Annotated in this window: 100 protein-coding genes, 3 tRNA genes and 1 other RNA gene (2 of these 104 cut by a window edge); 56 read left to right on the top strand and 48 right to left on the bottom strand. The window is 72.7% G+C overall.

Annotated features, from left to right (window positions below; genetic code table 11):
* From ABZ493_RS02740 to ABZ493_RS02715, 6 genes are all read left to right on the top strand, one after another.
* Positions 1-1,528 carry the 3' portion of an ABC transporter permease subunit gene (locus ABZ493_RS02740; RefSeq protein ID WP_430580644.1) on the top strand. Its footprint begins 50 nt before the window's first position, so only the last 1,528 of its 1,578 coding nucleotides appear in the window; its start codon lies beyond the left edge, outside the window; the stop codon is at positions 1,526-1,528.
* Between the two features lie 71 nt (positions 1,529-1,599).
* Complete coding sequence (locus ABZ493_RS02735) at positions 1,600-2,448, top strand: sugar ABC transporter permease (RefSeq protein ID WP_430580724.1); 849 nt, start codon at positions 1,600-1,602, stop codon at positions 2,446-2,448.
* A gap of 105 nt (positions 2,449-2,553) precedes the next feature.
* On the top strand, positions 2,554-3,189 hold the full coding sequence (locus tag ABZ493_RS02730) for a hypothetical protein (protein ID WP_430580643.1): 636 nt from the start codon (positions 2,554-2,556) through the stop codon (positions 3,187-3,189).
* 100 nt (positions 3,190-3,289) lie between these two features.
* Positions 3,290-5,161 carry a glycoside hydrolase family 13 protein gene (locus ABZ493_RS02725; protein ID WP_430580642.1) on the top strand — a complete coding sequence of 624 codons (1,872 nt, stop codon included), beginning with the start codon at positions 3,290-3,292 and terminating at the stop codon, positions 5,159-5,161.
* 23 nt (positions 5,162-5,184) lie between these two features.
* A complete protein-coding gene (locus ABZ493_RS02720) occupies positions 5,185-5,955 on the top strand; it encodes a metallophosphoesterase family protein (protein ID WP_430580641.1) in 771 nt (256 codons plus the stop codon).
* A 69-nt stretch (positions 5,956-6,024) separates the two neighbouring features.
* Positions 6,025-7,317 (top strand): deoxyguanosinetriphosphate triphosphohydrolase, encoded by a 1,293-nt coding sequence (locus ABZ493_RS02715; RefSeq protein ID WP_430580723.1) that lies wholly within the window; start codon positions 6,025-6,027, stop codon positions 7,315-7,317.
* Positions 7,318-7,329: 12 nt separating this feature from the next.
* Here the strand turns inward: ABZ493_RS02715 and ABZ493_RS02710 are convergent, their stop codons facing one another.
* Positions 7,330-7,785 carry a VOC family protein gene (locus ABZ493_RS02710; protein ID WP_430580640.1) on the bottom strand — a complete coding sequence of 152 codons (456 nt, stop codon included), beginning with the start codon at positions 7,783-7,785 and terminating at the stop codon, positions 7,330-7,332.
* Positions 7,786-7,877: 92 nt separating this feature from the next.
* Here ABZ493_RS02710 and ABZ493_RS02705 point away from each other — a divergent pair, with 92 nt between their 5' ends.
* Complete coding sequence (locus ABZ493_RS02705; RefSeq protein WP_430580639.1) at positions 7,878-8,786, top strand: helix-turn-helix domain-containing protein; 909 nt, start codon at positions 7,878-7,880, stop codon at positions 8,784-8,786.
* A 9-nt stretch (positions 8,787-8,795) separates the two neighbouring features.
* Entirely contained in the window at positions 8,796-10,751 is a 1,956-nt protein-coding gene (gene dnaG / locus ABZ493_RS02700) for a DNA primase (protein ID WP_430580638.1), read from the top strand.
* 16 nt (positions 10,752-10,767) lie between these two features.
* Here dnaG and ABZ493_RS02695 read toward each other — a convergent pair whose 3' ends face one another.
* The 3 genes from ABZ493_RS02695 to ABZ493_RS02685 all read right to left on the bottom strand — a co-directional run bounded on the left by ABZ493_RS02695 (position 10,768) and on the right by ABZ493_RS02685 (position 13,871).
* Entirely contained in the window at positions 10,768-11,304 is a 537-nt protein-coding gene (locus ABZ493_RS02695; protein WP_430580637.1) for a GNAT family N-acetyltransferase, read from the bottom strand.
* Positions 11,305-11,352: 48 nt separating this feature from the next.
* On the bottom strand, positions 11,353-12,153 hold the full coding sequence (locus ABZ493_RS02690; protein WP_430580636.1) for an alpha/beta hydrolase: 801 nt from the start codon (positions 12,151-12,153) through the stop codon (positions 11,353-11,355).
* A 269-nt stretch (positions 12,154-12,422) separates the two neighbouring features.
* Positions 12,423-13,871, bottom strand: a complete 1,449-nt coding sequence (locus tag ABZ493_RS02685; protein WP_430580635.1) for an MDR family MFS transporter — start codon at positions 13,869-13,871, stop codon at positions 12,423-12,425.
* Between the two features lie 100 nt (positions 13,872-13,971).
* Between ABZ493_RS02685 and ABZ493_RS02680 the strand changes: the two genes are divergently transcribed.
* On the top strand, positions 13,972-14,937 hold the full coding sequence (locus ABZ493_RS02680; protein WP_430580634.1) for a nucleoside hydrolase: 966 nt from the start codon (positions 13,972-13,974) through the stop codon (positions 14,935-14,937).
* 55 nt (positions 14,938-14,992) lie between these two features.
* Positions 14,993-15,940: a ribokinase gene (locus tag ABZ493_RS02675; RefSeq protein WP_430580633.1), complete on the top strand. Its 948-nt coding sequence runs from the start codon at positions 14,993-14,995 to the stop codon at positions 15,938-15,940.
* Positions 15,941-16,030: 90 nt separating this feature from the next.
* On the opposite strand, the gene ABZ493_RS02670 is transcribed toward ABZ493_RS02675, so the two are convergent.
* The 6 genes from ABZ493_RS02670 to ABZ493_RS02645 all read right to left on the bottom strand — a co-directional run bounded on the left by ABZ493_RS02670 (position 16,031) and on the right by ABZ493_RS02645 (position 18,337).
* Positions 16,031-16,103 (bottom strand) — tRNA-Asn (locus tag ABZ493_RS02670).
* A 52-nt stretch (positions 16,104-16,155) separates the two neighbouring features.
* Complete coding sequence (locus tag ABZ493_RS02665; RefSeq protein ID WP_430580632.1) at positions 16,156-16,668, bottom strand: hypothetical protein; 513 nt, start codon at positions 16,666-16,668, stop codon at positions 16,156-16,158.
* A gap of 61 nt (positions 16,669-16,729) precedes the next feature.
* The gene (locus tag ABZ493_RS02660; protein WP_430580631.1) at positions 16,730-17,143 is read right to left on the bottom strand and encodes a PLD nuclease N-terminal domain-containing protein; all 414 of its coding nucleotides are present in this window, start codon (positions 17,141-17,143) and stop codon (positions 16,730-16,732) included.
* Positions 17,144-17,194: 51 nt separating this feature from the next.
* On the bottom strand, positions 17,195-17,656 hold the full coding sequence (locus tag ABZ493_RS02655; protein WP_430580630.1) for an ATP-binding protein: 462 nt from the start codon (positions 17,654-17,656) through the stop codon (positions 17,195-17,197).
* Positions 17,657-17,758: 102 nt separating this feature from the next.
* Positions 17,759-18,088, bottom strand: a complete 330-nt coding sequence (locus tag ABZ493_RS02650) for an STAS domain-containing protein (protein ID WP_430580629.1) — start codon at positions 18,086-18,088, stop codon at positions 17,759-17,761.
* Between the two features lie 175 nt (positions 18,089-18,263).
* A tRNA-Ile gene (locus ABZ493_RS02645) sits at positions 18,264-18,337 on the bottom strand.
* A gap of 69 nt (positions 18,338-18,406) precedes the next feature.
* Between ABZ493_RS02645 and ABZ493_RS02640 the strand changes: the two genes are divergently transcribed.
* Complete coding sequence (locus ABZ493_RS02640) at positions 18,407-18,784, top strand: DUF488 domain-containing protein (protein ID WP_430580628.1); 378 nt, start codon at positions 18,407-18,409, stop codon at positions 18,782-18,784.
* Here ABZ493_RS02640 and ABZ493_RS02635 read toward each other — a convergent pair.
* Positions 18,748-19,929: an acyltransferase gene (locus ABZ493_RS02635; RefSeq protein ID WP_430580627.1), complete on the bottom strand. Its 1,182-nt coding sequence runs from the start codon at positions 19,927-19,929 to the stop codon at positions 18,748-18,750. The genes ABZ493_RS02640 and ABZ493_RS02635 overlap by 37 nt on opposite strands.
* An 81-nt stretch (positions 19,930-20,010) precedes the next feature.
* Between ABZ493_RS02635 and def the strand changes: the two genes are divergently transcribed.
* Together def and ABZ493_RS02625 are read left to right on the top strand one after the other, a co-directional pair.
* A complete protein-coding gene (gene def / locus ABZ493_RS02630; RefSeq protein ID WP_430580626.1) occupies positions 20,011-20,496 on the top strand; it encodes a peptide deformylase in 486 nt (161 codons plus the stop codon).
* Between the two features lie 171 nt (positions 20,497-20,667).
* Positions 20,668-21,168, top strand: a complete 501-nt coding sequence (locus tag ABZ493_RS02625; protein WP_429732474.1) for a DUF3145 domain-containing protein — start codon at positions 20,668-20,670, stop codon at positions 21,166-21,168.
* 91 nt (positions 21,169-21,259) lie between these two features.
* Here the strand turns inward: ABZ493_RS02625 and ABZ493_RS02620 are convergent, their stop codons facing one another.
* From ABZ493_RS02620 to ABZ493_RS02600, 5 genes are all read right to left on the bottom strand, one after another.
* A complete protein-coding gene (locus ABZ493_RS02620; RefSeq protein ID WP_430580625.1) occupies positions 21,260-22,513 on the bottom strand; it encodes a beta-ketoacyl-[acyl-carrier-protein] synthase family protein in 1,254 nt (417 codons plus the stop codon).
* 102 nt (positions 22,514-22,615) lie between these two features.
* Entirely contained in the window at positions 22,616-22,867 is a 252-nt protein-coding gene (locus ABZ493_RS02615) for an acyl carrier protein (protein ID WP_079574895.1), read from the bottom strand.
* Between the two features lie 137 nt (positions 22,868-23,004).
* On the bottom strand, positions 23,005-24,021 hold the full coding sequence (locus ABZ493_RS02610) for a beta-ketoacyl-ACP synthase III (protein ID WP_430580624.1): 1,017 nt from the start codon (positions 24,019-24,021) through the stop codon (positions 23,005-23,007).
* Entirely contained in the window at positions 24,018-24,998 is a 981-nt protein-coding gene (locus ABZ493_RS02605; RefSeq protein WP_430580623.1) for an ACP S-malonyltransferase, read from the bottom strand. The genes ABZ493_RS02610 and ABZ493_RS02605 overlap by 4 nt, the downstream gene beginning before the upstream one ends.
* Before the next feature lie 127 nt (positions 24,999-25,125).
* Positions 25,126-26,364 (bottom strand): helix-turn-helix domain-containing protein, encoded by a 1,239-nt coding sequence (locus tag ABZ493_RS02600; RefSeq protein WP_430580622.1) that lies wholly within the window; start codon positions 26,362-26,364, stop codon positions 25,126-25,128.
* Positions 26,365-26,464: 100 nt separating this feature from the next.
* On the opposite strand from ABZ493_RS02600, the gene ABZ493_RS02595 reads away from it, so the two are divergent.
* The gene (locus ABZ493_RS02595; protein WP_430580621.1) at positions 26,465-27,139 is read left to right on the top strand and encodes a hypothetical protein; all 675 of its coding nucleotides are present in this window, start codon (positions 26,465-26,467) and stop codon (positions 27,137-27,139) included.
* A gap of 99 nt (positions 27,140-27,238) precedes the next feature.
* Here the strand turns inward: ABZ493_RS02595 and aceE are convergent, their stop codons facing one another.
* Complete coding sequence (gene aceE / locus ABZ493_RS02590) at positions 27,239-29,986, bottom strand: pyruvate dehydrogenase (acetyl-transferring), homodimeric type (RefSeq protein WP_430580620.1); 2,748 nt, start codon at positions 29,984-29,986, stop codon at positions 27,239-27,241.
* A 366-nt stretch (positions 29,987-30,352) separates the two neighbouring features.
* Here aceE and ABZ493_RS02585 point away from each other — a divergent pair, with 366 nt between their 5' ends.
* From ABZ493_RS02585 to ABZ493_RS02575, 3 genes are all read left to right on the top strand, one after another.
* Positions 30,353-30,796, top strand: coding sequence for a DUF3052 domain-containing protein (locus tag ABZ493_RS02585; RefSeq protein ID WP_430580619.1), 444 nt, complete (start codon positions 30,353-30,355; stop codon positions 30,794-30,796).
* A 15-nt stretch (positions 30,797-30,811) separates the two neighbouring features.
* Positions 30,812-31,288, top strand: coding sequence for a peroxiredoxin (locus tag ABZ493_RS02580; RefSeq protein ID WP_430580618.1), 477 nt, complete (start codon positions 30,812-30,814; stop codon positions 31,286-31,288).
* 68 nt (positions 31,289-31,356) lie between these two features.
* Positions 31,357-31,433, top strand: a tRNA-Val gene (locus ABZ493_RS02575).
* A 660-nt stretch (positions 31,434-32,093) separates the two neighbouring features.
* On the opposite strand, the gene ABZ493_RS02570 is transcribed toward ABZ493_RS02575, so the two are convergent.
* Positions 32,094-33,497, bottom strand: a complete 1,404-nt coding sequence (locus ABZ493_RS02570) for an MATE family efflux transporter (protein ID WP_430580617.1) — start codon at positions 33,495-33,497, stop codon at positions 32,094-32,096.
* Between the two features lie 4 nt (positions 33,498-33,501).
* Positions 33,502-34,488 (bottom strand): aminoglycoside phosphotransferase family protein, encoded by a 987-nt coding sequence (locus tag ABZ493_RS02565; protein WP_430580616.1) that lies wholly within the window; start codon positions 34,486-34,488, stop codon positions 33,502-33,504.
* Positions 34,489-34,828: 340 nt separating this feature from the next.
* Between ABZ493_RS02565 and ABZ493_RS02560 the strand changes: the two genes are divergently transcribed.
* The 7 genes from ABZ493_RS02560 to ABZ493_RS02530 all read left to right on the top strand — a co-directional run bounded on the left by ABZ493_RS02560 (position 34,829) and on the right by ABZ493_RS02530 (position 42,219).
* Complete coding sequence (locus ABZ493_RS02560; protein WP_430580615.1) at positions 34,829-35,188, top strand: metalloregulator ArsR/SmtB family transcription factor; 360 nt, start codon at positions 34,829-34,831, stop codon at positions 35,186-35,188.
* Complete coding sequence (locus tag ABZ493_RS02555; protein WP_430580614.1) at positions 35,185-37,236, top strand: cation-translocating P-type ATPase; 2,052 nt, start codon at positions 35,185-35,187, stop codon at positions 37,234-37,236. Before ABZ493_RS02560 ends, ABZ493_RS02555 begins: the two co-directional genes overlap by 4 nt.
* Before the next feature lie 222 nt (positions 37,237-37,458).
* The gene (locus tag ABZ493_RS02550; RefSeq protein ID WP_430580613.1) at positions 37,459-38,379 is read left to right on the top strand and encodes a helix-turn-helix transcriptional regulator; all 921 of its coding nucleotides are present in this window, start codon (positions 37,459-37,461) and stop codon (positions 38,377-38,379) included.
* 141 nt (positions 38,380-38,520) lie between these two features.
* Complete coding sequence (locus ABZ493_RS02545) at positions 38,521-39,306, top strand: SDR family NAD(P)-dependent oxidoreductase (RefSeq protein ID WP_430580612.1); 786 nt, start codon at positions 38,521-38,523, stop codon at positions 39,304-39,306.
* Between the two features lie 28 nt (positions 39,307-39,334).
* Entirely contained in the window at positions 39,335-40,243 is a 909-nt protein-coding gene (locus ABZ493_RS02540) for an alpha/beta hydrolase (protein ID WP_430580611.1), read from the top strand.
* Between the two features lie 246 nt (positions 40,244-40,489).
* Positions 40,490-41,365: an NAD(P)-dependent oxidoreductase gene (locus ABZ493_RS02535; RefSeq protein ID WP_430580610.1), complete on the top strand. Its 876-nt coding sequence runs from the start codon at positions 40,490-40,492 to the stop codon at positions 41,363-41,365.
* 269 nt (positions 41,366-41,634) lie between these two features.
* Positions 41,635-42,219, top strand: coding sequence for a maleylpyruvate isomerase N-terminal domain-containing protein (locus ABZ493_RS02530; protein WP_430580609.1), 585 nt, complete (start codon positions 41,635-41,637; stop codon positions 42,217-42,219).
* A gap of 203 nt (positions 42,220-42,422) precedes the next feature.
* On the opposite strand, the gene ABZ493_RS02525 is transcribed toward ABZ493_RS02530, so the two are convergent.
* Positions 42,423-43,310 (bottom strand): hypothetical protein, encoded by an 888-nt coding sequence (locus ABZ493_RS02525; RefSeq protein WP_430580608.1) that lies wholly within the window; start codon positions 43,308-43,310, stop codon positions 42,423-42,425.
* 227 nt (positions 43,311-43,537) lie between these two features.
* On the opposite strand from ABZ493_RS02525, the gene ABZ493_RS02520 reads away from it, so the two are divergent.
* The 4 genes from ABZ493_RS02520 to ABZ493_RS02505 all read left to right on the top strand — a co-directional run bounded on the left by ABZ493_RS02520 (position 43,538) and on the right by ABZ493_RS02505 (position 45,849).
* Complete coding sequence (locus ABZ493_RS02520; protein ID WP_430580607.1) at positions 43,538-44,218, top strand: hypothetical protein; 681 nt, start codon at positions 43,538-43,540, stop codon at positions 44,216-44,218.
* 206 nt (positions 44,219-44,424) lie between these two features.
* On the top strand, positions 44,425-44,727 hold the full coding sequence (locus tag ABZ493_RS02515; RefSeq protein WP_430580606.1) for an antibiotic biosynthesis monooxygenase family protein: 303 nt from the start codon (positions 44,425-44,427) through the stop codon (positions 44,725-44,727).
* A 50-nt stretch (positions 44,728-44,777) separates the two neighbouring features.
* On the top strand, positions 44,778-45,530 hold the full coding sequence (locus ABZ493_RS02510) for an AraC family transcriptional regulator (protein WP_430580605.1): 753 nt from the start codon (positions 44,778-44,780) through the stop codon (positions 45,528-45,530).
* A gap of 124 nt (positions 45,531-45,654) precedes the next feature.
* Positions 45,655-45,849: a DUF1737 domain-containing protein gene (locus ABZ493_RS02505; RefSeq protein ID WP_430580604.1), complete on the top strand. Its 195-nt coding sequence runs from the start codon at positions 45,655-45,657 to the stop codon at positions 45,847-45,849.
* Positions 45,850-46,761: 912 nt separating this feature from the next.
* Here ABZ493_RS02505 and ABZ493_RS02500 read toward each other — a convergent pair.
* The 4 genes from ABZ493_RS02500 to ABZ493_RS02485 form a co-directional block, all read right to left on the bottom strand.
* Positions 46,762-48,279 (bottom strand): catalase, encoded by a 1,518-nt coding sequence (locus ABZ493_RS02500; protein ID WP_430580603.1) that lies wholly within the window; start codon positions 48,277-48,279, stop codon positions 46,762-46,764.
* Between the two features lie 104 nt (positions 48,280-48,383).
* Positions 48,384-50,006, bottom strand: coding sequence for a CotH kinase family protein (locus ABZ493_RS02495; RefSeq protein ID WP_430580602.1), 1,623 nt, complete (start codon positions 50,004-50,006; stop codon positions 48,384-48,386).
* Positions 50,007-50,010: 4 nt separating this feature from the next.
* Positions 50,011-50,682 carry a DUF4956 domain-containing protein gene (locus tag ABZ493_RS02490; RefSeq protein WP_430580601.1) on the bottom strand — a complete coding sequence of 224 codons (672 nt, stop codon included), beginning with the start codon at positions 50,680-50,682 and terminating at the stop codon, positions 50,011-50,013.
* Positions 50,679-51,587: a polyphosphate polymerase domain-containing protein gene (locus tag ABZ493_RS02485; RefSeq protein ID WP_430580600.1), complete on the bottom strand. Its 909-nt coding sequence runs from the start codon at positions 51,585-51,587 to the stop codon at positions 50,679-50,681. The genes ABZ493_RS02490 and ABZ493_RS02485 overlap by 4 nt, the downstream gene beginning before the upstream one ends.
* Before the next feature lie 253 nt (positions 51,588-51,840).
* Between ABZ493_RS02485 and ABZ493_RS02480 the strand changes: the two genes are divergently transcribed.
* Positions 51,841-52,632 (top strand): response regulator transcription factor, encoded by a 792-nt coding sequence (locus tag ABZ493_RS02480; RefSeq protein ID WP_430580599.1) that lies wholly within the window; start codon positions 51,841-51,843, stop codon positions 52,630-52,632.
* On the top strand, positions 52,625-54,313 hold the full coding sequence (locus tag ABZ493_RS02475) for a HAMP domain-containing sensor histidine kinase (protein ID WP_430580598.1): 1,689 nt from the start codon (positions 52,625-52,627) through the stop codon (positions 54,311-54,313). The genes ABZ493_RS02480 and ABZ493_RS02475 overlap by 8 nt, the downstream gene beginning before the upstream one ends.
* A gap of 14 nt (positions 54,314-54,327) precedes the next feature.
* Here the strand turns inward: ABZ493_RS02475 and ABZ493_RS02470 are convergent, their stop codons facing one another.
* The 5 genes from ABZ493_RS02470 to ABZ493_RS02450 are packed head-to-tail and all read right to left on the bottom strand — an operon-like array spanning position 54,328 to position 60,916.
* Positions 54,328-56,502 carry an HlyD family efflux transporter periplasmic adaptor subunit gene (locus ABZ493_RS02470; RefSeq protein ID WP_430580597.1) on the bottom strand — a complete coding sequence of 725 codons (2,175 nt, stop codon included), beginning with the start codon at positions 56,500-56,502 and terminating at the stop codon, positions 54,328-54,330.
* On the bottom strand, positions 56,495-57,493 hold the full coding sequence (locus ABZ493_RS02465) for a hypothetical protein (RefSeq protein WP_430580596.1): 999 nt from the start codon (positions 57,491-57,493) through the stop codon (positions 56,495-56,497). Before ABZ493_RS02465 ends, ABZ493_RS02470 begins: the two co-directional genes overlap by 8 nt.
* A gap of 50 nt (positions 57,494-57,543) precedes the next feature.
* The gene (locus ABZ493_RS02460; RefSeq protein WP_430580595.1) at positions 57,544-58,761 is read right to left on the bottom strand and encodes an ABC transporter permease; all 1,218 of its coding nucleotides are present in this window, start codon (positions 58,759-58,761) and stop codon (positions 57,544-57,546) included.
* Positions 58,758-59,462 (bottom strand): ABC transporter ATP-binding protein, encoded by a 705-nt coding sequence (locus tag ABZ493_RS02455; protein ID WP_430580722.1) that lies wholly within the window; start codon positions 59,460-59,462, stop codon positions 58,758-58,760. Before ABZ493_RS02455 ends, ABZ493_RS02460 begins: the two co-directional genes overlap by 4 nt.
* Positions 59,463-59,506: 44 nt before the next feature.
* Positions 59,507-60,916, bottom strand: a complete 1,410-nt coding sequence (locus ABZ493_RS02450; protein ID WP_430580594.1) for a biotin/lipoyl-binding protein — start codon at positions 60,914-60,916, stop codon at positions 59,507-59,509.
* A gap of 228 nt (positions 60,917-61,144) precedes the next feature.
* Between ABZ493_RS02450 and ABZ493_RS02445 the strand changes: the two genes are divergently transcribed.
* A complete protein-coding gene (locus ABZ493_RS02445) occupies positions 61,145-61,399 on the top strand; it encodes an aldo/keto reductase (protein ID WP_430580593.1) in 255 nt (84 codons plus the stop codon).
* Positions 61,400-61,526: 127 nt separating this feature from the next.
* Here the strand turns inward: ABZ493_RS02445 and ABZ493_RS02440 are convergent, their stop codons facing one another.
* Together ABZ493_RS02440 and ABZ493_RS02435 are read right to left on the bottom strand one after the other, a co-directional pair.
* Positions 61,527-63,269 (bottom strand): serine/threonine-protein kinase, encoded by a 1,743-nt coding sequence (locus ABZ493_RS02440; RefSeq protein WP_430580592.1) that lies wholly within the window; start codon positions 63,267-63,269, stop codon positions 61,527-61,529.
* 134 nt (positions 63,270-63,403) lie between these two features.
* Complete coding sequence (locus ABZ493_RS02435) at positions 63,404-64,834, bottom strand: NAD(P)/FAD-dependent oxidoreductase (protein WP_430580591.1); 1,431 nt, start codon at positions 64,832-64,834, stop codon at positions 63,404-63,406.
* 180 nt (positions 64,835-65,014) lie between these two features.
* On the opposite strand from ABZ493_RS02435, the gene ABZ493_RS02430 reads away from it, so the two are divergent.
* From ABZ493_RS02430 to ABZ493_RS02410, 5 genes are read left to right on the top strand one after another with little or no spacing between them, the layout of a single operon-like run.
* Positions 65,015-65,671, top strand: a complete 657-nt coding sequence (locus ABZ493_RS02430; protein ID WP_430580590.1) for a phosphotransferase — start codon at positions 65,015-65,017, stop codon at positions 65,669-65,671.
* A 29-nt stretch (positions 65,672-65,700) separates the two neighbouring features.
* Positions 65,701-67,497: a bifunctional 3'-5' exonuclease/DNA polymerase gene (locus ABZ493_RS02425; protein ID WP_430580589.1), complete on the top strand. Its 1,797-nt coding sequence runs from the start codon at positions 65,701-65,703 to the stop codon at positions 67,495-67,497.
* A gap of 25 nt (positions 67,498-67,522) precedes the next feature.
* Positions 67,523-68,491 carry a Nif3-like dinuclear metal center hexameric protein gene (locus ABZ493_RS02420; protein ID WP_430580588.1) on the top strand — a complete coding sequence of 323 codons (969 nt, stop codon included), beginning with the start codon at positions 67,523-67,525 and terminating at the stop codon, positions 68,489-68,491.
* A 21-nt stretch (positions 68,492-68,512) separates the two neighbouring features.
* Positions 68,513-69,262: a C4-type zinc ribbon domain-containing protein gene (locus tag ABZ493_RS02415; protein WP_430580587.1), complete on the top strand. Its 750-nt coding sequence runs from the start codon at positions 68,513-68,515 to the stop codon at positions 69,260-69,262.
* Positions 69,262-69,957 carry a histidine phosphatase family protein gene (locus ABZ493_RS02410; protein WP_430580586.1) on the top strand — a complete coding sequence of 232 codons (696 nt, stop codon included), beginning with the start codon at positions 69,262-69,264 and terminating at the stop codon, positions 69,955-69,957. Before ABZ493_RS02415 ends, ABZ493_RS02410 begins: the two co-directional genes overlap by 1 nt.
* Before the next feature lie 5 nt (positions 69,958-69,962).
* Here the strand turns inward: ABZ493_RS02410 and ABZ493_RS02405 are convergent, their stop codons facing one another.
* Both ABZ493_RS02405 and yaaA read right to left on the bottom strand, forming a co-directional pair.
* Positions 69,963-70,310 (bottom strand): TfoX/Sxy family protein, encoded by a 348-nt coding sequence (locus tag ABZ493_RS02405; RefSeq protein ID WP_430580585.1) that lies wholly within the window; start codon positions 70,308-70,310, stop codon positions 69,963-69,965.
* A 37-nt stretch (positions 70,311-70,347) separates the two neighbouring features.
* Complete coding sequence (gene yaaA / locus ABZ493_RS02400; RefSeq protein WP_430580584.1) at positions 70,348-71,184, bottom strand: peroxide stress protein YaaA; 837 nt, start codon at positions 71,182-71,184, stop codon at positions 70,348-70,350.
* Positions 71,185-71,262: 78 nt separating this feature from the next.
* On the opposite strand from yaaA, the gene ABZ493_RS02395 reads away from it, so the two are divergent.
* The 4 genes from ABZ493_RS02395 to ABZ493_RS02380 all read left to right on the top strand — a co-directional run bounded on the left by ABZ493_RS02395 (position 71,263) and on the right by ABZ493_RS02380 (position 73,340).
* Positions 71,263-71,646, top strand: a complete 384-nt coding sequence (locus ABZ493_RS02395; protein WP_430580583.1) for a tautomerase family protein — start codon at positions 71,263-71,265, stop codon at positions 71,644-71,646.
* 59 nt (positions 71,647-71,705) lie between these two features.
* An RNA gene (gene rnpB / locus ABZ493_RS02390) (RNase P RNA component class A) lies at positions 71,706-72,110 on the top strand.
* Positions 72,111-72,269: 159 nt separating this feature from the next.
* The gene (locus ABZ493_RS02385) at positions 72,270-72,773 is read left to right on the top strand and encodes a helix-turn-helix domain-containing protein (RefSeq protein WP_430580582.1); all 504 of its coding nucleotides are present in this window, start codon (positions 72,270-72,272) and stop codon (positions 72,771-72,773) included.
* A gap of 3 nt (positions 72,774-72,776) precedes the next feature.
* Positions 72,777-73,340, top strand: coding sequence for a PIN domain-containing protein (locus ABZ493_RS02380; protein ID WP_430580581.1), 564 nt, complete (start codon positions 72,777-72,779; stop codon positions 73,338-73,340).
* A gap of 8 nt (positions 73,341-73,348) precedes the next feature.
* Here the strand turns inward: ABZ493_RS02380 and ABZ493_RS02375 are convergent, their stop codons facing one another.
* Positions 73,349-74,641 (bottom strand): tyrosine-type recombinase/integrase, encoded by a 1,293-nt coding sequence (locus tag ABZ493_RS02375; protein WP_430580580.1) that lies wholly within the window; start codon positions 74,639-74,641, stop codon positions 73,349-73,351.
* Positions 74,610-75,257, bottom strand: a complete 648-nt coding sequence (locus ABZ493_RS02370; protein WP_430580579.1) for a hypothetical protein — start codon at positions 75,255-75,257, stop codon at positions 74,610-74,612. The genes ABZ493_RS02375 and ABZ493_RS02370 overlap by 32 nt, the downstream gene beginning before the upstream one ends.
* A gap of 93 nt (positions 75,258-75,350) precedes the next feature.
* On the opposite strand from ABZ493_RS02370, the gene ABZ493_RS02365 reads away from it, so the two are divergent.
* Both ABZ493_RS02365 and mobF read left to right on the top strand, forming a co-directional pair.
* Positions 75,351-75,560: a helix-turn-helix domain-containing protein gene (locus ABZ493_RS02365; protein WP_430580578.1), complete on the top strand. Its 210-nt coding sequence runs from the start codon at positions 75,351-75,353 to the stop codon at positions 75,558-75,560.
* A 297-nt stretch (positions 75,561-75,857) separates the two neighbouring features.
* Positions 75,858-79,400, top strand: a complete 3,543-nt coding sequence (gene mobF, locus ABZ493_RS02360; protein ID WP_430580577.1) for a MobF family relaxase — start codon at positions 75,858-75,860, stop codon at positions 79,398-79,400.
* 136 nt (positions 79,401-79,536) lie between these two features.
* Here the strand turns inward: mobF and ABZ493_RS02355 are convergent, their stop codons facing one another.
* The 4 genes from ABZ493_RS02355 to ABZ493_RS02340 form a co-directional block, all read right to left on the bottom strand.
* The gene (locus tag ABZ493_RS02355) at positions 79,537-80,082 is read right to left on the bottom strand and encodes an alpha-L-rhamnosidase N-terminal domain-containing protein (RefSeq protein WP_430580576.1); all 546 of its coding nucleotides are present in this window, start codon (positions 80,080-80,082) and stop codon (positions 79,537-79,539) included.
* A gap of 5 nt (positions 80,083-80,087) precedes the next feature.
* Positions 80,088-82,031 carry a glycoside hydrolase family 3 N-terminal domain-containing protein gene (locus ABZ493_RS02350; RefSeq protein ID WP_430580575.1) on the bottom strand — a complete coding sequence of 648 codons (1,944 nt, stop codon included), beginning with the start codon at positions 82,029-82,031 and terminating at the stop codon, positions 80,088-80,090.
* Between the two features lie 199 nt (positions 82,032-82,230).
* Positions 82,231-83,595: an endo-1,4-beta-xylanase gene (locus ABZ493_RS02345; protein WP_430580574.1), complete on the bottom strand. Its 1,365-nt coding sequence runs from the start codon at positions 83,593-83,595 to the stop codon at positions 82,231-82,233.
* Positions 83,596-83,973: 378 nt separating this feature from the next.
* Positions 83,974-84,630 (bottom strand): TetR/AcrR family transcriptional regulator, encoded by a 657-nt coding sequence (locus ABZ493_RS02340; RefSeq protein ID WP_430580573.1) that lies wholly within the window; start codon positions 84,628-84,630, stop codon positions 83,974-83,976.
* 138 nt (positions 84,631-84,768) lie between these two features.
* Here ABZ493_RS02340 and ABZ493_RS02335 point away from each other — a divergent pair, with 138 nt between their 5' ends.
* The 6 genes from ABZ493_RS02335 (at position 84,769) to ABZ493_RS02310 (ending at position 93,361) form a co-directional block, all read left to right on the top strand.
* On the top strand, positions 84,769-86,115 hold the full coding sequence (locus ABZ493_RS02335) for a sugar ABC transporter substrate-binding protein (RefSeq protein ID WP_430580572.1): 1,347 nt from the start codon (positions 84,769-84,771) through the stop codon (positions 86,113-86,115).
* Between the two features lie 121 nt (positions 86,116-86,236).
* The gene (locus ABZ493_RS02330; protein WP_430580571.1) at positions 86,237-87,061 is read left to right on the top strand and encodes a sugar ABC transporter permease; all 825 of its coding nucleotides are present in this window, start codon (positions 86,237-86,239) and stop codon (positions 87,059-87,061) included.
* Between the two features lie 104 nt (positions 87,062-87,165).
* On the top strand, positions 87,166-87,951 hold the full coding sequence (locus tag ABZ493_RS02325; RefSeq protein WP_430580570.1) for a carbohydrate ABC transporter permease: 786 nt from the start codon (positions 87,166-87,168) through the stop codon (positions 87,949-87,951).
* Between the two features lie 201 nt (positions 87,952-88,152).
* Positions 88,153-89,580 carry a GH1 family beta-glucosidase gene (locus tag ABZ493_RS02320; protein ID WP_430580569.1) on the top strand — a complete coding sequence of 476 codons (1,428 nt, stop codon included), beginning with the start codon at positions 88,153-88,155 and terminating at the stop codon, positions 89,578-89,580.
* A gap of 88 nt (positions 89,581-89,668) precedes the next feature.
* Entirely contained in the window at positions 89,669-92,074 is a 2,406-nt protein-coding gene (locus ABZ493_RS02315; protein WP_430580568.1) for a glycoside hydrolase family 3 N-terminal domain-containing protein, read from the top strand.
* Between the two features lie 21 nt (positions 92,075-92,095).
* Positions 92,096-93,361, top strand: coding sequence for an MFS transporter (locus ABZ493_RS02310; RefSeq protein ID WP_430580567.1), 1,266 nt, complete (start codon positions 92,096-92,098; stop codon positions 93,359-93,361).
* Between the two features lie 350 nt (positions 93,362-93,711).
* Here ABZ493_RS02310 and ABZ493_RS02305 read toward each other — a convergent pair whose 3' ends face one another.
* Together ABZ493_RS02305 and ABZ493_RS02300 are read right to left on the bottom strand one after the other, a co-directional pair.
* On the bottom strand, positions 93,712-94,887 hold the full coding sequence (locus ABZ493_RS02305; protein WP_430580566.1) for an epoxide hydrolase family protein: 1,176 nt from the start codon (positions 94,885-94,887) through the stop codon (positions 93,712-93,714).
* Between the two features lie 119 nt (positions 94,888-95,006).
* Positions 95,007-95,846 carry an alpha/beta fold hydrolase gene (locus ABZ493_RS02300; protein ID WP_430580565.1) on the bottom strand — a complete coding sequence of 280 codons (840 nt, stop codon included), beginning with the start codon at positions 95,844-95,846 and terminating at the stop codon, positions 95,007-95,009.
* 544 nt (positions 95,847-96,390) lie between these two features.
* Here ABZ493_RS02300 and ABZ493_RS02295 point away from each other — a divergent pair.
* Positions 96,391-96,780, top strand: coding sequence for an STAS domain-containing protein (locus ABZ493_RS02295; protein WP_430580564.1), 390 nt, complete (start codon positions 96,391-96,393; stop codon positions 96,778-96,780).
* 28 nt (positions 96,781-96,808) lie between these two features.
* On the opposite strand, the gene ppgK is transcribed toward ABZ493_RS02295, so the two are convergent.
* Complete coding sequence (gene ppgK / locus ABZ493_RS02290) at positions 96,809-97,576, bottom strand: polyphosphate--glucose phosphotransferase (RefSeq protein ID WP_430580563.1); 768 nt, start codon at positions 97,574-97,576, stop codon at positions 96,809-96,811.
* Positions 97,577-97,604: 28 nt separating this feature from the next.
* On the opposite strand from ppgK, the gene ABZ493_RS02285 reads away from it, so the two are divergent.
* Together ABZ493_RS02285 and ABZ493_RS02280 are read left to right on the top strand one after the other, a co-directional pair.
* Complete coding sequence (locus ABZ493_RS02285) at positions 97,605-97,802, top strand: SPOR domain-containing protein (protein ID WP_430580562.1); 198 nt, start codon at positions 97,605-97,607, stop codon at positions 97,800-97,802.
* 51 nt (positions 97,803-97,853) lie between these two features.
* Positions 97,854-98,717, top strand: coding sequence for an alpha/beta hydrolase (locus tag ABZ493_RS02280; RefSeq protein ID WP_430580561.1), 864 nt, complete (start codon positions 97,854-97,856; stop codon positions 98,715-98,717).
* A gap of 7 nt (positions 98,718-98,724) precedes the next feature.
* Here ABZ493_RS02280 and panB read toward each other — a convergent pair whose 3' ends face one another.
* Entirely contained in the window at positions 98,725-99,597 is an 873-nt protein-coding gene (gene panB, locus ABZ493_RS02275) for a 3-methyl-2-oxobutanoate hydroxymethyltransferase (RefSeq protein WP_430580560.1), read from the bottom strand.
* 118 nt (positions 99,598-99,715) lie between these two features.
* Here panB and glnA point away from each other — a divergent pair, with 118 nt between their 5' ends.
* The 3 genes from glnA (at position 99,716) to ABZ493_RS02260 (ending at position 105,426) form a co-directional block, all read left to right on the top strand.
* Positions 99,716-101,053 carry a type I glutamate--ammonia ligase gene (glnA, locus tag ABZ493_RS02270; protein WP_430580559.1) on the top strand — a complete coding sequence of 446 codons (1,338 nt, stop codon included), beginning with the start codon at positions 99,716-99,718 and terminating at the stop codon, positions 101,051-101,053.
* Positions 101,050-104,244 carry a bifunctional [glutamine synthetase] adenylyltransferase/[glutamine synthetase]-adenylyl-L-tyrosine phosphorylase gene (locus tag ABZ493_RS02265; RefSeq protein WP_430580558.1) on the top strand — a complete coding sequence of 1,065 codons (3,195 nt, stop codon included), beginning with the start codon at positions 101,050-101,052 and terminating at the stop codon, positions 104,242-104,244. The genes glnA and ABZ493_RS02265 overlap by 4 nt, the downstream gene beginning before the upstream one ends.
* Positions 104,245-104,409: 165 nt before the next feature.
* A complete protein-coding gene (locus tag ABZ493_RS02260; RefSeq protein WP_430580557.1) occupies positions 104,410-105,426 on the top strand; it encodes a DUF808 domain-containing protein in 1,017 nt (338 codons plus the stop codon).
* Between the two features lie 69 nt (positions 105,427-105,495).
* Here the strand turns inward: ABZ493_RS02260 and ABZ493_RS02255 are convergent, their stop codons facing one another.
* Positions 105,496-107,076 (bottom strand): long-chain-fatty-acid--CoA ligase, encoded by a 1,581-nt coding sequence (locus ABZ493_RS02255; protein ID WP_430580556.1) that lies wholly within the window; start codon positions 107,074-107,076, stop codon positions 105,496-105,498.
* 157 nt (positions 107,077-107,233) lie between these two features.
* On the opposite strand from ABZ493_RS02255, the gene ABZ493_RS02250 reads away from it, so the two are divergent.
* Complete coding sequence (locus tag ABZ493_RS02250; RefSeq protein WP_430580555.1) at positions 107,234-108,448, top strand: TetR/AcrR family transcriptional regulator; 1,215 nt, start codon at positions 107,234-107,236, stop codon at positions 108,446-108,448.
* On the opposite strand, the gene ABZ493_RS02245 is transcribed toward ABZ493_RS02250, so the two are convergent.
* On the bottom strand, positions 108,445-109,959 hold the full coding sequence (locus ABZ493_RS02245) for an aldehyde dehydrogenase family protein (protein WP_430580554.1): 1,515 nt from the start codon (positions 109,957-109,959) through the stop codon (positions 108,445-108,447). The genes ABZ493_RS02250 and ABZ493_RS02245 overlap by 4 nt on opposite strands.
* A 122-nt stretch (positions 109,960-110,081) precedes the next feature.
* On the opposite strand from ABZ493_RS02245, the gene ABZ493_RS02240 reads away from it, so the two are divergent.
* Positions 110,082-110,726: a TetR/AcrR family transcriptional regulator gene (locus ABZ493_RS02240; RefSeq protein ID WP_430580553.1), complete on the top strand. Its 645-nt coding sequence runs from the start codon at positions 110,082-110,084 to the stop codon at positions 110,724-110,726.
* Here the strand turns inward: ABZ493_RS02240 and ABZ493_RS02235 are convergent.
* The 3 genes in view from ABZ493_RS02235 to ABZ493_RS02225 are tightly spaced (at most 10 nt apart) and all read right to left on the bottom strand, a layout consistent with a single transcriptional unit that may run on beyond the window.
* Positions 110,701-111,687, bottom strand: coding sequence for a nitronate monooxygenase family protein (locus tag ABZ493_RS02235; protein ID WP_430580552.1), 987 nt, complete (start codon positions 111,685-111,687; stop codon positions 110,701-110,703). The genes ABZ493_RS02240 and ABZ493_RS02235 overlap by 26 nt on opposite strands.
* Positions 111,688-111,697: 10 nt before the next feature.
* Positions 111,698-113,884, bottom strand: coding sequence for a 3-hydroxyacyl-CoA dehydrogenase NAD-binding domain-containing protein (locus ABZ493_RS02230; protein ID WP_430580551.1), 2,187 nt, complete (start codon positions 113,882-113,884; stop codon positions 111,698-111,700).
* Positions 113,881-114,420, bottom strand: partial view of an acetyl-CoA C-acetyltransferase gene (locus tag ABZ493_RS02225; RefSeq protein WP_430580550.1) — the end only. It continues 687 nt past the right edge of the window; the window shows 540 of its 1,227 coding nt (coding positions 688-1,227); its start codon lies off the right edge, out of view; the stop codon is at positions 113,881-113,883. The genes ABZ493_RS02230 and ABZ493_RS02225 overlap by 4 nt, the downstream gene beginning before the upstream one ends.

Genomic DNA, 114,420 nt, shown 5'->3' with positions numbered 1-114,420 from the left:
CGGAGCCGGCTTCGCCGTCAAGCTCGTGCTCATCGCGCTCGTGGACGCGCTCGGCGTCTTCGGCGTGCTCGCCGCGTGGCGTGCCGGGTCGTGGGGCATCCTCGCGGCCATGGTGGCGCTGCTCGCCGCCGCGAACTGGGTGTACTTCACCAAGCGCTCCCTGCCGCTGAAGTACATCCTGCCGGGGCTGGCGTTCCTGCTCGTCTACCAGGTGTACGTCGTCGGCTACACCGGCTACGTGGCGTTCACCAACTACGGCGACGGCCACAACTCCACCAAGGAGCAGGCGGTCGACGCCCTCCTGGTGCAGAACGAGCGTCGCGTCGAGGGCTCGCCCGCGCTGCCGCTGACGGTCGTGGAGGACGGGGACGGCGAGCTCGGCTTCGCCGTCGTCGAGGACGGCGCCGTGGAGGTCGGCACGGCCGAGGAGCCGCTCGCGGCGGCTCCCGACGCGACGATCGACGCCGGCGCGGTGACCGAGGTGCCGGGCTGGACGGTGCTCGACCGCGCGACCGTGCTGCAGCGGCAGGACGAGGTCACCACGCTGCGGGTGCCCGTGTCCGACGACGCCGCCGACGGCTCGGTGCGCACCCAGGACGCCCGGACGGGGTACGTCTTCCAGCCGGTGCTGGAGTACGACGAGACCGCCGACACGATGACCGACACGTCGACCGGCGTGGTCTACACGCCGAACGACGAGGGGCAGTTCGAGTCCGCCGACGGCGAGACGCTGCCGGTGGGCTGGCGGGTCACGGTGGGCTTCGAGAACTTCGCGACGGCGTTCGGCGACGAGCGGTACGCGGGGCCCTTCGTCAAGATCCTGCTGTGGACGTTCGCGTTCGCGGTGCTGTCGGTGGTCACCACCTTCGCGCTGGGGATGTTCCTGGCGATGGTCTTCAACGACCCGCGCCTGCGGGGCCGCAAGATCTACCGGACGCTGATGATCCTGCCGTACGCGATGCCGGGGTTCCTCGCGGCGCTGCTGTGGTCCGGGATGCTCAACAAGAGCTTCGGCGTGATCAACCAGGTGCTGCTGGGCGGGGCCGCGATCCCGTGGCTCACGGACCCGTGGCTGGCAAAGCTGTCGGTGCTCGGGGTAAACCTGTGGCTCGGCTTCCCGTACATGTTCCTCATCTGCACGGGCGCCCTGCAGTCGCTGCCCGGTGACGTGTACGAGGCGGCGCGGATCGACGGCGCCGGCAAGTGGCGCACGTGGCGTTCGATCACGATGCCGCTGCTGCTGGTGGCCACCGCCCCGCTGCTCATCTCGAGCTTCGCCTTCAACTTCAACAACTTCACGCTGATCAAGATGCTGACGGGCGGCGGGCCACGGTTCGACGACGCGTCGGTGCCGCTGGGGCACACGGACATCCTCATCTCGATGGTCTACAACGTGTCCGGCCTCGACGGCTCCGCGCCGCGTGACTACGGGCTCGCCAGCGCGCTGTCCATCGTGATCTTCGTGGTGGTCGGGGTCATCTCCGCCATCGCGTTCCGCCAGACCCGCAAGCTCGAGGAGCTGAGCTGATGACGACGTCGACCGACCGCGCGAGCTCGCCCGCGGCGACGGGCGCGGGGGAGCAGGTGCTGCGGCACCGGATGAAGCCGGGTCGCTGGGCCCGCGAACTGGGCTGGCGACACATCGTCGGCGTCCTGGCGGTGCTGTACGCCGTCTTCCCGATCGTGTACGTGGTGTCCGCCTCGCTGTCGCCGAGCGGCACCCTCACGGGGTCGAACGAGCTGTTCGCGCAGGTCAGCGGAGTGAACTACGCCGACCTGGGGAACACGAAGTTCTGGACCTGGATGGGCAACACGCTGGTCATCGGCGTCGCGACGGCCGTGGGCACCGTGCTCATGGGCGCGGCGGCGGCCTACGCCTTCTCCCGGTTCCGGTTCGCGGGGCGGCGCCTGGGGCTGACGTCGCTGCTGATTATCCAGATGTTCCCGCAGATGCTCGCGTTCGTCGCGATCTTCCTGCTGCTGATCTCGCTCGGCGAGGTCGTGCCGGCACTGGGCCTCAACTCGAAGCTGGCGCTCATCTGCGTCTACCTCGGCGGCGCCCTGGGCGTGAACACGTTCCTCATGTACGGGTTCTTCAACACCGTGCCGCGGGAGCTCGACGAGGCGGCGAAGATCGACGGCGCCTCGCACGCCCAGGTGTACTGGACGATCATCCTGCGCCTGGTGACGCCGATCCTCGCCGTCGTGGCGCTGCTGAGCTTCATCAGCACGTTCGGGGAGTTCATCATCGCCCGGGTGGTGCTCCAGTCGGAGTCCAACTGGACGCTGGCCGTGGGGCTGTACGGCTGGGTGTCGTCGCTGCTCGAGGCCAACTGGGGCCTCTTCGCCGCGGGCGCCGTCCTGTCCGCGATCCCTGTGCTCGCGCTGTTCCTCTTCCTGCAGAAGTACATCGTGGGCGGCCTGACGGCGGGCTCCGTCAAGGGCTGACCCGCGCTCGGCCCCGGCGGCCGCCACGAGGTTCGCGCGGATCCGTCCGCGATCCACCCGCGATCCTTGTGGCGGCCGTCACAGCACGGTCCTAGCCTGGGCGACATGACCGACGACTCGCGCTCCTACTCCCCGGACCTCGCGCGTCTCACCGACGCCGCCGACGACTCGTTCTCCGTGCGCCGTGCGTACGGCGAGCCCTACGAGCACCAGGGCCAGCTGATCATCCCCGTCGCCAAGGTGTGGGGCGGCATCGGCACCGGCTCCGGCGGCGGTGCCGGCAACGGCTCCGCGAACGGCGCCGGCACCGGGTCGGGCAGCGGCTCCGGCCGCGGCACCGGCCAGGGCAAGGGCGACGGCAGCGCCCCGGGCTGGCGCCGGTCGTTCAGCGTCGGCTCGGGCGGGTCCGACGCCGCCGCCGACGAGCCCGCCGACACGACGGAGGCAGGCGCCGCACCGCGCGGCAGCGGGTCCGCGCACGGCGACGCCTCGGGCGAGGCACAGGGCGACGCCAAGGGCGAGCTGCAGGGCGAGGCCCACGGCGAGGGGCACGGCGAGGGCGGCGGCGGGGGCGGCGGCTACGGGCTGCGCGTCAAGCCGCTGGGCGTCTTCGTGGTCTCGGCCGAGGGCACGCGCTACCAGCCGGTGCTGGACCTCAACAGGGTGATCCTCGGCGGACAGGTCGTCGGGATCGCCATCGCGCTCGCCGCCGGGTGGGCGATCGGGCGGCGCCGCCGCTGACGCACGGCCTCCTGCGGTCCCCACGGCGGGGACGACGGTTCGGATGGCGTACGTTCTGCGGCCCAGAACGTACGCCATCAGAACCATCGACGGGAGATCCATGCTGCTCGACCAGGCCCACCACGACGGCTCCGCGCTGTTCGCCCCGACCACGACGCCGGCGCTCGGCGACGAGGTCACGGTGCGCGTACGGGTGCCCAAGGGGGCGGGCGTGCGCGACGTCCGCGTCCGGACCGTGCGCGACGGCGAGCCCCGCCTGCTGGCCGCCCGCCGCGACGGCGGCGACGCGCACGAGGACTGGTATGCGGCCGACGTCGTCGTGCACCACCCGGTGACGTCCTACCGGTTCTTCCTCGACGTGCCCGGCGGCTACCGCTGGCTCGACGGGCGCGGGGTGCACGACCGTGAGGTGCCCGACGCCGCGAGCTTCCGCCTCACGACGCACGCCCCGGCCCCCGGGTGGCTGCGCGACGGGCTCGCCTACCAGGTCTTCCCCGACCGCTTCGCGCGCTCCGCCGCCGCGGACGGTCGCCCGACGCCCGGCTGGGCGGTCCCCGCCGCATGGGACGACGAGCCCGCAGGCTCGGGCGCGCTCGCGGGCACGCAGCTCTTCGGAGGCGACCTCGACGGCGTCGCCCTGCACCTCGACCACCTGCAGGCGCTGGGCGTCCGCACCCTGTACCTCACGCCAGTCTTCCCAGGTCGGTCGAACCACCGGTACGACGCCGCGACCTTCGACCACGTCGACCCGCTGCTCGGCGGCGACGCGGCGTACGCGCGCCTGGCCCGGGCCGTGCACGCGCGCGGGATGCGCCTCATGGGCGACGTGACGACCAACCACACCGGCGACGGGCACGAGTGGTTCGCCCGCGCCCTCGAGGATCCGGCGTCGCCCGAGCGCGACCTGTACCTGTGGGACGACGGCGGGCCGGACGTCGTGCGGCCCGACCGGTCCGGGGGCGGCGACCCCTACGTCGGCTGGCTCGGGCACGGCTCGCTGCCGAAGCTCGACTGGGCGGCCGAGGAGACGTGGCGGCGCATGGTCACCGGGGACGACGCCGTGATCGCGCGGTACCTGCGCGAGCCGTTCGCCCTCGACGGGTGGCGCGTGGACGTGGCCAACATGACCGGCCGGCGGGGGAGCGAGGACCGCACCCACGCCGTCGCGCGGGCGCTTCGCGACCGCATCCTCGCCGAGCGGCCCGACGGCGCGCTGGTCGCGGAGCACTTCCACGACGCGGCCGCGGACCTGGCCGGCGACGGCTGGCACGCGAACATGAACTACGCCGGGTTCACCCGCCCCGCCTGGTCGTGGCTGGTGCCCGAGGGCTCCGACGTCCCGTTCCTCGACCTGCCCGTGCCGGTGCCGCGCCGCCCGGCCGCCGCGATGGTGGAGACGATGCGCGAGGTCGCGGCCCTGGTGCCCTGGGGCGTCACGGCGAACCAGTGGAACATGCTCGGCTCGCACGACACCCCGCGGTTGCGCTCGATCGTCGGCTCGCGGGAGCTGGTCGAGGTCGCGGCGACGATGCTGTTCACCTACCCGGGGGCGCCCGTGGTGTTCGCGGGCGACGAGGTGGGCGCCACGGGCACGAACGGCGAGCACGCCCGCACCACGATGGCCTGGGACCAGGCCGCGCGCGGCGGCGGCCCGCGGTGGGACGCCGCGACGCTCGACGTCTACCGGCGGCTGTCCGCGCTGCGCTCGTCGTCGGGCGCCCTGCGCGACGGCGGCCTGCGCTGGGCGGCGGTGCACGACGACGCGGTGGCGTACCTGCGCGAGACACCCGGCGAGCGGGTGCTCGTCGTGCTGGCGCGTGCGCCGTGGCCGGGCGTGCGCCTGCCGGGACACCTGCTCGCGCCCGGCGCCGCACCCGAGGTGCTGTACGGCGACCTCGCCGTCCGCGCGACCGCGGACGGCGTGGACGTCGCCGGCGACGGCCCGGGCGTCGCCGTCGTCCGCCTCGCCTGACCGGTCGTGGGAGCATCGACCCCGTGACCCGCGACCCGCACGGTGACCTGGACCGCATCGCCGTCATCTCCGACGTGCACGGCAACCTCGGCGCGCTGGAGGCCGTGCTCGCCGACATCGCCGCCCGAGGGATCGCCCGCGTGATCAACCTCGGCGACGACGCCGGGAAGGGGCCGCGCGGGAGCGCCGTCGTCGACCGGCTGCGCGAGGTGTGCGAGACGGACGTCCGCGGCAACTGGGACGACTTCCTGCCCGGGATCGCGGACGACGCCGACGACGGGCTGGTGTGGTGGCGCGACGAGCTGCGCCCCGACCAGCGCGAGTGGCTCGCCGCCAAGCCGCGGTGCCACGACCTGCTGCTGTCGGGCCGTCGGGTGCGGCTGTTCCACGCGTCGGCGACGAGCGTGCACACGCGGGTGCATTTCCACCACACGCCGGAGGAGTTCGCGGGCATGTTCGCGACGACGGAGCTCACGGGCCCCGGCCCGGAGCCGAGCGTCGTGGGGTACGGCGACGTCCACGACGCCTACCTCGAGACGTACCGCGGCCGCACGCTGTTCAACACGGGCAGCGTGGGCAACCCCCTGGACGACCCGACGCCCGTCTACGCGATCCTCGAGGGCGTGGCGGACTCCCCGGACCCGGCGCCGTTCGGCATCCAGCACGTGCGCGTGCCGTACGACGTCGAGGCAGAGCTCGCCGTCGCGCGCGAGCGGGGCATGCCGCTGTACGCGGAGTGGGCCCAGGAGCTGCGGACCGCCGTCTACCGGGGCCGCGCCGTCGCCCAGGCCTGAGGTGTGGGTGCCGGTCGTTAGGCTTCGGACGTGCAGACGTTCGAGCAGGGCGCTTTCGACGCCGACGTGCTGGGCCCGGCGGCGCGCCCGGACACGGGTGAGGAGTGGCTCGGGTCGTACACGGACGCGGACACCGAGCGCTGGTACGCGGAGCCGCCCAAGTCGAAGCACAGGACGGCGTTCGAGCGCGACCGCGCCCGCGTCGTGCACTCCTCGGGTCTGCGCCGCCTCGGCGCGAAGACTCAGGTGCTGGGGCCGGGCAGCGACGACTTCGTGCGCACGCGGCTGACGCACTCGCTCGAGGTGGCCCAGGTGGGCCGGGAGATGGGGCGCGCGCTCGGCTGCGACCCTGACCTCGTGGACACCGCGTGCCTCACGCACGACCTCGGCCACCCGCCGTTCGGGCACAACGGGGAGCGGGCGCTCGCCGAGGTCGCGGAGGGCATCGGCGGCTTCGAGGGCAACGCCCAGACGCTGCGGCTCCTCACGCGGCTGGAGCCCAAGATCTTCGCCGGCGACGGGTCGCCGCGCGGCCTCAACCTCACGCGCGCCAGCCTGGACGCCAGCGTGAAGTACCCCTGGGCTTTCGGCGCCGGCCCCGCGCGCCCGGACGGCGCCCCGACGCCGAAGTTCGGCGTCTACCCCGACGACCGGCCGGTCTTCGAGTGGTTGCGGCGAGGGGCGCTCGGCAGCCGCGTGCGGTGCATGGAGGCGCAGGTCATGGACCTCGCCGACGACATCAGCTACTCGGTGCACGACGTCGAGGACGCGGTCGTGGGCGGGCGCCTCGACCTGCGGGTGCTCGACGACGCGGACGAGCGGGCGCGCGTCACCGCGCACGTGCGCGCCTGGTACGGGAGCTGGCACGAGCCGGACGACATCGACGCGGCGCTGTGCCGACTGCGGGACACCGGCTACCTGGTGACGGACTTCGACGGCTCGCGACGTGCGCTCGCCCGCCTCAAGGACGCGACGAGCCAGCTCATCGGCCGGTTCAGCGGGGCGGCCCAGGACGCGACGCGCGAGGTGTTCGGCGACGGACCGCTCACCCGCTACGTGGCCCGGCTCGTCGTGCCGCAGGAGACGGCGGACGAGATCCTCGCCCTCAAGGGCGTCGCCGTCGCCTACGTCATGGCGCCGCGCGAGTCCGAGCCGGTGTACGGCGCCCAGCGCGAGGTCGTCGCCGAGCTGGTCGACGTCCTGGCGGACCGCTCCCCCGACGCCCTGGAGGCGCCGTTCGCCGCCGACTGGCGGAGCGCGGCCGACGACGGCGCGCGGCTGCGCGTCGTCGTCGACCAGGTCGCGTCGCTCACGGACGTCTCGGCCCTGCAGTGGCACGAGCGGCTCGTGCGGCGGGGCTGACGCCGGCGGTCGTCAGGACTGCCCGGCCATCCACGCGTCGCTGGCGCGCTGGACGTCCTCGGGCGTGACGTCGTCGGCCACCTGGGCGAAGAACCACCGGTGCCCGGCGGGGCAGCGCACGGCCGCCTGCCGGAACCCCGGGAACCAGTCGCCGGGCTCCTGCGTGCTCGTCGCGCCCGCGGCGACCGCACGGGCGTGCGCGGCGTCGGCGTCGTCCACGTTGAGCGTGAACGAGCCGGTGGTGGCGCCGTCGGCCTCCGGCGCCACCGCGCCCTCGGCCGGGAAGGCGGCGGCCACGGTGAACGTGGAGCTGCCCTGGGGGGTCGAGATCCGCAGGTCGGAGTGGATGATCGCGTCCCCCGCGGTGATCGTGTCGATCACCTCGGCGCCGAGGCCGGCGACGTAGAAGTCGATGGCGGCGCGCGGGTCGGCGACCGTGAGGTTCGGGTGCAGCGGTGACAGGTCCATGGCTCTCCCTCCAGCGGGCGTCCGGGCGGTCCCGGCGTTCGCTCCCCATGCTGGTGTCGGAGGGTGGGGGCAGTCTTGGAGGAATGCGACAGGTGTTCGAAAAGAGCGCGGTCGGCGCGGGTTTCCGGGCCCCGACGGCGACCACTCGGGGGCTGGTCGACCCGGCCGCGGCCCGCGGCGGGTTCGAGCTCGTGCGCCTGGACCCGGCTCACGACCTGGCGGACCTCGTGGAGCGGCACTGGATCGTCCGGTGGGACCTGCCGCCCGGGGCGGAGTTCACGCAGGTCGTGATCCCGCACCCGAACGCCAACGTGGTCGCCGAGACGGACGGGTTCGCCGTGCACGGGATCCCCGGCGGCCTGTTCTCGCGGACCCTGCGAGGGGCGGGCGCGGTACTGGGCACCAAGCTGCGCCCCGGTGCGCTGCGGGTGCTGGTGGGCGGCCCGGGCGCGCTGCGTCCCGGCCTCGTCGTGCCGGCCGCGGCCGCGCTCCCCGGCCCGCGGGGCCCGTCCGCGTCCGACGTCGAGGACGCGGGCCGCCGGGCGGTGGCCGCCGCGCGGGCGGGCGACGACGAGGCGGCCGTCGCTGCCGTCACCCCGGCGCTGCGGGCCGCAGCCGACGGGCGGCGGACGCCGCGCTCCGCGCTCGCGCTCGACCGGGTCGCCCGGGTCCTGGGTGCGGTGGTCGCGGGGGAGCTGGGGCCGGACGCCGGGGTCGCCGACCTCGCCGCGCTGGTCGGGACGTCGCCGCGGTCGTTGCAGCGGCTCTTCGCCGACTGGGTGGGCGTCAGCCCCAAGTGGGTGCTGCAGCGCCACCGCGTCCACCTGGCCGCCGACCTGCTGGCGGCGGACCCCGCGCTGCCGCTCGCCGACCTGGCCGGCGCCGTGGGCTACTACGACCAGGCGCACCTCGGCGTCGACTTCGCGCGCGCCCTCGGGACGACGCCGGCCGCCTACGCGCGGCGCTGCGCGGACTCCCTCGGCCGGCTCGCCCGGGCCTAGACTGCGCACGTGGCGGGACTGATCAAGCGCGAGGATGTCGAGGCGGTACGGGAACGCGCACGGATCGAGGAGATCGTCTCCGCCCACGTCACCCTCAAGCCCGCGGGCGTCGGGTCGCTCAAGGGTCTGTGCCCCTTCCACGACGAGCGCTCGCCGTCGTTCCACGTGCGCCCGGGCGTCGGCCGCTGGCACTGCTTCGGCTGCGGCGAGGGCGGCGACGTCATCTCGTTCGTGCAGAAGATCGACGGGATGGGTTTCACCGACGCCGTCGAGTACCTCGCCGACCGTGCGGGCGTGCAGCTGCGTTACGAGGACTCCCGCACCGGCGCGGCCGCCGACCGCGGCCCGCGCGAGGAGCCGGGCCGGCGCCAGCGCCTGATCGAGGCGCACCGGGTGGCCGCCGAGTTCTACACCGAGCAGCTCTTCGGACCGGGGGCGCAGGCCGGCCGGGCGTTCCTCGCGGAGCGCAGCTTCGACCGCGCCGACGCCGAGCACTTCGGCGTGGGCTACGCCCCGACGGGCTGGGACGCGCTGCTGCGCCACCTGCAGGGGCGGGGCTTCACTCAGGCCGAGCTCGTCGCGTCCGGGCTGGTCAGCGAGGGGCAGCGCGGCATCTACGACCGGTTCCGCGGCCGCCTCGTGTGGCCCATCCGCGACGTCACCGGCGCGGTGATCGGCTTCGGCGCCCGCCGCCTGTACGACGACGACCAGGGCCCGAAGTACCTCAACACCCCCGAGACGTCGCTCTACAAGAAGTCCCAGGTGCTGTACGGGATCGACCTGGCCAAGAAGGCCATCGCGCAGGGCAAGCGGGTCGTGATCGTCGAGGGGTACACCGACGTCATGGCCGCCCACCTGTCCGGGGTGGACTCGGCGGTGGCGACCTGCGGCACCGCGTTCGGCGGCGACCACGCCAAGGTCGTGCGCCGGCTGCTCGGCGACACCACGGCGGGCGGCGGGCTGCAGCTCGCGTCGGGGGCGTCGCTGGGCGGCGAGGTGATCTTCACGTTCGACGGCGACGCGGCGGGCCAGAAGGCCGCGGTGCGTGCGTTCGGCGAGGACCAGCGGTTCCACGCCCAGACGTTCGTCGCCGTCGAGCCCGGCGGCATGGACCCGTGCGAGCTGCGGATGGCCCGGGGCCCCGAGGCCGTGCGGGCCCTGGTCGACGGGCGCCAGCCGCTCTTCGAGTTCGTCATCCGCACCACCCTCGACACGTTCGACCTCGACACGGTCGAGGGGCGGGTCGGGGCGCTGCGCGCGGCTGCGCCGCTCGTCGCGGGAATCCGCGACCGGTCGATGCAGCTCGGCTACTCCCGCTCGCTGGCGCGCTGGATCGGCATCGACACCGAGGACGTCCGCCGCGAGGTCGCGCGCGCCGCGTCGACGCCGGCGCGCGGCGGCCGCGGGGACCAGCGCCAGGACCAGCGCCGCGACGTGCGCCCCGGGCCCGAGGCCGCCCCCGTGACGCCGGTCCTCGCCGCGCCGGACCCGCGCGACCCCGTCGCGAGGCTCGAGCGCCAGGCGCTGATCGTCGTCCTGCAGTACCCCCAGCACGTGCCCGCGACGTTCGACGAGCTGGGCGAGGACGCGTTCGGCGTCCCCGCCTGGCGTGCGGTGCACGACGCCGTGCGCGCCGCGGGCGGTGTCGCGGCCGGGCGCGAGGTGGGCGGCGGCCGGTGGGTCGAGGCCGTGACCGAGCAGGCGCCCGAGACCGTCGCGCCGCTGGTCACCGAGCTGGCGGTCGCCCCGGTGCCGGAGGACCGCGAGGCGGTCATCGGTGCCTACGTGGCCGACGTCGTGCGCGCGCTCGTGGACCTCGGCCTCACGCGCCGCATCGCGGACGCGAAGAGCCGCCTGCAGCGCCTCGACCAGGAGAAGGAGCCTGAGGCGTTCCAGCAGGCCTTCACCGACCTGCTCGCCATCGAGCAGCAGCGGCGCACGCTGCGGGAGCGCAGCGAGTCCTGACGTCCTCCCTGGACCGTCACAGGCTCCGCGTGAGGAACAGCGCGTCGCCGTGGACGTCGTCCGGATCCACGCGGCCGGACTCCACGAAACCCACCTTGGCCAGCACCCGCAGGGACGCGACGTTCCAGTCGCGGACGGTCGACCACAGGCGCCGGTAGCCCGACGCCCGGGCCCAGCCGACGACGGCCCCCGCGGCCTCCGTCGCGTACCCGGCGCCCCAGGTGCGCCGGAGCAGCTCGTAGGCCACCTCGGGCTCGTGGGGCCCGACGACGCCGTCGATCAGGCCGCAGTACCCGATCACGTCGCCCTCGCCCCGACGCTCCACGGCCAGCAGGCCGAGCCCCGGCGCGCGGGTGCCCTCGCGGATCCACCCCACCATCTCGTCCAGCGTGGGCCGCCCCGCCTCGTCGAGACGGCGGTGCGGGGGGACGCGCGGGTCGCGCTCGCCCCACAGCTCGCGCTGGACGCCGGCCTCCTCGACGCGCCAGGGCCGCAGCAGCAGCCGCTCGGTCTCGAGCACGGTCTCCGGCCCCCGCGCCGACAGGACTCCCATCCGCCGACCCTAGCGGCCCGCGGACGGGAGCCCCGACGGAGCCTCAGGTCACCGCAGGTGCCGCGCGAAGAACCGCGCCGCGTCGTCACCGGCGAACGCGGGGACGCCGGTGTGGCCGCCCAGGTTGGCCTGCAGCGTCTTCTCCGTCGAGCCGAAGGCGTCGAACAGGTCCAGAGCCGCCTGCCGGTCGTTGCCCTCGTCGTCCCACTGCAGCAGGACGTGCACGGGGATCGTGACGCGCCGGGCCTCCTCGACCGTGGACCGGGGTACGTAGCTCCCGGCGAAGAGCCCTGCGGCCACGATGCGCGGCTCGACCACCGCCAGCCGGACGCCGACGGCGATCACGCCGCCCGAGTACCCGACGGGCCCGTCGATCTCGGGCAGGGCGAGGAGCGCGTCGAGGGCGGACCGCCATTCCGGGACCGCCTGGTCGACCAGCGGGAGGACCAGCCGGTCGACGACGTCGTCGGGGACCGGCTCGCCGGCGGCGAGCACGCGGCGCAGGTCGGCTCGCGCCTGGTCGGCGCCCGGGAGGGGAGGACGGTCGCCGGCGCCGGGGCCCTCCAGGGCGACCGTCGCGAAGCCGTCGGAGGCGGCATGCCGGGCGCGGCCCACCAGCCGGGGGTACATCCGGTCCATGCCGAGGCCGCCGGGCTGGCCGAGCAGGATCAGGGGAGCGGGGTCCGACGGCGTGGCGGACGGCGGCGTCCAGAGGACGCCGGGGATCTCGGGGGCGTCGTCGAGGGTGAAGCGGCGTTCGATGACGCCGTCGTCGAGCTGCTGCTCGGCGGTGAAGGTCACGGTGGAGCCCGATGTCGAGCCCGGTGTCGAGCTGGGGGTGGCGTTCATGGTCGGCCTCTCGGGGAGTGCTGAGCGAACGGCGCTCCCGGGCGACCTATCGCCCGACCATGACTCCGCGGAGGAGCACCTGTGTCGATACGTTCACGGGTACCACCTCCTTGCTCTGTCTCGCACGGCCTCCGGGAGGCTAGCAGCGAGCGAGGCGCGTCCTCAACGAGTTGTCGGTCACGGTCACGGCCCCGGTGTCGGGCGGTTCGGCTCCCACCTGGGACCGCGCGGTCATGGGCTGGACGCCGCCTGCGCAGCCCTGATGAGGGTCAGGCCGTCGCCGCGGCGCGGGCGCGGCGCTCGCGTGCCTCCCGCAGGTCGGCCGGCATGAGCGTGGCGAGCACCACCAGCACCCCGGCCACGACCACCAGGAGCACGAAGACGAGGTGGATCGCGGACATCAGCCCCGGGCCCACCGGGGTGCCGTCCGGGCCCAGCGTGGTGCGCGCGTTGACGATCGCGCCGCACACGGCCACGCCCACGGCGGACCCGAGCGACCGCGCGAACATGTTGGTGCCGGTGACGGCGCCGCGCTCGGTGAACGACGCCTGCGACTGCGCGGCGATGAGCGTCGGCACCGCCGTGAGGCCCATGCCCGAGCCGATGACGAAGCACGCGGCGGCGACGCCCAGCACCGACGTCGAGGACCCGAGCAGCAGCGTGAGCGTCGTGCCCACCACGACGAGCGACGTGCCGATCATCGCCGTATACCGGAAGCCGATGCGCAGGTAGAGGCGTCCTGCGTTGGAGGCGGAGAGCGGCCAGCCGATGGTCATCGCTGCCAGCGCGAAGCCGGCGACGAGCGGGCCGGTGCCCAGCACGCCCTGGGCGTAGATCGGCACGTAGGTGGACAGGCTGAGCACGACGACGCCGACGAGCAGCGACACGGTCGTCGAGACGCCGACGACGCGGCGGCGCAGGATGGCGAGGTCCACGATCGGGTGCCTGGAACGGCGGGCCTGCACCGCGAAGGCGGCGAGCAGCAGCACGGCGACGGAGAAGACCACGACCGACGGCAGCGAGCCCCAGTCCCACCGCGTGCCGCCCTCGAGCAGCCCGAGCAGCAGCATCGTGCTGCCGCCGGCGAGCAGCGCGGCGCCGAGGTAGTCGATCGGCTCCCGTGCGCCCGTACGCGGGGCCTCGTGGTAGCGGCGCGCCAGCATCCAGGCGGCGAGCGCGCACAGCGGGATGTTGACCCAGAAGATCCAGCGCCAGCTCACGAACTGGGAGAACACGCCACCGAGCGTCGGCCCGACGACGGCGGAGATCGCCCACACGGACGCGAGGTAGCCCTGGGTCTTCGCCCGCTCCTCCAGCGTGTAGATGTCCGCGGCGATCGTCATCGACACCGGCATGACCGCCCCCGCGCCGAGCCCCTGCACCACGCGCCCGGCGATCAGCACGCCCATCGTCGGGGCCGCGCCGGCGAGCACCGACCCGGCGAAGAACAGCGCGACGCCGGCGAGCATCAGCCGCTTGCGGCCGAGCACGTCCGCCAGCCGCCCGAACACCGGTGTGCTCACGGCCTGGGCCAGCAGGTACGTGGAGAACAGCCACGGCAGCTGGTCGAACCCGCCCAGCTCTCGCGCGATGGTCGCCGACGCGGTGGCGATGATCGTGGCGTCGAGCGCGACGAGCGCCGTCGAGAGCATCAGGGACAGCAGGATGGGGCCGCGCTCGGAGCGCAGGCCGACAGAGACATGACCGGTCGTGGGCACGTGAGGCACAAGCCCGCAGGCCGTGGCGGGTATTCCCGGTGCCGGCCGGTCGGCTGCGAGAGACTGGGGTCCGCAACCCCACGACCACGAAGGACGCCACGTGACCCTGCCCGGCCCCTCCGCCCCGCTGTACCTCGACTGCGACACCGGCGTCGACGACTCCCTCGCCCTCGCCTACCTGCTGGCCGCGCCGGAGGTCGACCTGGTCGGCGTCGGCAGCGTCAGCGGCAACATCGACGCGCGGCAGGGCGCCGTCAACTCGCTCGACCTCCTGGCGCTCGCGGGACGGGACGACGTCCCGGTCGCCGTAGGGGCGCACGACCCGCTGGTGGGCAGCTACGACGGGGGCGCGCCGTCCGTCCACGGCCGCAACGGCGTGGGCGACGTCGCGCTGCCGCCGTCCGGGCGGGAGGTCACGGCGGAGTCGGCCGTCGAGCTGCTGCTCCGGCTGTCGCACGAGCACGCGGGGCTGCTGCGCGTCGTCGCGGTGGGGCCGCTCACCAACCTCGCCCTCGCGCTCCGCGCGGATCCCACGCTGCCGGAGCGGGTCCTCGACGTGACGGTCATGGGCGGGGCCGCCCTGCACCCGGGCAACGTGACTCCGGCCGCCGAGGCGAACATCGCGAAGGATCCGGAGGCGGCGGCCGAGGTGCTCGCCGTCGACTGGGACGTGACGCTCGTGCCCCTCGACGTCACGATGGCCCACGTGTTCGAGGAGGCCGACCGCAAGGCCCTGCTCGAGGCGGGCACGGCGCTGGCCCCGTGGCTCGGGGAGGTGCTGGACCTGTACTTCGGCTTCCACGTGCCGACCTTCGGCCGGCGATGCTCGGCCCTGCACGACCCGCTCGCGGCGGCCATCGCGGTCGGTGGCGTGACCCCGACCGTGGCGCCGCGGGTGCCCGTCGTCGTCGACGCCACCGACGGCCCGGGCCGCGGCCAGACGGTGTGCGACCTGCGCGGCCTGTACGCCGGGTACCCCGACGTGCCCGGCGCGCGCACCCGGGTCGTCCTCGCCACCGACGCGCCGCTCGCCCCGCACCTGGTCGAGCGCCTGCTCACCCTCTGACCCGCCGTCGACCGACGACGCCCGCCCGATCGACGCCCGAGAGCCCGGAGAGACCATGCCCGTGACGCCGTCCCCGTCCGTCCCCGTCCCACCCTCGTCGTCCGTGGTGGTCGTGGGCTCCGCCAACGCCGACCTGCTGGCGCGCACCACTGTGCACCCGGCGCCGGGGGAGACCGTGCTGGGCCGCGACCTGCAGGTGCTGCCCGGCGGGAAGGGCGCCAACCAGGCGGTGGCGGCCGCACGCCTGGGGGCTCGCGTGGCGTTCGTGGGCGCGGTGGGTGACGACGAGTTCGCCGAGGCCGCCACGTCGGGGCTGCGGGAGGCGGGCGTCGAGCTCGACCGGCTGGCGGTCGTGCCGGGGGGCACGGGCGTCGCGGTGGTGACCGTCGCGGCCGACGGGGAGAACTCGATCGTCGTCGTCCCCGGCGCGAACGGCACGGTCGGTGCCGCGGCCGTGGGTCGGCACGCCGACCTGCTGGGCGCCGCCGCGGTGGTGGTGCTCCAGGGCGAGATCCCGCGCGACGGCGTCGAGGCCGCCGCGCGGCTGGCCGGTGGGCGGGTCGTGGTGAACCTGGCGCCGGTGATCGAGGTCGAACCCGCGGTGCTGCGCCGGGCCGACCCTCTGGTGGTCAACGAGCACGAGGCGCACGGCGCGCTGGAGCTCCTGGACGGTGGCGGTGCCGGCGGCCTCGCGGACGAGGACGTCGTCGCGCGGCTCCGCGCCGCCGGCGTGCCGTCCGTCGTGCTGACCCGAGGTGCGCGGGGCGCCCTGGTGGCCGGCGGCGAGGCCGACCCCGGAGGCGTCGCGGTGCACGCGCCGCGCGTGGACGCCGTCGACACGACCGGGGCGGGCGACGCGTTCGTCGGCGCGCTGGCGGCCGAGCTCGCACGGGGGAGCGGACTGGTCGACGCCGCTCGACTCGCCGTCCGCGTCGGCGCGTTCGCCGTGCGCGGCTCGGGCGCGCAGCCGTCGTACCCGTGGGCGGGCGACGACCTGCCCTGATCCGGCGACCGGCCGGGCCCGCGATGACGTCGCGGCCGAGTACGACGAAGGCCCCTGTCCTGCGTTGCAGGTCAGGGGCCTTTCTCGATGCTCCCGCGGTTGGACTTGAACCAACGACCGTCCGATTAACAGTCGGATGCTCTGCCAGCTGAGCTACGCGGGATCGTGTGGTCGTCCGGCTTGCGGCCTTCGAACCGGGAAGAACAATACCAGGCTCACACGGGTAGTCCGGACGCCCCCCGGACCCTGGACTCCGTGGCGTCCACCACTCGGGCGACTCGCGGGTCGTCGAGGTCGATGCCGGGCCCCGCGACGGCCTGGGAGAAGAACCGGCCGTCCGCGGTGCGCCGGACCGCGACCTTGACGTCGCCTCCCGGCACCGTGACAGTCTCGGCCAGCACGACCGACCACTGCACCCGCTCGCGCAGGGCCTGGGGGAACGACGTGCGCTCCGCGTCGACGAGCCGCAGCACCGTGTCCGGGGCGGCGTCCACCCACTCGATGGCCAGCTCGGCCCGCTCGGGGTCGAACACGCCGCGGTCGACGTCGCACCACGGGCGCCGCGTCGTGACGTCCTCGGTGCCGGGGCCGACGACGACCAGGTCGGCCGTCGTCGCGACGGCCCAGCGGTCGTCGGCGAGCTCCGCGGACGCGAGGATCCGCTCGCCGCGCGCCAGCGGGAGTGCGCGGCGGACGTCGTCGGGCAGCGGGGAGCGGCGGAACCACATGGCGCCACCGTAGCGACCGTGCGCGGGGTGCGGGGCGCGCCCGGCCGGCAAGCCTGGTGGGTCAGCTCGCGGCGCCCTGCCCCTCGTCCTTCACCGACGGGGGCTGGTGCTGCGTGGCCTGCTCGCGCTCGCGCTTGAGACGTGCCTGCTCCATGAGCCAGCGCATCTCGGGGTCGTCGTCGGGATCGGCGGACGGTGCGTCGTCCGACTCCCACGTGCGCCGGCGCCCCGGGTACTGCGCCGGCGGCACGGGGCCGGCGGGGTAGCCGGTCCGCGGCGCGGGCCGCCGGTTGGCGCGGGCGCGCCGGCTCACGACGATCCACGCGATCGACCCGGCGAACGGGAGCAGCAGGATGATGAGGATCCAGAAGCCCTTCTGGATGCCGCCGCCGTCCTCCTCGTCGGACTGGACGACGTCCACGAGGGCGTAGACGACGAGCGCGAGGTAGGCCAGCATCGGCAGCACGCGGAGCATGGCCCGGAGCGTAGCGGTCCCAGCGCTCCTCGTCACCGGTCGCGGTGCAGGTCAGCCCTCCTGTGACACGGGGAAGGTCGCCCAGACGTGCTTGGCGGCGTCCGAGGTGTACCAGCCCACCTCGGCCGAGAGTCGCTCGGCGATGAGGAGCCCCAGCCCGCCGTGACCGGGAGGGCGGTCGCCGTCGACGGTGGGCACCCCGGCCACGTCGTGGTCCAGGACGTCGAGGAGCCAGGAGCGCTCGTTCCTCAGCAAGCGCACGACCGTGGGCGGAAGCCCGTGCAGCAGCGCGTTGGTCGCCAGCTCCGAGGCGATCAGCACGATCTTCTCGGCCGTGTCGTGCATCTCGGTGCCGGCCCCGTCCCCGGAGCCGACGACGGCTGTCAAGGAGGAGCGCAGGCGGCTGAGCTGGTCGTAGTCGGCGAGGATCCACTCCGCGACCGGCGTGAAGCCGGGCTCGGGCGGCGCCATCGGCACGCGCGACACGACGAACGGGGTGGCGGCGTCGTCCAAGATTTCTCCTCCGGTGCAGCGCGGGGCCGGATGGCCTCGGGGTGGATGGCGTGCCGCCGAGGCGGCGCCGCCGGGTGGTGCAGGGCCGGTGGGACCGACCGATCAGGCGTCGCCGCCGTGCGGCGCAGGGCCGTCCGGCTCGGCGAACCGGACGGCGTGCTCGAGCCCGGTGAGAGCGACGATCTCCCGCACCGCTGTGGGCGCTCCGACGAGCAGTGGCCCGTGCTCGGCGCTGCCGCCGAGGAGCAGGAGCCGCAGGCCGGAGGAGTCGAGGAACGTGACGCGGCGGAGGTCGATGGTCTTGGGGCGCCCGTCCAGGGACGACTTCAGCTCGTCACCGACGCGCTGCGCGACCGCGACGTCGATCTCACCCCACAGGACCCAGGTGTCGCCATGGTCTTCGACGGTGGCCCCGCCGGAACTGTGATCCACGCTTCCATCCTTGTCGATCGGTCGTCGATGTCGTCGTCCCTGGTCGTGCACCCGAGGTCGAGACACTACGGGCGTTCGGTGACCGTCGCACCGGAGGACGACGGGGGTCGTCGAGCCCGCCCACCGCTGGTTCGGGCCCACGCCGCCGGGCGGCCGGACCCGTCGGCGGGCGAAGTGCCCCGTGCAGGACTTGAACCCGCGACCGAGAGATTATGAGTCTCCTGCTCTGACCAGCTGAGCTAACGGGGCGCGCGGCGAGCATACCGGCGCGGACGCCCCGGGCGTGCGGCGGGCCGCGCGTCGCGCTGTCATGGGTGCGTGACCATCACCGTCAAGCGCGTGTACGACGACCCGTCCCCGGACGACGGTGCACGGGTGCTCGTCGACCGGCTCTGGCCGCGGGGTATCTCGAAGGAGCGCGCCCACCTCGACCGGTGGTGCAAGGAGGTCGCGCCGTCGTCGGACCTGCGGCACTGGTTCCACCACGACCCGGAGCGGTTCGAGGAGTTCGAGCGGCGCTACCGGGCGGAGCTCGCGGACAACCCGGAGGTGGCGGGCCTGGCGGAGCTGGGCGCGGGGGACCGGCACCTGACGCTGCTCTACTCGGCGCGGGACACGGAGCACAACCAGGCGCGGGTGCTGCGCGACGTGCTGGACGCCTACCTGGAGGACGCGCCGTCCGGCTCGGGCACCTGAGCCGCGCGCACGTCCCGCTTCCCCCGGCGGAGGGCGCGGCCGGCCAGCTCCAGGTCGCGTGCGACGGCGCGGCGCAGCCGCGGCCCGAAGGGTCGCTCGACGAACCGGTGCACGAGGTACGCGACGGCGAGCATGGCGACCGTGACGAGCGCGAACGTGACCCCCGCGGGCAGGTAGGGGCTGGTCTCGCCGATCATCCACTGCCCCCACGAGGAGTGGAGCAGGTACAGCGGGTAGGTCAGGGCGCCCACCAGCGTGAGCCACCGCCACGACAGCCGGTCGAGGCGTGTGAGCGCGACGGCGGCGACGAGCGCGAAGCACACGAGGATGGCGACCCAGTAGCTCTGCGGCCCCACGGTGACGTCCGTGCTGGTGGCGATCCGCAGCGACTGGCTGCGCCCCGACATCATGCAGGAGAGGGCGACGTTGAGGGCCAGGACGAGCCACAGCACCGGGGACCGACGGTCCCTGGTGAGCAGGAAGAGCACCATGCCGCCGGCGAAGAGCGGGGCGTCGGTGCCGACCAGCACCGTGGCGCCCAGGGTGCTGCCGGACTGGACGGCGACGGCGGCCGCGACCGGCCAGATCGCGGCGAACGCGACGAGCCGGTTGCGCGTCATCCCGAGGGCCAGGAGCACCCCGACGAGCACGTAGAAGCGCAGCTCGGCCCACAGGGTCCAGTACACGGACTCGATGTCCTGGACGCCGAAGGCCCGTTGGACCATCGTGAGATTGGCCGCGGTCTCGGAGATCCCGACGTCCTTGTGCCCCGGCGCGACGACGACGAGCAGCAGGACGACGGCGGCCACGGACAGCCAGTACGCGGGGAACAGGCGGCCGACGCGGGAGGCGGTGAACGCCCGCACGTCCCGGCCCCAGGCCGACATGAGGATGACGAAGCCGCTGATCACGAAGAACAGCTGGACCCCGAAGGAGCCGAACGCGGCGACGGGCTGGAGGTTCGGGAACGAGTCCTCCGTGCGGGCGCCCCAGGCGGAGTGGTTCACGGCCACGTAGTGGTAGGCGAGCACCGCCATCGCCGCCAGGAAGCGCAGCCCGTCGAGGGCCGCGAGTCGCGGTCGTCCCGCGGCCGGGGAGGCGACCCGGCCCGGGTCGAGGGCAGGGGTCGTCGTTGACTCGGTCATCTGTCGAAGCATCGCCGAGCACGTTATCAAACCGTGATAATCGGCGCTCCCAGCACCTCACGACGTGGGAGAATGCGGGCCATGGCGATGCGAGAGATCCGGGTGCTGCCCGACCCTGTGCTGCGCACACCCTGCGACGAGATCACCACGGTGGACGACCGTGTCCGCTCCCTCGTGGAGGACCTCGTGGAGACCGTCGACGCCGACGGCAGGGCCGGGCTCGCGGCCAACCAGATCGGCGTCAACCTGCGGGCGTTCTCCTGGAACGTCGACGACGAGATCGGCTACGTCCTCAACCCGCGGATCGTCGACCTCTCGGAGGAGACCCAGGACGGTGACGAGGGCTGCCTGTCGGTGCCGGGACTCTGGTACCCGACGACCCGTGCGTGGTACGCCCGCGTCGTCGGCACGGACCTCGACGGCGACGAGGTGGTGGTCGAGGGCACCGGCCTCATGGCGCGCTGCCTGCAGCACGAGTGCGACCACCTCGACGGCAAGCTGTACCTGGACCGCCTCGAGCGCAGCGTGCGCAAGAAGGCCATGCGGGAGCTGCGCGAGCGCCTCTGAGTTCCTCAAGAGGTGCTCAAGAGGACGCATCAAGTGTGCGTTTCCTCTCGCACCGCGGCCCGCCATCGGGCAGGATGTGTCAAGACGACACACCGTCGGAGCTCGCCGACCAGCAGGCCTACCGGTTCGAGGACGTAGGGGAAGACGGACCTCGGAACCAGGGAGGACAACATGGCTGGTGCGATCACCCGCGGTGTGCTGTTCGTGCACTCGGCGCCCCGTGCGCTCTGCCCTCACCTCGAGTGGGCGGCGGGCAACGTGCTGGGGGGACGCGTGTCGCTGGACTGGACTGCCCAGCCGGCGGGGCGCGGACTTTACCGTGCCGAGTACTCGTGGCAGGGCGCCCAGGGGACGGGTGCCCGGCTGGCCTCTGCCCTGCGGGGCTGGGACCACCTGCGCTACGAGGTGACGGAGGAGGCCAGCCACGGCGCCGACGGCGCGCGCTGGTCCCACACCCCCGACCTCGGCATCTTCCACGCCATGACGGACGTGCACGGCAACGTCGTCGTGCCCGAGGACCGGGTCCGTGCCGCGATGGAGTCCGCGCACGACGGACGCGGCGTGCGCGAGGCCCTCGACCTGGCCCTCGGCACCGCCTGGGACGACGAGCTGGAGCCCTTCCGCTACGCCGGGGCGGGCGCGCCCGTGCGCTGGCTGCACCGCGTGGGCTGAGGTTCGCGGACCGAGCCCGCCACCGCACGCACGACGCCCCGCCACCTCGCAGGAGGTGGCGGGGCGCCGTCGTGCCCGGGTCCGGACGCGGTCAGGCGCTCGTCACCGTGAGGGCGACGTTGTGGCCGCCGAAGCCGAACGAGTTGTTCAGCGCCACGATGTCCCCGTCGGGCAGCTTCTCCGGGGTGTCGCGCACGAGCGGCACCTGGAGCTCCGGGTCGGGGTTCGCCACGTTGATCGTGGGCGGGGCGAGGCGCTCGTGCACCGCCTTGACGGTGAAGAGCGTCTCGAGCGCGCCGGCGCCGCCCAGCAGGTGGCCGGTCATGGACTTGGTGGCCGAGAGGCGCACGTGGTCGGCCTCGCCGCCCATGAGGGTGCGGATCGACGCGGTCTCGGTGAGGTCGCCGACCTTGGTGGACGTGGCGTGCGCGTTGACGTGCACCACGTCGCGGGAGGTGACGCCGGCGTCCTCGAGGGAGCGGCGCATGGCCGAGACCTGCCCGGTGCCCTCGGGGTCGGGGGAGGTGATGTGGAAGGCGTCGGCGGAGAGGCCGACGCCGGCGATCTTGGCGTAGACGCGGGCGCCGCGGGCGGCCGCGTGCTCGGCGCTCTCCAGCACCACGATGGCGGCGCCCTCGCCGATGACGAAGCCGTCGCGGTCGATGTCGTACGGGCGCGAGGCGCCCTGCGGGTCGTCGTTGCGCAGCGAGAGCGTGCGGGATGCGGCGAAGGCCGCGATCGGCATCGGGTGGATCGTCGCCTCGGTGCCGCCGCACACGACGACGTCGGCGCGGCCGGCGCGGATCATGTCGACGCCGTAGCCGATCGCCTCGGCGCCCGACGCGCAGGCGGACACGAGGGCGTGGGCCCCGGCCTTCGCGCCGAACTCGAGCGACACGTAGGCCGCCGGGGAGTTCGGCATGAGCATCGGGACGGTCATCGGGAGCATGCGGCGGGCGCCGCGCTCCTGGAGCGTGTCCCAGCCGTCCAGCGTGGTCCAGATGCCGCCGATGCCGGAGGAGACCACGGCGCCGAGGCGCTCGCCGTCGACCTCGGGGGCGCCGGCGTCCTGCCAGGCCTCGCGGGCCGCGACCATCGCGTACTGCGTGGACGGGTCCATGCGCTTGGTCTCGGGCCGGGAGAGGACCTGGTCGGGGGTGACCTTGAGGGTGGCGGCGAACGTGACGGGGATCTCGTACTTCTCCGCCCAGTCGTTGTCGAGGGTGCGCGCGCCCGACTCTCCCGCGAGGGCGGCGGCCCAGGTGCTGGGGGCGTCGCCACCGAGCGGGGTGGTGGCGCCGAGGCCGGTGACGACGACGTCGCGCGAGGCGGGTGCGGCAGTCATGGGTGGTCACTCCTGAGGTGAGAGCGGGAACGGCTGGTTCAGGTTGCCGGGCGGGCCGGGGTCACCGGCCCGCCCGCGCGGCGGGGCGATCGCCCCGCGACGTCACGCGGCCTGCGCACCCTCGATGTACGAGACGGCGTCGCCGACCGTGGTGAGGTTCTTGACCTCGTCGTCGGGGATGCGGACGCCGAACTTGTCCTCGGCGTGGGTCACGATCGTCATCATCGACAGCGAGTCGATGTCGAGGTCGTCCGTGAACGACTTCTCCGACACGACCGCGTCCGTGGGCAGACCGGTCTCCTCGGCGACGATCTCGGCGAGGCCCTCGAGGATCTCCTGGGAGGTGTAAGCCATGGGGTGCGTCTCTCCTTGAAACGGGGTACCGGCCGTCCGGCACCGTGGGGTGTTGCGGTGCGATTGTCCCGCACCGCGGGGGTCGCTCACGACCCCGGGCGACCGAACGCCGTCGATCGTCGGGGTCGCACCAGAGGCTAGGGCAGCACCACGACCTGGGCCGCGTAGACGAGCCCCGCTCCGAAGCCGATCTGGAGGGCCAGGTCGCCGGAACGTGCCTGCCCCTCGGCCAGCAGCCGCTCGGTCGCGAGCGGGATCGAGGCGGCCGACGTGTTGCCGGTGTCGGCGATGTCCCGCGCGACGACGACGCCGTCCGGCAGCCGGAGCTGCTTGACGAGCTGGTCGATGATGCGCATGTTCGCCTGGTGCGGCACGAAGACCTGGACGTCCTCGGGCTCGACGCCCGCCTCCGCCATCGCCTTCGCCGCGATCGGGGCCATCTGGAAGCTGGCCCACTTGAACACGGTCGGGCCGTCCTGGCGCAGCGTGGGCCAGCCGGCCGTCGGCTCCGCGCGCAGGTCCGACCAGCCCCGCGTCTGCGTGATGGCCTGCGACTTCGCGCCGTCCGAGCCCCAGACCGTCGGGCCGATGCCCGGGGTGTCCGACGGCCCGACGACGGCCGCGCCCGCGCCGTCGCCCAGCAGGAACGAGATGGAGCGGTCCGTCGGGTCGACGAAGTCGGACATCTTCTCGGCGCCGATCACCAGCACGTGCCGGGCTGCGCCCGACCGCACGAGGGCGTCCGCCTGTCCGATGCCGTAGGCGTACCCGGCGCAGGCGGCCGAGACGTCGTAGGCGGCGGCCGGGGTGGCGCCGAGGCGCTCCGCGAGGACGGCGGCGCCCGCCGGGGTCTGGTGGAAGTACGTCACCGTGGACAGGATCACCACGTCCACGTCGGCGCCGGTGAGGCCGGCGGCGTCGAGCGCCTTGCGGGCCGCCGCCTCGGCCAGGTCGAGCACGTCGACGTCCGCGGTGGCGTACCGGCGCGTGACGATGCCCGTGCGCTGGCGGATCCACTCGTCGGACGAGTCGATCGGGCCCGCGACGTCGTCGTTCGTCACGACACGCTCGCCCCGCTCGCCGGCGATCGCGAGGATGCGCGAGAAGCGGACCGGCTCGGCCTGGCGGAGCGCACGGCGCTCCGTCGTCGTCACGCGGACGCCTCCGCGCCACCCGCGACCGAGTGGCGGGCGATGAGGTCGCGCGCCGCCTCGACGTCGTCGGGCGACTTCACGGCGACCGACTCGACGCCCTTGAGCGCGCGCTTGGCGAGACCCGTGAGAACCCCGCCCGGGGCGAGCTCGAGGATGCCGGTGACGCCGCGGTCGGCGAGCGTCGCCTGGCAGAGGTCCCAGCGCACCGGCGCGGTGACCTGCGCGGCGAGGCGCGCGAGGACGTCCGTGGCGGTGCCGTGCCCGTGCGAGCCGGCGGCGAGCGTGTCATAGGTGGCGCCGTCGGCGTCCGACAGCAGCGGCAGGCGCGGGTCGGTCGCGAGCCAGCCGGTCGCGACCTGCTCGAAGGCGACGCGGGCCGACTCCATGAACGGGGTGTGGAACGCGCCCGCGACCTGCAGCGGGATGACGCGTGCGCGGGTCGGCGGGTCGGCGGCCAGCGCGGTGAGGCGCTCCGGGTCGCCGGCGGCCACCACCTGGCCGCCGCCGTTGACGTTCGCGGGGAACAGCCCGGCGGCCTCGATCGCGGCCAGGACCTCCTCGGGGTCGCCCCCGACGACGGCGCTCATGCCGGACGGCGCCGCCGCGGCGGCCTCCGCCATCGCGCGGGCGCGGTGCGAGACCAGGCCGACCGCGCCGGCGTCATCGAGCGCACCCGCGACGGCCGCGGCGCTGAGCTCGCCGACGGAGTGGCCCGCGGTGACGTCCACGACCTCGGTCGTGGGACGCCCGTCGAGGATGGCGCGCAGGGCGAGCAGCGACGACGAGACGATCAGCGGCTGGGCCACGGCGGTGTCGCGGATCGTGTCCGCGTCCGACGTCGTCCCGTGCTGGGCGAGGTCGGTCCCGGCCGCGGCCGAGAAGGTGTCGAGCAGGTCGGCGGTGCCGGGCAGCTCCAGCCAGGGGCTGAGCATCCCGGGGGTCTGAGAGCCCTGTCCAGGGCAGACGACGGCGAGCACCTGCCCACGGTGTCACCCCGCGCCCGAGGTGCGTCGTCGCGACGCGCACGAACCTCGCGGAAAGCGATTGTGGGAATCCTCCAAGGCGGCGGGGCGGCGGGCCGCCTTGCCGCCGTGCGCGCGGCGCTCAGGCGGCGCCCGGGTCCCCCTCGAGCTGGCCGAGGGCCAGGGCGATCTGCAGGACGAACGACTCGCGGGCGTCGAGCGGGTCCCAGCCGGTGATCTCCGAGACCTTGCGCAGCCGGTAGCGCACCGTGTTCGGGTGCACGTAGAGGCGGCGCGCGGCGGCCTCGAGCGAGCGGCCCGTGCCGAGGTACGCCGACAGGGTCTCGAGCACCGAGCCGGACGCCTCCTGCAGGGGGCGGTACGCCTGCGCCACGAGCGTGCGGCGCGCGGTGACGTCGCCGGTCAGCACGCGCTCCGGCAGGATCTCGTCGGCCAGGACGGGGCGCGGCGCCTGCGGCCAGGCGGGGGCGGCGGCCAGCCCGGCGAGGGCCGCGGCCGCGGAGGCCGCGGCGTCCGAGACGTCGGGCACCACGCCGCCGATCACCACGGGCCCGGGGCCGAAGCGGTCCAGCAGCGACGTGGCCGCGGCGGCCAGGTCGCCCTCGCCGCCCAGGACCAGCACCAGCCGGTCGCCGTGGATCCCGACCAGGGCGTCGCCCGCGGCGCGGCGGGCGAGGCGCCGCAGCTCGGCCGTGCGGACGTCGTCGAGCCGCGTCGTCGCCTCGCCGACGACGACGAGGGCCTGACCCCGGCCGCTCCAGCCGAGCGCGGACACGCGGGAGCGGAGCGAGTCGTCGCCGTCGCCGCGCACCAGCGCGTCCACCACCAGTGCCTCGAGGCGGGCGTCCCAGGCGCCGCGGACCTCGGCGGCGCGGGCGTACACCTCGGCCGCCGAGAAGGCGATCTCGCGGGAGTACCGGAGCACGGCTTCCCGCAGGTCGCGCTCGTAGCCGGGGGCCGCGATCTCGTCCGAGTGCTGCTCCACGACGTCGACCATGAGGCGGACGAGCTGCAGCGTGTGCTGCAGGGAGATGGAGCGCGTCAGCTCCGGCGGCGCGGCGGCGAACATCTCGCCCACGCCGTGCGGGGTGGGCGTGGGCTCGGCGAACCAGCTCACGAACGCGTTGATGCCGGACTGCGCGACCAGCGCCACGTAGGAGCGGTCCTCCGCGGGAAGCTGGCGGTACCAGTGCACCTCCTCCTCGAGGCGGCGCATCGCGGTCGAGGTGAGCAGCCCCATGCCCTCGCGCACGCGCTGCACGTTCTCACCCCGGGAGACGTGGGCGTCGTCCGCCGCGGTGGCGCCCTGGGGCCCGGCGGTGCCGTCGGTCGCGGGGGTCGTGGTGCGGCTGCTCGTCATGGGTCGAGGATACGGGCGCGGTTGTGGGGAGTGCACAAAGGCCCCGCAGTGCCCGCGCGAGTCGCGGCCGTCGCGGGGCGCATTGGATAGTGTCGGTCCCATGGCCCTCATGCCCCGGCTGCGGCAGCTGCTGCGCCGCCCGTTCTCCGCCTCCACCGTGGCGGCGCGCCGGCCCTCGCCGTCGCAGGAGCACGAGGACACGCTGCCCGAGGACGCCCTGCGGGCCATCCTCACCGACGACCCGAACGACGCGGCCGCCTTCCGTGCCCTCGCCGAGATCGTCCGCCGGCGCGCGGCCGAGTCGCCGAACCCCGAGGACCCGCTCACGGCCCCGGCCGACGAGGCCGCGCAGCAGCGCGCCGCCGACCTGGCCGTCTGGTCGCTCGCGGAGGAGCTTGCCGGGCACCCCCGCGGGTGGCGCCCGCTGCTCGAGCTCGGGCGGCTGTCCGTCGCCGACGACCCGGAGGGTGCGGCCCGCCGCCTCGCCACCGCGGCCGAGCGTGACCCGGGCGGCGAGGCGCTGGCCGAGGGCCTGGCGATCCTGCGCGACGCCGGCATGCCGACCGAGGCGCTGGGGCTCGGCATCGGGCACTGGCGGGCCCGCGAGCACACCCCCGAGGTGGGGCGGCAGCTCGTGCTCGCCGCCCTCGAGGCGGGCCGCGTCGCGGAGGCGCGCCAGCACCTGGAGTCGCTCGCGCTGCACCCCGGCACCGAGGAGCTGAGGGCGGAGCTGGGCCGCGTCGTCGCCGCCCGGGAGCAGACGTCGCCGAGATAGAGAACCGAGACCCGCGAGATAGAGAGGGGGCGGGCCGCAACCAGGTTGCGGCCCGCCCCCTCTCTATCTCGCGGGTCTCGGTTCTCTATCTCGCGGAGATCAGCTGTCGCCGCCGGCGACGCCGGACGTGCCGGCGTTGACGTCGCGCAGGCGGTACTTCTCGACCGCCTTGGCGACGACGTCGGCCGGGACCTCGCCGCGGCGGGCGAGCTGCTGCAGCGTCTTCACGACCATCGACGGGCCGTCGATGAGGAAGTAGCGCCGCGCGGCCGCGCGGGTGTCGGAGAAGCCGAAGCCGTCCGCACCGAGCACCGCGTAGTCGCCGGGAACCCAGGCGCGGATCTGGTCCGGCACCAGGTGGTCGTAGTCGCTCGTGGCGACGAACGGGCCCTGGGCGCCCGACAGCTTCTGCGTCACGTACGGGGTACGCGGCTCGGCGGCCGGGTCGACCAGGGCGTCCTTCTCCGCGGCGAGCGCGTCGCGACGCAGCTCGTTCCAGGAGGTCACCGACCACACGTCGGCCGACACGCCCCAGTCCTCCGCGAGGAGCTGCTGCGCCTCGAGCGCCCACGGCACGCCCACGCCGGAGGCGAGGAGCTGCGCCTTGGGGCCCTCGACGTCGGACGTCGCGATCCGGTGGATGCCGCGGAGGATGCCGTCGACGTCCACGTCCTCCGGCTCCGCCGGCTGGATCATCGGCTCGTTGTACACCGTGAGGTAGTACATGACGTTCTGGTCGCGGCCGTCGGACCCGTCGCCGTACATGCGGTCGATGCCGTCGCGCACGATGTGGCGGATCTCGTACCCGTAGGCCGGGTCGTACTGCACCATCGCCGTGTTGGTACCGGCGATGAGCGGCGAGTGGCCGTCGGCGTGCTGCAGGCCCTCACCCGTCAGGGTGGTCCGGCCTGCCGTGGCGCCGATGATGAAGCCGCGGGCGAGCTGGTCGCCGGCCGCCCAGAACTGGTCGCCGGTGCGCTGGAAGCCGAACATCGAGTAGAAGATGTAGACCGGCACCATGGCCTCGCCGTGCGTCGCGTACGACGTGCCGACGGACTGGAAGGCGGCGGCGGAGCCGGCCTCGTTGATGCCGGTGTGCATGATCTGCCCGGACTCGGACTCCTTGTAGCTCAGCATGAGCTCGCGGTCCACGGCGAGGTAGTTCTGCCCCTGCGTGTTGAAGATCTTGGCGCTGGGGAAGATCGCGTCCAGACCGAACGTGCGGGCCTCGTCGGGGATGATCGGCACGACGCGCTTGCCGAACTCCTTGTCCTTGATGAGGTCCTTGAGTAGGCGGACGAACGCCATCGTGCTGGCGACGTGCTGCGTGCCGGAGCCCTTCTTGAGGATCTCGTAGGTCTTCGGCTCCGGCAGCGTCAGCGGCTTCGGCGTCGAGCGGCGCTCGGGCAGGAAGCCGCCCAGGTGCCGGCGGCGCTCCAGCATGTACTGGATCGCCTCGTCGTCCATGCCCGGGTGGTAGTACGGGGGCAGGTACGGGTCGGCGTCGAGCTGCTCGTCCGTCAGCGGGATGTGCAGGTTGTCGCGCAGCGCCTTGAGGTCGGCGTTCTTGACCTTCTTCATCTGGTGCGTGGCGTTGCGGCCCGCGAAGCTCGAGCCGAGGGCGTAGCCCTTGACCGTCTGCGCGAGGATCACCGTCGGCTGGCCCGTGTGGGCGCGCGCCGCGGAGTACGCCGCGTAGATCTTGCGGTAGTCGTGACCACCGCGCTTCATGTTCCAGATGTCGTCGTCGGTCATGTTCTCGACGAGCGCCTTGGTCCGCGGGTCGCGGCCGAAGAAGTGCTCGCGGATGAACGCGCCGGACTCCGCGCGGTACGTCTGGTAGTCGCCGTCGGGCGTGGCGTTCATGAGGTTGACCAGGGCGCGGTCCTTGTCCGCGTTGAGCAGGGCGTCCCACTCGCGGCCCCAGACGACCTTGATGACGTTCCAGCCGGCGCCCTTGAACTGGGCCTCCAGCTCCTGCATGATCTTGCCGTTTCCGCGGACCGGCCCGTCGAGGCGCTGCAGGTTGCAGTTCACGACGAACGTCAGGTTGTCGAGCTGCTGGTGGGCCGCCTGCTGCAGCATGCCGCGCGACTCGGGCTCGTCCATCTCGCCGTCGCCCAGGAACGCCCAGACGTCCTGCTGGCTCGTGTCCTTGATGCCGCGGTTGTGCAGGTACTTGTTGGTCCAGGCCTGGTAGATCGCCGACGCCGGGCCGAGGCCCATCGAGACCGTCGGGAACTCCCAGAAGTCCGGAAGCATGCGCGGGTGCGGGTACGAGGGCAGGCCGCCGCCGGCGTGCGACTTCTCCTGGCGGAAGCCGTCGAGCGTCTCCGCCGACATGCGGCCCTCGAGGAAGCTGCGGGCGTACTGGCCGGGGGAGGAGTGCCCCTGGAAGTACACCTGGTCGCCGCCACCGGGGTGGTCCTTGCCGCGGAAGAAGTGGTTGAGGCCCACCTCGTACAGCGTCGCCACCGACGCGTAGGAGGAGATGTGGCCGCCCACCGAGATCTCGGGGCGCTGGGCGCGCGTCACCATGACGGCGGCGTTCCAGCGGATCCACGAGCGGTAGCGCCGCTCCATCGCCTCGTCGCCCGGGAAGTACGGCTCGTCGTGCACGGCGATCGTGTTGACGTACGGCGTCGCCACGGTCGCGGGGATGTGCACGTTGCGCTCCCGCGCGCGACGCAGCAGGTTGAGCATGACGTAGCGGGCCCGCGGGCCGCCCTTGTCGTCGATCAGGCCGTCGAACGACTCGACCCACTCGCCGGTCTCGGCGGGGTCGATGTCCGGGACGGCGCTGAGCAGGCCGTTGATCAACGGTCCGGTCTCGTCGTACGAAGCCACCAGCAACCTCTCTCTTCTTCGGACGGGCAGCACGTGGTCGCCGCCGCGGTCCGTGTCAGGCATCCCGTCGTGGCGGCACCGCGACGCGTGGTCGCGACGGTGCGGACCACGAACGGGTGGTCATCACTCATTGTGTCCCCAGACGGCCCGGGGGAACACCATCGGGCGGTCAAGGATCCGTGATCTACGTCATGCCGGACCCGCGGATGTTGCCGAGATCACTCCCCGAGCCGGGTGATATCCAGGTGATACCCCGGGTACTGGCAAACGGTCGGGCGAAGGGGGTTGCCGGGCGCCGCCGCGTCCGGTGGACTACGTTGGCGCACACGAGAGAAGACCGCCCGCGCGCGGTCCGCGCAGCTCGGCATGACGTCAGACGGAGAGGAACGAAGGTCCAAAGTGGGTAAGCAGGCGGAATCCCCGGCAGCACGCTTCGGGTTCACCACCGGCCAGGTGGTGCAGGAGTTCGGGTGGGGAGACGACGTCGACGACGCGCTGCGGGCCGATATCGAGGCCCTCGTCGGCGGCGAGCTCGTCGACGAGGACTACGACGACGTGACCGACGGCGTCATCGCGTGGTGGCGGGACGACGACGGCGACCTCACGGACCTCCTCGTCGACGTCCTGACGGTGCTCGACGACGGCGGCCTCATCTGGCTGCTGACGCCGAAGCCCGGGCGTGACGGCCATGTCGGCCACGACGAGATCCAGGAGGCCGCGACCACCGCGGGCCTCCACGCCACCAGCACGTTCGCCGTCGCGTCCGACTGGTCGGCCACCAAGCTGGCCAACCGCGGCCGCGGGCGCTGACCGGGCGACCGGCCGGTGACGACCCCCGCCCCTGAGGCGCGGTGGCGCGCGGGCGACCCCGCGCCCGACTTCACGCTGCCCGACACGCACGGCACCCCCGTGCACCTCGCCGACCTGCGCGGCGAGCCGGTGCTGCTGGTGTTCTTCCCGTTCGCGTTCTCGGGGATCTGCACCGGCGAGCTGTGCGAGCTGCGCGACAACATCGAGGACTTCGAGGCGGCCGGGGTGCGGGTGCTCGGAGTCTCCACCGACCCGGTGTTCACGCTCAAGGCCTGGCACGAGCAGGAGGGCTTCGGCTTCGATCTGCTCAGCGACTTCTGGCCGCACGGCGCCGTCGCGGACTCGTACGGCGTGTTCGACCCGACCAGCGGCCACGCGCTGCGCGGCACGTTCCTCGTCGACGCCGACGGGATCGTGCGGTGGTCGGTCGTCAATCCGCGGGGCCAGCGGCGCGACCTCGAGGCGTACCGCGAGGCGCTCGCCGAGATCTGACTCGGAGCAGGGGCGCGCAGGTGTCCGGCGGGGCGCCCCTCGCCGGGTATTCTTTGCTGCGCTGCCCAGGGCCTGTAGCTCAGCTGGTCAGAGCGCCACGCTTACACCGTGGATGTCGGGGGTTCGAGTCCCTCCGGGCCCACCACCCCCGTTTTTCGTGCGCTGACCTGCAGCTTTGCTCCTGCCGTCCGTGGGCACGGATGGACACCAGAACCCCCGAATGGCCGTTCATTCCCCGCCACACCCCCGCGGGGGAATGGTGGAGCGCCCCCACCTCCCTCGCGAAAGGCCGGCTCAAGAAGGAGCTGCGAGCGCGTGCCCGGAAGGCGAACCGGGCGACCGACGGCTCGGGGGAGGCCGCGCGCAGACCTACAAGTTCCTGTCGGCAGTGTTCAAGGCGGCGATCGCCCGCGGACTCATCGACGCCTCGCCGGCACGCGTGGTCGCCGGCGGCCGCCACAAGAGGCAGCGCCAGCCGGTGCTGCTCAGTGCGGCGGAGGTTCAGGCCACGCTCAAGCGCTGCCCGAACACCTGCGGGCGCTGGCCGACCTCCTGAGGTGGACGGGGCTGCGGATCGGCGAGGCCCGCGCGCTGCGACGTCGTGACGTGGACCTTCGGGACCTGGCGTCGGCGTCCGTCAGCGTGGCGCAGAACGTCTCGCAGGGCGGCAAGGGCATCAACGCCGTTGTCGGGCGGGTGAAGACGGACGCGGGCTACCGGACGGCGGCGATCCCGGAACAGTTGGCGCAACGCGCCAACGGCGCCGTAGTCGCGCCGGACCAGAGTCGACCGATTTTCAGGGACGTCAGAATCGGGTCTTGGAGGTTTCGAAACTGGTGGTGGCGGACGTGGCGGCCTGCCGAGAGGCGAGGTAGAGGACGACGAGGGAGACGAGCGCGGCGAGGAGCTCGCCTCCTGCGAGGGCCACCCAGGTACCGGTCGGGCCGAGGCCCCCCAGGGTGAGGACGAGGGGGATCTTGATCGCGAGCAGGGTGCCGATCGAGATGAGGTACGAGGGTCGAGCTTGGCCCAGGGCCTGGAAGTAGGCGGACACGAGTGGGGTGACTCCGGCGACGGCGAGGCCGATGGCGATGATGCGCATGGCGTCGGTCGCGGTGGCGACGACGTCGGGCTCGTCGACGAAGAGCCGTACCAGTGGCTCGGCTGCAAGGGCGATGATGCCCGCGGCGGCGACGCCGTAGACGAGCGTGGCGCGCAGGGCGAGGATGCGGGCGCGGTTGACGCGATCGGTGAGCCGCGCCCCGGCGTTGTATCCGACGACCGGTTGCAGACCCTGGCTGATTCCGGTCTGGGGCATGGTGACGAAGGTCTGGATGCGCGCGCAGATCGCGTACGCGGCGAGGGCGACGGCTCCGCCCGCGGCCGCGCCGGCGGTGACGGTATCGTCCCGGGAGAGGGAGAGATTGACCAGCACGGTCAGCACGGTGGTGCCGGCGCCGGCGAGGAACGATGGCGCGCCGATTCCCAGGACTGCGCCGATGGTCGGCCCGTGCGGGCGGAGGGCCGCCCACCCGATCCGGTAGGGGCGGCGCCGCTGGATGAAGAAGAACCAGATGCTCATCCCGGCTGAGACGGCTTGCCCGCCGACGGTGCCGAGGGCTGCGCCGCGCACGCCCATGTCGAACCCGAAGATCAGCAGCGGGTCGAGGGTGACCTGGACCAGCACGGGCACGAGCCACAGCAGGGTGGAAAAGAACATGCGGCCCTCGGCGCGTACGAGCGCGGAGAAGCCGGTGGAGACGATGGAGCCAGCAAGAATGATCACGGCGTAGTCGCGGGCGTACTGCAGGGTGGCGCCGGTGGCGCCGAGGGCGGTGAGCAGTGGTCCGAGGAACGTCAGGCCGGCCACGGTGGTCAGGATGGCTGCTACCCAGAACACGACGAAGGCGTTGCCGGCAGCGCGAGCAGCGCGCGCGGGGTCGCCCGCCCCGAGGCTGCGCGAGACCAGGGACGCACCACCGACGCCGACGGTGGTCGAGACCGCACCGAGCCCGAGGAGGATCGGCGCGACGAGGTTGACGGAGGCCATCGCCGTCGGCCCGACGCCGCGGGCGACGAACCACGCGTTGGTCAGCGCATAGATCCCGTACACCCCGACCGACAGGGTGGTCTGTGAGCAGGTGTGCCACAGCAGCCGCCCGATGGGGCGGCTGCCGAGCTGGTGAGGCGAGAGGGTGGGCCGAGACACGGGTCTACTTCACGCGGCCGAGCAGCCCCATGGCGACGTCGAGCTGCTCGCACGCCCAGCGGTACTGCTCGGGGGTCTGTCCGCGGTAGGTGGTCTCCACGAGCATCGTGACGGCGAGCCACAGCGTGTACAGGTGGCGCCTGGTGCGCTGGGAGGCCGTCAGGTCGCCGAGGCCGAAGCCACGCATGAACGGTGCGGGGTCGGGGAACACCGTCAGGTCCAGGCCCGTCAGGCCGGCCTCCATGAGCGGGTCGCCGAACATGGCGCGCTCGTGGTCGATGACGGCCACGATCTGCCCGTCGCGGATCATGGAGTTCTTCGCCCACAGGTCGACCTCGATGAACCGGGGCTCGGTGACGTCGTCGAGCACGGCGGCGCGCGCAGCCCAGGCCTCGCGGACGTCGTCGTACTTCCACCCGAGGTCGACGGCCGCCTTCTCGCCGTCGGTCAGGACGTCCTCGAACCACGTGGTCGCAGCCTCGCGCCAGGTCGCGAAGCCTTCACCTTCGAGCGGGCCGAAGTGCGGTCCGACGATCTCGGTCAGGCGACGGTTGACCGCACCCAGGGCCTCGAAACCCACCTCGACCTCCTCGAGGGAGAGCTCGCCGGCCTCGGCCGCGATACCGAAGCACGGGGCGTCGACGTACTCCATGAAGAAGTAGTCGGCATCGATCAGCTCGCCCGTCTGATCGACGTAGTCCAGGCGGGGGGTCGGCACGTCGGACTCGCGCCGCACGAGCTCGATCGCGGCGAGCTCGTTGCGCATCATCCCGTGCTCGCGCGCCATCAGCGCGATGTCTGCGGGAGGCGCGATCTTCAGCACCACCTCGGCGCCGTCCCGCAGCCGGATCCGGTACAGGGCGTTGAAGAACCCGTACGACAACTCTGTCGCGAAGCCGTCACCGTCAGGCACCTGCTGGGAGCCGTAGGCGCGCTCGATCATCGCCCGCAGGGTCGTCGTCGACTGGCGGTTCTTGGTGATGCTCTCCACGCGGCTCTCTCCTTGAGTGGGGGCCCGAGCCCCAGGTCCGTCCACGGGTGGGATCGCTCCCACCTGCCGTTGCGTACCGACGTACGCAACACGGGAAGAGTAGCCCCACACCCGAGCAATGGCTACCACTTGGTAGGCAATGCCTCGAATCGTTGCGTACGAGCGTACACATGACTCGTGCAGACCTCGGCCCCGCGGCGACTGCAGGTCGGCCTTGATCCCCGGGTATCGCGGAATCAGGTTGGCGAAGAGGCCCCTGTTCGCTCCCGGTGCATCGCTTCTCCGATGTCCGGGCTCCAGCTCTCGACCTGAGTTCACGATGCGATGTACTGTTCATCGCATGCTGAACACACTCGACCGCATCGAGGTGATGGGTAGGCTCGGGCGGGCGATGAGCGACCCGACCCGGGCGCGCATCCTCGAGCGTCTGCTGGACGGTCCCGCCTATCCCGCCGACCTCGCGTCCGCGCTGGACCTGAGCCGGTCCAACGTGTCCAACCATCTCGCGTGCCTGCGTGGTTGCGGGCTGGTGCTGGCCGAGCCGGACGGCCGTCGCACCCGGTACGAGCTGGCCGACCCGCACCTGGGCGCCGCGCTGGGCGAGCTGATGCGCGTCGTGATCGACGTCCGCGACGGGCGTGAGTGCACGAACCCGCTGTGCGACGTGCCCGGCTGCACCGCCTGCGAGGTCGAGGCATGAGCCGCGAGTGCTGCGGCGGCGACGAGGCCGAGGACCGTCCCGTCCTGCTCGGGCTGGGCGTGAGGCCGCCGGCGCCCACCTCCGGCGACGGCACCGCGCAGAGCCGCGCCGACAGCGACGAGCACGACGAGCACGACGAGCACGACGAGCTGGCGCCCTGGTGGCGCGACCGCGCCTTGCTGCTGCCGGCCGTCTCGGGCGTCCTGCTGGCGGTCGGCTACGGCCTGGAGTGGTCCGGGCTGGAGGTGCCGGCCCGGGTGGTGCAGGCCGCGAGCCTGGTCGCCGGCGCCTGGACGTTCGTCCCTGGCGCCCTGCGTCGGCTCCTGCGGGGCCGGCTCGGGGTCGGGCTGCTCATGACGATCGCCGCGATCGGCGCCGTGGTGCTCGGGCATGTCGGCGAGGCCGCCGCTCTGGCGTTCCTGTTCTCGATCGCGGAGGCGCTCGAGGATCGTGCGATGGACCGCGCGAAGCACGGCCTGCGCGCGCTCCTCGCTCTGATGCCGGAGACGGCGCGGCTGTCGCGCCTCAGCGGCGAGGTCGAGGTGCCCGCCACCCAGGTGCGCGAGCTCGACCTGCTCGTCGTGCGCGCCGGGGAGCGGCTCGCGACGGACGGCGTGGTGACCGAGGGGCGGAGCTCCCTGGACACCTCGGCGATCACCGGGGAGTCCATCCCCGTCGAGGTGGGCCCTGGCGACGCCGTGCCCGCAGGTGCGGTCAACGGCACCGGGGCCCTGCTGGTGGAGGCCACCGCGGACGGGCGGGACAACTCGCTCACGACGATCGTGCGCCTGGTCGAGGAGGCGCAGGCGCGCAAGGGGGAGCGTGCACGGCTCGCCGACCGCATCGCACGCCCTCTGGTGCCGATCGTGCTGGTGGTCGCCGCGCTGGTCGCCGCGTGGGGGCTGGTCGTCGGCGAGCCTGGGCTCTGGGTACAGCGTGCGCTGGTCGTGCTGGTCGCCGCGTCGCCGTGCGCCCTGGCGATCGCCGTCCCCGTGACCGTAATCTCCGCGATCGGAGCGGCCAGCCGGTTCGGCATGGTCATCAAGTCCGGTGCGGCGTTCGAGGAGCTCGGCACGGTCCGGGCGGTGGCGATCGACAAGACGGGCACGCTCACCCGCAATCGCCCCGAGGTGGTCGAGACCGTCACCGCCCCGGGTACCACCCGCGAGCAGGCGCTGGCGCTGGCCGCCGCGCTGGAGGCGCGCAGCACCCACCCGCTCGCCGCGGCGATCCTTGCCACGACCCCGGTGCCGGCACGTGCCGACGACGTCCAGGGGCTGCCCGGCCGTGGCCTCCAGGGCACGGTCGACGGCCGGAGAGTCCGCGTCGGCACCACCCGCTGGATCGACCCGGGCGAGCTCGCCGGCAGCGCCGCCGCGCTGGAGGAGAAGGGCATGACGGTCGTCGTCGTGGCCGTCGACGACGCTCCGGCCGCGGTGCTCGGGATCCGCGACGAGCTGCGTCCCGAGGCTGCGGAGGCCGTCCGGCACCTGGCGGCGGACGGCGTCGCCGTGACGATGCTGACCGGGGACAACGAGCGCACCGCGCTCGCCCTCGCCCGGGAGGCGGGCATCGACGAGGTGCGAGCCGCGCAGCTGCCGCAGGACAAGGAGCGGGCGGTCCGCGAGTCCGCGCAGCGCGTCCCGACGGCGATGATCGGGGACGGCGTGAACGACGCCCCGGCACTGGCTGCCGCGAGCGTCGGCATCGCCATGGGTGTGGGGGGCTCGGCCGCCGCCGTCGAGTCTGCCGACGTCGCGTTCACCGGCACCGACCTGCGGCTGGTGCCCCAGGGGCTGGCCCACGCCCGCCGCGGGCGGCGGATCATGACCGGCAACATCGTCCTCGCCCTCGCGATCATCGTCGTGCTCTTCCCGCTCGCCCTGTTCGGCGTGCTCGGTCTCGCCGGGGTCGTCCTCGTGCACGAGGTGGCGGAGGTCGTCGTCATCCTCAACGGCCTGCGCGCCGCGCGAGGGGCTCGTGCCCTGCCGGTGCTCCCGCGTCCGGAGGCCCGTCTGATGGAGCCGGCCGCGAGGACGACGTCCTAGGAGGTCCGTCCGACGCCCGACGCCGTCTCCCGGTGGCGTCCTCGTTCGCGGGACGCACCCCGCGCCCAGGACACATGCGGTGCTCGCTCAGGTCGCGGCCGGCGCGCCGGCCACGACCACAGAGAAAGCCCGCGCGCCACATCCGCGGGGAGGGCGGTACGTAGGAGACGCCGTCCTACCCTCCGGCCTGCCCACCGTGCTGCCCGCGCGCGACACTGAGGTATGGCCAAGAAGAACCAGAGGCTCAGCGAGTTCCTCACCGCCAAGCGTGCCGCGGTGACGCCGCAGATGGTGGGGATCGAGGTGACCGGCACCCGGCGGGTGCCCGGGCTGCGTCGTGAGGAGGTCGCGTTCCTGGCAGGGGTCAGCGCCGACTGGTACGTCCGCCTGGAGCAGGGGCGCGGGGTCACGCCGTCGGAGCAGGTGCTCGACGCGATCGCGCGGATCCTGAGGTTGGACGATGCGGAGCGCGACTATCTGGTGAACCTGGCGCGCCCGGTGGGACGCCGGCCTGGTGGCGACGAGCTGCCGTCGGTGCGCCCGGGGGTGGTGCGGATGATCCGCCACCTCGACAATCAGCCGGCGTTCGTCCTGGGCCCGCGGATGGAGGTGCTGGTCGGCAACGAGCTGGCCTGGGCGCTGCTCGCCGACTTCCCCGCCCGCCCGGTGAATGACCGCAACCTGCTGCGCTGGATCATGACCGATCCGGAGGCCCGGGAGCTGTACCTGGACTGGGCGACGATCGCGAACGAGCTGGTCGGTGTGCTGCAGCTGGAGTCCTCGGCCCGCCCCCGCGACCCGCAGATCGCGGCACTGGTGGGCGAGCTCGCCACGACCAGCGACGAGTTCCGTCGCTGGTGGGCCGAACCGCATCCGGAGGGCCGCACGACGGGCACCAAGCGGTTCCACCATCCGGTGGTCGGGCCGCTGACGATCGAGTGGGAGGCGTTCACCGTCCCCGACGACGCCGCGCAGACGCTGTTCGTCTACACCGCCACCGACCCCCGCTCCGACGCTGCCCTGCGTCTCCTGGCCAGCTGGCGTGCCAGCGCCCGGGACGGGGCCGAGGTGGCCGACGAGGCTGTGCGGACTCCTGTGGGCGCCGACACGGTGGAGCGGACCGGGCCGCGCACGCCTCGTTGACCAAGCGCGACGTCGGGCAGCGCCACCGACGCCGGGTAGGCCCTGGCTGCCTAGGACACTTTCTCCCCTTCTGCGAGCGGCGGGCTCGTTCGAGCATGGTTGATGGCCGCGGCGAACGTCGTGGCACGGAAGGGAGAAGTCATGTCTACCGATCGTCCGCTCGCCATGGTGACCGGAGGCTCGTCCGGCATCGGGTTCGAGCTCGCGAAGCAGTTCGCCACGAACGGTTTCGACGTCGCCATCGCGGGTCAGAGCGACCGTGTGCACCAGTCGGCCGAGGCGCTGCGCGAGCTGGGGGCGCAGGCGTGGGCCCACCAGCACGACGCGTCGACCTATGACGGCGTGGAGGGCTTCTGGTCCTTCGTCGCCGGCCTGGGACGCCCGCTGGAAGCGGCCGCGCTGAACGTGGGCATCGGCCTGGGTGGTGCGTTCGTCGACAACGACCTGGACGACGAGCTGCGGCTGATCGCGGTCAACGTCACCGGGACCGTGCACCTGGCCAAGCGTGTGGTGCAGGACATGGTGCCCCGCGGGCGTGGTCGCATCCTGGTCGTGTCTTCGATCTCCGCCGCCACCCCGACCCCGTACGAGACGGTCTACGGTCCCTCCAAGGCGTTCGGGTTCTCCTTCGCCGAGTCGCTGCGCGAGGAGCTGCGCGACACCGGTGTGAGCGTGACTGCGCTGCTGCCCGGCGCCACGGACTCCGACTTCCACGTCAACGCGGGCATGAGCAACACCGCGCTCGGCCCGGGCGCGAAGAAGAACGACAAGACCCTGGTCGCGCGGCAGGGCTTCGCGGCGCTCATGGACGGCGCCGACCACGTCGTGGGCGGCGACGAGGAGACGCAGCGGCAGGTCGAGGAGAACCGCACCACCCCCGAGACCGTCAAAGCAGCGCGCCAGGCCGAGCTCACCCGCCCTCGCTGACCCGTCCACCGGTCGAGGAAGGGCTGACGTGAACCACCTGAACGACACCGTCGAGCACGGGCGTGCCTGGATCGACCAGGCTGCCGGCGTGCGCATCGGCTACACCGTGACCACCCCGGCCCAGGGAGCGGGCAAGACCGTCGTCCTGCTGCACGGCGCGCCCCAGACCCGTTACGCCTGGCGCAAGGTCACCGGCCCCTTGACCGAGTCCGGCTACCGCGTGATCGCTCCGGATGTCCGCGGCGCCGGTGCGTCGTCGAAGCCCCGGGACGGCTACGACAAGTGGACGATGGCCGGCGACATCCACGCCCTGGTGCACGAGTTGCTCGGCGTCGACGAGCCCGTGTCGTTGGTCGGGCACGACCTCGGGTCGATGCTCGCCCTGAGCTACGCGCTGCGCTACCGCGAGGACGTCGCGAGCGTGACGTTCATGGAGGCGCCGCTGCCCGGCACCGACTACTACGAGCAGCGCAAGGTCGCCAAGAGCGCGTGGCACTTCGACTTCCACGCCAACCCCGACATCGCGGTCTACCTGACCCACGGGCGCGAGCGGTGGTACATCAACCGCTTCTACGACGACCTCACCTACCAGCCCGACGCGATCACCGAGCAGGACCCGGACGTGTACGCCCGCGCGTTCGAGGCCCCCGGCGCGATGCGCGCCCTGTGCGAGATCTACCGCGAGCTGGACCACGACGCCGACCTCAACCGCGCCGCGCTGAAGAAGGACGGCAAGCTCACCATGCCGGTCCTGGCATCCGGGGGCGGCGAGCAGGCACTAGCACGCAACTACCCTCCGATGGTCGAGGAGATCGCCGAGGACGTCACGGGCCAGCTCATCGCCGGCTCAGGGCACTGGGTCGCCGAAGAGACGCCGCAAGAGTTCGTCGACCTGTTCGTCGACTTCGACACCCGTGCACGAGGCGCCAGGCAGTAGCGCGATGGCGTCAGGCCGACGCGAGTACCTCGGCTCTGGAGATGCGGGCCGAGCAGAAGCGACTGGGTAGGACCACCTCACCCCTCCCTCGCGGCATCTCGCTCATGCTGACGATGACTGGTCCCGCCTCCCTCGGCGCCGGCAGCAGGTGGCGGTCACCGCGCCCAGGAGCGCACCCCGCGCCTCCCGGACGGCTTCGAGCCACGATGAGCCACTGACACTGCACGGAGAAGAGAAAGGTCTCGGATGAGCACCACCCCGAATCGACGAGTCGCCGTCACCGGCAGCAGCGGGAAGCTCGGCTCTGCCGTGGTCCGCAACCTGGCGGAGGCCGGCTGGAGCGTCCATGGCTTCGACGTGCTGCCGCCTGGACGAGAAACGGCCGGCTCGTTCACCCGCCTCGACCTGACGGATCTCGGCCAGGTGGTCGAGGCCCTGCACGGCATCGACGAGCTGCACGGTGGCGTGGACGCAGTCGTGCACCTCGGCGCGATCCCGGGGGCGAGCAACGCCGCCAACACGGCGACCTTCACCAACAACCTGACCTCGACGTACCACGTGTTCACGGCCGCGCAGATCGCCGGCGTGCGCAACATCGTGTGGGCCTCGAGCGAGACCCTTCTGGGGTACCCGTTCGCCACCACCGAGCCGCCGTACGTCCCCATGGACGAGGAGTACCCGGCCCAGGGCAACGTCGCGTACTCGTTGGCCAAGGTGCTCGAGGAAGAGATCGCGCGTCAGCTCACGCGCCGCGACCCGCGGCTGAAGATGATCGGGCTGAGGTTCTCCAACATCATCGAGCCGGAGCAGTACGCGAGGTTCCCCGACTTCGAGAACGACCCGGACAGTCGAGCGTGGAACCTGTGGAGCTATATCGACGTACGCGACGCCGCGCGCAGCGTCCGACTCGCTCTCGACGCAGAAGTCTCAGGGTTCGAGGCTGTCAACATTGCCGCGGCCGACACGGTGATGACCACGCCGACGGCCGAGCTGCTCGCACGAAAGCTGCCCGACGTCCCCGTACGCACCGCGGTCGAAGGGACCCAGGGCCTCATCGACATCACCAAGGCCGAAGGCCTGCTCGGCTGGTCGCCGCAACACACCTGGCGTTCACCCGCGTAGCCGACGGGAGGCGACTGCGGACGGCTGTCGCACGACGTCGGGCTGCTGCAGCGTGGGCGTGGCACCGCAGGGTTCCTGCAGCAGCGCTCATCGATCAATCCCGCTGGTGGGCTGGACCCCCGCGGAGGATTGGTGGAGCGCCCCTACCTCCCTCGCGAGAGGGGGTTGCGGGCCGGTGGGCGCTCGGACCTCGTCACGAGAGACCGTGATGGTCCGGATGTCGTTGCACCCTCCACCGAGCCGTTCGGGAGATCAGGTCGGACCGGTCCATGACGGCTGGGGCCGCGGGCGCGTGGGGCGAAGGATCGATCCTGGACGGCATGACGGTCGGCGCGCTCGCCGGCCACCTGGCACGCAGCGTGCTGCAGGTGGAGTGGTTCCTCGACGGGCCGCTCGACCAAGGCATCGAACCCACGACCGCGGTGACCTACTACGCCCGCATCGTGGACGCCCCGGACCCGGGCTCGGCGCTCAACCGTGGCGTGCGTGCGCGCAGCCAGGAGTCCGCGGCGGCGGGCGCTGCCGCCGTGGCGAGCGACACCGCGACGGCACTCGACCGCCTCCGCGCCCGGCTGCCGCAGGAGCCTACCGACCGCCGTGTGGCGATCCTGCACCGGCCGGGGGAGGAGATGCTCCTCGACGAGTACCTGCGCACCCGGTGCGTCGAGCTGGCCGTGCACACCGACGACCTCGCCCTCAGCGTCGGGGCGGACGCACGCGCGCCCGAAGCGGCGACGGCAGTCGCGATCGACCTGCTCGTCGCCGCGGGCGCCGAGCGGCATGGCGGGCTCGCCGTCCTGCGCGCCCTCAGCCGCCGTGAGCGAGACGATGCCGGGGCGCTGCGGGTGCTGTAATCCGGATGACGCCCCGCCCTGGACGTTGAAGGCACTATCGCCCTGGGTGACAACCACCCGGTCGGGCGGCACACGGCATCGACACCGGTCACGACAAGTCCGCGGCCGGTCCAGCGTGCAGCCAACCGGCATGGACTCCTTGCGGAGCCCTCAAGCGACGAATCTTCGGTCGATGGCGCGTAGAGCGGCCCAGGAGGGTGGCGCTAGTGGGTGGTGACGGGGGTCGTGTAGAGGCTCGGTGTGCAGCCCAGCTCGCCGGGTTCGATGAGGATCCTGTCGAAGGCGGTGAACTGCCGCGTGGGCTTGCCGTCCGGCCGCACGGCCACGATGCAGTCGCGCGCCTGCGTGACGCCTACGGCTGCGACGAGCTCGTCCGCCGCCCGTTCCGCCCGGACGACGTCGACCCCCGGGAAGACTGCGCGCAGGGCCGCGATCGCGTCGTCGGGGCTCGCTCCGTCAGGGAGCTGGTCCAGCACCTGTCGCACCTCGTCACTCTCGTCGGCGTCGAGGGACGGAGGCGGCGTCGGCGAGGGCTGGGCAGGCGACGAGGCCTGCGGGCAGTCGACCTTGTCGTAGTCGGCGACGTCGTCCAGGTCGGATGCCCGGACCACGAACCGCCAGCAGGACCTCGAGCTCCCCGAGTTGCGACCCGCATCGCCCATGACGCTGTCGATGTGATCGACGTTGACCACGATGGCGAGGTCGATCAGCGCTCCGTCGCGGTCGCCTGAAGACCCCTGCCAGGCGAGGGCGACGACCGAGTAGGACACCCCGTCCTCGCCCTGCGGCAGCCGCGGCGACACAATCGCGCGTCGTTGAACGATCGCGGCGGCGTCGGCGGGCTCGTCGTAGGACGGTTCGACGTCGTCGGCGATCCCGATCGCGACGCGCTCCCCGAGCTCAGCGGCCAGTGCATCGCCGTCTTCCGCGACGAAGATCCCGGCGGCGTCGCGGACGGGCCCGTCGACCAGCTTGTTCACGATGTAGATGGTGGCGATCGTCGGCACGACCGTGAGTAGTGCGACGAGTCCCAGGATCTTCATGAAGAGGCCGGTCTTGCGACGCGGTGGCTTGCCCTCGGCGTTGAGCACGCGCTGATCTTGGCGGATCGCTGCCCGGAGCGCCAACCTTCCGCTGGCGCCCGCGGGTTGCAGGTCAGCAGTCTCCCGCCGGGGGAGCACCGGCATCGGCCGACTCTTGCCGCTGGCCCGCCCGCACCGAGATGATCCGGGATGTGATCGATCCTCGGGGCACCGACGTCACGCCTGAGCGCACCCGCCGGTCGGCGCGCGGCGGAGGCGGCCGCGCCGGGGCACTCGTGTTCCTCGCGCTCGTCTTCGGAGTCCCCGCCGTGATCGGGTACGTCGCGTTCACCCCGCAGAGCGGGGAGCGGTTGGCGCGCAGTCTCAACGGGGACGTGATCGTCGGCCTCGCGGACGACATCCAGGAGGTGCAGGGCGAGGCGCTGGATGCTGAGTCCGTGGCCCGGGGCGCCGTGGCGTACCCCCGCCTTCCCCACGACGTGGTCGGTGCCTCGTACGGCGTGGTGCCGCTCGCCTGGGAGGGCCGCACGGACGACGACGGCGGCGCGCAGGTCGACCTGGCTGTCACCGTCCTCGTAGCTCACGAAGACGGCGTCGGGTTGTTCGACCCCGGGAGGAATTCCGGGAGCCGCACGACCTGCGTTCGGTTCGTCGTGCACCAGTTCGACCCGGACGGTGTCGCCGACCACGACCAGATCCACTGTCCAGAGCCCCTCACGGCGGCAACACCGCGGCCGACCCCCGTCGCGTCTCAGCGCGCCGACCTCGAGTCGGGCGTACTCGAGGTCCTCAATGCGCTACCTGACGGCGCGCAGCCCCCGGATGTCGGGCCGGCGGTGTGGGCCGCGCTCGGAGATGACTGGGCTGCCGCGCCGGCCTGTACCTGCGACCGGTCACGACGCACTGAGATGCACCGGCCACTCAGGGTCGGTGAACGCCCACCGGGTACCACCTGATCAGTGGCTGACCTTGGCCATTGTCGCGAGCTTGCGGCAGGAAGAAGGCACGAAGGGGCGCCGGCCAGCGGCGACTCCAGCGACATGACCTCGTGTCCGGTGGACGCGTGAACGTGTCCGACTGGCGGGAGCGCGCCGCGTCGACCCTGCCGGAGGATCGGGTCGTCCCCGTTCCGCGGTAGCCGCCGCCCACGTCAGGAGGCCCCATGTTCATCGCGATCCTCGATCTCCACACCGCCGCAGCCGACCGCCCCGCCGCCCTCGCACGGTTCGACGGCGAGGCCGACCTGGTCCGCGCGATGCCCGGCAACGTCGCCTTCCGGGTCTACGCCGCACGCGAGGACGACACCGCGATCGCCGTGGTCCACGAGTGGGACGACGAGGCCTCCTTCGCCCGCTACCTGGGCTCCGACTCCTTCGCGCGCCTGGGCGGGTCGGTCCGCCCGCTGCAGACCGGCACGACGGTGAGCCGGCGCTTCCGTGCCGACCTGCTGGAGTCGGTGGCCTGACCGCCGGCGCCACGACCAGCCGCCTAGGATCGAGCCGTGCGAGACCGCCGATGACCCGCCGCGCGTCCAGCTTCGTCCGCACGTTCGCGCCGGAGCCCGCACGCGACCTCTGTCCGGACCGCCACTACCTGCTCTGCGCCTCCGCCGGAACCCTCCGGCTGGAGACGCAGGGCCAGGCATGGTTGCTGCCACCGGCGCGCGCCGCGCTGATCGAGGCGGGCCGGCCCATCCGGGTGAGCATCCCGCGGCCGGCCACGACCGCATCCGTCCTCTTCGACACGGCCTGGGTGCCGCCCCCGCCGGCTCCGCTGACGGTCTTCGACCTCGACCCCTTGGCGCACGCGCTGCTGGCCGAGTGCCGCGCCTGGGGCGAGGCCGACGCACCGCTGACCGCGTACGCCGAGACGCTGTACGCCGCGCTCGCCGCGGTGACCTGGCGGCTCGCCCGGGAGCCGAGCCCGGTCGTCGTGCCGGCGGGCCGCTCGCCCGAGCTGCGCCGCGCGCTGCAGCTGACGGAGCGACGCCTCACGGATCCGGTCCGCTTCGAGGAAGTCGCCGACGCGGTGGGCCTCGCCCCGCGTTCCCTCGCGCGCCGCTTCGAGGAGGAGGCCGGCATGACGTGGCGCGCGGTGCTGCGCAGGATGCGGGTCGCGGCCGCGATCGAGCACCTCGCCGCCGGCGAGGCCCCGGTCACGGACGTCGCGTACGCCGTCGGGTACAACTCGCTGTCCGCCTTCAACCTCGCGTTCAAGGAACTGACCGGCCGTACTCCCACGCAGTACCGGGCTAGTTTCCGGTCGTGAACTGTCGGCCGCCAGCTCGCTGACCCGCACCCGCCAGGCCTGAGCGTCCTGCCGCCGCGTCAGCATCGTGGTGGGCGTCCGGCAGCGGAGGCGGCATAGCCGACCCGCACCGCAAGGAGATTCCATGACTCAGCCGCCCGACGGGCTTCCCGTGTATCGACTGCTGACCGGCCCGGATGACGCGACGTTCTGCCGCCGCGTCTCCGAAGCCCTGGCGCTGGGCTACCGCCTCTACGGATCACCGTCGATCAGCCTGAGCGGGGAGCGGGTCATCGCCGCACAGGCCGTGCTGTGGCCCCAGGTGACGTCCGAGGAGTGATGCTTCCTCAGATGGACTGCCGGCGGCCATCGTGGAGGTCCTCCGCCCCAGCGAGGCGCGCGCAAAGCCGGTGTCGATCAGCACGCCCGACTGGTCGGCGTAGTGGAGGCGGGGGGGCGGCACGTCGGACTCGCGCCGCACGACCTCCATCGCGGCGAGCTCGTCGGCGTGGGCGGTCCGTCGCACCCCGACGGTCGCTTGCTCGGGATGGTCGATCAGCCTGATCTCTCGGTCGTCCACCGTCGTTCTCGTTCGTCCAGCCGCGTGCTGGCCTCGTGCCCGGCGTCGTCCGCGACAACTCCACGATCGCAACGTGCGACGGCGGGCGACAGGGCCGTTGGTCACGACCCGGTGGGCCGCACTCCCTCGTGCGGTCCGGTCGGACGGCACTGTGCCCGTGACGCCGAGGGCAGGACGATCGGGGCAAGGAGCGGGCGCGCAGGTACGTCGGCCGCGCCACGAAGGAGCCCGCCATCACGCACACCTGGAAGGCCGAGATCCAGCTCTTCGACGCCGACGACCCGGGGGCAGACGGTGTCGTCACGGCGGCCCACGCCCTCCTCACGACGCCGGCCGGCTACGCGTTCCGCGTCGCACGCGTCGAGCCGCCCCGGACGCTCGTGCTCCGGCAGAGCCCCCCGGAGCACCCGTGGAACGGCGTCTGGTCGTTCCACGTCCTGCCCCGACCCGACGGGACCTGTCGGCTCCTGTCCCGCTCCCGCACCACGACCCCGGACAGCCGTGCGCTCCGCCTCGCCACCCGTCTCGGGGAGCCGGTGACCCTGGTGATGACCCGACGCATGCTCCGGGGGATCCGACGGCGCGCCGAGCGGGCGAGGGAAGGGTGACTCTCGGTCGTCCCTCGATGGGGACAGCCGGGCGTCCCGACGAACGGGCCCGCGGCGGCACGGCTCAGGCCTTGCGCTGCGCCTCGGTCCGGGCTTCGTTCCGCTGCTGTGCCGCCTTCGGGTCCGTCTCGTCGGCCTTCGCCCGCACGCCGTCCTCGACGGACCGACCCACGGCAGGATCGACGGAGCGCCAGTACGCGAACGCCCGCTCGAGGACGGGCTCGCTCACGCCGTTCAGCAGGTGCCCCACGACGTTGTCGACGAGCCGTCCGCGTGCGGCGTCGTCCATCACATCCCGCACGAGCGTGCCCGCCTGGCCGAAGTCGTCGTCGGCCTGGTGCGTCTCGTACGCCGCACGGACCATCTCGCCGTCCGACGCCCAGCCTCGCTCAGCGTCGAGCGCCGGACCGTCGGCGTGGGCACCGCCGACGGAGTTCGGCGTGTAGACGGGGTCGCCGGGATTGGTGTGCCGGCCGGCGCCGTCCTTGAGGTAGGAGCGCACCTCGACGTGCGGTCGGTTGACCGGGACCTCGGTGTAGTTGACCCCGAGCCGGGCGCGGTGCGCGTCGGCGTAGGAGAACATCCGCCCCAGGAGCATCTTGTCGGGGCTGATCCCGATCCCCGGCACGAGGTTGCTCGGTGCGAACGCGGCCTCCTCGATCTCGGTGAAGTAGTTGGTCGGGTTGCGGTCGAGCGTCATCCGCCCGACCTCGACGAGCGGGTAGTCGCCGTGCGGCCAGACCTTGGTGAGGTCGAACGCGTTGAACCGGTAGGTCTTCGCGTCGGCGTAGGGCATCACCTGGACGTACAGGGTCCAGCTCGGTGCTTCGCCCGCGGCGATGTGCTCCCAGAGGTCGCGCACGTGGTAGTCGGTGTCCATCGAGGCCATCTGGTCGCCCTCGTCCTGAGTGAAGAACTCGATGCCCTGGTCGGTGTGGAAGTGGTACTTCACCCAGAAGCGCTCGCCCGACGCGTTGACCCACTGGTACGTGTGGCTCGAGTAGCCGTTCATGTGCCGCCAGGATCGGGGGATGCCGCGGTCGCCCATCAGCCACGTGACCTGGTGCGCGGACTCGGGGGACAAGGTCCAGAAGTCCCACTGCATGTCGTGGTCGCGCAGGTTGTTGTCGGCCCGGCGCTTCTGGGAGCGGATGAAGTTCTGGAACTTCATCGGGTCGCGCACGAAGAAGACCGGCGTGTTGTTGCCGACCATGTCGTAGTTGCCGTCGTCGGTGTAGAACCGCAGCGCGAAGCCGCGCGGGTCGCGCCACGTGTCCGGGCTGCCGAGCTCGCCCGCGACCGTCGAGAAGCGGGCGAGCATCTGCGTGGTCCGTCCGGGCTGGAACACGTCCGCCCGGGTGTACCTGCTGACGTCGTGGGTCACCTCGAAGCGACCGAAGGCGCCTCCGCCCTTCGCGTGGGGCTGACGTTCCGGGATCTTCTCCCGGTTGAATCCCGCCATCTGCTCGATCAGGTAGTGGTCGTGCAGCACGATCGGGCCGCTCGGGCCGGTCGTGAGGGAGTGCTCGTCGCTCGCGGCGGGGGCGCCGTTGGTCGCGGTGGTGCGTCGGTCGCTGCTCATGGTGCTCCATCGGGTCGAGGGAACGGGAGGCATCATCCGTGCCCTTTCAACGTAGGAGCGAGGGCGCGGGAGCGCGAGAGGAGCCTTCGCGCCCCCGCTTGCTGTCACCCGCCTGCGCCGGAGCCGCCCTCGCCGTCAGCACCGTCCCCGCCGGACAACGCCGCGCGGACCGCGTCCGCGTCGGTGTCGATCGTCGCCCGGTCGACGCCGTCGGTGACGGGCACCCGCGCCGCCACCTCGTCGACCAGGGCGGCGGCCTTCCCGCTGTCGATCCAGTCGGCGGTCAGGTCGTCGACGGCGGCGTCCACCTTCGAGGAGAACTCGTCGTTCTCCTCGAACCGGGTGACGAGCGCGTTCTCGCTCGTCATCCCGCCCATGCCGCCGCCCCCTCCGGGGCCGCCCTCCGTGCCCTCGGGCGGACCCTGGGCGTCGTCGCCGCCGGGCATCGCCCCTCCGCCACCCATGCCGCCACGCATGCCGCCGCCCATGCCGCCGGGTCCGGACATGCCGCCGAGGGCGAGGTTGAGGTCCCACGACACGACGCTGAGGAGGCCGGTGTCGACGTCGTAGTACAGGTAGGCGTTCCTGCCGGGCCCGGAGATGGTGTCGAAGTTGTCGAGCACCTCCTGCGTGCCCAGGTACCGGGCGAGGGAATCGACGTCGACCCACTGGTCGAGCTCGTCGGCGAACTCCTCGTCCGACGCGCCGTCGAGCCACTTGAGGAACGACACGACCGGCTGCAGGTCCTGGCTCCCGACGAGGTTGACCTGCTTGAAGTCGTCCGTGTACTCGGTCTGGTCGTCCCCCTGGTACTCGAACGAGCTCGTGGACAGCAGCTTGTAGAGCACCCCGTCGCCCTCGAGCTCGTCGGCGTACTGCGGGTCGGGGTTCTCGACGACGAGGCGGGTCGTGGTCGGACGCTCGTTCACGGCGTAGGTGGTGAACGAGTAGTCCTGCGTGGGCTGTCCCGACTGCGCGGTGAGCTCGAGCGCGACCGCCTCGTTGAGCGACGAGGTGCTCGACGCGCTCGCGGGACGGATCGAGAGCTCGGTCCGCCCCTGGTAGGCGCGGCCCGGCTCGTTCTCGTCGAAGCTCACCAGCAGAGGCAGGTTCTCCGGCTCCTCGGTGGTCAGGGACGCACCCGTGCCGCCGAAGCCGCCGCCTCCCTGCCCGCCGCCGGGCGTCCCGCCCTCCGGCATCTGGCCACCTTCGGGGAGCTCCATCCCCTCGGGTGGCTGGGGCATGCCGCCGCCCTGCCCGCCGGCGCCGCCGCCCATGCCGCCCGGGGCACGCTCGCCCTCGGTGTCGGAGCCCGCGCGGTCGTCGACCAGGGCCGAGAGCGTCGAGTTGCCCTTGAGGCGCACGGCGACGTCCTGGATGGTGGTGCCGTCGATGGTGATGTCGGCCGACATCCACTCCTTCTCGCCGTCGGCGAAGTAGGCGTCCAGCATCTCGTCGTAGCGCGTCTGCGTGTACGACAGCGAGATCTCGTGGTCCACGGAGTCGTCGAAGAGGTCGACGGTCCCCGTGATGTCCTGCGTGATGCGCTCGTCGTCGGTGACGGCGGCCGAGCTCGTGGAGTACGGCCGGATCGTCACGTCCCCGAAGAACGCCAGGGCGACGGCGACCCCGGCCACCCCTGCCGTGAGGGGCTTCCAGTGCTGGCGCAGCCGGACCGGGAGGCGCTTGCGGAGGCTTGCGAGGCTCGTGTTCACCTGGTGGGTCACCTGCTCACATGTCGGACTGGTCGTACCCGGTCAGGACGGTGACCTTCTGCCCGGAGTTGATCGCGCCGAGCTCCTCGATGACCTCGGCGGTCGTGACGCCGCCCTTGAGGCGCACGGAGTAGAACAGCTCGGTCAGCGCGCCGCCGCGCACCGTCTCGACGCTCACCAGCTCGAACTCCTGGGTCAGGCGGACCAGCACGTCGGCGACGTCCTGCTGGTACCGCGGCTCGGGCGGCACCTGGACCTTGACCACCTGCCGCTGGATGTCGAGCTTGAACCAGTCGAAGCGCTGCATGAGGAAGACGACGAGCAGGATGATCGCCGTCGCCGCGGCGGCCAGCAGGTAGAAGCGCGTACCCACGGCCATGCCGATCGCCATCACGAGGAAGATGAACCCGACGTCGCGGGTCTCCTTGATCGCGTTGCGGAAGCGGATCACGGACAGGGCGCCGACGAGGGCGAACGCGCGGGCGATGTTCGACCCGACGACCAGCATGATCACGGCGACGACCATGCCGATGATGACGAGGGTCTGGACGTAGGACTGGCTGTAGGAGATGTTCCGGTGCGTCCGCTTGTACACCCAGCCGATGGCCGAGGACAGCACGAAGGACAGCACCAGCGTCATCGCGACGTCGAAGACGGAGAAGGTTCCGCTCAGGTCTTGCAGGTTCATCGGACCAGGACACTCTTTCGCTCGGAGGCGTCGACGACGCCGTTCGGGGTGGTGGGCTCGGTGGTGTGGTCGGTGGCTGGCGTGCAGTCGCCGAGGACGGCGTCGAGCTCGTCCGGGGCGTGCATGGTGGACCTCGGCGCCAGGCCGAAGGCCTGCACGCTCTGGCAGTACTTGGAGATCCGCACGACGTCGAGGCTCATGCGGGCGGTGAGATCGGTGACCCACGCGGGGACGCGCTCGTCGGCCTTGATCTCGAGCACGGACAGGCGCGCCGGCAGGACGAGCCGGTCGGGGCTCTCGGAGGCGAGGTGGAAGTCCCGGTCCCGGCCCCGCAGGCGGTGGTCGAGGGTGACGCGCAGGCCCAGGTCGGCCTCGCGGCCCACCCACGCCTCCCGGTGGTACCCGGTGGTCACCGTCGGGCGCAGGTCGAGCTCGCCGACCAGGGTCGACACCTCGTCGAGGAACGCGGCCTCGCGGGGGCTGACCTCGCCCTCGGGCTCGTAGCCTTCCGGGGAGCAGAGCCGCAGCGCGTCCCGGTACGGCAGCACGACGCGCCGCTTCTGCGTGACCCGGTTGACCCGCTGCTTGATCTCGACGAAGACCCTCGACTCCGGCGTCAGGTCGTCGGCCGTGCCGTAGTGCCGCACGCGCAGCTTGCGCCGGAACCTCAGGCCCTCGATCTTCTCCCAGTAGAACTTCAGCCGGGCCGTGTCGTAGTAGACGCTGGTGATCGGGTATCCCCGGTCGCCGGAGTACGCGTCGTCGTCCATGTGCCGGCGCAGCTCCGTGCGGAGCTCCTCGGCCTGGTCCTGCGGGACGAGGTACTTGATCTCGAACCGGTTGAACGCGTGCAGCCGGCTCGCGGTGGCGGTACGTGCCGAGGTCGCGGCGCCTGCCGGGCCCACCGGCCAGGGGTCGCTGGGTGTCGCGCGGGGTTCGGTGCGTCGGGACCGACGTCGCACTGGACGTTCCTCTCGTCGGTGCCGGGGCGGCGTCACGGGTGAACACGAGCCGCCCGGCAGGTGAACAACCGGGGACCCGCAGACTGTCGGGGCAACTTATGCAGCCGCTGAGATCTGCGGGGTCGCGGGCGAAGACATAGCGGGCTCACAGGTTCGGCACAGGAAGCGCGGGGGTGGGGGCCGCAGGCTGACGCCCATGTCGTCGTCTCTCGTGCCCTCGTCCGTACCGACGGCCGGGCGTCCGGACCTCCCGCTCCTCACCCGGCCGGACGGGTCGTCCGTGCGGGCCCTCGTGGTGGACGACGAGCTCAACCTCGCCGAGCTCCTCACGAGCGCCCTCCGCCTCGAGGGGATGGAGGTCGCCGCAGCGCCCGACGGCGCGTCGGCGCTCCGGCTGGCGCGGGAGACCGTCCCGGACCTGGTCGTGCTCGACGTGATGCTCCCGGACATGGACGGGTTCACCGTGCTGCGTCGGCTGCGGGCCCAGGGCGCTCGGATGCCGGTGCTGTTCCTCACCGCGCGCGACGCCGTCGAGGACCGGGTCGCCGGGCTCACCGTGGGCGGCGACGACTACGTGACGAAGCCGTTCAGCCTGGAGGAGGTCGTCGCCCGGGTGCGCGGTCTGCTGCGGCGTGCGGGCGCGGTGACGCGCTCCGAGGACGGCGTGCTCGTCGTCGGCGACCTCGAGCTCGACGAGGACGCGCACGAGGTGCGCCGGGCGGGGGAGGACATCCACCTCACGGTGACGGAGTTCGAGCTGCTGCGGTTCTTCATGCGCAACCCGCGCCGGGTGCTGTCCAAGGGGCAGATCCTCGACCGCGTGTGGAACTACGACTTCGGCGGGCAGTCGAGCATCGTCGAGCTGTACGTCTCCTACCTGCGGCGCAAGATCGACAAGGGCCGCGAGCCGATGATCCACACGCTGCGCGGGGTGGGGTACGTCCTCAAGCCGGCCGCCTCCACGACGGAGGGTGGAGCCGGTGCGTGACCGTCGGGCGGGGGCGGGACGGCGGCTCACCGGCCTGCGGCCGATCACGCTGCGGCGGCGGCTCGTCCTCGTGCTCGCCGTGGTCGTCGTGGTCGTGACGGTCGGCCTGGCGACGGCCTCGACGGCCGTGCTGCGCTCCCAGCTCGTGGCGCAGGCCGATCAGCGCCTGGAGCAGGCGAGCCAGCGGCTCGTCGACGGGCCCGGGCCACGGCCTCCCGGCACCGACGGCGCGGAGGGCTCGGGCGGCTCGGACGCCCAGGACGGCCAGGACGCCGCCCTACCGCCCACCCCGACCGACGACCGGTCGGACTTCCCCGCGGGCTTCGGCCCGGGCAGCGCCGTCGTGCGCTCCGTGGACGGCGAGCTGGAGCTCGCCGACCACGTGTCGGACGCGCTGGAACGCACGACCCTGGACGACGCCCAGGTCGCCGCCCTCCAGGCGGTGCCCGCGGACGGCCGGGCGCACGACGTCGACGTGCCGGACCTCGGCGCGTTCCGGGCGGTGCACCGGACCGGCGACGGCGGCGAGGACGCGGTCGTCGCGGCCAGCACCGCGACCGTGGACTCGACCGTGCGCGGGTACGTCCTCGTGCAGGCCGCGCTCGGCGTCGCGGGCCTGCTGGCCGCGGTCGGCGTCGGCGCGTGGCTCGTGCGTCGCTCGCTGCGCCCGCTGGACGACGTCGCCGCCGCCGCGGTCCGGGTGTCGGAGCTCGAGCTCGGCCAGGGCGCGGTGGCCGGCATCCCGCGGGTGCCGGCGCCCCTCACTGACGAGCGGATCGAGGTGGGGCAGGTCGGCGCGGCGCTCAACCGGATGTTGGAGAACGTCGAGACGTCCCTCCGGGCGCGGCACGACTCGGAGCAGCAGGTGCGCCGGTTCGTCGCCGACGCGAGCCACGAGCTGCGCACCCCGCTCGCGACCATCCGCGGCTACGCCGAGCTCGTCCGCCGCGCCCCGGACGAGCCCGGCGGCGGGACGTCGCGGTCGCTCGACCGGATCGAGGCCGAGGCGGTGCGCATGTCCGGCCTCGTCGAGGACCTGCTGCTCCTGGCCCGGCTCGACGCCGGACGGCCGCTCGACCGGGCGCCGGTCGACCTGGCGGCGCTCGCCGTCGACGCCGTGATGGACGCGCACGCCGCGAGCCCGGAGCATGACTGGGCGCTCGCGCTGCCGGGCGACGACGGCAGCGACGGCAGCGACGGCGGGGAGGCGGGCCGTGACGTGAGCGACGACGAGCGCGGTGACGAGGGGCTCGACGGCGGGGCGGGCGCGGACGCGCTCGTCGTGACCGGCGACGAGGCGAGCCTGCGCCAGGTGCTGGCGAACCTGCTGGCGAACGCGCGCACGCACACGCCGGCGGGCACGCGCGTGGCGGTGCGGCTCCGCGACCGCCCGGACGCCGTCGAGATCGAGGTGGCCGACGACGGGCCCGGCATCGCCCCCGACCTGCGCCCGGCGCTGTTCCGCCGGTTCACGCGGGGCGACGCGTCGCGGCACCGCGCCGGCGGGTCGACCGGCCTGGGCCTCGCGATCGCCGACGCGATCGTGACCGCGCACGGCGGCACGATCGACGTCCGGTCCGCCACGGCCGATGAGCGGCCCGCCGCCGGGGCGGGGACGACGTTCACCGTGCGCCTGCCGCGCGGGCACGCGGAGGACGGCGCGGTGAACGACGTGCGATGAACGACGGCCCGGCCTCAGCGTGCCGCGCCCGACGGCGGCTGGAAGCCCTCGGGGAACCCGCCGGCCGGAAACCCGCCCTGCGGACCGGACTGCTCGTCGGAGCCGCCGAGCCCGCTGAGCCCGCCCGATCCCTCCTCGTCGTCCTGCACGAGCTGCTGGTCCAGGTCCGCGAGCACGACCTCGTCGCCGACGGCGAGACCGTCGGTGATCTCGGTGCGCTCCGGCCCGACGGCGCCCGTGGTCACGTCGACCGTGCGGACGGCGTCGCCGTCGAGCACGCGCACCGTGCGCGCGGACCCGTCGGCGCTGACGGCCGAGGTCGGCACCACGAGCACGTCGTCCACGGTCGCGACCTCGATCGTCGCCGACGCGGACGTGCCCTCGGGCAGGTCGCCCGCACCCGACGCGTCGTTGCCGGAGGAGTCGTCGGCGGAGGAGTCGTCGCCGGCCGCGTCATCGCCGGCCGCGTCGTCGCCGGCAGGGTCGAGCGCGATCGTCGCCGCGTACGCCGGGGTCGAGGTGTCGGACGAGTCGAGGACGCCCACGCTGCTCACCGTGCCCGTGTACTCGCCGCCGGTCGCGGGCACCGTCGCGGTGACGGGCTGCCCGACCTCGACCGACCCGACCTCGGCGAGGTCGAGCGTCGTGGACAGGATGTAGCCGCCGTCGCCGAGGATCGTCACGGCCGCGTCGCCCGCGCTGACGCTCGCGCCCTTCGTGGCGTCGACCTGGGCGACCGTCCCCGAGACGGGCGCCGTGAGGGTGCCCGCGGCAGCGGCCGCCGCCGCGATGTCGACGTCGCTCTGCGCGACCGTCACTGCGGCGCGGTCCGCGAGGATGCGCTCGGCCGTGACCGTGCCGCTGCCCGACGTCGCGCCTGACCCCGTGCCCGACCCGCCGTCGAGGCCGGAGGCCCCGGTGCCGCCTGTGCCCGAGCCGCCTGTGCCCGAGCCGCCGGTGCCGCTCGGCAGGTCGCCGGCCCCCGATCCCGCGGCGCCGGAGGGTGCGGACCCCGACGGCGAGTCGGTGTCGGTCGGCGCGCCGCCCTGCGAGGTACCGCCCGAGCCCGCCTCGGGCATCTGCCCGGAGTTGGCGTCGCCGGAGCCGGAGCCGTCGTCCGTCGTGCCTCCGTCGGAGGTGTCGGCGTCCTGGAGCGCCCGGACGGCGTCGTCGAGCGCGTCGGCCTTCGCACCGAGCGTCGTCACGGCGTCGTCCAGGTCGGCCACGAGGTCGGTGAGGGCGCCCTCGGCCTTCCCGGTCGACTGCTGGGCGGTGTCGGTCGCGACGAGGGCGTCCTGCGCGGCGACGATCGCGTCCACGCAGGCGGCGAGGTCGTCGTCCGTGTCCGCACCGTCCGACGTGCCGTCCGAGGCGCCGTCCGAGGCGTCGTCCGCGGCGAGGACGGCGGCGCACGCGCTGTCGTCGCCCGTCGCGGCGGTCACGGCGTCGCCCGAGGCGCCGAGCGCCGTCGTCCCGTCGAGCAGCGCGTCCTCCACGGACTCGTACCCGGCGAGCAGCGCGTCCTGCGCCTGCTGCACGGACGTCTCGGCCTTCGCGAGCGCGGCGCGCGCGTCCGCGACGGCCTCCTCGAGGTCCGGGGTACCACTGGCAGTCGCCGTGGTCGGCGTGGTCGGCGTGGTCGTGACGGCCGCGCTGACGAGGCGTACCGAGACGGTCCCCGACGACGTGCTCGACGTCGTGCCGGACGTCGCGGAGCTGGGCTGGACGTCACCCGATCCGGACGCGCTGTCGGTCGAGTCGCCGCCTGTCGTGGTGCTGCCGGAGGCGACGCTCGTCCCGTCGGCCTGGGCCTCGAGGTCGTCGGCGAGCGTCTGCTTCGCGTCCGCCAGCGTCTCGGTGGCGTCGTCGACGGCGTCCTGCAGCTCGTCCGCGTCGAGCGTGGCGAGCGTGTCGCCCGCCTCGACCTCGTCGCCCGCCGACACCTTCACCGAGGCGACGGTGCCGGACGTGCCGAACGTCGTGTCGGCGCGGCTCGCGGACGCGACGGTCGCGCTGACCGCGACGTGCTGCGCGACGTCGCCCGTGGTCGCGGCGACCGTGCGGTAGCGGGCGTCGGCCGGGCGCAGCGCGAACGCCGTGCCCCCGACGCCCAGCACGGCCACCGCGACGCCCGCCGCGACGATCCGGCGGCGACGGGTCCGGCGCCGGCGGAGGGCGGCGTCACGCATCGCTGCCACCGTCCTGCGCGTCGCCCTGCGCGTCGCCCTGCCCGTCGCCCTGCCCGCCGCTCGCGCTGCCGGGGAAGCCGCCGCGGCCACCGAACCCGGTGGAGCAGCCGTCGTCGCCGGGGGAGGAGACGGTGAGGCTCGTCGCGGTCACCGCGCCGCCGTCGTCCTCCTCGCCCCGCGCCGTGACGCACTGCCCGACGGCGACGTCGTCGGCCGAGCCGTCCTGCTGCACGGTGTAGACGGTGGCGTCGTCGACCGTGACGGTCTCCTCGGTCGACTCGCCGTCGGACGACGTGGCGCTCACCGTGACGGTGGACCCGTCGACCGCCGTGACCTTCCCGGAGGTGAGGCCGCCGAAGCCGCCCCTGCCCCCGCCGGGGCCGCCGGACGGCATGTCCGTGGGCATGCCCGAGGGCATGTCGGTCGGCATGCCGGAGGGCATGTCCGAGGGGGCGCCCTCCGGTCGCTGCCCGTCCCCGTCACCGGGGACACCGCCGCCGAACCCGCCGGCGCACTCGCCGTCGGTCGGCTCGCTCACCGCGACGGTCGCCGCAGCGGCATCCTCGTCGGCGGTGGCGCCGTCGTCGCCGGGCGTGGCGCCCGACGTCGCGACCACGCACGAGCCCACGGCGACGTCGTCGAGCGTGCCGTCGACGGTGACCGTGATCGTGGTGTCGTCGGTCCAGGTGACGGCGGTCTGGGAGTCGGAGCCCTGGACCTGAGCCGTCGTGCCGTCGACGGCGGCGACCTCGCCCGAGACGCCGGGGGCGCGGCCGCCGCCCCCGGCGCCGCCGCCGGGCGCGCCCTGGCCCTGCGCCTGGCCGTCGGCCGCGGCCGTGGTGTCGGACGTGGCGGCGTCCGAGGACGAGCACCCGGCGAGCGCGACCGCGAGGCCGACGACGGCGACGCCGAGGAGCGCGGCCCTCGGGCGGCGTCCGGAGCCGGTGGTGAGGGGAAGGCCGGTACGGGGAAGGATGGTGCGGGGGGTCATGGAGCTCTCCAGGACGTGGGGGACGGATCCGTGGTGGGGTGCGGGCGCGGTCATTCGCTGCGCAGCGCGTCGATCGGGGCGAGGCGGGCGGCGCGGACGGCGGGGTAGACGCCGAACACCAGCCCGATGGCGAGCGCGACGGCGAGCGAGCCGGCCACCGCGACGGGCGACACGACGATCGACGAGTCGAGCACCGCCGGCAGGGTGACCGCGGCGAGGACGCCGAGTCCGGCGCCGACGAGCCCGCCGGTGACGCCGAGGATCGACGCCTCGGTGAGGAACTGCCGCCGGATCGCGCCGGGATGGGCGCCCAGCGCCTTGCGCAGCCCGATCTCCCGCGTCCGCTCGGTGACGGACACGAGCATGATGTTCATGACGCCGATGCCTCCGACCAGCAGGGACAGCCCCGCCACGCCGGCCAGCAGCACGGTGAGGGTGCGGTACACCGAGGTCGCGGTGGACACGAGGGAGTCCTGCGAGTCGATCGTGAAGTCGGCGGCGTCCGCGCCGGTCGCGCCGTGCAGCGCGAGGAGCAGCGACTGCGCCTCCTGGTACGCGGCGGAGATCGCGTCGGTGTCGGTCGCCTTGAGGTAGATGGTGCTGACCGACGTGTCCGCGCCGCCCGTGATGCCGGACGTCATCGCCGTCATGGACACGACGGCGGTGTCGTCGAGGTCGGTCGACGCGCTCGACCCGGCCGCCTCGAGCACGCCGACGACGTCGAACGTCGTCCCGGCGATGCTCACGGTGCGCCCGACGACGCGGGTGGAGCCGAACAGCTCCGTCGCCGTCTCGGGGCCGAGGACGACCTCGTCCGTCGAGCCGTCGCCGACGAACTCGCCCGACGCGAGCTCGCGCGAGCGCACGTCCAGCCAGTCGCCGGTGACGCCGGTGACGGTCGTGGTCCAGTTGGCGTCGCCGGCCTCGAGGGACTGCGACGACTCCTTCTCGGCGGTGACCGCGGCGACGTCCGGCACGGCGACGTCGGAGCCGAGGGCCTCCGCGTCGGCCGTCGTCAGCGTGGACGCGGAGCCGAAGCCGCCGCGCACCCCGGACGAGTCGGTGGACGACCCGGGCGTGACGATGAGCAGGTTCGACCCGAGCGAGCTGATGTCCTCGGACACGTCCTTCTGGGTGCCCAGGCCGAGGCCGACCGTGAGGATGACCGCGGCGATGCCGATGAGGATGCCGAGCACGGTCAGGAGCGACCGCATCGTGTGCGCGCGGATCGCGTGCCACGCGGTGGAGAGGGTCTCGGTCCAGCTCATGGCGCCACCGCCCGCCCGCTCGGGGCGTCGGACGTGATCAGCCCGTCGAGCACCCGCACCACGCGGCGCGAGCGCTCGGCCACCTCGTGCTCGTGCGTGATGAGCACGATGGTGCGGCCGTGGGCGTGCAGGGCGTCGAACAGGTCGAGCACGTCGGCCGTCGAGCGCGAGTCGAGGTTGCCCGTCGGCTCGTCCGCGAGGACCAGCGCGGGCTCGCCGACCAGCGCCCGCGCGACCGCGACACGTTGCTGCTGGCCGCCCGAGAGCTGGCCGGGGCGGTTCGCGGTGCGGTCGCCGAGGCCGACGCGCTCCAGCGCCTGCGTGGCCCGGGCGCGGCGCTCCGCCGGCGCGACGCCGCGGTAGACGAGCGGCAGCTCGACGTTCCGCAGCGCCGACAGGGAGGGCAGCAGGTTGAACTGCTGGAACACGAACCCGATCTGCTCGTTGCGCACGCTCGCGAGGTCGGTCTCGTCCATGTCGTCCACGTCGTCGCCCGCTATCCGGTAGCTGCCGGACGTGAGCGTGTCGAGGCAGCCCAGCACGTTCATGAGCGTCGACTTGCCGGAGCCGGACGGCCCGACGATCGCCACGTACTCGCCCCGCTCGATCCGCAGGTCCACCCCGCGCAGGGCTTCGAACTCCAGGTCGCCCGTGCGGTACGTCTTGCGCGCGCCGCGCAGGTCGATGACCGGGCTCGGCATCGGCGCCGTAGCCTCCAGGACCGTGGCGGCCGTGCCCGGCGCGGTCACGAGTTGCCTCCCTGACCGCCGCCGCGCATCTGGGACGGGTCGAAGCCCTCGGGGAGGCCGCCCTGGCCGCCGCCGCGCATCTGGGACGGGTCGAAGCCCTCCGGCAGGTCGCCCTGCCCACCGCCCTGCCCGTCGCTCTGGCCCGTGCCCTGCCCGCGCCCGGCACCGGGGGTGAACGTCGTGTACTGCACGGTGTCGCCCTCGGACAGCCCCGAGGTGATCTCGACCAGCTGGCCCGACGTCTCGCCCGTCTCCACCGCCTGCTCGGTGGAGGAGCCGTCCTCGCCGACGAGCGTCACGGTCGACGCGCCGTCGTCGCCCGTCGTCACGGCCGCGGCCGGGACGGACAGCACGTCGCTGCGGCGCTCGGTGACGATGGACACGTCGACGCTCACACCGTCGTGCAGGCCGTCGGGGTCGCCGGTCACCGTCACCGTGACGGGGTACGCCACGGCGCCCTGCGACGTCGAGGGGAGCTTCCCGATCTCGCTGACGGTGCCGAAGACGGTGTCGGACAGGTCGTCGGAGGTCATCTCGACCTGGTCGCCCGTCGCGATCGACGCGACGTCCGCCTCGCCGACGGTGACGTCGACCGTCCACGCGTCGGTGCCGACGATCGTGAACGCGGCGGTGTCCGCGGCGTCGGTGGAGCCCGAGGAACCCGAGCTTCCGGACCCGCTCGAGGAGCCGGAGGCGCCCGGTGTTGAGCCCGTGCCGCTCTGTCCGGAGGCCGAACCGCCGCCCGACGAGCCCACCGTGTCGCCCACCGCGACGCCGACGGACGTGACGAGGCCCGCGGCCGGGGCCTTCAGCGTGGCGTCCGACATCGTGGCCTCGGCGTCGTCGGCCGACTGCTGCGCGACGGCGACGGCGGCCTCGCGCGCCTCGACCGTGGCCTCGGCGGCGTCCGACCCGTCGTCGGAGTCCTGCGCGTCCGCGAGGTCCGCCTCCGCCTGCGCGAGGTCGGCCTTCGCCTGCGCGAGCGCGGCGTCGAGCTGCAGCGTGTCGACGGTCGCGAGCGTCTGACCCTTCGTCACGGTGTCGCCCTCGGCGACCTTCACGCTCTGCACGGTGCCCGCCGCCGCGAAGGAGACGTCCTCCTGCACGGCCGGTGTCAGCGTGCCGGTGGTGGTGACGGACTGCTCGAACGTCGCCGTGCTCGCCTGCGCGGTGGCGGCCCGAGTGGCGGCCGCCGCCTCCGGCGCGGCGGCGCGGGGCCGCAGCACGGTGAGCCACACGACGAGCGCGGCCACGACGACGACGGCGACCGCGCCGAGCAGCAGGGCGCGGCGTCCGGGGCGGCGCCCGCGAAGCCGCAGGGTGACACGACCTCGGCGGGCCGGCGGAGCGTCGGGGACCCCCGACGACGATGGGGTCGCGGACGACCGTGAGCGTTGGAGCAACACCCTCGACTCCCTGGATCGGTGCCGCCAGGACGGCGACGGATGATCCGGAGGGTAGGGAGGGCGTCTGGGACGAGATGAGCGCGCGGCTATGCGGTTCCTGTGAACCGGGCGCTCACGCGTCCGAGCGACCTGCGGTGACGGCGCACCGCGGGAGCGGGACGAGGCCGTGGAGGACCCGCCCCGACCTCGTTCGAAACAGGCTCTGGCGCGCGAGCCGCTGGAGCCAGCGTGCCGCAGGAGGAGTCGCTCGGCGCGCTCGTCGAGATGCGCGACCAGGGACCGGTCCGGCGTATCGGCCTCTCCGGCGCGTCACCGCAGACGCTGGCGCCCGCCCAGGAGCTCACCCCCGTCTTCGCGGTGCAGAACCGCTTCAACCTGCTCGACCGCAGCGGCGTCCAGGTGCTCGCCGAATGCGAGGTCCAGGGCATCCTCTTCGTCCCGTACTTCCCGCTGGCGGCCGGCTCAGCGACCACCAGGAGCTGACGGGCCCGCCGTCGACGGTCGTCATCCCCGGCACGAGCCGTCCGGAACACCTCCGGTCGAACATCGCCGCCGGCTCAGGTCCAGCGCCGATCAGCGTGAGCACGCTCGGGCACGGCCGGGCGGCAGGTCACGGCGCGGGGGTCGAACCCGTGCCGCCGGCGTCGTCGACGGGACCGCCGCTGGGTTCCGGCTCCGCCGGCGGGGTCGTCGTCTCCTCGTCGGTCGGGTCCGGCTCGGGCTCCGTCGGCTCCTCGGTGGTGGGCTCGTCGGTGGGCTCGTCCGTCGGGGTGGGCGTCGAGGTGGGCTCGTCCGTGGGCGTCGGCGTCGACGTCTCGGTCGGCGTGGGTGTCGGCGTCTCGGTCGGCGTCTCGGTCGGCGTGGGCGTGCTGGTCGGCGTGGGCGTCGACGTCCGCTCGGGGCGGGACGTCGGCTCGGACGGGCCCTGGGTCGTGGCGGTGTCCGTCGGGCTCGGCGGCGAGGAGGGCGAGGGCGACGGGCTGTGCGTGACCGGGGCGACGGGGGCGGCGTCGTCGGTGTCGCGGAAGAGCCAGAACGCGCCGGCGGCGAGGGCGGCCGCGAGGAGCACGCCCAGGACGATCAGCCAGATGCGGCGCGACCGGGAGGGCGTGGGCTCCTCGGCAGCGGGCACGCCCGCGACGGGGGTGGCGGGCGGGCCGCCCAGCACCTCGGTGGGCGCTTCGTCGGATCCGGGGAGGTCCTGCGTCGACGCACCCTCTCCCGTCGGGGGCGTCAGAGCCTCGGTCGCGTCGACGGCGCCGAGCATGCGGGTGCGCTGGAGCTCGGCCTCGGCGGCGGCCGCCGCCGCGGCCCCGGCCGCGAGACCCGCCGCGCCGAGCGCGGCCGTCCGGTGCGGGTCCTGGGCCGCGATCTGGCCCATCGTCATGGTCTGGTCGCCGTCCGGGGTCTCGGGCCCCGCGCCCGCGTGAGGCGGGGCCACGCGAGGCGCGCCGGCAAGCAGGGTGGATACCGTCTCGCCCATCGCGCCGGCGGTCGGGAACCGCCGGGCCGGGTTCTTCGCCATCGCGCGGGCCACGAACCGGTCGACGGCGGCCGGCACGGCGGCCCGGCGTGCCGACGGCGCGGGCACGGGCGCCCCCACGTGGGCCAGCAGGACGTCGCCGGGCCGGGCGCGCTCGTACGGCGGGTGGCCGGTGAGCGCGAAGTACGCGAGGGCCCCGACCGAGTACAGGTCGCTGCGCGCGTCGAGCGGGCGGCCCTGCGCCTGCTCGGGGGACATGTACGACGCCGAGCCGGCGACGTGCTCCCCGTCGCCCTCGCCGCCGCCGGGTGCCGTCAGGCCCAGGTCGAGCAGCCCGACCGTCGTGGTGCCGTCGTCGTGCCGGTCGACCACGACGTTGCGCGGGCCGACGTCGCGGTGCACGAGCCCCGCGTCATGCACCGCCGCGAGCGCCTCGAGCAGCCCGGCGACCACCGTGAGCGCCTCCGGCCACGAGAGCCCGTCGCGCGCGGCCAGCTCCGACAGGGGCGTGCCGGGCAGGCGCCGCATGAGCAGCCAGGGGACGTTCGCCCCCGCGACCTCGTCCTCTCCCGTGTCGAGGACCTTCGAGACGCCCGGGTGGTCCATCAGCTCCGACGCCGCGACCTCACGGGCGAGGCTGGCACGCGCCGCCTCGTCGTCGACCAGGTGCGGGTGGAGCACCTTGACGAGGAGCGGGGTCTCGTCGCCGGTCTCGTCGTCAGTCGCGTCGTCGGTCTCGTCGCCGGCCAGGCGCGAGGCCTCGTAGACGGTGTACGTGCCACCGGTGCCGAGGATGTCCCCCAGCACGTACTTCCCGCCGAGCACGACGTGGCCGCCCGCCGGGTCCTCGGCCGGGTCCTTCGGCGTCATGCCGGGCACCGCGGCGGGTGCGGGGCGGCGCGGCGGAGGCCTGCGCGGGTGGGCGTCGGGGCGGCGAAGTCGGTCATTTCAGTCATGGGCGATCACAGGATAAGTGGTCGTCACTCGTGCTGCAGTGTGCCCGGTCACGCCTCCTTGAGGTCCGCGAGCGCGCTCTCGATCGCGCGGTGGAACGTGGGGTAGGCGTAGATCAGGTGCCGCAGCTCGGTGACGGGCACCCGGGCCTGCACAGCGAGGGTGAGGACGGCGAGGATCTCGCCGCCCGCGGGCCCGGCCGCCGTCGCGCCGACCAGCACGCCGGCGTCGGCGTCCTCGACCAGCTTGATCAGGCCCTCGTTGCCGGGACCGTGCACGAACCCGCGCGACGACGCCGCGAGGTCGGTGAGGCCGGTGCGCACCGTCAGCCCGGCGTCGCGGGCGGCGGCCTCCGTGAGCCCCACGCCGCCGATCTCCGGGTCGGTGAACGTCACGTGCGGGACGGCGCGGTAGTCGGCGCGCTCCGCGTCCTCGCCGCCGCCGTCGCCCTGCCCGGCGGCCGCGAGGATGTCCGCCACGGCGATGCGCGCCTGGTACATCGACACGTGGGTGAACGCGCCCTTGCCCGTGACGTCGCCGACGACCCAGACGCCGTCCGCCGCGCGCAGCCGGTCGTCGACGAGGATCCCGCGTCCCGTGTCGTCGATGCCGACCGTCGCGACGCCGAGCGCCTTCAGGTCGGTGCGGCGGCCCGCGGCGACCAGCAGCCGCTCGGAGACCAGCTGGGTGCCGTCGTCGAAGGTCAGGGTGAACCCGCCGCCGTCGTGCGCGACGGACGACACCTTCGCGTCCGTGCGCACCCCGATGCCCTCGGCGGCGAAGCGGTCGGCGACGAGCGCGCTCGCCTCGGGCTCGTCGGGGGCCAGCAGCCGTGGCCCGGCCTCGACCACCTCGACGGCCGTGCCGAACCGGGCGAAGACCTGCGCCAGCTCGCAGCCGATGGCGCCGCCGCCGAGCACGGTGAGCGACGCCGGCGCCTCGGTCGCGCGCACGGCGTCGCGGTTGGTCCAGTAGGGGGTGTCGGCCAGGCCCTCGACGGGCGGCACCGCGGGCTCGGTGCCCGGGTTGAGCAGGACGCCGCGGGTCGCCCGGAAGCGGCGCTCGCCGTCGGCGGTCGCCACGGCGACCTCACCCGGGCCCACCAGGCGGCCGCGGCCGCGCACCACGCGGGCGCCCGCCTTCTCCAGGCGCTCGACGGCGGCGGTGTCGTCCCAGTCGGCGGTGGCCTCGTCGCGCACGCGCGCCGCGACGGGCCCCCAGTCGGGGACGACGTCGACCCGGCCGGCCAGCGTGTCCGCGCGACGGGCCTCGGCGAGCGCGTCCGACGCGCGCACCATCATCTTGGTCGGGATGCAGCCGAAGTACGGGCACTCGCCGCCGACGAGCCGGGCCTCGACGGCGACGACGTCCAGGCCGGCGCGGGCCAGCCGCCCGGTCGCGTCCTCCCCGCCGGGGCCCGTGCCGATCACCACGACGTCCACGGTCTCGGCCTGCTGCTCGGTCTGCTGCTCGGTCGTCATGCGGTCCTCCTCGGCGGGTGCGTGCCCTCTGCGTGCCCTCGTGCGTGCCCTGCGGGGTGTCCTGGCGCGCGCCCGGGTGCCCGGTCGGGGCGCCGGCCTCGGCCAGCGCACCACATCGGCGCGCTCGTCGCGCGGTGAGACGCCGGGTCCGTCGTCCCACGGCTCTGCCAGGCTGGACGGGTGGAGCTGATCGCCGCGGGCCGCGACGCCGACGTGTTCGCGCTGGACGACCGTCGCGTGCTGCGCCGCTACCGCGACGGCCGGCCGGCGCACCACGACGCGGAGCTCCTGTCCGCCGTCGTCGCGGCGGGGTACCCGGCACCCGCGGTGCTCGGCGTCGAGGGCCCCGGCATGGTGCTGGCACGCCTGGGCGGGCCGACGCTGGCGGAGGAGCTGATCGCGGGCCGCTGCGCCGCGGCAGAGGCCGGCGTCCTCCTGGCGTCGCTGCACTCCCGGCTCCACGCGCTGCCCTGGCCGGACGGCACCCTGCTGCACCTCGACCTGCACCCGTCCAACGTCGTCCTGACGGCGAGCGGGCCGGTGGTGATCGACTGGACCGAGGCCCGGACCGGCCCCGCCGGGCTGGACGTCGCGACCACGGCGCTGATCCTCGCGCAGGCGGTGCTCTCGCCCGCGGACGCCACGGTGGACGGCGCCGCCGACGTCGTCGCCCGGGTGGCCGGCGCGGTGCTCGGCGCCTTCGTGACGGCGGCCGGGCCCGGCTACCGCGACCACCTCGACGAGGCGGTCGCACGGCGCCGGGCCATCCCCGTCCTCACCGAGGACGAGCGGGCGCGGCTGGACGACGCCGGGGCGCTCGCAGCCCGCCCGTCCTGACCGTCGGTGGCGCGGGGGAGGATGGCGGCGTGCACGTCGTCCTGACCCGAGAGCCCGGCGGCACGGTCCGCGTGCACGACGGCGCGTCGCGTGCCGTGCCCGACGTCGACGTGCCCGACGTCGACCTGCCCGACGTCGACGTGCCCGGTGCCGACCTGCCCGCGCTCGTCGCGGCCCGCGAGCCCGACCAGGCCGACGGACGCGTCCCGCGCTGGACCTGGGACGACACGAACCGCTGGTACCTCGGTCTGCTGCGGGCGGGCGTGCGCGTGGAGCGGTCGCACGACCTGCGGCTCGTGCACCGCATCCTGCGGCACTCGACGGCGACCGGGGGCTCGGAGCTGGCGGCAGCCCCGGCCGGGGCATGGGACGCGATGCCCCCGACGCCCGCCGGGGCCGCACCGGCCGTCGGCGTCCGCCGTGCACCCCAGGGCGAGGCGCTCTTCGACCTCGCGGCGACCGCGCTGCCGGCCCCGCCCGTGCGCGGGGCGGACGCCGACGCGCTCGACCCGGTGGCGGAGCTGCGACGGCAGGAGGACGCGGTGCGCGGCTCCACGGCGCCGGGGCGGCTGCGCCTGCTCGCGGCGGGGGAGTCGGCGGGCGCGCTCGTCGCGGCAGAGATGCACCACGCGGGACTGCCGTGGCGCGCCGACGTGCACGACGAGATCCTCACCGAGGCGCTGGGGCCCCGGCCGCCGGAGGGGCAGCGCCCGGAGCGCCTCGAGGCGCTCGCGGGCCGGATCCGCGCGGCCCTCGACGCCCCGCCGTCGCTCAACCCCGACTCGCACCCGGACCTGCTCAAGGCGATGCAGTACGCCGGCGTCGGCGCCCGCAGCCTGCGCAAGTGGGAGCTGTCGACGATCGACCACCCCGTCGTCGCGCCGCTGCTGGAGTACAAGAACCTCTACCGCCTGCTCACCGCCAACGGTTGGCACTGGCTCGACGAATGGGTGACCGACGGGCGGTTCCGCACCGAGTACGTGGTGGGCGGGGTCGTGACGGGGCGGTGGTCGTCCACCGGCGGCGGCGCCCTGCAGCTGCCGAAGGCCGTGCGTCGCGCGGTGGTGGCCGACCCGGGCTGGTGCCTCGTGGTCGCGGACGTCGCGCAGCTCGAGCCGCGCGTCCTGGCGGGCATGGCCGGCGACGAGGCGATGGCGACCGCGGGCCGCGCGGGTGACCTGTACGCCGGCATCGTCGCGTCCGGGGCGGTGCCGACCCGCGAGCTGGCCAAGGTGGGCATGCTCGGCGCGATGTACGGCGGCACCACGGGGGCGAGCGCCCAGGTGCTGCCGCGGCTCGGCCGCGAGTACCCGCGCGCGATCGCGCTCGTCGAGGAGGCGGCGCGCACGGGTGAGCGTGGCGGCGTCGTGACGACGTGGCTGGGCCGGTCGTCCCCGGCGCCGGGCTCCGCCTGGGACGAGGCGCAGGCGGGCGCGTTCGCCGACGACGCCGGCGCGGACGCCGCGGCGCGGGCCCGGTCGGCGACGCGGTCGTGGGGGCGGTTCACGCGCAACTTCGTGGTGCAGGGCACGGCGGCGGAGTGGGCGCTGTGCTGGCTCGCGTCGATCCGTCGTCGGCTCTGGGCGCTCGGGGTCGCGGACGGCGTGCGGCCGGGCCTGGCGCCCGCCCCGTTCGCCGACCGCCCGCACCTCGCGTTCTTCCTGCACGACGAGGTGGTGGTGCACGCCCCGCTCGAGCTCGCCGACGTGGTCGCCGCCGAGGTGCGCGCCGCGGCCGAGGAGGCGGGCCGGCTGCTGTTCGGCGACTTCCCCGTCGACTTCCCGCTGACGGTCGCGGCGGTCGACGCGTACGCCGACGCCAAGTGACCGACCTGGCCTTTAGGGTCGGGCCATGACCATCGGCACCGGAGACAGCACAGCACCGAGCAGCCCCGCCCTGCGCGACGTCGTCGCCGTCCTCGAGGACCTCTACCCGCCGTCGACGGCGGAGGGCTGGGACGCCGTGGGCCTGGTGGTGGGCGACCCCGCGGCGCCGGTGCGCAAGATCCTGTTCGCCGTCGACCCGGTGGCCGCGGTGGTCGACGAGGCGATCGCCTGGGGCGCGGACCTGCTCGTCACGCACCACCCGCTGTTCCTGCGGCCCGTGCACTCGGTCGCGGCGACCACGTTCAAGGGCGACGTCGTGCACCGGCTCCTGCGCGCGGGCTGCGGCCTGTACGTGGCGCACACGAACGCCGACGCCGCCCCGCGCGGTGTCGCGGACGCGCTCGCGGACCTCGTCGGCATCACGGACCGCAGCCCGCTGGTCGTGGGGGACGACGGCGTCGATGCCGGTGCGGTACGCGGGATCGGGCGGGTCGGGCGCCTCTCCGAGCCCACGACGCTGGGCGGCTTCGCCGAGCGCGTCGCGGCGGTGCTGCCGGCGACGGCGCAGGGCGTGCGCGTCGCCGGCGACCTCGACGCGCCGGTCACGACCGCCGCTGTCGTGGGGGGTTCGGGCGACTCGCTGTTCGACGCCGTCCGCGCGGCCGCCGTGGACGTGTACGTGACCGCCGACCTGCGCCACCACCCCGCCTCGGAGCTGCGGGAGCGCGCGGACTTCGAGGCGGGCGCCGGTGGCGCGGCCACCCCGTACCTGGTGGACGTGGCCCACTTCGCGAGCGAGTGGCCGTGGCTCGCGTACGCCGCCGAGGACGTCGTCGCGCGGCTCGGGGAGCGGGGCGGCGAGGGGACCAGCGAGCGGACCGGAGACGGTTCCGGAGAAGGTACGGTGACCACGAGGGTGAGCACGATCGGCACCGACCCGTGGACCGCGCGGGTGGCGAGCACCGAGCGCGAGACCGACCGCCCCGCCAGCTGAATCACTGCGAGAGGACCGCCCGTGGCCACTGCACCCCCCGAGGACCAGCGCCGACTGCTCGAGGTCCAGGCCCTCGACACCCGGCTGCAGCAGCTCGTCCACCAGCGCCGGAACCACCCGGCGTTGGCGACCATCGCGGAGCTCGACGGCCGCATCGGCGACCTGCACACCTCGCTCGTCGACTCGCGCACCGCCGTGGCCGACCTGGAGCGCGAGCTCGCCAAGGCGGAGTCCGACGTCGCCCAGGTGCGCACGCGCGCCGAGCGCGACCAGCAGAAGCTCGACTCCGGCGCCCTGTCGGCGAAGGACTCCCAGGCCCTGGTGAGCGAGCTCGAGTCCCTCGCCCGCCGCCAGTCGGTGCTGGAGGACGCGGAGATCGAGGTCATGGAGCGCCTGGAGGCGCACCAGGGCTCGCTCGCCGAGGTGGAGTCGGCGCACGCCGAGCTCGAGGCCGCGAAGGCGAAGGCCGCCGCCGAGCGCGACGAGGCCTGGGCCGAGATCAACGCGACGGGCTCGAAGGTCAAGGCGGAGCGCGAGGCGACCGCGGCCGGGCTCGACACCGGCCTGCTCGCCCTGTACGACAAGCTGCGCGCCCAGCTCGGCGGCGTCGGCGCCGCGGCGCTGCGCGGGGGCCGGTGCGAGGGCTGCCGCCTCGACCTCAACCCGCGTGACCTCGCCGCCGCCAAGGCGGCCCCGGCCGAGCAGGTCGTGCGCTGCGAGGAGTGCGGCCGCATCCTCGTGCGCCTGCCGGACGACGGCGCCGCGGCCTGATGGCCCGCCCGTCCGGGGCGAGCCCGGCGGCGGGCGCGGACCTGCGCACCGTCGTGCTCGTCCGGCACGGCGTGACGGAACTGACCGAGGCGCGCGCCTACTCGGGCGGCGGCGTCCCCGGACCGTCGCTGACCTCGCGGGGCCGCGTCCAGGCGGCGCGCGCCGCGGACGCCGTCTTCCGGATCGGCAAGGACCTGTGGCCGGACCTGCCGCGCGCCGGCACCCTCGTCGCCTCGCCCCTGGTGCGCGCGCTCGAGACCGCCACGGCGGTCGGGCGCCGCACCGGCCAGCACGTGCGCCCGGACGACAGGTTCGCCGAGTGCGTGTTCGGCGACTGGGAGGGCCGCACGCCCGACGCGATCGCCGACGGCTGGCCCGACGAGTTCGCCGCCTGGTCGACGACGGGCACCGACCGGGCGCCCGGCGGCGAGTCGTACGCCGACGTGGGCGAGCGGGCATGGGCCGGTCTGCGCGACGTCGTCGCCGCGACGGAGCCGGGCGCGGCGAGCGTCGTCGTCGCGCACACCGTGACGATCCGCGCCCTGGCCGGGCGGGCGCTCGGGGCGCCCGCGTCGTCGTGGCGGCTGCTGCGCGTGCCGCCCTGCTCGCTCACGGTGCTGCGGTTCGGCCTGGGGGACGACGGCGAGCCCGCGCTGGCGGAGGTCGTCGCGGCGGGCTTCCCGACCGACGTCTGAGGCCGCTAGCGCTTCGGCGCCTTCGCGGGCTTGGGTGGCAGCGCGAGCGCGAGGTCCACGCCGCGGTCGACCCACGCGCGCAGCGTGTCGTCGTCGGCGGTGACGTCCGGACCCACCACGACCGTGCCGCGCATGGTGCGCTCGCCCATCGTCATCTCGTGCGCGCCGTCGGCGAGCGCCTGCGAGTGGCCGTCCGTGCCGACGTGCACCATGAGCTCGTCGCCGCCCACGCCGACGGCCATGTGGGTGTTCACCATGAACGCGACGCCGCCGAACATCTGCCGCTCCACGCAGTCCGCCCGCTCGGCGACGGCGTCGCGGACGCGGGCGGCGAGCACCTCGTCGTAGGCCATGCGGCCAGTGTGCGCCGGGTCGGCGCGATCCTCACAGTCAGGCGATGACGACCTCGAGGGTGCGGGGGCCGCGGCGGGTGGCGGCGTCGTGCAGGGTCGCCTCGACCATCCGGTACGACAGGCCCGTCCCGACCTCCGTGCCGATGACCTGGCCGTCGAGCTCGCGGGCGGCGTCGAGCAGCTCCGCGGCCGTGGTGGGCGCAGGGCCGGTGCGGCGCAGCAGGTGGCCGGTGAGCACGCCGCGCGTGTGCTTCGCGTTGTGCGAGACGACGGCGCGCTTCCCGTCGGTCTCGCGCACGACTCGGACGGTCACCCAGTCGGCGGCGGAGTCACCGGTGGTGGCGGGCTTCCACGCGGCGAGGTACGCGGCCGAGCGGCAGTCGACCACGACGTCGCCCGCGGCGCGGGCGTCCAGGGCGGCGGCGAGGTGGGGCCGCCACGCGGTGGCGAGCTTGCCGACGCCGGGCAGGTCGACGCCCATGGAGAGGCGGTAGGCGGGGATGCGGTCGGTGGGGGAGACGACGCCCCACAGGCCGGAGAAGACGCGGACGTCGTCGGCGGCCCGGCGGGCGGCGTCGTCGGGCAGGGCCGCGAGGCCGGCAGCGGCGTAGAGGACGCCGGTGTAGACGCGGGCGGCGGGCGCCGTCGGCGCGGCCTTGAGCTCGGTGTTGCGGGCGACCTCCGCGCCGAGCGACGTGCCCACCCCGAGGAGCTCCGTCGCGTCGACCCGCGCGCTCACCGCGGCGAGGGCGTCGAGCACGGCCAGCCGCTGCCCGGTGAGCCGGCCCGCGCCCGTGAGCCCTGCGAGGTCGACGGGGGAGGCGCCGTCCGGCGCGGGCGTCTTGCCCTCGGAGGGCGGCAGGCAGATCAGCACCCCGACACCCTATGGTCGGGTCTCGACGTGCGGACCCCCTGGTGACAGTGCCGTCGGTCACCGCTAGCGTCGTCGGGCATGGTCCAGGTGAAGATCTACGGCAACCGACGGGTGTGGGGTCAGCGGCGCGGAGAGGTCTCCGACGCGCTGCACGCGGCTCTGGTCGGGGCCTGGCAGATCCCCGAGGACAAGCGGTTCCACCGCTTCCTGCTGCTCGACGACGGCGACCTCGTCGCCCCGCGCTCCGACGACTATCTGATGATCGAGATCGTCGCCTTCACCGGACGCACGCGCGAGGCCAAGCGCGAGCTGATCCGTCGTGTCTACGAGGACGTCGCCCCCTCGCTGGGCGTCGCGACGGACGACGTCGAGCTCGTCGTGATCGAGTCGCCCGCCGAGAGCTGGGGCATCCGCGGCAGGTCCGGCGACGAGCTGACCCTGAGCTACAAGGTCGACGTCTGACCGCACCGAGGTGAGCGGCGTCCGACCGGCTCGAGCGCGCATAGACTGTACGACGCGGACGAGTCGGTCGGACGGTCGCGTCGGCGGTGCCCTCGGGCGCCGTCGCCGAGGAACGTCCGGGCTCCGAAGGGCGAGGTGGTGGCTAACGGCCACCCGGGGTGACCCGCGGGACAGTGCCACAGAAAACAGACCGCCGTCGCCGGGCAACCGGTGGCGGTCAGGGTGAAACGGTGGTGTAAGAGACCACCAGCGCGGCCGGTGACGGTCGTGGCTCGGTAAACCCCACCTGGAGCAAGGTCAGACAGATTGTGTTTGAGGGTTGCCCGCCCGATTCTCTTCGGAGAAGCACAGTCGGGTAGACCGCTCGAGCCCTGCGGCAACGCAGGGCCTAGATGGATGACCGTCGCCCGCGCGGGGGTGACCCCGCGCGGGAACAGAACCCGGCGTACAGACCGGCTCGTCCGCCTCACCCCCTCTGACCTGCGCTTTTACCTGGCGTTTGGGGTGCCAGTCCGCACACAGTCCGCAAGAATTCTGCCCGAGGCGACTTGTACGGCCCTCGCGGAGGCCGCGTGGGGCGGTACGTCGTTTCGATTTTTTCGATATGGACGTAGGGTTGGTCCATGACGATCGAGAGCGTCGCGCCGCATGAGCGCCCTGTCCTGCCGCCGGCGGACCTCGCTCCCATGCTCGAGCTGTCGCACTTCCTCGCGGAGCACGCCGAGCCCGCGGCGCTGCTGGGGCCGGACGGTGAGCAGGTCCCGTTGCCCATGGAGCTCTATCAGGTGCTCGTCCAGGTCGTCGGGGCGATGCGGGAGGGGAAGGCGGTGACGATCGCGCCGTTGAACCAGCGACTGACGACCCAGCAGGCGGCCGACCTCCTGGGCATCAGCCGCCCGACGCTCGTCAAGCTGCTGAACGAGAACCAGATCCCGTACGAGCAGCCGGGCAGCGGCCGACACCGTCGCCTCCGGCTCAGCGACGTCCTGGAGTACAAGGACCGGCGCAGCGTCGAACGACGACTGCGACTCGACGAGATGACGCGCCAGGCGGTCGAGGACGGCCTGTACGACGACGATGGCGCTTCCTACCGTGACCTGCTCGACAGTGCCCGCCACGAGGGCTGACGGGTGGCGCAGTTCGCCGCGCTCCTGGACGCCAACGCCCTGGTCCCGTTCGCGCTGACCGACACGCTCCTCCGGCTCGCCGAGCGCGACCTGTACCGGCCGGTGTGGAGCGAGAAGATCCTCGACGAAGCGCGCCGGGCGATCCTGCGTGTCCATCCGGAGATCAGTCCCTCGCGCGTCGACGCCAGGCTCCGCGCCATGAACGAGGTCTTCGACGACGCCTGCGTCACCGGATGGGAGCCGCTGCTCGAGGGCCTCGAGCTCCCGGATCGGGACGACCGGCACGTCCTTGCCGCGGCGATCCGTGGGCGTGCCGAGGTCGTCGTCACCGCGAACCTCTCCGACTTCCCGGATCAGATGCTGAACCCCCTGGGCCTGCACGCCGTCTCGCCCGACGATTTCCTGCTTGATCAGCTCGACCTGGACCCGTCGAGCACGCTGGAGGCCCTGGCGGCTCAGGCGGGGGCGATGCGGCGGCCGCCGGCCAGCATTGAGGACGTGCTCTCGTCGCTCGAACGGGCGGGGGCTCGCGGATTCGCGGCCGAGGTGCGCGCACGAATCAGGTAGGCGACGGTTCAGGCCACGGCTCCAGGGTGCAGCGGCAAGGCGACGCCCGGAGCGCCACCCAGGACGGCGTCGACGGCCCCGCGGGTGCGATCGTCGTCGTCCGGCCAGAGGTGCGAGTAGGTGTCCAGGGTCTCGCTGGCGGACTTGTGGCCGAGGCGCGCCTGCACCGCCTTCACGGAGGCTCCGTGGCGGATGAGCAGGCTCGCGTAGTAGTGCCGTAGGTCGTGGAAGACGACGGTGCGACGCGGGCGCTCCCCGAGGGCGTCGCGGGCCGCCTCGAGCTGATCGAGGGTCGCACCGACGCCTGGGATGAGACCGGCTCCACGAGCCTGTGCGACGAGCAGCCCGGCCCGCTGTCCCGAGACCCCGAGGGTGTGCGCGACGGTGCGGGTCCGGGACTGGGGCGGGACGTCGAGCCAGATCCATGCCGTCATGGCGACGTGCCGGGCTGTCGTCCAGGCGTCGTTGAACGCCGAGCGTCGCAGCGGGCCGCCGTCGGTGTTGGTGAACACCAGGCCCTCCGGGCCGGGTGGGTAGACGTCGAGGTGTTGGGTGAGTGCGTCGATCACCGTCCCGGGGAGCGGGATCTCCCGCTCGGACGACGCCGTCTTCAGCTCGGCGAACCGGGGCAGCTCGCCGGCGACGGACACGAGCTGACGATCCACCGCCACGGTGCGCTGGAGAAAGTTGATGCGGTCGAGCGTGAGGCCGAAGACCTCGCCCTGTCGCATGCCGGTTCCCGCGGCGGTGATGACGACCGCCTGGTACCGGTCCGGCATGAGGTCGCGGAGCCGGAGCACCAGCTCGGTCGAAATGGGGGAGACCTTCCTCCGGGCTACCCGCGGAGCCGGAACCAAGGATGACGGGCTCGTCGCGATCTTGCGGTCTCGCACGGCTGCGGCCAGCACCGCGGAGACGTAGCGGTGGATCACGACGATCGTGGCGGGCGCCAGCGTCTCGGCAAGGGCGGCGTCGAGTGCTCGGATGTCCGACGGGGTGATGTTCTTCAGCCGCTTCGACCCGATCGCGGGGTAGACGTGGTTCGCGAAGTGTCGCCGGACCAGGTCGGCCGTCGACTTCCGGTGCCCGGCGATCGCTCGCCACGACTCGGCGTACTCCTGGAACGTGATGTCACCGGCGCGAGGGTGGACGTACTGGCCCGTGACGATGCTGGCCGTGACCTCGTCGAGCCATCGCCGCGCGTCGATCTTGCGATCGAAGTGCCGTGAGTGCTCCTGCCCGTCGGCGTCGCGGTAGCGGGCCCGCCACCTATCGTTCGGACGTTTCCTGATCGAGGCCATGGTCGCCTCCTGCGGTGTCGTGGCCGGGTGGTTCGTGCTCGAGCTCGATTCCCCGTTCCGCGCGCCACTCGGCGGGGGAGAAGCCGAGCTCGTCCATGTCGACGAACTGGTCGAGCCGATCGGGATGACCCGCCGCGAACAGGCTCTCCAGCTTGTGGTTGACCGTGGCGTCGGCGAACTCGGCGAGGAACGCGCCCGAGTACGACAACGCCTTGGCGATCTCCTCGGCGTCGGCCAGTCGATCCCAGTCGGGAACGGTGGCTGCGACGTCGAGAGCCTCCGCGAGCGCCCGGCGCTCCTGCTCGAGGTGAACGAGGGCATCTCCGGCGCGTTCCGCCCAGGCCTTGACGCTGCGCGTCCGATCGGCGACCGCGCGGGTCACGGCAGCGACGTTCGCTTCCTGCAGGAGGTCCCACGGATGGATCTCGAGGATCTCCGCGAGGTCGACCGCCTCGAGGAACTTCAGCGGCCGCTCACCCTTCTCGACCGACCACACGGTGGCCTGCGACCACTTCCAGCCGCGGTCGCGCATCTGCACGGCCAGAGATTGCTGGCTGCGGATACCCCGGTGTCTGGCGAGGTTCTGGCCGACCTGTGCGTCGCGTTCGTCTGCCATCCGCCAATGGTACACAGAGATCTAGTTCCTTGTCACTAGGATTCATGGTGCACTGAGATTGCTAGTTCGATCCAACTGGAATCGAGGTTCGCCATGGAGTCGGAAGACCTGCTCAGGACCAGGGACGTGTCGAAGCTTCTCGGAGTCCCCGAGAACACGCTGCGCTGGTGGCGCTACATCGGTGTCGGCCCGCAGTCGTTCCGGCTCGGTCCTCGCCGCGTGGTGTATCGGCGCTCGAGCGTCGAGGACTGGCTCGCGGAGCAGGAGGCGGCCGGTGCCCGCGTCAGTCACCGGATCGCGTGACGGGCGGCCACCGGCCGCGGGCGGGGTGAGGCCCGGACGCTCAGGCGTCCGGGCCTCACGTGTGTCCGGACCACGACGATCGGCGGTCCTCGACATGAAGGACCCCATCACCTTTCGTAGCGCGCACCTCGATGACTGCGCCCCCATGCGAGCGCTGTTCCTCCCTCAGGTCGATACCTCTGCCCGGACCACGTGCGCTACCACGTGCGCCACCCTTCCTTGCCTGCCCTCCCACCCCTCTCACGGGTGTCACGCGTCTTGCATCTCGCGGCGCGGCGGGGGATACGGCGGCGGACGATGACGGTCTCCCTCAAGGTCATGCACGTCGGGTCGGGCGTGGAGTACTTCCTCCAGTCCGTCGTCGTCGGCGACGGGAATCGGCCGTCGGCGACGCCGCTCACGCGCTACTACACGGAGGCCGGTACACCGCCGGGGCGATGGCTCGGCTCGGGACTCGACCATCTCGGTGGCGACGGCGCCCGAGTGCGCGCGGGCGACGTCGTGACCGAGGACCAGCTCGTCAGGCTGATCGAGCGCGGCCAGGACCCGGTGACGGGGGAGAAGCTCGGCAAGGCGTTCTACAGCTTCGCGTCGGGCAAGGACGTCCACGGCAAGTCGCGGGGAGCGGTCAGCGGCTACGACCTGACGTTCTCGTTGCCGAAGTCCGCTTCGGTGCTGTGGGGACTTGCCGACGCCGGGATCCAGGCGGCGATCTGGGAGGCGCACCACGCCGCCGTGGCCGACGTCGTGGCGTTTTTCGAGCGCGGGGTGGCCGCCACGAGAGTGGGCGCTGCGACGAAGTCCGGGGCGGTCGCGCAGGTCGGGGTGATCGGCATCGTCGCGGCCGCCTACGACCACTTCGACTCCCGTGCGGCGGATCCGCACCTGCACACGCATGTCGTGGTGTCGAGCAAGGCGCGGGCGGTGCTGGACGGGTCATGGCGCGCCCTGGACGGGCGGCCGATCCACGCAGCAACGGTGGCCCTGTCCGAGCTCCACCAGGGGCTCGTCGCCGACCGGCTCACGGCTGTGCTCGGCGTCGGCTGGGAGGAACGCTCCCGCGGGCCGGGCCGCAATCCGTCGTGGGACCTGACGGCCGTGCCCGACCAGCTCGTGCGCCTCTTCTCGGCCCGAGCCCGCGAGATCGACGAGGCCAAGGACGAGCTCGTCGCGGAGTGGACCGCGAGCCACGGACGATCACCGAGCGCGAAGGTCGTGCTGGGCCTGCGCCAGCACGCCACGCTGGCCACCCGCCCTGCGAAGAAGCGTGACCAGTCCCTCGATGACCTCACCTCCCAGTGGCAGCAGCGCGCGTCACGCGTGCTGGACAGGGACGCGACCGAGTGGGCCAACGCGCAGGTCCGTGCGGCCCGGCGGCATCCGTGGTCGGCGACGGCCTACAGGGCAAAGGACGTGCCCGCCGACGCCGTCGACGCGCTGGCCGCGCACGTGCTCGCCGTCGTGAGCGAGAAGCGCTCCACGTGGCGGCACTGGAACCTGTACGCCGAAGTGTCGCGACAGCTCATGGCGTGGCGGTTCGCCACGACGGAGGATCGCGAGGGCGTGGCCGCTCTAATCGTTGCAACCGCGGAGAGAGAGTCCGAAAGGCTCACCCCGGTCGAGAGCACGACGACGCCCGCCCGCTTCCTCCGCCCCGACGGCACGAGCGTCTTCCGTCCGAAGGACTCGGTCGTGTATTCCTCGACGGCGATCCTCGAGGCCGAGGCCCGGCTCCTCGCTCTCGCCGAGGACACGGGCGGCCCGCGGGTCAGCCCCGACCGCGTCGACCTCTGCGTCGGGGCACTCATCGAAGCCGGCCGTCTGAGCCGGTCGCAGGCCACGGCGGTGTCCGTTGTCGCGACGTCGGGCCGGGTCGTCGACGTCCTGGCCGGGCCCGCCGGTGCGGGCAAGACCACCGCGATGCGCGGCCTCGCGGCCGCCTGGAGAGCTGAGCACGGCAGGTCGTCGGTGGTCGGGCTGGCCCCGTCGGCGGTCGCCGCCCAGGTGCTTTCGGACGATCTCGGGCGGGGCTGCGAGAACACCGCGAAATGGATCTGGGAGCACGAGCGCGGTCGCGCCCAGCTTCATCGCGGGCAGCTCGTCATCGTCGACGAGGCCTCGCTGGCGAGCACGCCCTCGCTGGACAGCATCTGTCGAGCCGCGGCACTGGCCGGCGCGAAGGTGCTCCTCGTCGGAGACGCTGCTCAGCTGCAGTCCGTGGGCGCCGGCGGGGCGTTCGGTATGCTTCTCGTCGCGCGCCCCGGCGCCCCCGAGCTGCTCGATGTTCACCGCTTTAGGAACGAATGGGAGGGGCCGGCGAGCCTCCGGCTGCGATCGGGCGACACCGACGTCATCGACAGGTACCTGGATCATCAACGCGTCGTGGGCGGCAACCTCGAGCAGATGGTCGAGGCCGCGTACCAGGCGTGGTCCTGCGATCTCACCGACGGGAAGGCGAGCATCCTGGTTGCCGAGTCGGGCGAGACGGTGTCGGCGCTCAACGAGCGTGCCCGCACCCAACGGCAGATCGACGGACACGTCGCCGTTGGTCGCGAGGTGACACTGGCTGACGGCACGTACGCGTCGTCCGGCGACTGGGTCATCACCCGACGAAATGACCGCCACCTGCAGACGCGCAACGGAGGCTGGGTCGCCAACGGCAACAGGTGGATGGTCACGGCCGTCCATCGCGATGGAGCTCTGACGGTCCGTCCTGCCGGAAGCGCCCGCGGCAACGCCGTCGTGCTCCCCGCGCAATACGTCTCCCAGCACGTCGATCTCGGGTATGCGGTGACCACATACCGAGCCCAGGGCATCACCGTCGACACCGCTCACGTCGTCGTCACGGCCGCGACGACACGCGAGAACCTGTACGTCTCGATGACCCGGGGGCGCGACGCCAATCGTGCGTACGTCGCACTCGACCAGCACGACGAGGCCCATGTCGCGCCGAGGGTGGCCGAAACGACCGCACAATCGGTGCTGTACGGGGTCGTGAACCACTCGGGTACCGAGCTGTCCGCGCGCCAGACGATCGAGGCCGAGCGCGAACGCTGGGGATCGATCTCCCAGCTCGCAGCCGAGTACGAGACGATCGCGGCCGACGCGCAACGTCCGCGCTGGGAGGCCCTCGTCCGGGACCACTCGGGCCTCAAAGCCGAGCAGGTTGCCGACGTCATCGCTTCACCGGCTTTCGGACCGTTGACCGCAACTCTGCGGCGCCTCGAGGCCGAGGGGCGGGACGTCGGGGTCGAGCTACCGCACGCTATCGAGTGCCACGGACTCATCGACGCCGACGACGTGGCCGCGGTCGTCAATCACAGGCTGACGCGCCGTCGTGCCGAGAATGCCCCGACGCCCCGCAGGGGGATGGTCACACAGGAGCACGCTCGTTCCACTACCCACTTCATCTGCGGCCTCACCCCTGAAGCCCTCGGCCCGATGGACCCCGAGATGCGCACTGCGCTCGACGACCGGAAGAAGGCAATCGAACACCGCGCGCTCGACGTCGCGCAGCGCGCTGTCCGGAATGGAGAAGAGTGGATCGAGGCGTTCCCACCTTGTCCGGAGAAGAGGTGGGAGCGAACGCGATGGGTCGCCGCCGTCGTTGCGACCGCTGCGTACCGTGATCGCTACGCCAACAGCGACACCGGTAACTGGGGGAGTGAGCCCCTGACGAGGTCGCAACAGCGTGACCGGGTTCGCGTGCTCCGGACCGTCGCTGGCGTTCGCGCGCGAGCGGAGCGTCGGTCGCACGCGGAGGGATTGGACGCTCTGCACGGCGAACGGGAACGGGAACTGTCCCTGGATGTGATCCGTCGCCCCGGGCTTGAGTTGTAGGACATGCACGAAACCTCGGGAGTTGAAGCACCTCCTCAGCCACCCCGTTGCGGACGGGATTGTGCCCAGGAGAGCTGGGCCGCTGCGGGACTCCTCCGGCCCGGGTGGCTGCCTCTGCAGCCGACAGGTAGCCCCGTCATGCCTTGAGGGACTGCTGCACGGGTAGGTGACACCTCTGGCCGTCGTAGAGGTCGTTCTCCAGCACGTGGCTGGGTCCGGAGGTCCAGTCTTCGTCCGTGCTCACCAGCTGCCGGGTACCGTCCTCGAACGTCACCTCGAGCTGCGCGAACGCGCCGAGGTCTCCGCCGTACCACGATCCGCTGGGGGCCCAGCCGAGGCGGCCGCCGAACCAGCCCTTGCCCAGAGCGAGGCCGAGCACGGACCTTTCTTCCAGCAGGGGCGTGACGTCGTAGTTGGCGTAGCGCAGGCGCCACTCGAAGCTGCTCCATCCCGGCGTCAGGAGGTCTTCGGAGACGCGGGCGCCGTTGAGCCACGCCTCGACCACGCCTTGGGCAGTGACGAAGAGCGTGGCTGCCTTGATCTCGCCGTGGTCACCTTGGAGCGTGAACTCTCTGCGGAACAAGGGGGCGCCGGCGAAGCGCGAGTCGGCGGCGATCATGCGGGCGGGCCAGTCCCAGGTCAGTGGCTTCATGTGGGCGTGGTTGGCCTTGTCATCGTGCACGAGCCTCACCCCTCGGATGTCGCGAGGGAGGATGGCTCTGCAGTATGAGCCGGGAGGCCGACCCGTGGGCGATCCACTGACCGTGAACCCTGCCGAGGATCCCCGACCAGACGTAGGCCGTGCCCGGTGCGGTAGAGGACGGCGTCCTCGGCGAGGCCTGCGTCCGGCGCGACGTTCCGGACCACCTCCATCGAACGCGGAATCGCGATGGGCAGCCTGCCTTCCGGGCTGACGTCACCGAACCATGTCTTCAGGAGCGCCGCATCGGAGACCCCAAAGGTCACCGTCAGACCGCCCGCGATGTCTGCGATCGGTGTGAGCACCGCGGCACGATCCAACGCGACGTCCACCACCAAGGGGACCTTGCGCGCGATCGAGGCTAGCTTGTAGACCAACCCCGGGCGGAACTCCAGGCCGCCCTGGTGGAAGTAGGACTCCAGGAAGAGGTCATCGCGGGGCTCGAACGGGGCAGCGATGCGCACGAGTGCGACGTCGGCGTCGGCCGGAGAGTCGACGACCGTGCCGTACCGGGCAGTGAGATCAGGATCGAGGCCATCGACGTAGATGCGCCGGCCGGGGTGCACCGGCAGGGCCGGAGCGCCGTCCACCTCTCGGTTCTCGAGGACGACCACGGAGCGCGACTGCGCGAGCTCGCCTTCGGCCGTGTTGTCCGGGCTGCCGACGATCTGCCCGGCTGCGTCCTCGTCGACGAACGGATCGTCGAACAGGCCGAGCTGGAACTTGACGAGCAGGATCCGACGGATCGACTCGTCGATGCGCTCCTCGGGGACCAAACCTCTGGCGACGAGGTCGGTGAGGATCTCCACGCACTCCTCGCCACCGAACTGATCCGCGCCGGCCTCCAGGATCTTCAGCATCCGGCCGGGGGGGTCGAGGTCTTCGACTCCCCAGGCGCGAGCGGGCAGGACCTGGTTCCCGACGTGGTTGTCGTTGACGAGCTCCCAGTCGGTCAGCACGACGCCGTCGTAGCCGAGGCGGTCGCGAAGAAGGCCGCGGATGATCTGCCGGTTGTAGCCGAATCCGACTTCCTCGATCGTCTCGCCGTCGACTGTCAGGCCGACCGGCATCCCGTAATAGGGCATGATCCCCGCGGTGCCATGGTCGATGGCAGTCCGGAACGGTGCGAGGTGCTCCTCGAAGGAACCGGTCGGGTAGATCTGTTCCCGCCCGTAGGGGAAATGAGCATCTTCACCGTCCTGTTGAGGCCCCGCGCCGGGGAAGTGCTTGGTGACGCAGCTGACGCTGTCCGCGCCCAGCTGGGCACCCTGGAACCCGTCGATGTACGCGGCCGTGTGAGCACAGACCCGCTCCGGGGACGAGCCGAACGTCTGCAGCTGACGGCACCACCGTGGCTCGGTGGCCAGATCGACCTGCGGATGAAGCGCCGAGCGGATCCCCACGGCCCGGTACTCCTCGCGCGCGATCTGGGCGAAGCGGCGCGTCACGGTCGTGTCGCCAATCGCCGCGATGCCCAAGGCATCAGGCCACTTGGAGAACGGGCCCTCGGCGAAAGACACACCGGAGTTCTCGACGAAGGCGTGACGTGGGTCGGTCGAGATCGTGACGGGGATGCCATGTGGCGACGTGGCGGCCAGCCGCTGCAGCGCGTTGCTCCAGCGTGCGGCGTTCGTGGCGCTCGTCAGGCCGTGGATGTTGAAGTGGGTGATGTGCTTGCCGAGCACCACCTCGGACGTCGGGGACTTGCTGATCTTCCCGGGTGCTTCCAAGAGCGTGCCCCCCGGCCCGGCTTCGATCACGGTCTGAAACATCAACCCGATCTTCTCGGTCATCGACAACCGGCCTACCAGATCGTCGACACGTTCGGCCGGTGACCTCCGAGGGTCTTCGTAGACGTCCATGACGCCGTTGCGGTTGAGGTCCCGGTAGAGGGTCCCGTCGTCAGCTCGGCACAGGTCTGGGGCGGTCATGGTGCTTCCTCGGTTTCGATGTGCGTTCGGTGAGGGATCTCGGGATCCGCGCGCGGGGAACGGGCAGGTGAACGGCGTAATGACGACGAGCGGATGGAGGTCTGTGGGCCTGCGGGCCACGGGGTGAGTGGCACTCGACTGTGTGCCATCCACCCCGTGGGTCCGCGCGGTCGACTGGGTCCCATCCTGTCCGTAGGGGCTACGTCAGCAGGCTGACGACCTCCTCGATGCCCTCGGCCAGGTCGTCAGCAGCCGCATCGCTGACCTGGTCCGGTCGCCTCGGGTTCTCGAGCCGGTGGAGTGCCCGATGGAGTGCAAAGACCGCGGCCGCATCCCGATCTGCCGCTTCGTGACGTTCGGCCTGGCGCAGTGCGTGCGCCAGGCGGTGCACGATCGGGCCGGACAGGTCACCAGCGGCGACGTACCGGTCCAAGTCGGCACGCACACCCTGCAGAGCCACCGCGGGGCGTGCCTCGAACTCCTCCAGCGCGCGCAGGACGGCGAAGTAGGCCGGCTTGGGGTTGTACTCCTCGTCGAAGATCAGTGGTTTCGCCCCCGGCAGCCAGGTGTACAGGTGCTTGTCCGTGAAGCCCCAGAAGCTGATCTCGGTGATCCCGGCGTCGAGCGCCTCAGCGACCACGTCGTGATAGATCTGCGCTTGCGACTCGGGGTCGAGGGTGTGCACGTCGAGCTCGGCGATCGAGACCTCGAGTCCGAGTGCGTGGTAGGACTCGACGATCTTCGTGATGACACCCGGCGCGGGGCCCTCGAGAGTCTGATGCATCTGGAGGGCGACGCCGTCGACGGGCACACCGTCGGCCACGAGCCCGGAGACGAGGTCGTAGAGCTCCTGCCGCTTCTCCGGGAAGGTCTCGACCAGGTTCTCGTTGATGAACAGCTTCGCGTTCGGATCCGCGGCGTGCGCGATGCGGAACGCCTCGGCGACGTAGTCCGGCCCGAGAGCCTTGTAGAAGTCCGTGTGCTGCAGGCCCTCGCCCCCGTAGGTGGTGAGGGCCTCGCTGACGACGTCCCACCGGTCCATCTTGCCTTCGTACCGCTGCATCACGGTGGTGATGTGCTCCACCATGGCGGCGCGAAACGCCGCCGGGTCATCCACCTTCGCCACGAGGTAGTCCGGGTTGCAGCAGGCGGAGATGAGGCCGTGGCCCTTGACCTGGATGTCGTTCGCCTCGGCGAAGTCGACCAGTCGGTCGAGGCCTTCGAAGTCGTATTCGTCCTCGTCGGGGTGGACGAACATCCACTTCAGATCATTCTCGGGAGAAAGGCTGTTGAACTGCTCGGAGAGCACGTCGCGGAACTGCGGCTCGGCGAGGTAGTTCGGAGGGCGACCGTCGGACGTGGTCGTCATGCTCTTGATCGCGCCGGAGCCGATCAGGACGCCGGCATCTTCGGCGACCTCACGGAGCGAGCCGATGTCGGCATCGTCGTTGGCCGAACGGGCCGCCCGGTCCGGATAGGCGGTGGCGCTCTGGGTGAAGCCGGCGGACAGCGTCAGGCCGAGGCCCACCGCCACGAGCATCGCGACACTGCGGTGCTTTCTCATCGTCGAGGTGTCCTTTCACCAAGCTCGGTAGCAAGGGGGTGCCGGCTTGCCGCGGGGAGCCACAGGCATGTCAGCCTCCCGTGGGTAGGCCGGCAGACAGCGCCACGAACCTAGAACACTTGAAACAATTTTGTCTAGACTGCGCTCCCGCGGCATGCCGTCGTCGGCCTTCTGGCGCGCGGGCTCCCGCTCAAGAAGAATCGACCGACGCGGCTCGGCGGATGCGCGACCCGGCACTGCTTGTGCGTGGGCAAGGCGTAGCTGCGAACGCTTCGCGACGCGCTCTTCGGGTCGCGCTGGGGGGCGAGGGTGTTGAGGGGCTTCCTGCAGGAGCGTCAGGGCGCATCTGCGCCAAGGGCCTCGTGGGCGTGCCGAGCGTCAGTGCCCGACGGGCGTGCTCGAGTCCTTCGTGCCGGCGTGGACCGCCTCAGGGAGTGCCCACGCGAAGAACGACTGCATCGAACGGTTCATGTCGGCGGCGGGGTCGATGAGCCACTGGAGCTGGACGCCGTCCCAGGTGGCGATCAAGAGCCGGGCAAGCGTCACGGGATCGCGACCGGGGTCTAGGCGGCCCAAGGACTGGTCGTACGCGAAGGCGGCCGCCAGCTCCTTGGTCTTGCGTTGGTAGCGGGCGAGAAACCAGTCGTGCGCTGGGTGGTCCGGTGCCGAGGACTCGGCAGCGAGGATTGCGAAGAGTCTCAGAAGCTCTGGTCGCTCCAGGCTCGACTGCACTCGTTCCAGCGTCGCGACCACGACGCCACGCTCCGCACATGCGGCGTCGAAGTCGAATGCCTGGTCCCCGGACGTCGTCTGGTCGGAACGCTCGAGCACGGCCTCGAGGAGCTCGTACTTGGTCCCGAAGTGATGGACGATGCTGGTCAGGCTGAGGTTGAGCTGGCGCGCGATGTCGCGCAACGACCCGCCGTGGTAGCCGTGCATCGAGAACACCGTCGCCGCCGCGTCAAGGATGTCGCTCGAGCGTTGCGCCGACTTCGCGTACGGCCCTCGCGGCCCAGTCTTCCTGCCTGCAGTCACGGCTTCGACCCTACTCGCGTCCGACGTCGGCAAGTTGTCCCGGGGATGAATTTGTAGCACCCGTTCGAGTTCTGGGTGTACTGTCGGCGCCACTTGCTTGGCCCACCGTCGGGCCCGCGTGTTCACAAGGAGGTTGACATGGCACCGTTCGCATCGAAGAGGTTCGGCAGGGGCGCCTTCGTCGTCGGCACCGCGCTTGCGGCGTCGATGGCTCTGGTCGGCTGCACGGCTGGGGGAGGGGGCCCGTCCGGTAGCGGCGGCGGCGGCGAGACGACGATCGACGTCATGGTCGGGGCGCAGGACCTCACCAAGGAGCAGATCGCCGAGTTCGAGGCCGACAACCCCGGCATCAAGGTGAACCTCATCCTCGCCGACCCGACGCGACTGAACACGATGCTCGCGTCAGGCAACCCGCCGGACATCGCCACCGGTGGCGCTGTGGGCAGTGCCAACACCAACGCCCGCGGCCTGGCCACGGACCTGACGCCGTACCTCAAGGACAGCGAGGTCCTGCGGGAGGACGACCTGCAGCCGGTGAACGACAGCTTCCGGTGGGACGGGACCCAGAGCGGCAAGGGCCCGATCTACGGCATCGTCAAGGACTGGAGCCAGGACAACACCCTCTGGTACAACACCGCCCTGTTCGACAAGGCGGGAGTTCCCTACCTCAGCGACACCGAGGCGACCTCCTACGACGATCTGCTCAAGATCGCCAAAAAGCTCACGGTCACCAAGGACGGCACGACCACCGTCTATGGGCTGGGGCTGGAGTGGGCATGGCAGCTCTACGGGCCGATGTCGGCGATGGTGATGCAGCAGGGCGGCCAGCTGTACAACGACGACCTGTCCGAGATCGACTTCACCACCGACGCAGCCCAGCGGGCGTTCCAGTGGTACGTGGACTTCGCGGAGGCAGGTGTGGGGCCGACCTCGCTGAACCCCCTCGCCGACGGGTCGGACTTCTCCACCTTCGCGGCCGAACGCATGGCGATCACGCAGGACGGCTACTGGTTCGGCGGCAACTTCGCCGCAGATGACGCGCTGAAGTCCGTGCGCTTCGCGCCAGCCCCGGTGATGGGCGACACGCGTGTCGCCCCGACCTACTCGGGTCAGGGCTGGTGGATCCCCGAGCGCGCCGCCGAGAAGGACGCCGCGTGGAAGCTCATGGAGTACTACATGGCCGGCCCGCCCGCCGAGGAGCGCGCGGCGAGCGGCTGGGGCCTGCCGGCTCTGAAGTCCCTCGCCGACAAGCTGCCGCAGGACCAGCCCTACCAGAAGCAGGCGTACCAGGTCGCCCAGCAGGAGCTGGAGCACGCGCAGCCGCTCCCGGACTCGCCCTACATCTCGGTCGACCTCCTCAACTCCACGATCGACAAGTACCTGCAGCGGGCGATCAAGGGAGAGCTCACCGTGCCGGAGGCATGCGGCGCGCTCACGGACGAACTTAACGAGGCCCTCGCGCAGGGCGTCGAGCGACTCGGCTGAGGGGAAGTCAGTGCCTCGTAAGTGGAACCGCTACCCGAAGCGGGCGTTCTACGGATTCGTCGCCCCATGGGCGATCGGATTCCTCCTTCTGACGGCAGCGCCCATGGTGTACGGGCTCTACGTGAGCGTGACCGACTTCGACGGCAGCTCCACGCGCTACCGCTTCGTCGGGCTTCGCAACTACGTCGAGCTGTTCAGCGACGGAGACGCATGGTCGGCACTCCTGAGGACGCTGGTGTTCGCCGCCATCGTCGTGCCGCTCACCATCGCGGGCTCGCTCGGCCTTGCCACGATCATCAACCGGCGGCTGAGGGCAGTAGGTCTGTGGCGGACCATCTTCTTCCTGCCCTCAGTCGTCCCGGTCGTGGCCATGGCCATCATGTGGAAGCTCGTCTTCAACAGGGACTCGGGCATCCTCAACGCCATGCTGGGTGCGGTTGGCATCGGGCCGGTCGCCTGGCTGGTCGACCCCATGGCCTTCTACGCGCTCATCGTGCTGATGTTGTGGGGGCTGGGCGGCGGGATGATCATCATGCTTGCCGCATTGCAGGGCGTGCCCGTCGAGCTCGAGGAAGCAGCGACGGTCGACGGCGCAGGGAAGTGGCTCGTCTTCCGGCACATCACGATCCCGATGATCTCTCCAATCCTGTTCTTTCAGGTCATCACCGGCGTCATCGCCGCTCTCCAGGTGTTCGTGCAACCGTTGCTGCTTACCAACGCCGCCGGAATCGCCGCGGTCGGCAACGTCCCCGAGAGCAACACGTTGTACATGGTGCAGGTGTACAAGGAGTTCTTCCTGAGCAACCGGTTCGGCTATGGGTCGGCCATGCTCTGGGTCTTCTTCTTGGTCATCTTGGGCCTGACGCTCGTCCTCCTGCGATCGAGTCGGTCATGGGTGTACTACGAGGTCGATACCGAAGCAGAGCGCGAGGGGGCAACCCGATGACTGTCACCGCGAATCGACCCGTGGAGCAGCCCCGGCCCAGGGTCACGAAGGACGCACCCGCCCACAGGAAGAAGCGGTCCCCTGCGGCCGTATACATCCTGATCATGGCGCTTACCGTCTTCTTCATCGGCCCGTTCCTGTGGCTCATTCTCGCTGCGTTGAAGACCCCGGCAGAGTGGTCGTCCTACCCCATCCAGATCCTTCCGGACCAGGCGCAGTGGAATAACTTCACCGACGCGCTCGCCCAGATGAACTTCATCGGGTATGCAGGCAACTCGTTCTTCCTCGCGACTGCGTACTCCTTGCTGATCACCCTCTCGAGCGCTGCTGTCGGCTTCGGGTTCGCACGACTCCGAGCACCAGGAAAGGGAGCGCTGTTCCTGATCCTTCTCTCGACGATGATGATCCCGCAGATCCTCACCCTCCTGCCCACATATATCCTCTTTTCTCGCATCGGCCTTGTGAACACTTACTGGCCCTGGATCCTGTGGGGGCTGGCCGCGTCGCCCTACATGGTGTTCCTCTTCCGGCAGTTCTTCGCATCAATCCCACGCGAGCTCGAGGATGCCGCCATCATTGACGGGGCAGGATGGTTTCGGATCTTTGCCCAGATCTTCCTGCCGCTGTCACGCTCGGTCCTGATCACGTCGTTCATCTTGTCGTTCACGTGGACCTGGGGTGACTACATTGCCCCTGCCTTGCTGCTCGACGTCGACCACACAACCCTCGCGGTCGCGATCACGGCGTGGTACCAAGACCCGAATGGCAACGTCATACCGACTGTCCAGGCCGCAGCCGCGATTCTGTACATCCTTCCGGTGCTGCTGATCTTCTTCGTCATGCAGCGGTACTTCATTCGTTCGACGGTCTCGTCCGGCGTGAAGGGTTAGTGCTACCCAACGGCCATCCGGACGCGCCAAGGCGTCCGGGTGGCCGTTGCCGCGGCGCAAGGTCACCGCGATCTCGACGCCCGCGCCGGCGAGACGATCTCGCGGCGCGACCCCAGCGGCTCCCCGGGGGCTGCCCACTGTGACCTTTTGGCTCGGCAACTGCCGGTCCTGTCACGATCTGCACTATGAAAGGTTCTGTTGATGTACAACGATCGCGTCCACGAGGGCGATGTCCAGGTGCCTTCGGGCTTTGTCCTGGGGGCGGCGACAGCGGCCTACCAGATCGAGGGCGGCGCAACCGAGGGCGGTCGGGGGCCGTCGATCTGGGACACGTTCAGCCACACCCCAGGCAAGATCGCCGAAGGCGCCAACGGTGACGTGGCCGCCGACCACTACCACCACGTCGATGAAGACCTCGACCTCATGGCCTCGCTCCACCTCGACGCCTACCGATTCTCCATCTCGTGGTCTCGGATCCTGCCAACGGGCGAAGGGGACGTGAACCCTGCCGGCCTGCAGTTCTACTCCCGCCTCATCGACGGATTGGTCGCCCGGGGGATCGAGCCGGTCGTGACGCTCAACCACTGGGACCTTCCTCAGGCATTGGAGGACAAGTACGGCGGCTGGCGTGGCCGCGAGACGGCCTATGCGTTCGAACGCTATGCCGAGGTGGTCGGGGAGGCGCTCGGGGACCGTGTGGCGATCTGGGCGACGCACAACGAGCCCTGGAACAACTCGTACTCCGGATACGGCAGCGGAGCCTTCGCACCTGGCGGTAGCAGCCACGCGGACGCGTTGCGTGCCGTGCACCACCTGAACTTGGCCCACGGGCTCGGCGTGATGGCGCTTCGGCGGACGGTGACCCGTGCGGACGCGCAAGTTGGCGTGGTCCTGAACGTCCTTCGCATCGAGGCGGAGACACCCGCGGACGAAGAGGCCGCACGGCGAGCTGACGCCGTCGCGAACCGCGCCTTCACCGGGCCGATGCTGCGCGGCGCCTACCCCGACGACCTCCTGGAAGACACCCGCCACCTCACCGACTGGAGCTTCGTCGAGCCCGGTGACCTCCGCATCTGTCACCAGCCCATCGACGTGCTCGGGGTGAATTACTACGAGGTCATGCACGTGCGCCTGAACCCCGAGGTCACGCCTGCCCACTGCAGCACCGGCGGTACCGACTTCCCGGGGTCCGAGCACGTCGAGATCGTTCGACCCGAAGAACTCGAACGGACGGCGATGGACTGGGGTGTTGAGCCCCGCGGCCTGGAGGAGCTCCTCGTCTCGTTGTCGAAGGAGTACCCCGAGCTACCGGTGATGGTCATGGAGAACGGCGCAGCTTTCGACGACGTCGTCCTTGACGAGGGTGACGGCCCGATCGTGCTGGACGTCGACCGCGTGCGCTACTTGTCCGCGCATGTCGCCGCGACGCTGCGCGCGCGTAGCCGCGGGGCCAACGTGGTCGGCTATCTCGTGTGGTCCCTGCTCGACAACTTCGAGTGGGCGCTGGGCTATGGCCCCCGGTTCGGGATCATCCGGGTCGACTACAAGACGCAGGAACGAACCCCCAAGCTCAGCTCGCACTGGTTCGCGGAACTGTGCCGGTCCCGTCGGGTACCCGAACTGCTCTGACCGTTCTGCGGGGCGCTCAACACCCACGCGCAGACGGCCCGAGCGCCAGCATGGCGCGGTATTGCACAGTCAACAAGAAGGAGCGAAAGTGGCTCAGCCCAATATCTACCTCGACCCGAGTGCGGCCGTGGAGGACCGGGTGACCGATCTTCTGACGCGTATGACGCTGCACGAGAAGGCGGGCCAGGTGGCCGCGCCGTTCGGTGCCGTGGTGGATGTGCACAATCCGCCGCCGACGGGCTGGGGGAACGTGACGGCGGCGCTGTCGACCCTGGACGCGCCTCCTCGGCAGATGGCTCGTGCGGCGCACGAGCTGCAGCGCAAGCACGTGGAGGACACACGGCTCGGCATCCCCATCCTGCTCGCAGAGGAGGCGTTGCTCGGACTCAAGGTCCGCGACGCGACAGTGTTTCCGGACGCGATAGCGCAGGCAGCCACCTGGCGGCCAGAGCTGATCGAGCAGATGGCGCAGCTCATCGGTCAACAGATGGCACAGCTCGGCGTCCGGCAGGCGCTCTCGCCCCTCGCCGACGTCGCACGGGATCCGCGGTGGGGGCGCGTCGAGGAGACCTACGGAGAGGACCCCTACCTCGTCGGCTCGATGGCGACGGCGTTCGTCCGCGGGCTGCAGGAGGCCAACCCGGCAACCCCGCTGATCGCGACGCTGAAGCACTTCATCGGCTACAGCGCCAGTGACGGCGGGCGGAACACCGATGCGGTCCAGCTCGGCCAGCGGGAGCTGCACGAGGTGCACTCGGTGCCCTTCGAGATGGCCATCCATGACGGCGGTGCCCACGGCATCATGCCGTCCTACAGCACGGTCGACGGCCTCCCTGTCACCGGGTCGCCGGAGTTCCTCCACGACCTCCTGCGCTCGGAGCTTGGTTTCGACGGCTTGGTCATCTCCGACCTCGGCGCGGTCAAACAGCTCCACACGAAGCACCGCACGGCCGAGGACAGCCTCCACGCCCTGGCCCAGGCCATTCGGGCCGGCGTGGACCTCGAGCTCGACAACGGCGTCTCCTCGGACGAGATCGTGTCGGCCGTGCGCCAGGGGGTGCTCGACGAGGCCGATCTCGACCGCGCCGTCTCGAGCGTCCTGCGCGCCAAGTTCCGCCTCGGGCTGTTCGAGAACCCGTATGCCGACCTCGACGCAGTTCCCGAGACCTTCGACTCGCCCGAGGGACGCGCACTGTCACGTCAGATTGCCGAGGAGTCCGTGATCCTCCTGCGCAACGAGCCGGTCGACGGGCGGCCACTCCTCCCGCTGGGCCCCGAGCCGAAGACGATCGCCGTCATCGGCCCCAACGCCGATCGCCTGATGGGGCAGCTGGGTAACTACAGCTACCCAGTGCTCGACAGCGGAACGAAGCGCTGGATCTACGCTGCCGATCCGCTGGCGAAGCCGGACGTCCTGACGGATCTGATGGGCAGAGAGGGCCCCGACGACGCGAACCTGCTCGTCGGCGCCGTGCCGATCGTCACGTTCCTCGAGGGCATCAAGCGGCGCGCAGGCGCAGACAGCACGGTGCGGTACGCCCAAGGGTCCGCGGTCGCGACCGACGACAGGTCCGGGTTCGGTGCCGCGGTCGACGCGGCGACCGCGGCTGACGTCGCCGTGGTCGTCGTGGGCGACCAGGCCGGCATCAACGGCTTCGGCACGGTCGGAGAGGGGCTCGACAGCAGCGACTGCGCGCTCCCGGGTGTGCAGCGCGAACTCGTCGAGGCGGTGGTCGCGACCGGAACGCCGACCGTCGTCGTCCTGAGCCACGGCCGTGCATACGTCCTCGACTGGATGGTGGACAAAGTCCCGGCGATCGTCAGCTCGTTCTTTGGCGGCGAGGAGGCCGGCAGCGCCGTGGCCTCCGTGCTCTTCGGCGACGTGAACCCGGCGGGCCGCCTCCCGATCTCACTTCCTCGATCTGCCGGCACGGCCCCGGCCCCCTACGGACGCAAGGTCGCAGCGGATTCCTACGTCGATGGCGGTGGCGGAGCACTGTTCCCCTTCGGCTTCGGCCTCAGCTACACCAGCTTCGAGTACAGCGACCTCGAGTTCGTCCCCGCCGTCGCGACCGATGCGTCCGTGCAGCTCTCGTTCACCGTCACCAACGTGGGCGAACGCGCGGGCGAGGAGGTGGTGCAGGTGTACGGGGAGGACGTCGTTGCCCGTACCGCCCGCCGAGGGCCGACGCTCGTGGCGTTCCGGCGCATCTCGCTCGAGCCAGGCGGCTCAGCCCGGGTGAGCGTCGAGATCCCCACCACCCTGTTCGCGCTGTGGACCCGGTCCGGCGAGTGGGTCGTCGAACCCGGAGCTCTGAAGATGTTCGTCGGCGGTTCCTCCACGAACGTCCCCCTTCAAGCAGAAGTGACGCTGACCGGCGGCGAGCACCACACCGCCGTCGGTCGTGCACTGACCAGCGTCGTGACGACCGACCCGTATCACGCGACCCGCGTGTCGCGGGCCGCGGTCGACGTGCCGGCGGAGCAGAAGTAACCAGCGATGCGAGGAATTGACATGTCCCAGCACACATCAGTGCGTGAACACACCTCCCTTCCTGACCCGGCCGTCGACGACCAGCCTGCCCGCCTCGGGGGGCTCGGGCCGCTGCTGTTCCAGGCGAACTTCGGGTGGATGCTCGCGACCGGCGTGTCCGGAGTGCTCATCCCGGCTCTCATGGAACAGGTCGACGCCGACGCCAAGGTCGCCCTCTACGGGACCCTGACATCCGTCGGCGCCGTGGCCGCCCTCGTCGCGAACATCGTCTTCGGATCGCTGTCCGACCGGACTCGGTCGCACTGGGGCCGACGCAACCCCTGGATCCTCGGCGGTGGCCTGATCGCCTCGGCCAGCCTGAGCGCCATCTCCTTCACCGACGCGTTCGGTGTGATGGTCGTCTGCTACGTGCTGTTCCAGTTGGGCCTAAACGCCCTACTGGCACCGCTCGCGGCTGTGCTGCCCGATCGCGTCCCACCCGCGAGGCGTGGCCTCGCCTCGGCTCTCATCGGATTCGGCATCCTGCTCGCTCAAAGCCTCGGCTCGGTCGTCGGCGCCGCGTTCCTGGGCGACCTGCGTACGGGGCTGCGCTACGTGCCGTGCATCATCGCGCTGACAGCGCTGCTCTTCGTTCTCTTCGCCCCCGACCGCGACAACCGGGGCGACAGGCGCGAGACGCTTTCGCTGCGGGCACTGCTCGTCACCTTCCGGGTTCCGAACGACCGGGACTATCTGCTCGCCCTGTTCGGGCGGCTGGTGCTCCTGCTCGCCTTCTACTGCGTGACCCTGTACCAGCTGTACATCCTGCAGGACTATGTCGGCCTGAGCTCCGGTGCCGTAGCCGCGACGATCGGGCTGGCGGGGGTCGTCATGGCAGTCGCCAGCGGTCTTGGCACCCTCGTCTCGGGCCCGCTCTCGGACAAGATCGGCCGGCGCAAGCCACTGGTCGCGCTCGCCTCCTGGGTCATCGCCGCAGCATTCCTGCCGTTGATCATGGCGCCATCGCGAACCAGCTTCCTGCTGTTCATCGGCATCGCGGGCCTCGCCTACGGCATCTACATCGCCGTCGACCAGGCCCTGATGAGCGACGTCCTGCCCGACCACGCCAGCCACGGCAAGGACATGGGCATCCTCAACGTCGCCAACACGGCCCCCTCAATGATCGCCCCAGGCCTGGTCAGCCTCGCGCTCGGCGCGGGTATCGGCTACGAGGGCCTCTTCGTCATCTCCGCCATCCTGGCGGTCGTGTCCGGCTTCCTCATCAACGCCATCCGGCGCGCGCGCTGATAGCTGCGACGAAGCCTTCTCTACATGCCAGCAAGTTCGCTGGCTGACGTGGGCACATCGGTCCAAACGTCTCGTCCCGCAGGACACAGATAGGAAGACCAACGGCGACGAATATTGGACGATGGCAGACCCTGTGCGGCGGTCTCGCGTGGCGACCGGCCGAGGATGCGCGACCGTCGGGCCCAGTCCGCACACAGTCCGCAAGAGGTATCGCGGCGCCCGTTGCGGACCAACGTCGCCAACGGCCGGGATCGTTGGAATTCCAACGATCCCGGCCGTTCTCGCGCCACGCCGTCCGGCCGCGTTTCCGCAGGTCGCCGAACCCGGCGTACAGACCGGCTCGTCCGCACTCATCCCCTCGCGGCCAGCACGGCCGCGAGGCCGTCCCGCAGGTCCGCGACGAAGTCGTCGGGGACCTCCAGCGACGGGAAGTGCCCGCCGCGGTCGGGCTCGGCCCACCGGACGATGCGCCGGTAGCGCTGCTCCGCCCAGGCGCGCGGGGTGCGCGACTCGATGTCGCCGGGATACATGGTGAGGGCGGACGGGACGTCCACCCGCAGCTCGGGGTCCAGCGAGCCGGGGTTCTCGGCGTAGATGCGGGCCGCCGACGCGCCGGTGCGGGTCAGCCAGTAGAGGGTGACGTCGTCGAGGATCCGGTCCCGGGAGATCGTCTCGAACGGGCTGTCCTCGGTGTCGGACCACTCGGCGAACTTGTCGAGGAGCCAGGCGAGCAGGCCGACCGGCGAGTCGACGAGCGAGTAGCCGATGGTCTGCGGCCGGGTCGCCTGCTGCGTCGCGTACGACCGGTGGTGGAGCCAGAAGTCACGGGTCTCCTCGGCGTGCCGGCGCTCCTCCCTCGTCAGCCCGTCGGTCGTCATCCCGGGCGGTGGCAGGGCGAGCGTGGTGTGGATGCCGAGCACGTGCTCGGGGAACCTCCCGCCGAGGACCGCGGTGACGTTGCCGCCCCAGTCGCCGCCGTGGGCGAGGAACTCGTCGTAGCCGAGCCGTCCCATCAGCTCCACCCACGCGACCGCGGTCTTCTCGACGCCCCATCCGGTGACGGCCGGCCTGTCGCTGTAGCCGAAACCGGGCAGTGACGGGACGACGACGTGGAACGCCGGCGCGCCCGCGTCCGGCGGCGCGGCCAGCTCGTCCACCACGTCGACGAACTCGGCGACGCTGCCGGGCCAGCCGTGCGTCAGGATCAGCGGCGTGGCGTCCGGGTGCGGGGACCGGCGGTGCAGGAAGTGGATGCCCAGGCCGTCGACGGTCGTGCGGAACTGACCGATCTCCTCGAGGCGCCTCTCGAACGCCCGCCAGTCGTACGCGGTGCGCCAGTGGTCGACGACCTCCACGAGGTCGGCCAGAGGGACACCCTGGTCCCACCGGCGCGGGTCCGGCGCCGGGCGGTGGACCGTCTCGGGCTCGGGCAGCCGCGCCGTGCTCAGGCGGGCGCGCAGGTCGTCCAGGTCGGCGTCGCTGGCGCGGGACACGAACGGCTGGACGTCGCCGGTCGGGTGCGGCATGGGGGGCTCCTGGTCGTCGCGAAGCCGGCCCCCGTCGTCGGGAGCCGACCTCACGGTTCTACCAAGCGGCCCTGACACGACGGGCGGTGGACCCCGGCGCGTCCGCCCGCGGTCCCGCGTCAGGCCGTGGCCCGCTCGGTCCTTTGCGCGTGCTCGAGCGCCCAGGCGAGGGCGTGATCGGCGACCTGCTCCCACCCCGGTGCGCCGCAGGTCCAGTGGTCCCGGTCCTCGAACTCGTAGTACTCGGTGAGAGCCGGGGACTTCTCCCAGTGCTTGGCGTTCGACCGGTTCACGGACGCCGGCATGATGTGGTCCTTCCCGCCGGCGATGAACAGCAGGGGCGCGCGGTCGGTGCTGAAGTCCACCCATGTCTCCTGGTGGCCGGGCTTGAAGTTGGCGATGAGGCCGTAGTCCCAGACCCAGCGCCCGGGGGCGGGGATCGCGTAGCGCTCCCACACCGCGCGGGACTCCTCCTCGGTGAGGGTGTTGGTGAACGCGTAGTGGAACTCCTCGGGGGTGAACCCGACGGCGCGGTGCCGGTTCGCGGGGGTCTTGAGCGCGGGGAAGATCGACCTCGCCTGGGACGGCGGGGTGACCCGCACGCCCTCGGTGGGGGCAGAGTCCATGACCACGCCGGCGGCGCCCAGCCCGCGGGCGAGCAGCATCTGCGTGAGGAGGCCGCCGAAGGAGTGGCCCATGATGATCGGCGGCCGGTCGAGGGCGGTGATGACTCCGGCGAGGTGCTCGACGGTGTCGGGGACGGTGAGGTCGGCGATGACCTCCGGGTTCTCGCGGAGGGCCTCGACCTCGATCTCGAACCCGGGGTAGGCGGGCGTCACGACGGTGAGGCCCTTGCTCTGGTAGTGCTGGACCCAGCCCTCCCAGCTGCGGGGGGTCATCCACAGTCCGTGGACGAGGACGACGGTGTCGCGCGCGGTGGTTCCGGTCGTGTCGGTCATGGCAGTGCCTCTCTCGAGGAGTCGATGGACGCCGCAGGATCCGCGCACAGCCGGTCGCGGTCGGTGTCGGGCAGTGCGTGTCCGCTGCCCGGATCATCAGGAGGCCTGCGTCGGTGCCGGCACGGACCACACGATAGGGAAGCGCTCCCACCGCGGCGCGGCCGGGCGCGAAAGTTCACCCGCGCCGAGCTGCGACGCGCGGCGCTCGTCGGGGCGAGGGCGTGCAGGTGTCGACGGCGGTACCGGCTGTCATCGTCTCGCGGGGCGCGCGCACCCCGGCACGGTGCCCTGTGCGGTCGTGCCCGGGCGTGGAGGCGGACGTCGTGGCAGGCTCAGGTCCGCGTCCCGTTCACGGCGGGACGAGCGCTGACCCGAGGGCTCCGCGTCTGTGAACGCTGCGTAAAGAGTTCCTATGCCGAGGTTCCGTTCCGGGTTGGGAGAGGTGTAGCGTTGCGGGCGTCGCGACGACGAGGTCGCGAGTCCGGATCGCAGCGCTCGAGACAGCGGCGCGCAGGGACGCAGGACGTGGGACGAAGGTGTGGCAGTGACTTTCACCGACGAGGCGCAGGCCGGGGGGATCGCCCTGGTGGAGCGGACCGACGTGAGCGTGGTGGACATGTGGGGCGAGATCGACATCGCCCTGCGCAACGAGGCGAGCGCGGCGCTCGCGAGGGCGTTCGAGCGCGACCTTCCCGTCGTCGTCGACACGTCGCGGGTGACGTTCATCGACTCCGCCGGGGTCGCCTTCCTCGTCCAGCTCTGCCGGATCGGCCGGGACGAGGGTCTGCGGGTGTCGCTGCACCGACCACCGCCGGCGGTGCTCGACGTGCTGCAGATGCTCGACCTCGACGTGCCGCCCGACACGACCGTCCTCGACCGGCCCACTACCTCGACGTCCCCGACGCCGGTCGCGCCGCACAGCCTCGCCGGCTGAGGAGCGACGACCGAGCGTCAGCGGTGCGTCAGTGGTCGCGACCGCTGGCGGCGAGCGCGGCGGCCCCGACGATGCCCGCGCGGTTGCGCAGGGTGGCCGGGATGATGGGCGCCCGCAGGGTCAGCAGGGGCAGGAACTTCTCGTGGTGCTTGCTCACGCCGCCGCCGACGACGATGAGCTCGGGGGCGAGCAGCATCTCGACCGTCTCGAAGTAGCGCTGCAGCCGCTCCGCCCACTGGTGCCACGACAGGTCGTGGCGCTCGCGGGCGGACTCGGCGGCCCGCGACTCGGCGTCGTGCCCGTCGATCTCGAGGTGGCCCAGCTCGGTGTTCGGCACCAGCACGCCGTCCACGAGCAGCGCGGACCCGATCCCCGTGCCGAGCGTGACCATGAGGACGACGCCGTCGCGCCCCTGGGCGGCGCCGTACCGCTGCTCGCCGACGCCGGCAGCGTCGGCGTCGTTGACGGCGGTCACCTGCCGGCCCGTGGCCTCGCTGGCCAGGGCAGGCAGGTCGACGCCCTTCCACGACTTATGCAGGTTGGCGATGAACCGGACGACGCCGTGGTCCATCGGGGCGGGGAACGCGACGCCGACCGGCACGTGCGGCGGCAGCTCGAACGAGTCGACCAGCTCGGCGAGCACGCCGGCCACGGCCTCCGGGGTGGACCTCTCGGGGGTCGGGATGCGCCGCCGCTCGGCCGCGAACTCGCCTGTCGCCAGGTCGACCGGCGCCCCCTTGATGCCCGACCCGCCGATGTCGATGCCGAACGCGACCGGCTGCGCTGCCTCCACCATGGGCCCCATCTTGATGCAGGATCGTCCTATGAGCGACACAAGCCCGGCGCAGTACTGGTACAACACCAAGACCGGCGAGGTCGAGGAGAGCCACGACCGCTCCAGCTGGAGCCACCGGATGGGCCCGTACCCCACCCGCGAGGCGGCCCGCAACGCCCTGGACTCGGCGCAGCGCCGCAACGACGAGTGGGAGGGCGAGGACGCCGACTGGCGCGGCAAGGACTGACGGCGCACCACGGACCGATGATTCCGAACCGCCCTCGCGGTCGACCCGCGCATGACGACGACGATCGAGGCGAACGGCGTCACGCTCGGCGTGGAGCACTTCGGGGACGACTCGGCCCCGCTGGTGCTCTGCGTGGGCGGCGCGACCATGCTGTCCTGGCCTGACGCGTTGTGTGCGGCCGTCGCACGCGGAGGGCGCCACGTGGTGCGGTACGACCTGCGCGACGCCGGCGCGTCCACGACCGTTGACCCCGAGGCGCCGGGCTACACGCTGCGTGACCTCGCCGCGGACGCCGCGGCGCTCGCGCGAGAGCTCGACGACCGGCCGGCGCACCTGGCGGGCGTCGGCGTCGGAGGGATGGTCGCCCAGGTCGCCGCGCTCGACCACCCGGAGGCGTTCGCGGCGTTGACCCTGGTCGGCACCCGGCCCGTCGCCCCGGGCCCGGTCGACGACGACCTGCCCGACCACGACGCCGCCGTGATGGGACGCCTGTTCGCGCTGCCGGAGCCGGACTGGGCCGACCGCGACGCCGTGGCCGACCATGCCGTGCGCAGCGCCGAGATCCTCGGGGACGACCCCGCCGCGGCGCGCGCGGTCGCCGGCCGGGTCTGGGACCGGACGCCGAGCACGACGCCCGCGGTGCAGGCGGCCAACCAGGAGGGCACGGTCTTCGCCGCCCTCGACTGCGCACCCCGCTGGCGCGAACGCCTCGGGGAGGTCGCGGTGCCGGCGCTCGTGGTGCACGGTCGGCGCGACCCGTTCTTCCCGGTCGGCAACGGGGAGGCGCTCGCCCGTGAGATCCCGGAGGCACGCCTCCTGGTCCTCGAGGACGCCTCGACGGCGATCCCCGACGCGGCCGCCGGCCGGGTCGCGGCGGCGATGCTCGGCCTGGTGGGCGACGCCGGTCCCGGCTGATGCCCGCTCAGCGCTCGAAGGAGTGGGCGGCGTCGGGGAAGGTGCCGCCGCGGACCTCGGCGGCGTAGTCCTGCGCCGCCTGGCGCAGCAGGTTGCCGACCTCGGCGAACCGGCGCGCGAACCGCGGCGACCAGTCCGTCATCCCGGCCATGTCGGTCCAGACGAGCACCTGCCCGTCGACGCGCGGGCCCGCGCCGATGCCGATGGTCGGGATGCGCAGGATCTCCGTGGCGCGCGCGGCGACCTCGACCGGCACCATCTCGAGCACGACGGCGACCGCCCCGGCCTCCTGCACGGCGAGCGCGTCCTCGCACAGCACCTCGGCGGCCTCGTCGCCGCGGCCCTGCACGCGCGGCCCGCCGAGGATGTTCTCCGACTGCGGCGTGAAGCCGAGGTGGCCCACCACGGGGATGCCCGCGTCGGTGAGCGCGCGGATCTGTGCGGCGGACCGGCGCCCGCCCTCGAGCTTGATCGCGGCGGCGCCCGTCTCCTTCATGACGCGGACGGCGGAGGCGAGGGCCTGCTCCGGCCCGGCCTCGTAGGTGCCGAACGGCAGGTCGACGACGACGAGCGCGTGCTCGGCCGCCCGCGCGACGGCGCGGGCCGGCGGGATCATGTCGTCGAGGGTGACCGGCAGCGTGGTCGCGTGCCCGTGCATGGTGTTGCCGATCGAGTCGCCCACGAGGAGCAGGTCGAGACCCGCGGCGTCGAAGATCCGGGCCGTCACGGCGTCGTACGCCGTGAGCATCGTGAGCTTCTCGCCGCGCTCCTTGGCCTCGGCCAGGTGGTGGACCCGGACGCGACGGCGGCGCGTGAGGTCGGCGGCGGGCGAGGGGGCTGCGGCGACGTCGGCGGCGGCGTCGTGACCGGGGTTCGACATGGCGGTCAGCCTATGCCTCCGACCCGCGGTACCGGGTATCCGTCCAGGTCGGAGCCCGGCACGCGCCGGGGGGACGTCAGGACATACCCCGTTAACACTTCTCGGGCAGGATGGGCTCATGGACAGGCAGCAGGAGTTCGTGCTCCGCACGGTCGAGGAGCGCGACATCCGCTTCATCCGGCTCTGGTTCACCGACGTGCTCGGGGTGCTGAAGTCGGTGGCGGTCGCCCCGGCCGAGCTGGAGCAGGCGTTCACGGAGGGCATCGGCTTCGACGGCAGCTCCATCGAGGGGCTGACGCGGGTCTACGAGGCGGACATGATCGCCAAGCCCGACCCCACCACGTTCCAGGTGCTGCCCTGGCGCGGCGAGCGGCACGGCACCGGCCGCATGTTCTGCGACATCCTCACGCCGGACGGCGAGCCCTCCCTCGCGGACTCGCGCAACGTGCTCAAGCGGCAGCTCGCCAAGGCCAGCGACCGGGGCTTCACCTTCTACACGCACCCCGAGGTCGAGTTCTACCTGTTCAACCAGCTCGTGTCGCCGGAGGACCCGCTGGTCCCGGTCGACAACGGGGGCTACTTCGACCACCTGGCCCGCGGCAGCACGCACGACTTCCGCCGGGCCGCGATCACGATGCTCGAGTCGATGGGCATCTCGGTGGAGTTCTCCCACCACGAGGCCGGGCCGGGCCAGAACGAGATCGACCTGCGGTACGCCGACGCGCTCACCACGGCCGACAACCTCATGACCTTCCGTACGGTGGTCAAGGAGGTGGCGCTGGAGCAGGGCGTGTTCGCGTCGTTCATGCCCAAGCCGATGGCCGACCAGCCGGGCTCCGGCATGCACACGCACCTGTCGCTGTTCGAGGACGACCAGAACGCCTTCCACGAGCCGGGCGCGCAATTCGAGCTCTCGAAGACGGCGCGACAGTTCATCGCCGGCCTCCTGGTGCACGCGGCCGAGATCACGGCCGTGACCAACCAGTACGTCAACTCCTACAAGCGGCTGTGGGGCGGCGCCGAGGCGCCGAGCTACATCTGCTGGGGCCACAACAACCGGTCCGCCCTGGTGCGCGTGCCCATGTACAAGCCGGGCAAGGGCAACTCCGCCCGCGTGGAGTACCGGGCCCTCGACTCGGCGGCCAACCCGTACCTCGCCTTCGCGGTGCTGCTGGCGGCCGGCCTCAAGGGCATCGAGCACGGCTACGAGCTGCCGGAGGCCACGGGCGACGACGTCTGGGAGCTGACGGACCGCGAGCGCCGCGCCCTGGGCATCGCCCCGCTGCCGCAGTCGCTCGACGAGGCGATCGAGCTCATGGAGCGCTCCGAGCTGGTGGCCGAGACGCTCGGCGAGCACGTCTTCGACTTCGTCCTGCGCAACAAGCGGCAGGAGTGGGACGCGTACCGCGCGCAGGTCACGCCCTTCGAGCTGCGCCGGTTCCTGCAGAACCTGTGACCGCCCGCCCGTCGACGCTCACGAGCCGGCTGCTGCACGCGGGCTTCGCGGACCTCACCCGGTCGGCGTCGCTGTGGTCGGACGCCGGGCTGCAGGAGGCGCTCGCGGAGCCGGGGCGCGGGGACGTGCTCCTGGGCGCGATCGGCACCTGCGCCGACCCGGACCTCGCGCTCCTGCAGCTGGTGCGTCTGGCGGAGCACCCCGAGGCCCGCGCCCGGCTCGGCGCGCTGCTCGACGCGGACGCGACCCCGCGGGCGCGCACCCGGCTCCTGGCGGTGCTCGGGGCGTCGTCGGCCCTCGGCGACGAGGTGGTGCGCCGCCCGGAGCTGCTCGACGTGCTCGCGACGCCCGACGGCGCGGCGCTCGACGACGACCCCGACGAGGATCTCGACGACGAGCTCGACGACGCGGAGAACGAGGACGACGACGACCCCGGCCCGCGCACCGTCACGGGACCGGCGGAGGTGCGCGCCGCGCTGCTGCGGGCCGTCGGCGCGGACCCGGACGCCGCGGTGCCGGTGGCCGCCGACCCGGACGCCGCGCCGGGGGTGGGCTGGCCCGACGCGGGTGCGGCGACCACGACGGACGCGCTGCGGCGGGCGTACCGGTCGCGGCTGCTGGCCCTGGCCGCCGACGACCTCACCGCGAGCGAGCCGCTGACGCGCATGCCCGTCGTCGGGGCTGCCCTCGCCGACCTGGCGTCGGCCGCTCTCGAGGCGGCGCTCGCGGTCGCGCGGGCCGACCTGGACGACCACGGCGCGGGCGTGCGGCTCGCCGTCGTCGGCATGGGCAAGACCGGCGGGCGCGAGCTGAACTACGTGTCCGACGTCGACGTCGTGTACGTGTGCGAGCCCGGCGAGCTGCCGGACGCCGGCGTCCTCGACGAGGAGACGGCGATCGCCGTCGGCACCCGCCTCGCGACCGGGCTGCAACGAGTGTGCTCGGCCACGTCCGCGGAGCCGGCCCTGTGGCCCGTCGACGCGGCGCTGCGGCCCGAGGGGGCGCAGGGCCCGCTGGTCCGGACGCTCGCGAGCCATCTCGCGTACTACGAGCGCTGGGCCGAGACGTGGGAGTTCCAGGCCCTGCTGAAGGCGCGCCCGGTGGCCGGGGACGCGGCGCTGGGCCGCGACTACCGGGCGGCGGTGGACCCCTTCATCTGGTCGGCCGTGCACCGCGAGCACTTCGTGGAGGACGCGCGGGCGATGCGCCGCCGCGTCGAGCAGCACGTCCCGGCCGCCGAGGCGGACCGGCAGATCAAGCTGGGCAAGGGCGGCCTGCGCGACGTCGAGTTCACGGTGCAGCTGCTGCAGCTCGTGCACGGCCGGGCGGACCCGCGGATCCGCTCGCCCCACACGCTGTCAGCGCTCGCCGCGCTGGCCGCCGGCGGGTACGTGGGGCGGGAGCACGCCGCGCGGATGGCGGTCTGCTACCGGTTCCTGCGGGCGCTGGAGCACCGGGTGCAGTTGTTCCGGCTGCGCCGGACGCACCTGCTGCCCACCGCGGAGGAGGACCTGCGGCGGCTGGCGCGGTCGCTCGGGATGCGCGCGGAGGGGGCCACCGGCCTGCTCGAGCGCTGGCGTGCGACGCGGCGCGAGGTGCGGGCGCTGCACGAGGAGGTCTTCTACCGGCCGCTGCTGCCGGCGTCGGCGCAGCTGTCGGACGCCGAGCTGTCGCTGGCCCCGGACGTGGCGCGCGAGCGGTTCGCCGCCGTCGGCTACCGCGACCCCGACGGCGCGATGCGGCACGTCGAGGCGCTGACGGCGGGCACGTCGCGCCGGGCCGCGCTCCAGCGGCAGCTGCTGCCGGTGCTGCTCGGCTGGTTCGCCGAGGGGGCCGACCCGGACGCCGGGCTGCTCGCGTTCCGCAAGCTGTCCGAGGAGCTGGGCGCCACGCCCTGGTACCTGCGCCTGCTGCGCGACTCGGAGAACGCGGCCTACCACCTGAGCCGCCTCCTGGCGTCGTCCACCTACCTCGCCGACGCGCTGGCGCGCTCGCCCGAGTCGGTGCGCTGGCTGGCGGACACGTCCGGGCTCGAGCCCCGGGGCCCGCAGCGGCTGGCGGCCGAGGTCGACGCGCTCCTCACCCGTGCGGACGAGCCGAAGGCTGCCGCCCAGCGTCTGCGCGCGCTGCGCCGCCGCGAGCTGGCCCGGACGGGGGCGGCCGAGGTGCTCGGCCTGCTGCCGCCGGTGGACGCGGCGGCGGCGGTCTCGGACGCCGCGGACGTGGTGCTGGCGGGGGGCCTGCGGGTCGCCGAGCACGTGGCGCGCGTCGAGCTCGGCCTGGGGGAGTCGCCGGCGGCGAACCCCACGCGGGTGCTGGTCGTCGCGATGGGGCGGCTCGGCGGGCGCGAGATGGGGTACGGCTCCGACGCGGACGTGATGTTCGTGCACGAGCCGGTGCTCGGCGCCGAGCCGCAGCTCGCGCAGGACTTCGCGACCAGGACGGCGACGCGCCTGCGCGCCCTGCTGTCGGAGGTGGGCCCCGAGCCGGCCCTGCCGGTGGATGCGGACCTGCGCCCGGAGGGGCGGCAGGGTCCCCTCGTGCGCACCCTCGACTCGTACGCCGAGTACTACGGGCGGTGGTCGAGCGTGTGGGAGGCCCAGGCCCTGCTGCGCGCGCGGCCGGTGGCGGGCGACGTCGACGGCGAGGCCTCGCTGGGCTCCCGGTTCGAGGCCCTGGTCGACCCGCTGCGCTTCCCGGCGGGCGGGCTCGACGACGCGCGCCTGCGGGAGGTGCGCCACATCAAGGCCCGCGTGGAGGCGGAGCGGCTGCCCCGCGGTGCGGACCCGGCGCGGCACCTCAAGCTCGGCCGCGGCGGGGTGTCCGACGTCGAGTGGACCGCGCAGCTGCTCCAGCTGCAGCACGCGGCCGAGGTGCCGGGCCTGCGCACGACGGGCACGGTCGCGGCGCTCGACGCCGCGAGGTCGGCGGGCCTGCTCGACCCCGAGGACGTCGCGCAGCTGCGCGACGCGTGGGTGCTGGCCTCGCGCCTGCGGTCCGCCGTCGTGCTCTGGTCCGGGCGCACCACGGGGGCGCAGACCGACCGGCTGCCGCACGACTCGCGGGACCTGGCCGGCGTCGCCGCCCTGCTCGGCGACGTGGGCACCGGGGGAGAGCTCGAGGAGCTCTACCTGCGCACCGCCCGCCGCGCCCGGGCCGTCATGGAGCGCGTCTTCTACGGCGAGGAGTGACCGCCGAGGTAGTCCCGCCCGGCGTCTCGCCGGGCTGCGGACCGTGCTGCTGAGCAGGGCTCCCGCGAGCGCCCGTGGGTACGGCAGAATCTGGCACATGCATCGACCCATGCCGTCGCCCGCGGGCGCCTCGCCCGCCCGCCCACACCCGGCGGGAGCGGGCGCGTGAGCGCCGGCCTCCTCGGGCTTCTCGACGACGTCGCGGCGATCGCCAAGCTCGCCGCCGCGTCGCTCGACGACGTCGGGGCCGCCGCCGCGAAGGCGACGGCCAAGGCGGCGGGTGTCGTCGTCGACGACACCGCCGTGACCCCGCAGTACGTGCACGGCGTCGCGGCGAACCGCGAGATCCCCATCGTCAAGAAGATCGCCTGGGGCTCGATCCGCAACAAGGTCCTGATCATCCTGCCGATCGCCCTGATCCTCAGCCAGTGGGCGCCGTGGCTGCTCACGCCGATCCTCATGGTGGGCGGCACGTACCTGGCCTTCGAGGGCGCGGAGAAGATCTGGGGCCGCCTGCGCGGTCACGAGGGGCACGACAAGCCCGCAGCGACGGTGGGCCCGGACGCCGAGAAGAGCCTCGTCGCCGGCGCCGTGCGCACGGATCTCATCCTGTCCGCCGAGATCATGGTCATCGCGCTCAACGAGGTGGCGCACGAGCCGTTCTTCTCGCGGCTGGTCATCCTGCTGGTCGTCGCGCTCGCCATCACCGTCATCGTCTACGGCGTCGTCGGCCTCATCGTGCGGATGGACGACATGGGCCTGGCGCTCGCGGGCCGCGACTCGCGGGGCAGCCAGCGCGTGGGCCGCGCCCTCGTGAGCGGGATGCCCAAGGTCCTCGCCGTGATCTCCGTGGTCGGCACGGTCGCGATGCTGTGGGTCGGCGGCCACATCCTGCTGACCGGCACCGACGAGCTCGGCTGGCACGCCCCGTACGAGTTCGTGCACCACATCGAGGAGGCCGTCGCGCACGCCGTGCCCGGCATCGGGGGCTTCCTCGGCTGGCTGGTGAACACGTTCTTCTCCGCCCTCGTCGGCGTGATCGTGGGCGCCGTCGTCGTCGCCGTCATGCACGTGCTGCCGTTCGGAAAGAAGCACGGCGCCGACCACCCGGCCGAGCACGCCGACGCCGCCGGGGCCGAGCCGACCTCCGCCGACGAGCCCACCGACGGGCCGCGGGCCTGAGGAGGGCGTCCGCCCGGCACCCGCCGGGCGGACGCCCTCCTCAGAAACGGGCGGGTCGGAACGTGCGGGTCAGGACGCGACGGTCACGCCGGCGCGGTCCTTCTCGCGCAGCGCCACCTTGTTCACCTTGCCGGACGCGTTCGTGGGGATCGCGTCGACGACGACGAGGTCCTTGGGCTGCTTGAAGCGGGCGAGGCTGTCACCCAGCCAGGCCTGCAGCTCCTCGAGCCCGAGCGGGTCGCCGGGGGTCAGGACGACGGCGGCGACGGGCACCTCGCCCCAGCGCTCGTCGGGCCGGCCGTACACCGCGGCCGCGGCGATCCGCGGGTGGGCGAACAGGGCGTTCTCCACCTCGGCGCAGTACACGTTCTCGCCGCCGGAGATGATCATGTCCTTGAGCCGGTCGACGACCCAGACGAAGCCGTCCTCGTCCTGGCGCACCAGGTCGCCCGAGTGGAACCAGCCGCCGTCGAACGCGGCCGCCGTCTCGGCGGGCTTGCGCCAGTAGCCCTTCATGAGGTTCGGGCCGCGGTAGACGATCTCGCCGACCGTTCCCGGCGGCACGTCGTTCAGCTCCGCGTCCACGACCCGCGCCTGGACGGTGGGGATCGGGCGGCCGACGGACCCCAGCTTGCGCAGCGCGTCCTCGCCCCGCAGCGCGCAGGTGATGGGCGAGAGCTCGGTCTGCCCGAACACGGCGACGTTGAGGGCGTCCGGGAACGTGTCCGACATCGCGCGCAGCACCGTGTCGGAGGCCGGTGCGGCGCCCCAGCTGATCACGCGGAGCCGCAGGTCGCGCTCGCGGATCCCCGGGACGGCGCAGATCGCCTGCCACTGCTGCGGCACGTTGAACACGATCGTGGCGCCCTCGCGCTCCCACGCGTCGACGAGGGCCTCCGGGTCGAAGGCGCCCAGCGGGTGCATGACGGTCGGGATGCCGACGATGAAGTTCGCGGAGATCGAGCCGAGCCCGGCGATGTGGAACAGGGGCGCGGTCAGGTAGGCGATGTCGCTCTCGTCGACGATCTCGTTCACGCGGATGCAGGTGAGCGACTGGGCGGCCAGGTTCAGGTGGTCCAGCATCGCGCCCTTGGGGCGGCCGGTGGTGCCCGAGGTGTACATGATCAGGCAGGTCGTGTCCTCGGGGACGTCGGGGGCGACGAATCCGTCGACGGGCTCGGCCAGCAGGTCCGCGAGGCTCTCCTGGTCGTCCGAGGCCTCGCCCGCCACCAGCACGCGTCGGAGACGGTCGGTGATCGCCCGCGCGGCGGTGACCAGCGGCACCAGGGGCTGGTCGACCACGACGACGTCGGCGTCCGCGTCGTCGACGATGTAGGCGACCTCGGCGGGGGAGAGGCGGATGTTCACGGGGACGGCGATCGCCCCGAGCCGGTTGATCGCGAAGACGGTCTCGACCACCAGGGGGTGGTTGAGGGTCAGGAGCAGCACCCGGTCGCCGAACCCGACGCCGCGCCGCTGCAGCGCCGCGGCGAGGGTGTCCATGTGCCGGGCGGCGTGGGCCCAGGTGGTCACCTCGCCCAGGAACGAGAACGCGGTGGCGTCCGGCTTGTTGGCGGCGTGGGTCAGGACCTGGTTCATCCAGTGGTTGCGCCGGAGCCCCGGGGGGATGGCGTCCGTGACGTCGCTCATGGCATGCACCTCTTCGTACGTGAGCCGAGTCGGGCCGCGGCGCCGTTGCCTCGTCCCGTCCGTTCCTGCCGCCCGTTGTGGTCGACGTGGATCATGTTACTCACCATTCACATCGGAGTGCCAGACCCCGGGCGGGCGCGGCGTTAGTGTGTCCACCGTGAGCGAGGCGAGGGCGGCGGACCAGGTCAGGAGGCGCCCTCGTGACCGGCGGCAGAGCATCGAGGCGGCCGCCGCGGTCGCCTTCGCGGAGCGCGGGTACCACCGGGTGGCGATGCAGGACGTCGCCGACGCCGTGGGGATCACCGCGGCGGCGCTCTACCGGCACTTCGACAACAAGTACGAGCTGTTCCGCGAGGTCGCGATGGACCTCGTCGCCCGGCTCACGGACGCGACGGCGTCCGTCGGGAGCGCGGCGGACCCGACGCCGGCCGCGGCGCGCGCCGAGCTCGGGGCCGTCCTGGACGCCGTCTCCGGAGAGACCGTCGCCATGCGGTCGTCCGGGAACATCTACCGCTGGGAGAGCCGCTACCTGCGGCCCGACGACCGACGCGCCCTCGCCGCGGAGTTCACGGCGCTGCGCCGTCGCCTGGCCGAGCCCGCCGCGACCCTGCGGCCGGACCTCGACCCGGCGACGCTGGACCTCGTCGCCCTGGCCGCGCTGAGCGTGATCGCGAGCGTCACGGCCCACCGCACCCCGATGTCCGTCGGGTCGCTCCAGGAGCTGCTGCGCGAGGCGGCGCTGCGGGTCCTCACGGACGCTCCCGGGGACGCGCCGCCGGCCTCGTCGTCCGGGGACGGGGAGGCGCCGGAGGGTGCGGCCGCGCCGAGCCGGCGCCGCGACCAGCTCGCGCAGGCCGGCATCGCGGCGTTCGCGCGGAGCGGCTACCACGAGGCCTCGATCGAGGAGATCGCGGCCGCGGTCGGGCTCACGCCGTCCGGGGTCTACCGGCACTTCAGCGGCAAGTCCGAGATCCTGCGCACGGCGTGCGAGCGGGCCGCGGCGACGCTCGACGCCGCGGCGGAGGACGCGCTCGGCCGCTCCGAACCTCGCGAGGCCCTGCACAGCCTCGAGGCGGCGTATGTCCGGTTCGCCGTCGAGGACCGCGACCTCATGGACGTGTACACGGCGGACGTCGGTGCGCTCGACGCCGAGGACCAGCGCCGCCTGCGGCGGCTGCAACGGGCGCACGTCGACGACTGGGTCGAGCTGCTCGGCCGGCTGCGGCCGGGGAGCGAGCCCCGGGAGCTGCGGTTCCTGGTGCACGCCGGGTTCAACGTGGTGGCCGACCTGAGCGTCGCGCTGCGCCGCAGCCCGGCGCCGGAGGCGAAGCGGTGGATCGGCGCCGTGCTGGAGACGGTGCTGGGCGTCTAGTGCTGCCCGCCCTTGGACCGCCCGTGCAGCAGCGGGATCATCCGGGCGACCAGGTGCATGTCCTTCTCGGTGCGCTCCATCGTCAGGAGGTTCAGGGCCGCCTTGCGGGTCTGGCGGGCCACCGACTTCACGGTGCTGAACTCCCGTAGCCCGTCCGCGCCGTGGATGCGGCCGAACCCGGACTCCTTGACCCCGCCGAAGGGGAGGGCCGCGACGCCGGCGAACCCGAGCACGGAGTTGACGGTCACGACGCCGGCGCGCAGGGCGTCCGCGGCCGCCGACGCGGCGCGCGCGTCCTTGGTGAAGACCGCCGCGCCGAGCCCGTACGGGGTCGCGTTCGCGCGCTCGACGGCCTCCTCGAGGGAGGCGACGGCGTTGATGACGACGAGGGGGCCGAACGTCTCGTGCCGCACGGCGAGCGAGCTCTCGTCCACGTCCGTGACGACGACCGGGTCGATCACGCGGCCGCGGATGCTCTCGGGGCCGCCGAGCGCCGCCGTCCCGGACCGCACGGCGTCCTCGACGTGGCGGCGCACGACGTCCGCCTGGGCGGGCAGCGTCATCGGCCCGTACTGGGCGTCGGGGCCGGTGGTGCGCAGGCGCTTCGCCCGCTCGACGACGCGGGCCACGAGGTCGTCGCGCACCGCCTCGACGACGTAGACGCGCTCGACGCCCACGCACGTCTGCCCGGCGTTGCCCATCGCGCCGAAGACGACGAAGTCGGCGGCGGCGTCGAGGTCGGCGTCGGCCGCGACGAGCAGGGCGTCCTTGCCGCCGCACTCTGCCACGATCGGCACCAGCCGCTCGGCGGCGGCCGCCATGACCTTCTTGGCCGTCGCGGTGGAGCCCGTGAACGCGACCTTGTCGACATCGGCTGCGACGAGCGCGGCGCCCGTGGCCCCGTCGCCGGTGACGGCGACGAGGACGTCGTGGCCCACCGCCTCCCGCCAGCGCTCGGCGAGCCACACCGCGGGGCCTGGGGTCAGCTCGCTGGGCTTGAAGACGACGGCGTTCCCGGCGGCGAGCGCGTACGAGATGGAGCCCATCGGGGTGTACAGCGGGTAGTTCCACGGGCCGATCACGCCCACGACGCCGTAGGGCTCGTAGCCGACCGTGGCGTGCTGGTTGTAGTTGATCAGGCCCGCGCGCACCCGGCGGCGGCGCAGCACGCGGGCGGCGTTCTTCGCGGCCCAGTCCAGGTGCCCCAGCGTGAGCATGACCTCGAGCAGGGCGTCCCCGGAGGGCTTGCCGGTCTCGGCGGAGATGAGGTCGGCCAGCTCCTGGGCGCGCAGCGCGATCCGCGACTTCCAGCGCAGGAGGTGGGTGCGTCGCCCGGCGAAGCCCTGCTCGCGCCACCAGCGGGCGCCGTCCCGGGCACCGGCGACGGCGGCGCGCACCTGGTCGACGTCGGCGACCGGATAGCTGGCGACGGGCTCGCCGTCGACGGGGTGGTGGGTGGTGATCTGCCGGGCATCCTGCCCGGCCTGGGACGTCGGGTCCGTGAGGGTCATCGCCGGTCTCCTACTCCACGTCGAGCAAGACAAGTTAACGCCGAATCACACTGTAGGGGTGGGTCGGCGGGCCGCGCAAGGATTTCTCTAATCTTGGTTAGAAACTCCGCTACCATCGGGGCATGGACGTCACCGGGACGGAGGCGGCGCGACCCGCGCCGAAGTCGGCATCGAAGTCGGCATCGAAGTCGGAGCAGACCCGTCAGCGCATCCTCGACGCGGCCGCGGAGGTGCTGTCGCGCAAGGGCTACGCGGGGACGCGCCTCGCCGACGTCGCCGCGGTCGCCGGGGTGCAGGCGCCCGCGATCTACTACTACTTCTCCTCGCGCGACGTGCTCGTCGAGGAGGTCATGTGGGAGGGCGCGCACCGCGTCCGGCTCCACGTCGAGGAGACGCTCGCGGCGCTGCCCGACGACAGCACCGCGATGGACCGGCTGCTGGTGGCGGTCGACGCCCACCTGCGCTACGAGCTGCAGGTGTCCGACTACGCCACGGCCTCGATCCGCAACGCGGGGCACGTCCCGGAGCAGCTGCGGGTGCGCCCCGCGGCCGAGGAGGCGCTCTACAGCCGGCTGTGGCGCGACCTGTTCGTCGCCGCCCAGCAGGCCGGCGAGGTGCGCGCCGACCTCGACGTCAACACGTTCCGCCTGCTGCTGCTGGGGGCGATGAACTGGGTCGTCGAGTGGTGGAACCCGCGCACGCGGTCCCTCGACGAGCTGGTGGCGACCGCGCAGGGGATGGTCAGGCACGGAGCGGGGACGGCCTGACGAGCGCCAGCCGGGCCCGCAGCACCTCCTCGGCCTCGGCCACGGTGCGGCGCACCACCTCCCCGGCGGTCGGGACGTCGTGGATGAGGCCCTGCGCGAGCCCCACCGTCCAGATCCCCGCGTCGAGGTCCCCGTCCTCGAAGACCTTCCGGCCGCGGGCACCCGCGACCAGCTCGCGCACGTCCTCGAACTGCCCGCCCCGCGCCAGGATCTCGACGACCTCGTCGCTGACGGCGTTCTTCGCGACCCGGGCCGTGTTGCGCAGCGAGCGGAAGATGAGGTTGGTGTCGAGCTCGGAGCCCGCGACGATCCGGTCCTTCACCGCCGGCGCGACGGGCGACTCGACGGTGCACAGGAACCGCGAGCCCATCGTGACGCCGTCGGCCCCGAGCGCCAGCGCGGCGGCGAGGCCGCGGCCGTCCGCGATCCCGCCGCAGGCGAGGAACGGGATCGTCAGCCGGTCGGCCGCCGCCGGGAGCAGCACCAGGCCGGGCACGTCGTCCTCGCCGGGGTGACCGGCACACTCGAAGCCGTCGATCGTCACCGCCGTCACCCCGACCGCCTGGGCCTTGAGCGCGTGCCGCACGCTGGTGCACTTGTGGATCACGCGCACCCCGTGGGCGCCGAACATCTCCATGTGCGGCTCGGGGTTGGAGCCGGCGGTCTCGACGATCGTGATGCCGGCGTCGACGATCGCCCGCCGGTACTCGTCGTACGGCGGCGGGTCGATCGCCGGCAGGATCGTGAGGTTGACCCCGAGGGGCTTGTCGGTGAGGCGGCGGGCCCGCTCGATCTCCTTGACGAGGTCGGCCGGGGTGGGCTGGGTGAGGGCGGTGATGATGCCCAGCCCGCCCGCCTCGGAGACCGCGGCGGCGAGCTCCGCCCGGCCGACCCACATCATGCCGCCCTGGACGACCGGGTGCTCGATCCCGAACGCCTCGGTGAAGCGTGTGCTGATCACGGGGCGCCCCTCACTCGTAGGTCTCGCCGGCGGCGGCCCGCGCGACGAGGGAGGCGGGCGGCCGGAACCGCTCGCCGTAGGTGTCGGCCAGCTCGTGCGCCCGCGCGACGAAGCCCGCCAGGCCGCCGTCGTACTGGTTGACGTACTGCAGCACGCCTCCGGTCCAGGCGGGGAACCCGATCCCGTAGATCGACCCGATGTTCGCGTCGGCGACGGACGTGAGCACGCCGTCGTCGAGGCAGGCGATCGCGTCGAGCGCCTCGGCGAAGAGCATCCGCTCCTGCAGGTCCACCAGGGGGACGCGCGTGCTCCCCGAGTCGTACCGGTCGCGCAGCCCGGGCCACAGGCGCGTGCGGCGGCCCGCCTCGTCGTAGTCGTAGAAGCCGCGGCGGGCCCGGCGGCCGGGGCGATCCTGGTCGTCGACCATCCAGTCGACGACGGCCTCGGCGGGGTGCTCGGTCCACGTGCCGCCCTCTGCCTCGCGCGCGGCCCGCGTCTCGGTGCGGATCTTCTGGGTGAGCGAGAGCGTGAGCTCGTCGAGGAGCTGCAGCGCCCCCGCGGGGTAGCCGGCCTGGAGCGCGGCCTGCTCCACGGACGCCGGCTCGACGCCTTCGCCCACGGCGGCGACGGCCTCGTCGATGAACCGGCCGATGACCCGCGAGGTGAAGAAGCCGCGGGCGTCGTTGACGACGATCGGGGTCTTGCGGATCTGCAGCACGAAGTCGAAGACCTTCGCGAGCACCGCGTCGCTGGTGCGCGCGCCCCGGACGATCTCCACCAGCGGCATCTTGTCGACGGGGGAGAAGAAGTGGATGCCGATGAAGTCCTCGGCCCGGTCGACCCCCTCGGCCAGCAGCGAGATGGGGAGGGTGGACGTGTTCGAGCCGAGCACGGCGTCCGGCTCGACGACGTCCTGGATCTCGCGGAACACGGACTGCTTGAGGTCGACGGACTCGAAGACGGCCTCGACCACGAAGTCCACCCCCGCGAAGCCGGCGGGCTCGTCGGTGGCGACGATCCGATCCAGGAGCGCGGCGCTCGCCTCCGGCGTCGTCCTCCCGCGGCCCAGAGCCTTCTCCTCGAGGCGGCGCGCGTAGTCCTTGCCCCGTTCCGCGGCGTCGAGCGAGGTGTCCTTGAGCACGACGTCGATGCCGCTGCGGGCGGCCACGTAGGCGATCGCCGCGCCCATCATCCCGGCGCCCACGACGCCGACCTTCCTGGCACGGAACGTCGGGTACCCCGCGGGCCTGCTGGCGCCCGCGTTGATGCTCTCCAGGTCGAAGAAGAACGCCTTGATCATGTTCTTCGCGACCGGCGAGTGCGTGAGCTGCACCAGGTAGCGGGTCTCGATCGTCGAGGCGGTGTCGAAGTCGACGTACGCGCCCTCGACGGCGGCTGCCATCGCGGCGCGCGGCGCGGGCATCGGGGCGCCCTTGACCTGCCGGCGCAGCATCGCCGGCATCGCCGCGAGCGCCTGCGCGAGGGACGGGGAGGTCGGCGCCCCGCCCGGCAGGCGGAACCCCTTGACGTCCCACGGCTTGACCGGCTCGGGGTTCGTGAGGATCCAGGCCTTCGCGCGGTCGCGGAGCTCCGCCGCGGGGGCCACCTCGTCGACGAGGCCGACCTCGAGCGCGCCCTCGGCGGTGAACTTCGTGGCCGGCAGGATGACGTCCGCGAGGGCCTTCTGCAGCCCGAGCATCCGCACCGTGCGGCTCACGCCGCCGCCGCCGGGCAGCAGGCCGAGCGAGACCTCGGGGAGGCCGAGCCGCAGGCCGACGTCGCGGGCGGCGATCCGGTGGTGGGTGGCGAGCGCGACCTCGAGCCCCCCGCCCAGCGCCGTGCCGTCGATCGCCGCGACCACGGGCCGGCCGAGCGTCTCGATCCGGCGCAGCAGCGACTTCACGTGCTCGATGTCCGCGGTCTCCTCGGCGGACCGCGCCGGGTCGGCCGAACGGAGCAGCTCGAGGTCGCCGCCGGCGAACCAGCTCTTCTTGGCGGACGCGAGGATGACCCCGGCGATCCGGTCGCGCTCGGACTCCAGGCGCTCGACGCTCGCCTCGAGCGCGGCCCGGAAGTGGGCGTTCATGGTGTTGGCGCCGCGGTCGGGGTCGTCCATGGTCAGGGTGACGACGCCGTCGCCGTCCTCGTCCCAGGCGTACCCGCCCTGCACGCCGGCGCGGTCCTCGATGACGCTCATGCCGTCTCCTCTTCCTCGACCCGCTCGATGATGGTGGCGATGCCCATGCCCGCCCCGACGCACAGCGTGGCGAGGCCGCGACGCAGGTCGCGGCGCTCCAGCTCGTCGAGCAGCGTGCCGAGGATCATCGCGCCCGTGGCGCCCAGCGGGTGGCCCATGGCGATCGCGCCGCCGTTGACGTTGACCTTGTCGTGCGGGATGCCGAGCTCGCGCTCCCACCGCATGACGACCGAGGCGAACGCCTCGTTGAGCTCGAACAGGTCGATGTCGTCGACCGTGAGGCCCGCCCGGTCCAGCGCCTTGCGCGTGGCGGGCGCGGGACCGGTGAGCATGATGGTGGGCTCCGAGCCGGTGACGGCGGTCGCCACGACCCGCGCGCGCGGCCGCAGGCCGAGCCGCTCGCCCGCCTCGCGGCTGCCGACCACGACGAGGGCGGCGCCGTCGACGATGCCCGAGGAGTTCGCGGCCGTGTGCACGTGGTCGATCGACTCGAGCCAGTGGTACTTCTGCAGCGCCACGGCGTCGTAGCCGGCCTG

The organism is Isoptericola sp. NPDC019482 (genome assembly GCF_040632295.1).
GTDB lineage: Bacteria > Actinomycetota > Actinomycetes > Actinomycetales > Cellulomonadaceae > Isoptericola.
The sequence above is the reverse complement of the archived record's forward strand: the minus strand, read 5'-3'. Positions and strand labels throughout refer to the sequence as shown.

Bases quoted from the DNA above. Each gene is read 5' to 3' on its own strand.
- ABZ493_RS02480 (WP_430580599.1), top strand. From the start codon at position 51,841: ATGTCGTCGTCTCTCGTGCCCTCGTCCGTACCGACGGCCGGGCGTCCG.
- ABZ493_RS02560 (WP_430580615.1), top strand. From the start codon at position 34,829: ATGCTGAACACACTCGACCGCATCGAGGTGATGGGTAGGCTCGGGCGG.
- ABZ493_RS02725 (WP_430580642.1), top strand. From the start codon at position 3,290: ATGCTGCTCGACCAGGCCCACCACGACGGCTCCGCGCTGTTCGCCCCG.
- glnA (WP_430580559.1), top strand. From the start codon at position 99,716: ATGGACAGGCAGCAGGAGTTCGTGCTCCGCACGGTCGAGGAGCGCGAC.
- ABZ493_RS02405 (WP_430580585.1), bottom strand. From the start codon at position 70,310: ATGGCCTACGACGAGGTGCTCGCCGCCCGCGTCCGCGACGCCGTCGCC.
- ABZ493_RS02690 (WP_430580636.1), bottom strand. From the start codon at position 12,153: ATGAACGCCACCCCCAGCTCGACACCGGGCTCGACATCGGGCTCCACC.
- def (WP_430580626.1), top strand. From the start codon at position 20,011: ATGGCGATGCGAGAGATCCGGGTGCTGCCCGACCCTGTGCTGCGCACA.
- ABZ493_RS02455 (WP_430580722.1), bottom strand. From the start codon at position 59,462: ATGCCGAGCCCGGTCATCGACCTGCGCGGCGCGCGCAAGACGTACCGC.
- ABZ493_RS02635 (WP_430580627.1), bottom strand. From the start codon at position 19,929: ATGACCGAGTCAACGACGACCCCTGCCCTCGACCCGGGCCGGGTCGCC.
- ABZ493_RS02710 (WP_430580640.1), bottom strand. From the start codon at position 7,785: ATGGACCTGTCACCGCTGCACCCGAACCTCACGGTCGCCGACCCGCGC.
- ABZ493_RS02345 (WP_430580574.1), bottom strand. From the start codon at position 83,595: ATGAGAAAGCACCGCAGTGTCGCGATGCTCGTGGCGGTGGGCCTCGGC.
- ABZ493_RS02490 (WP_430580601.1), bottom strand. From the start codon at position 50,682: ATGAACCTGCAAGACCTGAGCGGAACCTTCTCCGTCTTCGACGTCGCG.
- ABZ493_RS02350 (WP_430580575.1), bottom strand. From the start codon at position 82,031: ATGACCGCCCCAGACCTGTGCCGAGCTGACGACGGGACCCTCTACCGG.
- panB (WP_430580560.1), bottom strand. From the start codon at position 99,597: ATGTCGAACCCCGGTCACGACGCCGCCGCCGACGTCGCCGCAGCCCCC.
- ABZ493_RS02695 (WP_430580637.1), bottom strand. From the start codon at position 11,304: ATGGGAGTCCTGTCGGCGCGGGGGCCGGAGACCGTGCTCGAGACCGAG.
- ABZ493_RS02310 (WP_430580567.1), top strand. From the start codon at position 92,096: ATGTCCCAGCACACATCAGTGCGTGAACACACCTCCCTTCCTGACCCG.
- ABZ493_RS02505 (WP_430580604.1), top strand. From the start codon at position 45,655: ATGACTCAGCCGCCCGACGGGCTTCCCGTGTATCGACTGCTGACCGGC.
- ABZ493_RS02365 (WP_430580578.1), top strand. From the start codon at position 75,351: ATGGAGTCGGAAGACCTGCTCAGGACCAGGGACGTGTCGAAGCTTCTC.
- ABZ493_RS02280 (WP_430580561.1), top strand. From the start codon at position 97,854: ATGACGACGACGATCGAGGCGAACGGCGTCACGCTCGGCGTGGAGCAC.
- ABZ493_RS02370 (WP_430580579.1), bottom strand. From the start codon at position 75,257: ATGGCAGACGAACGCGACGCACAGGTCGGCCAGAACCTCGCCAGACAC.
- ABZ493_RS02230 (WP_430580551.1), bottom strand. From the start codon at position 113,884: ATGAGCGTCATCGAGGACCGCGCCGGCGTGCAGGGCGGGTACGCCTGG.
- ABZ493_RS02410 (WP_430580586.1), top strand. From the start codon at position 69,262: ATGGCCCGCCCGTCCGGGGCGAGCCCGGCGGCGGGCGCGGACCTGCGC.
- ABZ493_RS02510 (WP_430580605.1), top strand. From the start codon at position 44,778: ATGACCCGCCGCGCGTCCAGCTTCGTCCGCACGTTCGCGCCGGAGCCC.
- ppgK (WP_430580563.1), bottom strand. From the start codon at position 97,576: ATGGTGGAGGCAGCGCAGCCGGTCGCGTTCGGCATCGACATCGGCGGG.
- ABZ493_RS02555 (WP_430580614.1), top strand. From the start codon at position 35,185: ATGAGCCGCGAGTGCTGCGGCGGCGACGAGGCCGAGGACCGTCCCGTC.
- ABZ493_RS02530 (WP_430580609.1), top strand. From the start codon at position 41,635: ATGACGGCTGGGGCCGCGGGCGCGTGGGGCGAAGGATCGATCCTGGAC.
- ABZ493_RS02395 (WP_430580583.1), top strand. From the start codon at position 71,263: ATGGTCCAGGTGAAGATCTACGGCAACCGACGGGTGTGGGGTCAGCGG.
- ABZ493_RS02325 (WP_430580570.1), top strand. From the start codon at position 87,166: ATGGCGCTTACCGTCTTCTTCATCGGCCCGTTCCTGTGGCTCATTCTC.
- ABZ493_RS02545 (WP_430580612.1), top strand. From the start codon at position 38,521: ATGTCTACCGATCGTCCGCTCGCCATGGTGACCGGAGGCTCGTCCGGC.
- ABZ493_RS02515 (WP_430580606.1), top strand. From the start codon at position 44,425: ATGTTCATCGCGATCCTCGATCTCCACACCGCCGCAGCCGACCGCCCC.
- ABZ493_RS02550 (WP_430580613.1), top strand. From the start codon at position 37,459: ATGGCCAAGAAGAACCAGAGGCTCAGCGAGTTCCTCACCGCCAAGCGT.
- ABZ493_RS02465 (WP_430580596.1), bottom strand. From the start codon at position 57,493: ATGACCCCCCGCACCATCCTTCCCCGTACCGGCCTTCCCCTCACCACC.
- ABZ493_RS02255 (WP_430580556.1), bottom strand. From the start codon at position 107,076: ATGAGCGACGTCACGGACGCCATCCCCCCGGGGCTCCGGCGCAACCAC.
- ABZ493_RS02305 (WP_430580566.1), bottom strand. From the start codon at position 94,887: ATGCCGCACCCGACCGGCGACGTCCAGCCGTTCGTGTCCCGCGCCAGC.
- ABZ493_RS02735 (WP_430580724.1), top strand. From the start codon at position 1,600: ATGAAGCCGGGTCGCTGGGCCCGCGAACTGGGCTGGCGACACATCGTC.
- ABZ493_RS02285 (WP_430580562.1), top strand. From the start codon at position 97,605: ATGAGCGACACAAGCCCGGCGCAGTACTGGTACAACACCAAGACCGGC.
- ABZ493_RS02730 (WP_430580643.1), top strand. From the start codon at position 2,554: ATGACCGACGACTCGCGCTCCTACTCCCCGGACCTCGCGCGTCTCACC.
- ABZ493_RS02470 (WP_430580597.1), bottom strand. From the start codon at position 56,502: ATGCGTGACGCCGCCCTCCGCCGGCGCCGGACCCGTCGCCGCCGGATC.
- ABZ493_RS02385 (WP_430580582.1), top strand. From the start codon at position 72,270: ATGACGATCGAGAGCGTCGCGCCGCATGAGCGCCCTGTCCTGCCGCCG.
- ABZ493_RS02625 (WP_429732474.1), top strand. From the start codon at position 20,668: ATGGCTGGTGCGATCACCCGCGGTGTGCTGTTCGTGCACTCGGCGCCC.
- ABZ493_RS02240 (WP_430580553.1), top strand. From the start codon at position 110,082: ATGGACGTCACCGGGACGGAGGCGGCGCGACCCGCGCCGAAGTCGGCA.
- ABZ493_RS02435 (WP_430580591.1), bottom strand. From the start codon at position 64,834: ATGACGACCGAGCAGCAGACCGAGCAGCAGGCCGAGACCGTGGACGTC.
- ABZ493_RS02320 (WP_430580569.1), top strand. From the start codon at position 88,153: ATGTACAACGATCGCGTCCACGAGGGCGATGTCCAGGTGCCTTCGGGC.
- ABZ493_RS02300 (WP_430580565.1), bottom strand. From the start codon at position 95,846: ATGACCGACACGACCGGAACCACCGCGCGCGACACCGTCGTCCTCGTC.
- ABZ493_RS02595 (WP_430580621.1), top strand. From the start codon at position 26,465: ATGGCCCTCATGCCCCGGCTGCGGCAGCTGCTGCGCCGCCCGTTCTCC.
- ABZ493_RS02660 (WP_430580631.1), bottom strand. From the start codon at position 17,143: ATGCTCCGCGTGCTGCCGATGCTGGCCTACCTCGCGCTCGTCGTCTAC.
- ABZ493_RS02335 (WP_430580572.1), top strand. From the start codon at position 84,769: ATGGCACCGTTCGCATCGAAGAGGTTCGGCAGGGGCGCCTTCGTCGTC.
- ABZ493_RS02535 (WP_430580610.1), top strand. From the start codon at position 40,490: ATGAGCACCACCCCGAATCGACGAGTCGCCGTCACCGGCAGCAGCGGG.
- ABZ493_RS02460 (WP_430580595.1), bottom strand. From the start codon at position 58,761: ATGAGCTGGACCGAGACCCTCTCCACCGCGTGGCACGCGATCCGCGCG.
- ABZ493_RS02585 (WP_430580619.1), top strand. From the start codon at position 30,353: ATGACGTCAGACGGAGAGGAACGAAGGTCCAAAGTGGGTAAGCAGGCG.
- mobF (WP_430580577.1), top strand. From the start codon at position 75,858: ATGACGGTCTCCCTCAAGGTCATGCACGTCGGGTCGGGCGTGGAGTAC.
- ABZ493_RS02665 (WP_430580632.1), bottom strand. From the start codon at position 16,668: ATGTGGTTCCGCCGCTCCCCGCTGCCCGACGACGTCCGCCGCGCACTC.
- ABZ493_RS02620 (WP_430580625.1), bottom strand. From the start codon at position 22,513: ATGACTGCCGCACCCGCCTCGCGCGACGTCGTCGTCACCGGCCTCGGC.
- ABZ493_RS02375 (WP_430580580.1), bottom strand. From the start codon at position 74,641: ATGGCCTCGATCAGGAAACGTCCGAACGATAGGTGGCGGGCCCGCTAC.
- ABZ493_RS02420 (WP_430580588.1), top strand. From the start codon at position 67,523: ATGACCATCGGCACCGGAGACAGCACAGCACCGAGCAGCCCCGCCCTG.
- ABZ493_RS02615 (WP_079574895.1), bottom strand. From the start codon at position 22,867: ATGGCTTACACCTCCCAGGAGATCCTCGAGGGCCTCGCCGAGATCGTC.
- ABZ493_RS02675 (WP_430580633.1), top strand. From the start codon at position 14,993: ATGCCCGTGACGCCGTCCCCGTCCGTCCCCGTCCCACCCTCGTCGTCC.
- ABZ493_RS02600 (WP_430580622.1), bottom strand. From the start codon at position 26,364: ATGACGAGCAGCCGCACCACGACCCCCGCGACCGACGGCACCGCCGGG.
- ABZ493_RS02440 (WP_430580592.1), bottom strand. From the start codon at position 63,269: ATGACGCCGAAGGACCCGGCCGAGGACCCGGCGGGCGGCCACGTCGTG.
- ABZ493_RS02245 (WP_430580554.1), bottom strand. From the start codon at position 109,959: ATGACCCTCACGGACCCGACGTCCCAGGCCGGGCAGGATGCCCGGCAG.
- ABZ493_RS02500 (WP_430580603.1), bottom strand. From the start codon at position 48,279: ATGAGCAGCGACCGACGCACCACCGCGACCAACGGCGCCCCCGCCGCG.